Annotated in this window: 121 protein-coding genes, 12 tRNA genes, 2 rRNA genes and 1 other RNA gene (2 of these 136 only partly in view); 59 read left to right on the plus strand and 77 right to left on the minus strand. The window is 21.8% G+C overall.

Annotation, left to right across the window (positions count from 1 at the left end):
- Window positions 1-619, plus strand: partial view of an Obg family GTPase CgtA gene (gene cgtA / locus BTSPAZIEG_RS01315; protein ID WP_075472706.1) — the 3' portion only. Its footprint begins 398 nt before the window's first position; the window shows 619 of its 1,017 coding nt (coding positions 399-1,017); its start codon lies off the left edge, out of view; its stop codon occupies window positions 617-619.
- 120 nt (window positions 620-739) lie between these two features.
- Here cgtA and rpsI read toward each other — a convergent pair whose 3' ends face one another.
- Both rpsI and rplM read right to left on the minus strand, forming a co-directional pair.
- Complete coding sequence (gene rpsI / locus BTSPAZIEG_RS01320; protein ID WP_075472708.1) at window positions 740-1,132, minus strand: 30S ribosomal protein S9; 393 nt, start codon at window positions 1,130-1,132, stop codon at window positions 740-742.
- A 23-nt stretch (window positions 1,133-1,155) separates the two neighbouring features.
- Entirely contained in the window at window positions 1,156-1,584 is a 429-nt protein-coding gene (gene rplM, locus BTSPAZIEG_RS01325) for a 50S ribosomal protein L13 (protein ID WP_075472711.1), read from the minus strand.
- Window positions 1,585-1,819: 235 nt separating this feature from the next.
- Between rplM and BTSPAZIEG_RS01330 the strand changes: the two genes are divergently transcribed.
- From BTSPAZIEG_RS01330 to rplS, 6 genes are all read left to right on the plus strand, one after another.
- Complete coding sequence (locus BTSPAZIEG_RS01330) at window positions 1,820-2,938, plus strand: prephenate dehydratase domain-containing protein (protein WP_075472714.1); 1,119 nt, start codon at window positions 1,820-1,822, stop codon at window positions 2,936-2,938.
- Window positions 2,939-3,073: 135 nt separating this feature from the next.
- Entirely contained in the window at window positions 3,074-4,414 is a 1,341-nt protein-coding gene (gene ffh, locus BTSPAZIEG_RS01335) for a signal recognition particle protein (protein WP_075472717.1), read from the plus strand.
- 62 nt (window positions 4,415-4,476) lie between these two features.
- Window positions 4,477-4,713: a 30S ribosomal protein S16 gene (rpsP, locus tag BTSPAZIEG_RS01340; RefSeq protein ID WP_075472719.1), complete on the plus strand. Its 237-nt coding sequence runs from the start codon at window positions 4,477-4,479 to the stop codon at window positions 4,711-4,713.
- A gap of 6 nt (window positions 4,714-4,719) precedes the next feature.
- Window positions 4,720-5,241 carry a ribosome maturation factor RimM gene (rimM, locus tag BTSPAZIEG_RS01345; protein WP_075472721.1) on the plus strand — a complete coding sequence of 174 codons (522 nt, stop codon included), beginning with the start codon at window positions 4,720-4,722 and terminating at the stop codon, window positions 5,239-5,241.
- 25 nt (window positions 5,242-5,266) lie between these two features.
- Entirely contained in the window at window positions 5,267-6,016 is a 750-nt protein-coding gene (gene trmD / locus BTSPAZIEG_RS01350; protein WP_075472723.1) for a tRNA (guanosine(37)-N1)-methyltransferase TrmD, read from the plus strand.
- Window positions 6,013-6,360, plus strand: a complete 348-nt coding sequence (gene rplS, locus BTSPAZIEG_RS01355; RefSeq protein WP_075472725.1) for a 50S ribosomal protein L19 — start codon at window positions 6,013-6,015, stop codon at window positions 6,358-6,360. Before trmD ends, rplS begins: the two co-directional genes overlap by 4 nt.
- A gap of 94 nt (window positions 6,361-6,454) precedes the next feature.
- On the opposite strand, the gene tldD is transcribed toward rplS, so the two are convergent.
- On the minus strand, window positions 6,455-7,897 hold the full coding sequence (tldD, locus tag BTSPAZIEG_RS01360; RefSeq protein WP_075472727.1) for a metalloprotease TldD: 1,443 nt from the start codon (window positions 7,895-7,897) through the stop codon (window positions 6,455-6,457).
- Between the two features lie 246 nt (window positions 7,898-8,143).
- Between tldD and aroQ the strand changes: the two genes are divergently transcribed.
- On the plus strand, window positions 8,144-8,593 hold the full coding sequence (gene aroQ, locus BTSPAZIEG_RS01365; RefSeq protein WP_075472729.1) for a type II 3-dehydroquinate dehydratase: 450 nt from the start codon (window positions 8,144-8,146) through the stop codon (window positions 8,591-8,593).
- Here aroQ and BTSPAZIEG_RS01370 read toward each other — a convergent pair.
- Together BTSPAZIEG_RS01370 and BTSPAZIEG_RS02140 are read right to left on the minus strand one after the other, a co-directional pair.
- Window positions 8,590-9,387, minus strand: coding sequence for an RluA family pseudouridine synthase (locus BTSPAZIEG_RS01370; RefSeq protein WP_082252445.1), 798 nt, complete (start codon window positions 9,385-9,387; stop codon window positions 8,590-8,592). The genes aroQ and BTSPAZIEG_RS01370 overlap by 4 nt on opposite strands.
- Window positions 9,381-9,554 carry a hypothetical protein gene (locus BTSPAZIEG_RS02140; RefSeq protein WP_154017296.1) on the minus strand — a complete coding sequence of 58 codons (174 nt, stop codon included), beginning with the start codon at window positions 9,552-9,554 and terminating at the stop codon, window positions 9,381-9,383. The genes BTSPAZIEG_RS01370 and BTSPAZIEG_RS02140 overlap by 7 nt, the downstream gene beginning before the upstream one ends.
- 154 nt (window positions 9,555-9,708) lie before the next feature.
- Between BTSPAZIEG_RS02140 and alaS the strand changes: the two genes are divergently transcribed.
- The 4 genes from alaS to BTSPAZIEG_RS01390 all read left to right on the plus strand — a co-directional run bounded on the left by alaS (window position 9,709) and on the right by BTSPAZIEG_RS01390 (window position 13,001).
- Window positions 9,709-12,381, plus strand: a complete 2,673-nt coding sequence (alaS, locus tag BTSPAZIEG_RS01375) for an alanine--tRNA ligase (protein ID WP_075472731.1) — start codon at window positions 9,709-9,711, stop codon at window positions 12,379-12,381.
- Window positions 12,382-12,462: 81 nt separating this feature from the next.
- Window positions 12,463-12,636 carry a carbon storage regulator CsrA gene (csrA, locus tag BTSPAZIEG_RS01380; protein WP_075472733.1) on the plus strand — a complete coding sequence of 58 codons (174 nt, stop codon included), beginning with the start codon at window positions 12,463-12,465 and terminating at the stop codon, window positions 12,634-12,636.
- 148 nt (window positions 12,637-12,784) lie between these two features.
- A tRNA-Ser gene (locus BTSPAZIEG_RS01385) sits at window positions 12,785-12,871 on the plus strand.
- A 56-nt stretch (window positions 12,872-12,927) separates the two neighbouring features.
- Window positions 12,928-13,001: transfer RNA gene (locus BTSPAZIEG_RS01390), tRNA-Arg, on the plus strand.
- Between the two features lie 104 nt (window positions 13,002-13,105).
- Here BTSPAZIEG_RS01390 and zapA read toward each other — a convergent pair.
- The 5 genes from zapA to BTSPAZIEG_RS01415 form a co-directional block, all read right to left on the minus strand.
- Window positions 13,106-13,399 carry a cell division protein ZapA gene (zapA, locus tag BTSPAZIEG_RS01395; protein WP_075472735.1) on the minus strand — a complete coding sequence of 98 codons (294 nt, stop codon included), beginning with the start codon at window positions 13,397-13,399 and terminating at the stop codon, window positions 13,106-13,108.
- Window positions 13,400-13,483: 84 nt separating this feature from the next.
- Complete coding sequence (gene rpiA, locus BTSPAZIEG_RS01400) at window positions 13,484-14,137, minus strand: ribose-5-phosphate isomerase RpiA (protein ID WP_075472737.1); 654 nt, start codon at window positions 14,135-14,137, stop codon at window positions 13,484-13,486.
- A gap of 114 nt (window positions 14,138-14,251) precedes the next feature.
- Window positions 14,252-14,323 (minus strand) — tRNA-Gln (locus BTSPAZIEG_RS01405).
- Window positions 14,324-14,353: 30 nt separating this feature from the next.
- Window positions 14,354-14,434 (minus strand) — tRNA-Leu (locus BTSPAZIEG_RS01410).
- Between the two features lie 28 nt (window positions 14,435-14,462).
- Window positions 14,463-14,536: transfer RNA gene (locus tag BTSPAZIEG_RS01415), tRNA-Met, on the minus strand.
- Between the two features lie 220 nt (window positions 14,537-14,756).
- On the opposite strand from BTSPAZIEG_RS01415, the gene glnS reads away from it, so the two are divergent.
- The 3 genes from glnS (at window position 14,757) to BTSPAZIEG_RS01430 (ending at window position 18,958) form a co-directional block, all read left to right on the plus strand.
- Window positions 14,757-16,400, plus strand: a complete 1,644-nt coding sequence (glnS, locus tag BTSPAZIEG_RS01420) for a glutamine--tRNA ligase (RefSeq protein ID WP_075472740.1) — start codon at window positions 14,757-14,759, stop codon at window positions 16,398-16,400.
- Between the two features lie 174 nt (window positions 16,401-16,574).
- Complete coding sequence (gene eno / locus BTSPAZIEG_RS01425; RefSeq protein WP_075472742.1) at window positions 16,575-17,891, plus strand: phosphopyruvate hydratase; 1,317 nt, start codon at window positions 16,575-16,577, stop codon at window positions 17,889-17,891.
- Between the two features lie 143 nt (window positions 17,892-18,034).
- On the plus strand, window positions 18,035-18,958 hold the full coding sequence (locus BTSPAZIEG_RS01430; RefSeq protein WP_075472744.1) for a 5'-3' exonuclease: 924 nt from the start codon (window positions 18,035-18,037) through the stop codon (window positions 18,956-18,958).
- Window positions 18,959-19,004: 46 nt separating this feature from the next.
- On the opposite strand, the gene yihA is transcribed toward BTSPAZIEG_RS01430, so the two are convergent.
- Complete coding sequence (gene yihA / locus BTSPAZIEG_RS01435) at window positions 19,005-19,598, minus strand: ribosome biogenesis GTP-binding protein YihA/YsxC (protein ID WP_075472746.1); 594 nt, start codon at window positions 19,596-19,598, stop codon at window positions 19,005-19,007.
- 52 nt (window positions 19,599-19,650) lie between these two features.
- Here yihA and typA point away from each other — a divergent pair, with 52 nt between their 5' ends.
- The gene (typA, locus tag BTSPAZIEG_RS01440; protein ID WP_075472748.1) at window positions 19,651-21,471 is read left to right on the plus strand and encodes a translational GTPase TypA; all 1,821 of its coding nucleotides are present in this window, start codon (window positions 19,651-19,653) and stop codon (window positions 21,469-21,471) included.
- A 68-nt stretch (window positions 21,472-21,539) separates the two neighbouring features.
- Here the strand turns inward: typA and BTSPAZIEG_RS01445 are convergent, their stop codons facing one another.
- Window positions 21,540-22,511, minus strand: a complete 972-nt coding sequence (locus tag BTSPAZIEG_RS01445) for a hypothetical protein (RefSeq protein ID WP_075472750.1) — start codon at window positions 22,509-22,511, stop codon at window positions 21,540-21,542.
- Window positions 22,512-22,760: 249 nt separating this feature from the next.
- On the opposite strand from BTSPAZIEG_RS01445, the gene prfB reads away from it, so the two are divergent.
- From prfB to BTSPAZIEG_RS01490, 9 genes are all read left to right on the plus strand, one after another.
- Window positions 22,761-23,777, plus strand: coding sequence for a peptide chain release factor 2 (gene prfB / locus BTSPAZIEG_RS01450; protein ID WP_154017298.1), 1,017 nt, complete (start codon window positions 22,761-22,763; stop codon window positions 23,775-23,777).
- Window positions 23,778-23,845: 68 nt separating this feature from the next.
- Window positions 23,846-25,288, plus strand: coding sequence for a lysine--tRNA ligase (gene lysS / locus BTSPAZIEG_RS01455; protein ID WP_082252456.1), 1,443 nt, complete (start codon window positions 23,846-23,848; stop codon window positions 25,286-25,288).
- 43 nt (window positions 25,289-25,331) lie between these two features.
- Window positions 25,332-26,564: a diaminopimelate decarboxylase gene (gene lysA / locus BTSPAZIEG_RS01460; protein WP_075472756.1), complete on the plus strand. Its 1,233-nt coding sequence runs from the start codon at window positions 25,332-25,334 to the stop codon at window positions 26,562-26,564.
- Between the two features lie 179 nt (window positions 26,565-26,743).
- Entirely contained in the window at window positions 26,744-28,069 is a 1,326-nt protein-coding gene (miaB, locus tag BTSPAZIEG_RS01465) for a tRNA (N6-isopentenyl adenosine(37)-C2)-methylthiotransferase MiaB (RefSeq protein WP_075472758.1), read from the plus strand.
- 43 nt (window positions 28,070-28,112) lie between these two features.
- Window positions 28,113-28,565 (plus strand): rRNA maturation RNase YbeY, encoded by a 453-nt coding sequence (gene ybeY / locus BTSPAZIEG_RS01470; RefSeq protein ID WP_075472760.1) that lies wholly within the window; start codon window positions 28,113-28,115, stop codon window positions 28,563-28,565.
- A gap of 93 nt (window positions 28,566-28,658) precedes the next feature.
- Window positions 28,659-29,540: a CBS domain-containing protein gene (locus BTSPAZIEG_RS01475; protein ID WP_075472762.1), complete on the plus strand. Its 882-nt coding sequence runs from the start codon at window positions 28,659-28,661 to the stop codon at window positions 29,538-29,540.
- 251 nt (window positions 29,541-29,791) lie between these two features.
- On the plus strand, window positions 29,792-32,302 hold the full coding sequence (gene leuS, locus BTSPAZIEG_RS01480) for a leucine--tRNA ligase (protein WP_075472764.1): 2,511 nt from the start codon (window positions 29,792-29,794) through the stop codon (window positions 32,300-32,302).
- Window positions 32,303-32,530: 228 nt separating this feature from the next.
- A complete protein-coding gene (locus BTSPAZIEG_RS01485; RefSeq protein WP_075472766.1) occupies window positions 32,531-33,322 on the plus strand; it encodes a hypothetical protein in 792 nt (263 codons plus the stop codon).
- A gap of 103 nt (window positions 33,323-33,425) precedes the next feature.
- A complete protein-coding gene (locus tag BTSPAZIEG_RS01490; protein WP_075472768.1) occupies window positions 33,426-33,656 on the plus strand; it encodes a sulfurtransferase TusA family protein in 231 nt (76 codons plus the stop codon).
- Between the two features lie 5 nt (window positions 33,657-33,661).
- Here BTSPAZIEG_RS01490 and asd read toward each other — a convergent pair whose 3' ends face one another.
- The gene (asd, locus tag BTSPAZIEG_RS01495; RefSeq protein WP_075472770.1) at window positions 33,662-34,768 is read right to left on the minus strand and encodes an aspartate-semialdehyde dehydrogenase; all 1,107 of its coding nucleotides are present in this window, start codon (window positions 34,766-34,768) and stop codon (window positions 33,662-33,664) included.
- 195 nt (window positions 34,769-34,963) lie between these two features.
- Between asd and BTSPAZIEG_RS01500 the strand changes: the two genes are divergently transcribed.
- From BTSPAZIEG_RS01500 to recD, 7 genes are all read left to right on the plus strand, one after another.
- Window positions 34,964-35,557, plus strand: a complete 594-nt coding sequence (locus BTSPAZIEG_RS01500; RefSeq protein ID WP_075472772.1) for a YhgN family NAAT transporter — start codon at window positions 34,964-34,966, stop codon at window positions 35,555-35,557.
- Between the two features lie 98 nt (window positions 35,558-35,655).
- Complete coding sequence (locus tag BTSPAZIEG_RS01505; RefSeq protein ID WP_075472775.1) at window positions 35,656-36,810, plus strand: phosphoglycerate kinase; 1,155 nt, start codon at window positions 35,656-35,658, stop codon at window positions 36,808-36,810.
- Between the two features lie 23 nt (window positions 36,811-36,833).
- Window positions 36,834-37,913, plus strand: a complete 1,080-nt coding sequence (fbaA, locus tag BTSPAZIEG_RS01510) for a class II fructose-bisphosphate aldolase (RefSeq protein WP_075472777.1) — start codon at window positions 36,834-36,836, stop codon at window positions 37,911-37,913.
- Between the two features lie 217 nt (window positions 37,914-38,130).
- Window positions 38,131-39,018 (plus strand): small-conductance mechanosensitive channel MscS, encoded by an 888-nt coding sequence (mscS, locus tag BTSPAZIEG_RS01515; RefSeq protein ID WP_075472779.1) that lies wholly within the window; start codon window positions 38,131-38,133, stop codon window positions 39,016-39,018.
- Window positions 39,019-39,065: 47 nt separating this feature from the next.
- Window positions 39,066-42,227 carry an exodeoxyribonuclease V subunit gamma gene (locus BTSPAZIEG_RS01520; RefSeq protein ID WP_075472781.1) on the plus strand — a complete coding sequence of 1,054 codons (3,162 nt, stop codon included), beginning with the start codon at window positions 39,066-39,068 and terminating at the stop codon, window positions 42,225-42,227.
- Window positions 42,220-45,657 carry an exodeoxyribonuclease V subunit beta gene (recB, locus tag BTSPAZIEG_RS01525; RefSeq protein WP_075472783.1) on the plus strand — a complete coding sequence of 1,146 codons (3,438 nt, stop codon included), beginning with the start codon at window positions 42,220-42,222 and terminating at the stop codon, window positions 45,655-45,657. The genes BTSPAZIEG_RS01520 and recB overlap by 8 nt, the downstream gene beginning before the upstream one ends.
- A 1-nt stretch (window position 45,658) precedes the next feature.
- Window positions 45,659-47,473: an exodeoxyribonuclease V subunit alpha gene (gene recD / locus BTSPAZIEG_RS01530; protein WP_075472785.1), complete on the plus strand. Its 1,815-nt coding sequence runs from the start codon at window positions 45,659-45,661 to the stop codon at window positions 47,471-47,473.
- Window positions 47,474-47,488: 15 nt separating this feature from the next.
- Here the strand turns inward: recD and BTSPAZIEG_RS01535 are convergent.
- Window positions 47,489-47,565 (minus strand) — tRNA-Met (locus BTSPAZIEG_RS01535).
- Between the two features lie 117 nt (window positions 47,566-47,682).
- Between BTSPAZIEG_RS01535 and nusB the strand changes: the two genes are divergently transcribed.
- Window positions 47,683-48,114, plus strand: coding sequence for a transcription antitermination factor NusB (gene nusB / locus BTSPAZIEG_RS01540; RefSeq protein WP_075472787.1), 432 nt, complete (start codon window positions 47,683-47,685; stop codon window positions 48,112-48,114).
- Window positions 48,115-48,271: 157 nt separating this feature from the next.
- Window positions 48,272-48,562: a TusE/DsrC/DsvC family sulfur relay protein gene (locus BTSPAZIEG_RS01545; protein ID WP_172793701.1), complete on the plus strand. Its 291-nt coding sequence runs from the start codon at window positions 48,272-48,274 to the stop codon at window positions 48,560-48,562.
- Here the strand turns inward: BTSPAZIEG_RS01545 and BTSPAZIEG_RS01550 are convergent.
- The 5 genes from BTSPAZIEG_RS01550 to cyoA are packed head-to-tail and all read right to left on the minus strand — an operon-like array spanning window position 48,557 to window position 53,280.
- Window positions 48,557-49,480 (minus strand): protoheme IX farnesyltransferase, encoded by a 924-nt coding sequence (locus BTSPAZIEG_RS01550; protein ID WP_075472792.1) that lies wholly within the window; start codon window positions 49,478-49,480, stop codon window positions 48,557-48,559. The genes BTSPAZIEG_RS01545 and BTSPAZIEG_RS01550 overlap by 6 nt on opposite strands.
- Window positions 49,453-49,755, minus strand: a complete 303-nt coding sequence (locus BTSPAZIEG_RS01555) for a cytochrome C oxidase subunit IV family protein (RefSeq protein ID WP_075472794.1) — start codon at window positions 49,753-49,755, stop codon at window positions 49,453-49,455. The genes BTSPAZIEG_RS01550 and BTSPAZIEG_RS01555 overlap by 28 nt, the downstream gene beginning before the upstream one ends.
- Window positions 49,756-49,770: 15 nt before the next feature.
- Entirely contained in the window at window positions 49,771-50,391 is a 621-nt protein-coding gene (locus BTSPAZIEG_RS01560) for a hypothetical protein (protein WP_075472796.1), read from the minus strand.
- Window positions 50,392-50,412: 21 nt separating this feature from the next.
- Window positions 50,413-52,365 carry a cytochrome o ubiquinol oxidase subunit I gene (gene cyoB / locus BTSPAZIEG_RS01565; protein ID WP_075472798.1) on the minus strand — a complete coding sequence of 651 codons (1,953 nt, stop codon included), beginning with the start codon at window positions 52,363-52,365 and terminating at the stop codon, window positions 50,413-50,415.
- 57 nt (window positions 52,366-52,422) lie between these two features.
- Window positions 52,423-53,280 carry a ubiquinol oxidase subunit II gene (cyoA, locus tag BTSPAZIEG_RS01570; RefSeq protein ID WP_075472800.1) on the minus strand — a complete coding sequence of 286 codons (858 nt, stop codon included), beginning with the start codon at window positions 53,278-53,280 and terminating at the stop codon, window positions 52,423-52,425.
- A gap of 412 nt (window positions 53,281-53,692) precedes the next feature.
- Between cyoA and BTSPAZIEG_RS01575 the strand changes: the two genes are divergently transcribed.
- The 6 genes from BTSPAZIEG_RS01575 (at window position 53,693) to BTSPAZIEG_RS01600 (ending at window position 62,480) form a co-directional block, all read left to right on the plus strand.
- Window positions 53,693-54,001, plus strand: coding sequence for a BolA/IbaG family iron-sulfur metabolism protein (locus BTSPAZIEG_RS01575; protein ID WP_075472802.1), 309 nt, complete (start codon window positions 53,693-53,695; stop codon window positions 53,999-54,001).
- Window positions 54,002-54,244: 243 nt separating this feature from the next.
- On the plus strand, window positions 54,245-54,880 hold the full coding sequence (locus BTSPAZIEG_RS01580) for an ATP-dependent Clp protease proteolytic subunit (RefSeq protein WP_075472804.1): 636 nt from the start codon (window positions 54,245-54,247) through the stop codon (window positions 54,878-54,880).
- Between the two features lie 60 nt (window positions 54,881-54,940).
- Window positions 54,941-56,170, plus strand: a complete 1,230-nt coding sequence (gene clpX, locus BTSPAZIEG_RS01585; protein ID WP_075472806.1) for an ATP-dependent Clp protease ATP-binding subunit ClpX — start codon at window positions 54,941-54,943, stop codon at window positions 56,168-56,170.
- Window positions 56,171-56,313: 143 nt separating this feature from the next.
- The gene (gene lon, locus BTSPAZIEG_RS01590; protein ID WP_075472808.1) at window positions 56,314-58,644 is read left to right on the plus strand and encodes an endopeptidase La; all 2,331 of its coding nucleotides are present in this window, start codon (window positions 56,314-56,316) and stop codon (window positions 58,642-58,644) included.
- Between the two features lie 313 nt (window positions 58,645-58,957).
- Entirely contained in the window at window positions 58,958-60,688 is a 1,731-nt protein-coding gene (locus tag BTSPAZIEG_RS01595; RefSeq protein WP_075472810.1) for an ABC transporter transmembrane domain-containing protein, read from the plus strand.
- A gap of 40 nt (window positions 60,689-60,728) precedes the next feature.
- Window positions 60,729-62,480, plus strand: coding sequence for an ABC transporter transmembrane domain-containing protein (locus BTSPAZIEG_RS01600; RefSeq protein WP_075472812.1), 1,752 nt, complete (start codon window positions 60,729-60,731; stop codon window positions 62,478-62,480).
- 27 nt (window positions 62,481-62,507) lie between these two features.
- On the opposite strand, the gene ffs is transcribed toward BTSPAZIEG_RS01600, so the two are convergent.
- An RNA gene (gene ffs / locus BTSPAZIEG_RS01605) (signal recognition particle sRNA small type) lies at window positions 62,508-62,604 on the minus strand.
- Window positions 62,605-62,744: 140 nt separating this feature from the next.
- Between ffs and dnaX the strand changes: the two genes are divergently transcribed.
- The 3 genes from dnaX (at window position 62,745) to htpG (ending at window position 66,178) form a co-directional block, all read left to right on the plus strand.
- Window positions 62,745-63,839, plus strand: a complete 1,095-nt coding sequence (dnaX, locus tag BTSPAZIEG_RS01610; RefSeq protein WP_075472814.1) for a DNA polymerase III subunit gamma/tau — start codon at window positions 62,745-62,747, stop codon at window positions 63,837-63,839.
- 26 nt (window positions 63,840-63,865) lie between these two features.
- Entirely contained in the window at window positions 63,866-64,156 is a 291-nt protein-coding gene (locus tag BTSPAZIEG_RS01615) for a YbaB/EbfC family nucleoid-associated protein (RefSeq protein ID WP_075472816.1), read from the plus strand.
- A 144-nt stretch (window positions 64,157-64,300) separates the two neighbouring features.
- A complete protein-coding gene (gene htpG / locus BTSPAZIEG_RS01620) occupies window positions 64,301-66,178 on the plus strand; it encodes a molecular chaperone HtpG (protein ID WP_075472818.1) in 1,878 nt (625 codons plus the stop codon).
- Window positions 66,179-66,406: 228 nt separating this feature from the next.
- Here the strand turns inward: htpG and BTSPAZIEG_RS01625 are convergent.
- A tRNA-Arg gene (locus BTSPAZIEG_RS01625) sits at window positions 66,407-66,480 on the minus strand.
- Window positions 66,481-66,596: 116 nt separating this feature from the next.
- On the opposite strand from BTSPAZIEG_RS01625, the gene folD reads away from it, so the two are divergent.
- Window positions 66,597-67,454: a bifunctional methylenetetrahydrofolate dehydrogenase/methenyltetrahydrofolate cyclohydrolase FolD gene (gene folD / locus BTSPAZIEG_RS01630; protein WP_075472820.1), complete on the plus strand. Its 858-nt coding sequence runs from the start codon at window positions 66,597-66,599 to the stop codon at window positions 67,452-67,454.
- Here the strand turns inward: folD and cysS are convergent.
- Entirely contained in the window at window positions 67,451-68,863 is a 1,413-nt protein-coding gene (gene cysS / locus BTSPAZIEG_RS01635) for a cysteine--tRNA ligase (protein ID WP_075472822.1), read from the minus strand. The two genes, folD and cysS, sit on opposite strands and share 4 nt — an antisense overlap.
- Before the next feature lie 194 nt (window positions 68,864-69,057).
- Between cysS and ybeD the strand changes: the two genes are divergently transcribed.
- Window positions 69,058-69,321: a DUF493 family protein YbeD gene (gene ybeD, locus BTSPAZIEG_RS01640; protein WP_075472824.1), complete on the plus strand. Its 264-nt coding sequence runs from the start codon at window positions 69,058-69,060 to the stop codon at window positions 69,319-69,321.
- Between the two features lie 79 nt (window positions 69,322-69,400).
- On the opposite strand, the gene cspE is transcribed toward ybeD, so the two are convergent.
- The 5 genes from cspE to aroE all read right to left on the minus strand — a co-directional run bounded on the left by cspE (window position 69,401) and on the right by aroE (window position 74,070).
- On the minus strand, window positions 69,401-69,610 hold the full coding sequence (gene cspE / locus BTSPAZIEG_RS01645) for a transcription antiterminator/RNA stability regulator CspE (protein ID WP_009874442.1): 210 nt from the start codon (window positions 69,608-69,610) through the stop codon (window positions 69,401-69,403).
- Window positions 69,611-69,790: 180 nt separating this feature from the next.
- Window positions 69,791-69,906: ribosomal RNA gene (rrf, locus tag BTSPAZIEG_RS01650) — 5S ribosomal RNA — on the minus strand.
- Window positions 69,907-69,990: 84 nt separating this feature from the next.
- Window positions 69,991-72,917: ribosomal RNA gene (locus BTSPAZIEG_RS01655) — 23S ribosomal RNA — on the minus strand.
- A gap of 137 nt (window positions 72,918-73,054) precedes the next feature.
- Window positions 73,055-73,126: transfer RNA gene (locus tag BTSPAZIEG_RS01660), tRNA-Glu, on the minus strand.
- Between the two features lie 104 nt (window positions 73,127-73,230).
- A complete protein-coding gene (gene aroE / locus BTSPAZIEG_RS01665) occupies window positions 73,231-74,070 on the minus strand; it encodes a shikimate dehydrogenase (RefSeq protein ID WP_075472826.1) in 840 nt (279 codons plus the stop codon).
- A gap of 274 nt (window positions 74,071-74,344) precedes the next feature.
- On the opposite strand from aroE, the gene def reads away from it, so the two are divergent.
- Both def and fmt read left to right on the plus strand, forming a co-directional pair.
- On the plus strand, window positions 74,345-74,794 hold the full coding sequence (def, locus tag BTSPAZIEG_RS01670; RefSeq protein WP_075472828.1) for a peptide deformylase: 450 nt from the start codon (window positions 74,345-74,347) through the stop codon (window positions 74,792-74,794).
- 43 nt (window positions 74,795-74,837) lie between these two features.
- Window positions 74,838-75,788, plus strand: a complete 951-nt coding sequence (gene fmt, locus BTSPAZIEG_RS01675) for a methionyl-tRNA formyltransferase (protein WP_075472831.1) — start codon at window positions 74,838-74,840, stop codon at window positions 75,786-75,788.
- 109 nt (window positions 75,789-75,897) lie between these two features.
- Here the strand turns inward: fmt and rplQ are convergent, their stop codons facing one another.
- From rplQ to aroK, 40 genes are all read right to left on the minus strand, one after another.
- Window positions 75,898-76,266, minus strand: a complete 369-nt coding sequence (gene rplQ / locus BTSPAZIEG_RS01680; protein ID WP_075472833.1) for a 50S ribosomal protein L17 — start codon at window positions 76,264-76,266, stop codon at window positions 75,898-75,900.
- A gap of 64 nt (window positions 76,267-76,330) precedes the next feature.
- Complete coding sequence (locus BTSPAZIEG_RS01685; RefSeq protein ID WP_075472835.1) at window positions 76,331-77,320, minus strand: DNA-directed RNA polymerase subunit alpha; 990 nt, start codon at window positions 77,318-77,320, stop codon at window positions 76,331-76,333.
- A gap of 23 nt (window positions 77,321-77,343) precedes the next feature.
- Entirely contained in the window at window positions 77,344-77,964 is a 621-nt protein-coding gene (gene rpsD / locus BTSPAZIEG_RS01690) for a 30S ribosomal protein S4 (protein ID WP_075472837.1), read from the minus strand.
- A 31-nt stretch (window positions 77,965-77,995) separates the two neighbouring features.
- Window positions 77,996-78,388 (minus strand): 30S ribosomal protein S11, encoded by a 393-nt coding sequence (rpsK, locus tag BTSPAZIEG_RS01695; protein WP_075472839.1) that lies wholly within the window; start codon window positions 78,386-78,388, stop codon window positions 77,996-77,998.
- A gap of 27 nt (window positions 78,389-78,415) precedes the next feature.
- Entirely contained in the window at window positions 78,416-78,772 is a 357-nt protein-coding gene (rpsM, locus tag BTSPAZIEG_RS01700) for a 30S ribosomal protein S13 (protein ID WP_075472841.1), read from the minus strand.
- Window positions 78,773-78,820: 48 nt separating this feature from the next.
- Window positions 78,821-78,937: a 50S ribosomal protein L36 gene (gene rpmJ, locus BTSPAZIEG_RS01705; protein ID WP_075472843.1), complete on the minus strand. Its 117-nt coding sequence runs from the start codon at window positions 78,935-78,937 to the stop codon at window positions 78,821-78,823.
- 41 nt (window positions 78,938-78,978) lie between these two features.
- The gene (gene secY / locus BTSPAZIEG_RS01710; RefSeq protein ID WP_075472845.1) at window positions 78,979-80,313 is read right to left on the minus strand and encodes a preprotein translocase subunit SecY; all 1,335 of its coding nucleotides are present in this window, start codon (window positions 80,311-80,313) and stop codon (window positions 78,979-78,981) included.
- An 8-nt stretch (window positions 80,314-80,321) separates the two neighbouring features.
- The gene (rplO, locus tag BTSPAZIEG_RS01715; RefSeq protein WP_075472847.1) at window positions 80,322-80,759 is read right to left on the minus strand and encodes a 50S ribosomal protein L15; all 438 of its coding nucleotides are present in this window, start codon (window positions 80,757-80,759) and stop codon (window positions 80,322-80,324) included.
- Window positions 80,750-80,947 carry a 50S ribosomal protein L30 gene (gene rpmD, locus BTSPAZIEG_RS01720; RefSeq protein ID WP_075472849.1) on the minus strand — a complete coding sequence of 66 codons (198 nt, stop codon included), beginning with the start codon at window positions 80,945-80,947 and terminating at the stop codon, window positions 80,750-80,752. Before rpmD ends, rplO begins: the two co-directional genes overlap by 10 nt.
- A 4-nt stretch (window positions 80,948-80,951) precedes the next feature.
- Window positions 80,952-81,449 carry a 30S ribosomal protein S5 gene (rpsE, locus tag BTSPAZIEG_RS01725; RefSeq protein ID WP_075472851.1) on the minus strand — a complete coding sequence of 166 codons (498 nt, stop codon included), beginning with the start codon at window positions 81,447-81,449 and terminating at the stop codon, window positions 80,952-80,954.
- Between the two features lie 13 nt (window positions 81,450-81,462).
- Window positions 81,463-81,828, minus strand: coding sequence for a 50S ribosomal protein L18 (gene rplR / locus BTSPAZIEG_RS01730; protein ID WP_075472853.1), 366 nt, complete (start codon window positions 81,826-81,828; stop codon window positions 81,463-81,465).
- 1 nt (window position 81,829) lies between these two features.
- The gene (gene rplF, locus BTSPAZIEG_RS01735) at window positions 81,830-82,369 is read right to left on the minus strand and encodes a 50S ribosomal protein L6 (protein ID WP_075472855.1); all 540 of its coding nucleotides are present in this window, start codon (window positions 82,367-82,369) and stop codon (window positions 81,830-81,832) included.
- A gap of 25 nt (window positions 82,370-82,394) precedes the next feature.
- On the minus strand, window positions 82,395-82,787 hold the full coding sequence (rpsH, locus tag BTSPAZIEG_RS01740) for a 30S ribosomal protein S8 (protein ID WP_075472857.1): 393 nt from the start codon (window positions 82,785-82,787) through the stop codon (window positions 82,395-82,397).
- A 60-nt stretch (window positions 82,788-82,847) separates the two neighbouring features.
- Window positions 82,848-83,153 (minus strand): 30S ribosomal protein S14, encoded by a 306-nt coding sequence (gene rpsN, locus BTSPAZIEG_RS01745; protein ID WP_075472859.1) that lies wholly within the window; start codon window positions 83,151-83,153, stop codon window positions 82,848-82,850.
- A gap of 17 nt (window positions 83,154-83,170) precedes the next feature.
- Window positions 83,171-83,719: a 50S ribosomal protein L5 gene (rplE, locus tag BTSPAZIEG_RS01750; protein WP_075472861.1), complete on the minus strand. Its 549-nt coding sequence runs from the start codon at window positions 83,717-83,719 to the stop codon at window positions 83,171-83,173.
- A gap of 13 nt (window positions 83,720-83,732) precedes the next feature.
- On the minus strand, window positions 83,733-84,050 hold the full coding sequence (gene rplX, locus BTSPAZIEG_RS01755) for a 50S ribosomal protein L24 (RefSeq protein ID WP_075472863.1): 318 nt from the start codon (window positions 84,048-84,050) through the stop codon (window positions 83,733-83,735).
- 14 nt (window positions 84,051-84,064) lie between these two features.
- Entirely contained in the window at window positions 84,065-84,436 is a 372-nt protein-coding gene (gene rplN, locus BTSPAZIEG_RS01760) for a 50S ribosomal protein L14 (protein WP_075472865.1), read from the minus strand.
- Window positions 84,437-84,557: 121 nt separating this feature from the next.
- Window positions 84,558-84,821 (minus strand): 30S ribosomal protein S17, encoded by a 264-nt coding sequence (gene rpsQ, locus BTSPAZIEG_RS01765; protein ID WP_075472867.1) that lies wholly within the window; start codon window positions 84,819-84,821, stop codon window positions 84,558-84,560.
- Window positions 84,818-85,018, minus strand: coding sequence for a 50S ribosomal protein L29 (rpmC, locus tag BTSPAZIEG_RS01770; protein ID WP_075472870.1), 201 nt, complete (start codon window positions 85,016-85,018; stop codon window positions 84,818-84,820). Before rpmC ends, rpsQ begins: the two co-directional genes overlap by 4 nt.
- Before the next feature lie 2 nt (window positions 85,019-85,020).
- On the minus strand, window positions 85,021-85,431 hold the full coding sequence (gene rplP / locus BTSPAZIEG_RS01775; RefSeq protein WP_075472872.1) for a 50S ribosomal protein L16: 411 nt from the start codon (window positions 85,429-85,431) through the stop codon (window positions 85,021-85,023).
- Between the two features lie 17 nt (window positions 85,432-85,448).
- The gene (rpsC, locus tag BTSPAZIEG_RS01780) at window positions 85,449-86,150 is read right to left on the minus strand and encodes a 30S ribosomal protein S3 (RefSeq protein ID WP_075472874.1); all 702 of its coding nucleotides are present in this window, start codon (window positions 86,148-86,150) and stop codon (window positions 85,449-85,451) included.
- Window positions 86,128-86,502 carry a 50S ribosomal protein L22 gene (gene rplV, locus BTSPAZIEG_RS01785; protein WP_082252449.1) on the minus strand — a complete coding sequence of 125 codons (375 nt, stop codon included), beginning with the start codon at window positions 86,500-86,502 and terminating at the stop codon, window positions 86,128-86,130. Before rplV ends, rpsC begins: the two co-directional genes overlap by 23 nt.
- A 14-nt stretch (window positions 86,503-86,516) precedes the next feature.
- Window positions 86,517-86,807, minus strand: coding sequence for a 30S ribosomal protein S19 (gene rpsS, locus BTSPAZIEG_RS01790; RefSeq protein ID WP_075472878.1), 291 nt, complete (start codon window positions 86,805-86,807; stop codon window positions 86,517-86,519).
- Between the two features lie 20 nt (window positions 86,808-86,827).
- A complete protein-coding gene (rplB, locus tag BTSPAZIEG_RS01795; RefSeq protein ID WP_075472880.1) occupies window positions 86,828-87,649 on the minus strand; it encodes a 50S ribosomal protein L2 in 822 nt (273 codons plus the stop codon).
- 28 nt (window positions 87,650-87,677) lie between these two features.
- The gene (rplW, locus tag BTSPAZIEG_RS01800) at window positions 87,678-87,977 is read right to left on the minus strand and encodes a 50S ribosomal protein L23 (RefSeq protein WP_075472882.1); all 300 of its coding nucleotides are present in this window, start codon (window positions 87,975-87,977) and stop codon (window positions 87,678-87,680) included.
- A complete protein-coding gene (rplD, locus tag BTSPAZIEG_RS01805; RefSeq protein ID WP_075472884.1) occupies window positions 87,974-88,579 on the minus strand; it encodes a 50S ribosomal protein L4 in 606 nt (201 codons plus the stop codon). Before rplD ends, rplW begins: the two co-directional genes overlap by 4 nt.
- Window positions 88,580-88,602: 23 nt before the next feature.
- A complete protein-coding gene (rplC, locus tag BTSPAZIEG_RS01810) occupies window positions 88,603-89,232 on the minus strand; it encodes a 50S ribosomal protein L3 (RefSeq protein ID WP_075472886.1) in 630 nt (209 codons plus the stop codon).
- A gap of 35 nt (window positions 89,233-89,267) precedes the next feature.
- Window positions 89,268-89,579 (minus strand): 30S ribosomal protein S10, encoded by a 312-nt coding sequence (rpsJ, locus tag BTSPAZIEG_RS01815; RefSeq protein ID WP_075472888.1) that lies wholly within the window; start codon window positions 89,577-89,579, stop codon window positions 89,268-89,270.
- 211 nt (window positions 89,580-89,790) lie between these two features.
- Window positions 89,791-90,975 (minus strand): elongation factor Tu, encoded by a 1,185-nt coding sequence (gene tuf / locus BTSPAZIEG_RS01820; protein WP_075472890.1) that lies wholly within the window; start codon window positions 90,973-90,975, stop codon window positions 89,791-89,793.
- A gap of 57 nt (window positions 90,976-91,032) precedes the next feature.
- Entirely contained in the window at window positions 91,033-93,144 is a 2,112-nt protein-coding gene (gene fusA, locus BTSPAZIEG_RS01825; protein ID WP_075472892.1) for an elongation factor G, read from the minus strand.
- A 52-nt stretch (window positions 93,145-93,196) separates the two neighbouring features.
- Window positions 93,197-93,667, minus strand: coding sequence for a 30S ribosomal protein S7 (gene rpsG / locus BTSPAZIEG_RS01830; RefSeq protein WP_075472894.1), 471 nt, complete (start codon window positions 93,665-93,667; stop codon window positions 93,197-93,199).
- 20 nt (window positions 93,668-93,687) lie between these two features.
- Window positions 93,688-94,062 carry a 30S ribosomal protein S12 gene (gene rpsL / locus BTSPAZIEG_RS01835; RefSeq protein ID WP_075472896.1) on the minus strand — a complete coding sequence of 125 codons (375 nt, stop codon included), beginning with the start codon at window positions 94,060-94,062 and terminating at the stop codon, window positions 93,688-93,690.
- A gap of 100 nt (window positions 94,063-94,162) precedes the next feature.
- Window positions 94,163-94,450: a sulfurtransferase complex subunit TusB gene (gene tusB / locus BTSPAZIEG_RS01840; RefSeq protein ID WP_075472898.1), complete on the minus strand. Its 288-nt coding sequence runs from the start codon at window positions 94,448-94,450 to the stop codon at window positions 94,163-94,165.
- A 4-nt stretch (window positions 94,451-94,454) separates the two neighbouring features.
- Window positions 94,455-94,817 carry a sulfurtransferase complex subunit TusC gene (gene tusC, locus BTSPAZIEG_RS01845; protein WP_075472900.1) on the minus strand — a complete coding sequence of 121 codons (363 nt, stop codon included), beginning with the start codon at window positions 94,815-94,817 and terminating at the stop codon, window positions 94,455-94,457.
- 27 nt (window positions 94,818-94,844) lie between these two features.
- Complete coding sequence (gene tusD, locus BTSPAZIEG_RS01850) at window positions 94,845-95,231, minus strand: sulfurtransferase complex subunit TusD (protein ID WP_075472902.1); 387 nt, start codon at window positions 95,229-95,231, stop codon at window positions 94,845-94,847.
- A gap of 82 nt (window positions 95,232-95,313) precedes the next feature.
- The gene (locus tag BTSPAZIEG_RS01855; RefSeq protein ID WP_075472904.1) at window positions 95,314-96,069 is read right to left on the minus strand and encodes an FKBP-type peptidyl-prolyl cis-trans isomerase; all 756 of its coding nucleotides are present in this window, start codon (window positions 96,067-96,069) and stop codon (window positions 95,314-95,316) included.
- A 61-nt stretch (window positions 96,070-96,130) separates the two neighbouring features.
- A complete protein-coding gene (gene trpS / locus BTSPAZIEG_RS01860; RefSeq protein ID WP_075472906.1) occupies window positions 96,131-97,138 on the minus strand; it encodes a tryptophan--tRNA ligase in 1,008 nt (335 codons plus the stop codon).
- 55 nt (window positions 97,139-97,193) lie between these two features.
- Window positions 97,194-97,862 (minus strand): ribulose-phosphate 3-epimerase, encoded by a 669-nt coding sequence (gene rpe, locus BTSPAZIEG_RS01865; RefSeq protein WP_075472908.1) that lies wholly within the window; start codon window positions 97,860-97,862, stop codon window positions 97,194-97,196.
- A 45-nt stretch (window positions 97,863-97,907) separates the two neighbouring features.
- Entirely contained in the window at window positions 97,908-99,008 is a 1,101-nt protein-coding gene (gene aroB, locus BTSPAZIEG_RS01870) for a 3-dehydroquinate synthase (protein ID WP_075472910.1), read from the minus strand.
- 30 nt (window positions 99,009-99,038) lie between these two features.
- Window positions 99,039-99,575, minus strand: coding sequence for a shikimate kinase AroK (gene aroK / locus BTSPAZIEG_RS01875; RefSeq protein ID WP_075472912.1), 537 nt, complete (start codon window positions 99,573-99,575; stop codon window positions 99,039-99,041).
- A 220-nt stretch (window positions 99,576-99,795) separates the two neighbouring features.
- Between aroK and BTSPAZIEG_RS01880 the strand changes: the two genes are divergently transcribed.
- Window positions 99,796-99,886, plus strand: a tRNA-Ser gene (locus tag BTSPAZIEG_RS01880).
- Window positions 99,887-99,941: 55 nt separating this feature from the next.
- Here the strand turns inward: BTSPAZIEG_RS01880 and BTSPAZIEG_RS01885 are convergent.
- Entirely contained in the window at window positions 99,942-100,523 is a 582-nt protein-coding gene (locus tag BTSPAZIEG_RS01885) for a NifU family protein (RefSeq protein ID WP_075472914.1), read from the minus strand.
- A 157-nt stretch (window positions 100,524-100,680) separates the two neighbouring features.
- On the opposite strand from BTSPAZIEG_RS01885, the gene BTSPAZIEG_RS01890 reads away from it, so the two are divergent.
- Entirely contained in the window at window positions 100,681-101,457 is a 777-nt protein-coding gene (locus BTSPAZIEG_RS01890; RefSeq protein ID WP_075472916.1) for an alpha/beta fold hydrolase, read from the plus strand.
- 57 nt (window positions 101,458-101,514) lie between these two features.
- Here BTSPAZIEG_RS01890 and ssb read toward each other — a convergent pair whose 3' ends face one another.
- Window positions 101,515-102,048 carry a single-stranded DNA-binding protein gene (gene ssb / locus BTSPAZIEG_RS01895; protein ID WP_075472919.1) on the minus strand — a complete coding sequence of 178 codons (534 nt, stop codon included), beginning with the start codon at window positions 102,046-102,048 and terminating at the stop codon, window positions 101,515-101,517.
- A 204-nt stretch (window positions 102,049-102,252) separates the two neighbouring features.
- On the opposite strand from ssb, the gene dusA reads away from it, so the two are divergent.
- From dusA to BTSPAZIEG_RS01915, 4 genes are all read left to right on the plus strand, one after another.
- Window positions 102,253-103,254: a tRNA dihydrouridine(20/20a) synthase DusA gene (dusA, locus tag BTSPAZIEG_RS01900; RefSeq protein WP_075472921.1), complete on the plus strand. Its 1,002-nt coding sequence runs from the start codon at window positions 102,253-102,255 to the stop codon at window positions 103,252-103,254.
- 79 nt (window positions 103,255-103,333) lie between these two features.
- Complete coding sequence (gene dnaB / locus BTSPAZIEG_RS01905) at window positions 103,334-104,716, plus strand: replicative DNA helicase (protein ID WP_075472923.1); 1,383 nt, start codon at window positions 103,334-103,336, stop codon at window positions 104,714-104,716.
- A gap of 34 nt (window positions 104,717-104,750) precedes the next feature.
- Window positions 104,751-105,179, plus strand: coding sequence for a Holliday junction resolvase RuvX (gene ruvX, locus BTSPAZIEG_RS01910; RefSeq protein WP_075472925.1), 429 nt, complete (start codon window positions 104,751-104,753; stop codon window positions 105,177-105,179).
- A gap of 85 nt (window positions 105,180-105,264) precedes the next feature.
- Window positions 105,265-106,389: a hypothetical protein gene (locus tag BTSPAZIEG_RS01915; protein WP_075472927.1), complete on the plus strand. Its 1,125-nt coding sequence runs from the start codon at window positions 105,265-105,267 to the stop codon at window positions 106,387-106,389.
- Between the two features lie 26 nt (window positions 106,390-106,415).
- Here BTSPAZIEG_RS01915 and trmB read toward each other — a convergent pair whose 3' ends face one another.
- Complete coding sequence (trmB, locus tag BTSPAZIEG_RS01920; RefSeq protein ID WP_075472929.1) at window positions 106,416-107,132, minus strand: tRNA (guanosine(46)-N7)-methyltransferase TrmB; 717 nt, start codon at window positions 107,130-107,132, stop codon at window positions 106,416-106,418.
- Between the two features lie 139 nt (window positions 107,133-107,271).
- Between trmB and mutY the strand changes: the two genes are divergently transcribed.
- Together mutY and BTSPAZIEG_RS01930 are read left to right on the plus strand one after the other, a co-directional pair.
- Window positions 107,272-108,306 (plus strand): A/G-specific adenine glycosylase, encoded by a 1,035-nt coding sequence (mutY, locus tag BTSPAZIEG_RS01925; protein WP_075472931.1) that lies wholly within the window; start codon window positions 107,272-107,274, stop codon window positions 108,304-108,306.
- On the plus strand, window positions 108,293-108,541 hold the full coding sequence (locus BTSPAZIEG_RS01930) for an oxidative damage protection protein (protein WP_075472933.1): 249 nt from the start codon (window positions 108,293-108,295) through the stop codon (window positions 108,539-108,541). Before mutY ends, BTSPAZIEG_RS01930 begins: the two co-directional genes overlap by 14 nt.
- Before the next feature lie 32 nt (window positions 108,542-108,573).
- Here BTSPAZIEG_RS01930 and sbcB read toward each other — a convergent pair whose 3' ends face one another.
- The gene (sbcB, locus tag BTSPAZIEG_RS01935; RefSeq protein WP_082252451.1) at window positions 108,574-109,992 is read right to left on the minus strand and encodes an exodeoxyribonuclease I; all 1,419 of its coding nucleotides are present in this window, start codon (window positions 109,990-109,992) and stop codon (window positions 108,574-108,576) included.
- A gap of 40 nt (window positions 109,993-110,032) precedes the next feature.
- Window positions 110,033-110,105 (minus strand) — tRNA-Asn (locus BTSPAZIEG_RS01940).
- Window positions 110,106-110,252: 147 nt separating this feature from the next.
- Here BTSPAZIEG_RS01940 and BTSPAZIEG_RS01945 point away from each other — a divergent pair.
- Window positions 110,253-110,325: transfer RNA gene (locus BTSPAZIEG_RS01945), tRNA-Ile, on the plus strand.
- A gap of 27 nt (window positions 110,326-110,352) precedes the next feature.
- Here BTSPAZIEG_RS01945 and rplI read toward each other — a convergent pair.
- The 4 genes from rplI to miaA form a co-directional block, all read right to left on the minus strand.
- Window positions 110,353-110,805, minus strand: a complete 453-nt coding sequence (rplI, locus tag BTSPAZIEG_RS01950) for a 50S ribosomal protein L9 (RefSeq protein WP_075472935.1) — start codon at window positions 110,803-110,805, stop codon at window positions 110,353-110,355.
- Window positions 110,806-110,852: 47 nt separating this feature from the next.
- Entirely contained in the window at window positions 110,853-111,080 is a 228-nt protein-coding gene (rpsR, locus tag BTSPAZIEG_RS01955) for a 30S ribosomal protein S18 (RefSeq protein ID WP_075472937.1), read from the minus strand.
- 93 nt (window positions 111,081-111,173) lie between these two features.
- Window positions 111,174-111,527, minus strand: coding sequence for a 30S ribosomal protein S6 (gene rpsF, locus BTSPAZIEG_RS01960; protein WP_075472939.1), 354 nt, complete (start codon window positions 111,525-111,527; stop codon window positions 111,174-111,176).
- A 248-nt stretch (window positions 111,528-111,775) separates the two neighbouring features.
- On the minus strand, window positions 111,776-112,711 hold the full coding sequence (gene miaA, locus BTSPAZIEG_RS01965; RefSeq protein WP_075472941.1) for a tRNA (adenosine(37)-N6)-dimethylallyltransferase MiaA: 936 nt from the start codon (window positions 112,709-112,711) through the stop codon (window positions 111,776-111,778).
- A gap of 258 nt (window positions 112,712-112,969) precedes the next feature.
- Between miaA and BTSPAZIEG_RS01970 the strand changes: the two genes are divergently transcribed.
- Window positions 112,970-113,042, plus strand: a tRNA-Gly gene (locus BTSPAZIEG_RS01970).
- A gap of 246 nt (window positions 113,043-113,288) precedes the next feature.
- Here BTSPAZIEG_RS01970 and rpmE read toward each other — a convergent pair.
- Window positions 113,289-113,492: a 50S ribosomal protein L31 gene (rpmE, locus tag BTSPAZIEG_RS01975; protein WP_075472943.1), complete on the minus strand. Its 204-nt coding sequence runs from the start codon at window positions 113,490-113,492 to the stop codon at window positions 113,289-113,291.
- A gap of 326 nt (window positions 113,493-113,818) precedes the next feature.
- Between rpmE and hslV the strand changes: the two genes are divergently transcribed.
- Window positions 113,819-114,349 carry an ATP-dependent protease subunit HslV gene (gene hslV / locus BTSPAZIEG_RS01980; RefSeq protein WP_075472945.1) on the plus strand — a complete coding sequence of 177 codons (531 nt, stop codon included), beginning with the start codon at window positions 113,819-113,821 and terminating at the stop codon, window positions 114,347-114,349.
- 14 nt (window positions 114,350-114,363) lie between these two features.
- Window positions 114,364-115,343, plus strand: partial view of an ATP-dependent protease ATPase subunit HslU gene (gene hslU, locus BTSPAZIEG_RS01985; protein WP_075472947.1) — the 5' portion only. The gene runs 355 nt beyond the window's last position; the window shows 980 of its 1,335 coding nt (coding positions 1-980); it begins with the start codon at window positions 114,364-114,366; the stop codon falls past the right edge of the window.

Genomic DNA, 115,343 nt, shown 5'->3' on the forward strand with positions numbered 1-115,343 from the left:
TATTAATAGAACACCTTATAAATGCACATCAGGACAAAAAGGTGAAACTAAAAGTATTTTATTAGAATTGATTTTGATTGCTGATGTGGGAACAGTTGGATTACCCAATTCTGGAAAATCTACGTTTGTACAAGCAATTTCAAATTCTAAAACACCAATTAAAAACTATCCTTTTACAACGTTACATCCTCATTTAGGATTTGTAAAAATTAATTCTAAAAATTCTTTTATTATAGCTGATATTCCTGGATTAATAAAAGGAGCTTCCTTAGGAATAGGATTAGGTGATAAATTTTTGAAACATTTAGAAAGATGTAATATTTTATTACATATTATAGATGTTAGTTTAGAAAACCAAAAAGAAATTTTTAAAAATATAAAAACAATTAATAGAGAATTAAAAAAATATAATAATATTTTAATAAAAAAAAAAATTTGGTTTATTTTTAACAAAATAGATCTTTTAAAAAATGAAGAAAAATTTTTTTCTATATCTGAAAAAATTGAAAAAAAATATAATAACATAAAATGTTATTATATTTCCGCTAAAAAAAGAATAGGTATTAAAAAACTATGTTTAGATTTAAAAAATTTTTTAAAAAAACAAAAAACAAAATAAATTAATATATTTTTATATATTTTTAAAACATAAAAATATATAAAAATGTTTTTTATTTTTTATATTATTTTTTTAAACAAAATCAAAACCCGGAAAAATATTCCGGGTATAAAAAAATTGTTAACGTTTAGAAAATTGAGGTCGTTTACGAGATTTTCGAAAACCAAATTTTTTTCTTTCTACACGACGAGAATCTCGAGTTACAAAACCAGCATTTCTTAAATTTTTTCTGAAAGTAATATCATATTTAATTAATGCTTTTGTTATCCCTTGTCTAATAGCACCCGCTTGACCAGAAATTCCTCCACCTTTTACAGTAATGTAAAAATCAAAAAAATTTAACATATTAATTAATTCTAAAGGTTGTTGTACAATCATCCAAGAAGTTGTTCGACTAAAATATCTTTTTAACGTACATTTATTAATAAGAATTTTACCTGTTCCTTTTTTTAAAAAAACACGTGCTGATGAACTTTTACGACGACCTGTACCATAATTTAATATTTCTGACATAATTAAAATACCTAATAAAAACACTAAACATTTAAAAAAATAGGTTTTTGAGAATGATGACAATGTATATTTTTTGAAAAAATCTTTAATTTTTTTAACATACAACGACCTAAAATATTTTTAGGTAACATACCTTTTACAGATTTTTTAATGATCCGTTCTGGAAATTTATTAATCATTTCTTGAAAAGTGATTTTTTTTAAACCCCCTACATGCCCAGTATGATGATAATACACTTTATTCTGAAATTTTTTTCCACTAACTAAAATTTTCGAAGCATTTAAAACAATAATATAATCTCCCATATCTAAATTTGGAGTATATTCAGGTTTATGTTTTCCTTTTAGATATTTAGCTATTATTGTAGAAATTCTACCTAAAATTTTATTAGTAGCATCAATATAATACCATTTTTTTAAAATAACGTCTTTTTTGACACAATAACTTTTCATAAAAACTCCACATAAATAAGAAAATATTTTAAAATAAAAAATATTTTTATAGTTTTTTTTTAAAAAAAAAATATGTTATTATAAAATTTTTATATTTTAAAAAAATATATAATTTAATTTTTAAAAATATAATCTTTTAATTTATTTTAAAAATATATATTAAAATAAAATTTTAGTATAAAATTTAAAAAATATTAATTTTAAAATTTTAAAAAAATATTAAATAGGTATTCATATGAAAAACAAAAATTTTTTAAAACTATATAGAAATGGAATTAATTATATAGATAATAAGATTTTAAAACTGTTATCTCAAAGAAAAATATTGTCTATTAATATTCTATTTGAAAAAATTAAAAATAATTTATTAATTCAAGATATTCAACGCGAAAAAAAATTATTAAATTTTTTGGAAAAAAAAGGTATTTTATATAATTTAAATTCAAATTTTATTAAAAATTTATTTTTAAAAATTATCGAAAATTCAATATCTGTTCAAAAAGAATTACAAAAAAGTTTTAAATATAAAAAAAAATATGTTTGTAAATTTTTAGGACCTAAAGGATCTTATTCTCATCTTGCTTTTAATAAAATCTTAAACACACAAAATAAAATTAAATTTTTTCCAGATTTTATAAAAAGTTTTCAAGAAATAAAAAATATAAATACCAAAGAAAAAAAATTTTTCTGTTTATTACCCATAAATAATACTATTACAGGTATTATTCCTGAAGTATATAACATTTTAAAAAAAAAAACTTTATATATTATTCAAGAAATTAAACTACCCATAAAACATGCTTTATTAACTTACAAAAATATTCCCTTTTATAAAATTAAAAATATTTATAGCCATAATCAACCATTTTTACAATGTTCAAAATTTCTAAAAAATTTTCCACATTGGAAAAAATATTATTTTAATAGTACTACAGAAGCCATGAAGAAAATTTTTCAAGAAAAAAATCTCAATTCTGCAGTTTTAGGAAATGAAAATAGTGGTCAATTATATAATTTAAAATTGTTATCTAACAACATTTCAAATAAAAAAAATAATATAACTCGTTTTTTTTTACTAACTACTGAAAAAAATTTTTTTTTTCAAAAAAATACTAAAATTTCTATTATATTTCAATTATTTGATTATCAAAAAAAAATTGAAAAAATTTATACTATATTATTAAATCAAAAATGTACTATTTTAAAAATTTTGTCATATATAGAATTAAAAAAAAATTGCAAAAAAAATTTTTTAATTGATATTCAAATACATGAAACTCAAACTCAACTTCTCAAATTATCTCAAGATATTTTAAAAATTACTAAATCTTTTAAAATTCTAAATTTTTATTAAAAAAATCTTTTTTAAAAAAAAATGGTTAAAATATAAAAAATTTAATATTTTAAAAATATATTTTTAAATATATCAAAAAAATATTCTTTTAAAAAAACATTTGTTATAAATTTTCAAAATATTTGAGACACTCTTATGTTTACAACTTTAAGTAAAAAATTTTCAAAAATTTTTCAAAATATTTCTCAACAAGGACGTTTGACAGAAAAAAATATTCAAAAAACTTTAAAAAAAGTACAATATACGTTATTAGAAGCTGATGTTTCTATATCTGTTATCAATGATCTAACTAAAATTTTAAAAAAAAAATCAATAGGACAAATTATTAACAAAAGTTTAACTCCTGGGCAAGAATTTATAAAAATTGTACAAACAGAATTAGTTAATTTAATTAATTCTCCTAAAAAAAAAATAAATTTTTTTGAAAAGCCACCAGTTAAATTTTTAATGGTCGGTTTACAAGGAGCAGGAAAAACGACCAGTTTAATTAAATTAGCTTATTTTATAACTAAAAAATTTAAAAAAAAAATTTTAGTCGTTTCTACAGATACTATTCGACCAGCTGCTATAGATCAATTAGAAATTTTAAGTAAAAAATCTAATATTAATTTTCTTAAAAGTTATAAATCCCAAACACCCCAAGAAATTGTAAAAATAGCTATTAAACATGCAATTAAACAATTATATGATATTTTAATTATAGATACAGCAGGTCGATTACATAATAATGAAAAGATGATGCAAGAATTACAAAATTTACAAAATTATATTAAACCTACAGAAACTTTTTTTGTTATGGATTCAATGACCGGACAAGATGCACTTCATTCTATTAAAAATTTTAATAATTTTTTAAAAATCTCAGGAATTATATTAACAAAATTAGATAGTGATCACCGAGGAGGAATAATTTTATCTATTCAACATACTACTAAAATTCCTATAAAATTAATTGGAATTGGAGAAAAAATACAAGACTTACAAATATTTTGTCCTGATAGAATCATTAAACGAATCTTAGGTATGGGTGATATATCATCATTAATTGAAGATTTAAAAATTAATTTAAAAAAATCTACTATCCAAAAAATTGAAAAAAAAATAAAATCTGGTAAAAATTTTAATTTAAATGATTTTTTGATACAAATTAAACAAATTAAAAAAATTGGAGGAATTGAATTTTTAAAAAATAAATTACCTCTTAACACTCAAATGATAAATCAAAACATGTATAATTTTAACGAAGAAACTTTAAAAAAAATGGAAGCAATGATATTATCTATGACTCCTATAGAAAAAGAATTTCCAAAAATTTTAAATTATTCTCGAAAAATTAGAATATCTTCAGGTTCAGGGATTACCATTCAAGAAATGAATAGTTATCTAAAACAATTTAAAAACATTCAACGCCTTATGAAAACCGCAAAAAAAAAAGGTTTTAATACACTTTTTAAAAACTTTACAAATATGTTTTAAAATTTTTAAAAAAAATATAAAATATTCTAATTAAACAATAATTTTTTTAATAGGTAAAAAATATGATTAAAATTCGTTTAGCGCGTCATGGTTCTAAAAAAAGACCATTTTATCAAATAGTATTATCAGATGTTCGTTCTTCAAGAAATGGTAAATTTATTGAAAAATTAGGTTTTTTTAATCCTATAACTTCTAAAAAAGAAGAACAAACAAGTTATAATTTAGAAAGAATTAAATATTGGCTAAAAATAGGAGCAAAAATGTCTAAAAAAGTTAAAACAATATTAAAAAAAAAATAATACTATATGAACAATACAATTATTATAGGAAAATTTGGAAAACCATATGGTATAAAGGGATGGATTCAAATAATTTCATATACTACTATACCAAAAAAAATTTTTTATTATTTTCCTTGGTATTTAAAAAATTTTTCAATTAAATATGTTAAAAAAGACATTAAAAATTGGAAACAATACAAAAAATATTTTATTATTAAAATAAAAAATATTAATGATAGAACTCATATAGAATTTTTAAAAAATCAAAAAATATTTATCAAAAAAAAAATTTTACCAATTTTAAAAAATCATGAATTTTATTGGAACGATCTTCTTCAATGTACTGTATATAATACATTTAATATTAAAATAGGTATTGTAAAAAAAATTTTAGATAATTCAGTTCATGAAATTTTAGTTATCAAAAAAAATTCAAAAAAAAAATTTAATAATATAATATTTCTTCCTTTAATATTTCCTAATTATATATTGTCTATTAATATTATTAAAAAAAAAATAATTGCAAATATGACAAATCATATATAATTTTACAAAATTTTTTTTAAAAAAAATGATAAAATTTCATATAATTACAATTTTTCCTGATATGTTTACTTCTTTTTTAAAATATGGAATTTTAAAAAAAGCTATTAAAGAAAAAAAAATACAAATTACCTTTTGGAATCCAAGAAATTATAGTCCTTACAAACATAAAAAAATAGATCATAAAACATATGGAGGTGGACCTGGCATGGTAATGTTATTCTTACCATTATGGAACACTTTACAAGCTATTAAAAAAACAAATCATAAAAAAAATTTTATTATTTATTTATCTCCACAAGGAAAAACATTTAAACAAAAAAAAATTACTTATTTTTTTAAAAAAAAAAATTTAATTTTTATTTGTGGACGATATGAAGGAATTGATGAACGATTAATAAAAAATGAAATACATGAAGAATGGTCTATTGGGGATTATATTGTAACAGGAGGAGAATTACCCGCTATGATTTTTATAGATGCTATTACTCGAACTATTCCAGGAGTATTATTAAAAAATATTGTTTTAACTAAAGAATCTTTTTCGCAAGGTTTATTAGATTACCCACATTACACAATCCCTGAAAAAATTAATAATTTCTCTGTACCTAAAATTTTATTATCTGGAAATCATAAAAAAATTAAACAATGGAGAATCAAAAAATCATTAAAAAAAACATTTTTAAAACGTCCAGAATTATTAAAAAAAAGAAATTTTACCTTAAAACAATTAAAATATCTGAATAAAATAAAAAACTGTATGAAGGTTAAAAAATGAAAAAAATTTTACAAATGTTAGAAAAAAAAAATATGAAAAAAAATATTCCTTTTTTTAAAACTGGAGATACTTTAGAAGTTCAAATATGGGTTATTGAAGGAACTAAAAAAAGATTACAATCTTTTGAAGGAATAATTATTGCAAAAAGAAATCGTTTATTACAATCTTCATTTACTATTAGAAAAATTTCAAATAGTGAAGGAGTAGAGAGAGTATTCAAAACTCATTCACCGACTATTAATCTTATTAAAGTATTGCGAAAAGGAAACGCTAAAAAAGCTAAATTATATTATTTACGCCATCGTACTGGAAAATCAGCACGTATTAAAGAACGCGTTCAATAAAAAATAAATAATTTATTCATTTTTTAGTGATGCAGTCATAAAATATTTTTTTGACTGCACAAAAAATTTTTTATTTAATTTAAAAAGTTTTTATTTAACCAACTGTAATCTGTTCAATTTTAATTGTAGGTTGACCAACACACACTGGAATTTGTTGTCCTTCTTTACCACATGTTCCAATACCAGAATCCATTCTTAAATCAGATCCTACCATTGAAATCAATTTCATTGTTTTTGATCCAATACCACTAAACATTGCACCTTTAATAGAATAACAAATTTTACCTTTTTGAATTAAATATGCTTCAGAAGCAAAGAACACAAAATTTCCAGAAGTAATATCAACTTGCCCTCCATTGAAATTCGATGCATAAATTCCAAAATCTATACTTTCAATCATTTCAGTTTTAGTAGAAAATCCAGAAGTTAAATATGTATTAGTCATACGAGGCAAAGGTAAAAACGCATATGATTCTCTTCTTCCGTTTCCAGTACTTTCTGAATTCATTAAAAAAGCGTTATATTTGTCATATAAAAAATTTTTTAATATACCTTTAGATATTAAAATAGTTTTTTGACTTGGTGTGCCTTCATCATCAATATTTATTGAACCTCGAGAATTTTTTAATGTACCATTATCAATAACAGTGCATAATGAAGACGCAATTTTTTTATTTATTTTTTTTGTATATACAGAAGTTTTTTTACGTATAAAATCACTTTCTAAACCGTGACCAACTGCTTCATGTAATAAAATTCCCGGCCATCCAGAACCTAAAACTACTGGAAAAGTACCTACTGGAGATATTTTAGAAGATAATCCTAAAACCGCAAGATGAATAGCCTTTTTAGCCCAATATAAACTTCGAATTTCTCCTTTTTTATTTTTTTCTAAAAAATATTCTATTGTAGAACGACTTCCCCCTCCATATGAACCTTTTTCTCGCTTTCCATTCGATTCAACTATTATAGTAATTGATAAATGTACTAATGGACGTATATCACCTAATAAATGAGAAGAATCTGTAGAACCAATTAAAAATTTTTCAAATTCACTAGTTAAATTAATAATTACATCTATAATCCGATGATCTTGTTTTCTAGAAAATTTATCAATTTTATGTAAAAGATAAATTTTTTTTAAAAAATCAATACTTTTTAATGGATTATCGGCACAATAATAAGAAACAAATGGTATTTTTTTATTAATTTTTTGATAATTTTTATATATTTTTTCTGGAATAATAAAAAATGACATTTTTAATATTTTTAATAAATTTTTTAAATTAATATTAGTAGAATAAGAAAAACCAGTCATATTATGATGAATCACACGTATTCCAAACCCAGAATCTTGATAAAATCCACTTTGTTTAATAATTTTATTCTCTAATAAAAAAAATTCTATTTCTTTAAATTGAAAATAAATATCACCAAAATTAAATTTTTTAAATAATATAGTATCTAAAATGTTAAAAATATCTTTCGAATGAAGTTTATTTTCTGTTAAAAATATATTTTTTACATTATCCAACATAAATATTTTTCTCTTAAAAAAATATAAAATTACTTTTTATAAAAAAAACATAAAAATCAATCAATTTTTAACAATAAAAAATATTTTATATAGCTTAACTTTATTAATTCTATTATAATTTATTTTATTAAATAAACAAAAAATTTTTTATTTAATTAAGATGTTCAAAATATTATTTTATAAAAATTAAAGATTATAAAAAATTTATTAACTAAAATTTATTTTAAAAAAAGAGAACTAAAAAATATGAAATTTAATATTTTATTATTAAATGGACCTAATTTAAATTTATTAGGTACACGAGAAAAAAAATTATATGGTGATATTAATTTAAAAACATTAATTTTTAATTTAAAAAAAAAAGCTTCTCAAGCTAACACAAATCTAATAGATTTTCAATCTAATGCAGAACATCAATTAATTGAAAAAATTCATTCAAGTAAAAAATTAAATATTCAATATATTTTATTCAATCCAGGAGCATTTGCTCATACAAGTATTGCATTACGAGATGCTTTATTAGCTGTTCAAATTCCTTTTTTTGAAATTCATATTACGAATATTTTTTCTCGCGAAGAATTTCGAACACATTCTTGGATTTCTGATATTTCCAACGGAGTAATTACTGGATTTGGAATAGATGGATATCTTTGGGCATTAAAAACAGCAATTAAAATTTTAAAAAACAAAAATTAAAAATATCCATTATTATATAAAGCGTTTAAAACATTCTTAAAATCATTAGGAGGTTGTTGTTCCCATTTCATAATTTTAGATGTAATAGGATGTTTAAATTTTAAAAAACTTGCATGTAAAGCTTGTCGAGTATATTTTTTTAAAATTTTTTTTAAGAAAATAGAAGTTGAACTTTCTATTTTTTTTGACGTTATTTTTCGAAAAGAATTATAAATTGGATCTCCTAATAAAGGATGTTGAATAGAATTCAAATGTACTCGTATTTGATGAGTACGTCCTGTTTCTAATTTTAACCGTAAATGTGTAAAATTTTTAAAAATATTAATTACAGTATAATGTGTAATTGCTTTTTTTCCTCCTAAATGAATCATCATTTTAGTTCTACAATATATATGACGTTTAATTGGACGATTGATAATATTATTAGAAAAAATTTGTCCGAAAACAATCGCATCATATTCACGAATTACTTTTCTTTTTTTTAAAATTTTTATAAAATAATTATAAGAATTTAAAGTTTTTGCAATAATCATTAATCCTGTAGTATTTTTATCTAATCTATGTACAATTCCAGCACGTGGTAAAGATATATTATTAGGGAAATAATATAATATTGCATTTAACAAAGTTCCTGATGTATGTTTAATTCCAGGATGAACTACAAAATTAGAAGATTTATTTATAATTAAAAAATCAAGATCATCATGTACAATATCTATAAAAATTTTTTCTTTTTTTAAAAAAGTAACTGAAGAATTAAATTTTTCAACACTTATAATATCTGTTTTTAAGATTTTTTTTTTAAAGAAAGAATGTTAATACCATTAATAAATACCTTTTTTTTTTTAATTAAAGAAGATAAATAGGTACGAGAACATTTAGGAAATAAAATTACTAAAAAACAATCTAATCTACGATTTAAAGAAAAATGATAATTTCCAGAAAAATGTAAATACTGCATTTATTAAATCTCCAAAAAAAATACATATTATTTTACAATAAAAATAAATTTTAAATAAATATTAAAAAATATTTATTTAAAATAAATAATAATTTTAACAAAATTTTTATATTGTCTCAATATATTATCTTAAAATTATTTTTTTAAGGATTTCATGAATATTACAACCTCTCAAATACGTAAAAAATTTTTACAATTTTTTAAAATAAAAAAACATAAAATTCTTTCTGGAAGTTCTATTATTCCAAATAATGATAATACATTATTATTTACAAATGCAGGTATGAATCAATTTAAAAATTTTTATTTGGGTATTGAAATATCTAACTATCAAAAAATTGCAACATCACAATATTGTATTAGAACAGGAGGCAAACATAACGATCTAAAAAATATAGGTTATACAAATTTTCATCATACTTTATTTGAAATGTTAGGAAATTTTAGCTTTGGAAATTATTTTAAAAAAAAAGCTATTATTTATGCTTGGACTTTGTTAACTGATAAAAAATGGTTTAATTTATCTAAAAAAAAAATATGGATTACATATTATAAAGATGATTATGAAACTCGTGATATTTGGTTAAATATTATTAAAATTAATAAAAAAAAATTGATTCCAATTGGTGATAAAAATCAAATTAAATACAATTCAGATAATTTTTGGAAAATGGGAAAAAGTGGACCTTGTGGTCCTTGTACTGAAATTTTTTATGATCAAGGAAAAAAAGTAAAAGGAAATCTACCAGGATCTTTAAAAAATTTAGGTTCTCGTTACTTAGAAATTTGGAATTTAGTTTTTTTACAATTTAATTGCTCTTCAGATGGAAAATTATCAAAATTACCTCAGCCTTCAATTGACACAGGTATGGGTTTAGAAAGAATAACAGCTATTTTACAAAATGTTACTTCTAGTTATAAAACTACAGATTTTTTAAAATTATTTTTATCTATCTCTAAAAAATTAAATATTTCTATTACTCAAAAAATTTCATTACGTATTATTACAGATCATATACGAACAACTACTTTTTTATTAAATGAAAAATTATTACCTAATAATGAAGGTAGAGGATATATATTAAGACATATTATACGTCGAGCATTAAGTCATGGTTATACTTTAGGATTACGTACTCCTTTTTTTTATAAATTAATTAAATATGCTATAAAAAATTTAAATTTAAAAAATTCTTATATAAATATTAAAGAAAATTTTTTATTTATTCAAAAAATTTTAAAAAAAGAAGAAAAACAATTTTTTTCTATTTTACACCGAAGCATGTTAGTATTATTAAAAAATATAAAAACATCTCAAACTTCTCAATTAAGTGGGAAAACAATATTTTATTTATATGATACACTTGGATTACCAGTTGAAATTTCTGAAGATATTTGTAAAAAAAATAATATTACTATTAATTTTAAAGAATTTTTACAAGAAAAAAAGTACCAAAAAAAAATACAACAACAAAAACAAAAAAAAAAAAATATTTTTAATAATTTTAATTCTGAAATATGTGCAAGTTTACTACAAATTAAACATCCAACTATTTTTTCTGGTTATACAAAAACACAAACATACTCAAAAATTTTGCAAATAATTTCTAAAGATTCTAATTTAAATAGTATTGAAAAAAATAATAATGCTATTTTAATCTTAGATATTACTCCATTTTATAGTGAATCTGGTGGTCAAATTGGTGATTCTGGAACTATTATATGTAACAAATCAATTTTTTTAGTAAAAAATACAAAAAAATATTTAAATTTTATAGGACATATTGGAGTTGTAAGCTCTGGAAATTTTAAAGTATATGATGAAGTATTAGCAAAAATAGATACTAAAAAAAGATTTTGTATTCAATCAAATCATACTTCTACACATTTATTACAAGCGGCTTTACGAAAAATTTGTAATAAAAATATTACGCAAAAAGGATCTTTTATTGATGATAAACATTTGCGATTTGATTTTGAACATAACAAATTAATTACAGAAAATGAAATTAATTGTCTTGAACTTTTAATTAACAAAAAAATACAAAAAAACATTCCTATTAAAACTTCAATAACTAATCTAGAAGATGCAAAAAAAAAAAATACTTTATTATTGTTTTTAGATAAATATAAAAAAAAAGTACGTCTTGTAGAAATTAATAATTTTTCTTTAGAACTTTGTGGTGGAACACATCATAAATATACTGGAAATATTGGATTTTTTAAAATTATTTCCAATAAAAAAATAGGAGCAAATATTCAACGTCTTGAAGCACGTACTGGATCTTCTGCAATTTTATATATTCAAGAAAAACATCAAAAAGAAATACTCATTTCTAACATATTATGTACTGAATCTAATTATATCATTGAAAAAATACAAAATTTAATACAAAAAAATAAATTTTTAATTCATACTAATAATATTTTAAATATACAAAACATAGAAAATCTATCTAAAAAAATTCTTAAATCATACAAAATTATACATCATATAACTATTATTATTTATTTTTTAAAAAATAAAATTTATAATAATTTACGATGTTTAATTCAGAAAATACAAAGAAATAAAAAAATTAATATTATTATCCTTTTTCAACCTCAAAAAAAATATATTAATTTTATTATATATGTTAAAAAAAATATTATAAAAAATTTAAATGCATTAATTATTATGAAAAAATTATTATTTTTTCAAAAAGGTAAAGGTGGAGGAAAAGAAAACTTAGTAGAAGGAATACTAATAACTCAAAAAAATATTTTAAACATAATAGTTTTATTAAAAAATTGGATATATAAAAAATTATTAAAACATAATCATTAAAATAAAAAATTTCATTTTTTATTAAAATTTTTTAAAATATATTTTAAAGATATTTAAAACATTTTTTATAGGGAACATAAAATGCTTATTTTAACTCGTCGAATTGGCGAAACTGTAATTATTGGCGATGAGATAACCATTACTGTATTAGGTATTAAAGGAAATCAAGTCCGAATAGGAGTAAATGCCCCAAAAAATATTTCAGTTCATCGTGAAGAAATATATCTTCGTATTCAAAAAGAAAAAAAACATTAAAATCATTATAAGAGAATTAAAAATATCAAAAATTTTAGATATATAAAATATAAAAAATTTAATTTTAAATAAAACTTAAAAAAATATTTGACTTAATTTTATAAAAAAAGTAAAATATTTTAAAGAAATTATTTTAATAAAATTTTTAGGTGAGATGGCTGAGGGGTTAAAGGCGTTCCCCTGCTAAGGGAATATATAAGAAATTGTATCGAGGGTTCGAATCCCTCTCTCACCGAGATATAATAAATTTTTTATAATTTTTTTAAAAAAATTATAATTTTTTTTATTTATGCATCCGTAGCTTAGTTGGATAGAGCACTCGGCTACGAACCGAGAGGTCGGAGGTTCGAATCCTTCCGGATGCAATTTTAAAAATTTTTTAAATTTTTTTTTAACATAAAAAAATATATAAAAAAATAAATTATTTTTTAAAAAAATTAATAAAATTATAATTTTAAATAATTTTTTTTTAATTTGATTTTAATACATGTGTAATCGAATCTTTCAAAGATAACATTTTTTCATTCAAATTATTAAAACTTTTTTCGGTATTTTTTTTTTCTAATATTAATTCATGACAAATATTTAATGCAGTAATGAATACTAATTGTTCAGTATTTGAAACACCTGTTTTATTTTTTAATTCATTTAAACGTTTATTTAAATTATTTGCTGCTTCTTGTAATTCTTGACCATTATTATTAGGGCAATGAACTTTTAAAAAACGACCAAAAATTTCAATATCAATAGTTTTAACAGACATAATAATTCCTTTAATTATATAAAAAATATTTAAAATTTTTTATTTTAAAATAATTTTTTATATATTTTTTTAAAAATTTTTTATTTAATATACGACTTTAAAATATTTACGTCCACAAACTAATAATACATCTGCTTTTCGAAAACTAAATAATCCAACTGTAACAACACCTGAAATATTATTAATAAATTTTTCTAATTTTTTTGGAAAATCAAAATTAAGATGAAATACATCAATAATAAAATTTCCATTATCCGTAACAAAATTTTTTCTATGTTTTGGATGACCGCCTAATTTTATTAATTCTCTTGATACATAATTTAAAGATATTGGAATTACTTCTATAGGTAAAGGAAAAGATCCTAATTTTTTTACAAATTTACTTTCATCTACAATACATATAAATTTTTTAGAAACAGAAGAAATAATTTTTTCTTGTGTTAATGCTCCTCCTCCTCCTTTAATCATTTCTAAATTATGATTAATTTCATCTGCACTATCAATATAAATTTCTAATTTTGAAATTTCATTTAAATTATACAATTTAATATTTATACGTTTTAAAAAATTGGATGATTTAACAGAGCTAGAAACAGCACCTAAAATTGAAAAACGAATTGATTTTAATGCTTCTATAAAATATCGTATTGTAGTACCTGACCCAATTCCAATTATTGTATCCTTTGGCACATATTTTAACGCATGTTCAGCAACTTTTTTTTTTAAGATTTCTGACATTAAAATACTCCAATATACTTTAAAAAAATCTAAAATATATACAATTATTTTAAAAATTTTAAAAAATTAAAAATATTTAAATATAAAAATTTTTTTTATAATAATTTAAATTAACTGGGGTACCTGGATTCGAACCAGGGATGTCGGTATCAAAAACCGATGCCTTAACCTCTTGGCTATACCCCAAAAAAATTATTATCAATATAACATAAAACATACGGAAGGCGAGATTTGAACTCGCATACCTTACGGCGCTAGATCCTAAATCTAGTGCGTCTACCATTTCGCCACTTCCGCAATAATTTTTTTAAAAAAAATATTATATTAGCTACGACGAGAATTGAACTCGTGACCTCAGCGTTATGAGTGCTGTGCTCTAACCATCTGAGCTACGTAGCTAAAAATAAAAAATATAAAAAATATTTAAATTTTAAATAAAAAAATATTTTTATAAATATTAATTATACTGATTTTATATTTAAAAACAATATTTTTTTTTTAAAAAAAATAATATAATATTAATTCTTAAAAATTAACATTTTTATATAAAAAATGTTATAAAATAATTTATATTTTTTTTAAAAAAATATATTTCATTAAAACATCGAGATTTTTTCTTATGACTTATAATATAAAAAACAATTTTATCAAAAATATTATTAAAAAAGATTTATTAAAATATCCTGAAAAAAAAATCAATACCCGTTTTCCTCCTGAACCAAATGGATATTTACACTTAGGACATGCAAAATCTATTTTTTTAAATTTTAATTTAGCTAAAATGTATAATGGTACTTGTAATTTACGTTTTGATGATACTAATCCAAAAAAAGAAAATATCAAATATATTAAATCTATTAAAAAAGATATTAAATGGTTAGGATATAATTGGAACAAAAAAATTCGTTTTTCTTCTGATTATTTTCAAGATTTTTATAAATATGCCATAATATTAATTAAAAAAAAATTAGCATATGTCGATCAATTAAATAAATTACAAATTAAAGAATTACGAGGAACGTTATTAAAAAAAGGAATAAATAGTCCCTACAGAAATCAAACAATTCAAGAAAATTTATCTTTATTTGAAAAAATGAAAAATGGTTTTTTTAAAGAAGGACAAGTTTGTTTACGTGCAAAAATCGATATGAATTCTTCTTCTTTAATTATGAGAGATCCTGTATTATATCGTATTCTTTATAAATCACATCATCAAACAAAAAAAAAATGGTGTATTTATCCTACTTATGATTTTTCTCATTGTATTTCAGATGCACTAGAAGGTATTACATATTCTTTATGTACATTAGAATTTTTAGAAAATAAAAAATTATATAATTGGATTTTAAAAAAATTATCATTTAAAAAAAATGTTCCACAACAATATGAATTTTCTAGATTGAATTTAGAATATACTGTCCTTTCAAAAAGAAAATTACAACTCTTACTTAATAAAAAAATAATTAAAAGTTGGGATGATCCTCGAATGCCTACAATTTCAGGATTCAGAAAAAAAGGTTATACAGCTAATTCAATTAATAATTTTTGTGAAAAAATTGGATTTACGAAACAAGAAAGTATGATTCAATTATCTTTATTAGACTCGTGTATTAGAAAAGATTTAAATATTTCTTCATATAGAAAAATGGCTATTTTACAACCAATTTTAATTTTTATTACTAATTATTCTAAAAATACATCGCAATATTTAAAAATATTAAATCATCCTCATAACATTAAATTTGGATATCGATATCTTTCATTCTCTCAAACAATATATATTGAAAAGAAAGATTTTAAAAAAAAATGTTTGGATCAAAAAAAAAAACTAAAAAAAAATATTAAAATTAAATTACGTTATTCATATGTTATTACAATATATAAAATCGTATTAGATAAAAAAAAAAATATTTTGTTTTTATTAGCTCAATACGATCCTAAGACATTAGGAAAAAAAAACATAAAAAATAATGTTAATTTTATTATTCATTGGATTTCTCAAAAAGATTCTATACCCGCTATTTTTAAATTTTATTCACCATTATTCCTTAAAAAAAAACCAGAAAAATCTAAAAATATTTTAAATATCATTAATCCTAAAAATTATTTTAAGAAAAAAGGATATATTGAAAAATCTATTTTAAAAATTCCTTTAAAAACTTCCATACAATTTGAAAGAATTGGTTATTTTTTTTTAAAAAAAATTAATTTTAAAAAAAATCTTATTACTTGTAACGAAATAATTTCATTAAAAAAAAAATAAAAAATATAAAAAAATTTTTATTTTTTCACATTTTTTTTTTTAAAATCTGAGAAGATAGATATAAATGTTAAAAAATGTTATATTTAATAATAAATAAAATTTTAATATTTTTTTTAAAAAAAAAATATTTTATTAATAATTAAAAATTTTTACATATTTAAAGGATTTTAAAAAATGTATATTATTCAAGATATTATTTCAAGAGAAGTATTAGACTCCAGAGGCATTCCAACAATTGAAACAGACGTATATTTAAGTAATGGAACTTTTGGACGAGCTATCATACCATCTGGAGCTTCTACCGGATCTAAAGAAGCTTTAGAATTACGAGATAATGATAAAAAAAGATTTTTAGGGAAAGGAGTTCTGAAAGCAATACAACATATTAATGTTGAAATAAAAAAAGCTTTAATTGGACAAAATGCTCAATGTCAAAAAAACATTGATTCAATTTTAATTAATTTAGATGGAACTAAAAATAAAGAAAATCTTGGAGCTAATGCAATTTTATCTGTGTCTTTAGCTAATGCAAAAGCAGTAGCTAAAAAAAAAAATATTCCATTTTATCAATATATTGCTGATTTAAACCATACTAAAAAAAAAATTTCTATGCCATTACCTATGGTAAATATTATTAACGGAGGAATGCATTCAGAAAATAATCTAAATATTCAAGAATTTATGATTCAACCTATTAGCGCAAATACAATTAAACAAGCAATTCAAATGAGTTCCGAAATTTTTCATACATTAGGAAAAATATTACATAAAAAAGGTTTATCAACTAATGTAGGTGATGAAGGGGGATATGCTCCAAATTTAAAATCTAATGAAGAAGCTTTTTCATTATTAAGTTTAGCAGTAGAAAAATCAAATTATATTTTAGGAAAAGATATTACTTTTGCAATTGATTGCGCTGCTTCTGAATTATATGTTCCAGACATAAAAAAATATTTTTTTAAAAATGAAAATATATTTTATTCATCTCAAGAACTCACAGAATATTTGTTTCACTTAACCAAAAAATATCCTATAGTTTCAATAGAAGATGGACAAGAAGAATCTGATTGGCAAGGTTTTTTATATCAAACACAAAAAATGGGTCAAGAAGTCCAATTAGTAGGAGATGATTTATTTGTTACAAATTCAAAATTACTACAAAAAGGATTAGACTTACAAGTTGCAAATTCTATTTTAATAAAAATGAATCAAATTGGTACACTTACTGAAACTTTAAATACTATTCAATTAGCTCAAAAAAATCATTATAATGTTATTATTTCTCATCGATCTGGTGAAACTGAAGATGTTAGTATCGCTGATCTTGCTGTTGGTACAGCTGCGGGACAAATTAAAACAGGTTCTATATGTCGATCAGAACGTGTATCTAAATATAATCAATTAATTCGAATCGAAGAACAAAACAATTTTTCTGTAAAAAAATTTTCAAAACGAAATGAATTTCAATATTTTTTAAAAAAATACCAATAAAAAAATTATAATATTTTTTTTAAATAAAAAAGGGGTTTTATGAAAAACCCCACTTAATCAAAATTTTATTTTTTACAAACAACAAAAAATAAAAAATTTTATTTTTAATCATTTATATATAAAAAAAATATTCTTTAAGAAAAATGAAAAAATATAATTTAAAATATTTTCATTCTAATAATTTATTAATTATAGATGGACATTCTTGTCTATATAAATCATATTATGCTTTACCAAAATTAAAAAATCAATCTGGACAACTAACAGGAGCTATATATGGTTTTTTAAACACTTTAAATATTTTAAAACATATTTTAAAACCTAAAAAAATGATTGTTGTTTTTGATTCTTATAAAAAAACTAATCGACATATTTTATATAAACCATATAAAAAAAAAAGAAAACCTATGCCAGAAAATTTAATTTTTCAATTAAAATCTTTAAAAAATATATTATTAAACATTGGTATTCCAACAATTACAATAAAAACTATTGAAGCAGATGATATCATAGGAACATTATCAATTTTTTTTAGAAAAAAATTTTCTAAAATTTTTATTTATAGTGCTGATAAAGATATGTTTCAATTAGTTAATTCTACTGTACATATTATACAAACCCTTAAAAAATTTAAAATTTTATCTGAAATCGAAATATATAATAAATTTAATTTAACTCCCCATAAAATAATCGATTTTTTTTCTTTAATTGGTGATATGTCAGATAATATTCCTGGTGTACCTGGAATTGGTCCAAAAACAGCATTATTTTTATTAAAAAATTTTCATTCTTTAAAAAATATTTATAAAAATCTAAAAATTATTAAAAAGTTTTCAGAAAAAAAATACCAAAGAATTGCAAAAATTTTAAAAAAAAATAAAAAATTAGCATTTTTATCAAAAAAATTAGTATCTATTAATACTCAAATTGATTTAAAAATTAATTTTAAAAAATTATTTGAAAAAAAAAAAAATAATAATTTTATAATAAAAATTTTTAAAAAATATCAATTTGATAAATTTTTAAAAAATATAAAAAATAAAACATTTTATTTATTAAACGAATAAAAAATGTCTTTAAAAAAATTTATAATAAAATATAAAAAATGTTTTTTTAAATTATCCACATTTCTAAGTTTTTTTTTAAATCTTCTAAACCTTCTAACGTAATATTGGAAAAAAAAATAATATTAAAATTTAAATTTAATTTTTGTAATTGTAAATAAATATTTTTTTTTTTATTTTTTTTTTGAAAAAAAGACAATTTATCAGATTTAGTTAATAAAATTAATACTGGAATATTTCTTTTTTTCGCAATTAATAATATTTTTATATCTAAATTTTTTAATGAAAAACGAATATCAGACAATAATACTATACCATGTAAACAAACTCTATTTTTTAAATAAAAATAAGTCCATTTATTTATTTTTTTTTTACAATTTATATTAATTTTTGAATATCCATATCCTGGAAAGTCTATTAAACGTAAATCAGAATTAATTTCAAAAAAATTAATTAATTGTGTTCTACCTGGCTTTTTACTAACTCTTGTTAATTTTTTTTTATTTGTTAAAGTATTTAAAGTTCTTGATTTTCCAACATTTGAATATCCTACAAAAACTATTTCAGAACCTAAAGGAGAAACCCAATCATTTAATTTTAAAGCACTTTTTAAGAATTTCGTTTTATGATATTTTATTTTCATAAATTTTAAACCTTTTTTAAATAATTTTTACTTTTGGAAAAATAAAATTAATATGTTAAACAAACGACGTAATATAGCTATTATAGCTCATGTAGACCATGGAAAAACTACTTTATTAGATCAGTTATTACAGCAATCTGGAACATTTGAAAAACATGAAGAAAAAGTTGATAGAATTATGGATTCTAATGAATTAGAAAGAGAACGAGGAATTACTATTTTAGCAAAACATACTTCTATTACTTGGAAACAGTATAATATTAATATTATTGATACTCCAGGTCATTCTGATTTTGGAGGAGAAGTAGAAAGAATTTTGTCTATGGTTGATGCAGTCTTAATTGTTGTTGATGCATATGACGGACCTATGCCACAAACTAGATTTGTTACAAAAAAAGCATTTTTATATAATTTAAAACCTATTGTCATTGTTAACAAAATGGATCGAAAAATTATTAGACCTGATTGGGTTATAAATCAAATGTTTGATCTTTTTGTTAATTTAAATGCAACAGATGAACAATTAGATTTTCCGATTGTTTATACTTCTGCTCTTTTAGGATATTCTGGAAATTCTCCACAAAAATTAAAAAAAAATTTTGAACCTTTATTTAAAACAATTATTAAATATACCCCACCTCCTTATACAAATTTATCAAAAAATTTTCAAATGCAAATTTCTCAATTAGATTTCAATAATTATTTTGGTGTTATAGGTATTGGAAAAATTAAAAAAGGTATTTTAAAACCGAATCAAATAGTATCAATTATACATAATCATAACGTTTCTAAAACTGGAAAAATAAATAAAATTTTAAAATATAAAGGTTTAAAACAAATAGAAACTCCAATAGCACAATCTGGAGATATAATCGCAGTTACAGGATTAAATGAATTACATATTTCTGATACATTATGTAATCCTGAATGTTTAAAACCATTACCAATTTTAAAAATTGATAAACCTACTGTAAAAATGTTGTTTTGTGTAAATAAATCACCTTTTAGTGGAAAAGAAGGAAAATACATCACATCAAGACAAATTTTTAATCGTCTAAAAAATGAAACTATCCATAATGTTTCATTAACTGTAAAAGAAACCAAAAATTCTAATATTTTTTTAGTTTCTGGTCGAGGAGAATTGCACTTATCAATTTTATTAGAACAATTAAGAAGAGAACAATTTGAATTAGAAGTTTCTAGACCTCAAGTAATATTAAAAAAAGAAGGAGAAAAAATTTTAGAACCATATGAACAAACTATTTTAGATATTGAAGAAATACATCAAGGAATAATTATGAAAAAAATTGGAGAATTAAAAGGAACAATTCAAAATATTTCTTCAAATTCATTAAATCGAATTCAAATAGAATGTATTATGTCGAGTAGATCATTAATTGGATTTCATTCAGAATTTATGACTTTAACTTCTGGAAGTGGTACTTTTGTTTCATCAATTTTACATTACTCAGATTTTCAAAAAAATTATGATGTTAGTCAAAGAAAAAATGGAGTCTTAATTTCAAATAGTACGGGAACTGCTGTTTCATTTGCTTTATGTAATCTTCAAAATAGAGGTAAATTATTTATTAAACATGCTCAAAAAATCTATGAAGGACAAATTATAGGAATTCATAATCGTTCTAATGATTTAACTGTCAATTGTTTAACTGGAAAAAAATTAACTAATATGAGAGCTTCAGGAACTGATGAGGCTATTCATTTAATTCCACCAATTCAAATTACTTTAGAATATGCACTAAATTTTATTAATGATGATGAATTAATAGAAATCACTCCTTCTTCCATTAGATTTCGAAAAATACTTTTAAAAGAAAACGAAAGAAAACAAAAAAATAGACAAAAAAAATAAAAAAATTTATAACAAATCATAATTTAATTATATCATTTTAAATTATGATTTTTTCAAAAAAAAATATTTTATAAATTATATTTAAAAATTTTTAATAAAAAAGTAGTATTTGCAGTTAAAAAAAATGTATTATAATGTATGTATTGATTTTTTAATGATACTTGTAAAAAAATTTTTTTTGTATTTATAAAAATAGCATAAAAAATTTTACCTACAGAATAAAAAATATTATTTCGAAAACAATAAATTGAATCTCCAATTTTAGGTAAAAAATTTGATATTCCTTTTATACAGATTAAATGTGTATTAAAAATTTTTTTTGTTTCTATTTTAAAAATCATTTCTTGTCCATAATAACATCCTTTTTTAAAATTAATAGCATTCCAAAATTTTAAATTTAATAATTGAGGTAAAAATTTTCCCATATTTTTTTGAGTTATAATAGGAAAATTTGACTCTATGTCTAATGATAACCATTGTATATAATTATTTTTTTGAATATCGATCGGAATTTTTTTTAAAAATTTAAATGTTAATGTTTTAGGAACTAATATTAAAACTCTAAAAATAGGAATACATATTTTTAAAAAAATATAATTTTTTATATATTCTATATTTTTTTTTATAAAAAAATTTTTCATAAAAATTTTAGACAAAAAATTCTCAGAATTTTTTCCTGAAATTCCAAAAAGATTAAAATTTGATAAAATATAAATTTTTATTTTGGAAAAAACAGAATATTTTTTTAATTCTAAAATTTGTTTTTTTACAATATCTGTAGGAATAAGATATAAATATCCTAAACGAAATAACATAATAATTAAAACACCCCAAACTTTACCATTATAATTACAATGAGCACCAATTTTATAATTTTTTAAAGTAATATGATCTATTTCAATTGAAAATTGTTGATTTAAATATTTTTTAGCATCCGAACCTAAAACATAAACTAAAGACAAATGTTCTATAGACATACAAGTTAATGGGAGAAATTTACTTAAAAAAATTTGAGTATTTAAATTATTAAAAAATTTCATATTTTAAAAACCTTCTTATATAAAATTATTATAAGTTCAATTATATTAATAATCTTCTCATGAAAAAATATGTTATTATTTATTAAAATTAATTTATAAAAAAAATTTTTAAAAAAATATTACATTTTTATATTTTAAATATTGTTCAAAAATATCTTATATAATTTTAAATTTTTAATCATAAAAATTTAGGTGAAAAAATGTCAGAATTTTTTAAAATTTTTAAACAAATTAACAAATTAAAAAAAAATATTATTTCTCTTCAGAGGAATCTTTGAAATTTCTTTATTAAGAGATAAAAAAAATATTTTATTTCTTTTAAAAAAATTTAAACATAAAATTTGCATTCATAAAGAAAAAAAAATTATTTTATTTAATCAAAAAATACAAGACATAAATGATTGGACTGCTATATTCTTAAAAGATTCAGATATTAATATTTTAAAAGAAATTAAAATATTATATCAAGACTTAAATAAAAATGTTAAAAAAATAGAAAAATATATCATGTTCTCAAATCAATATGATCAAAACAATTGTTACGTAGACATACAATCTGGATCAGGAGGTATTGAATCACAAGATTGGTCTAAAATATTATTAAAAATGTATATTCGGTGGGCTGCAAAAAAAAAATTAAAATCAAAAATTATTCAAGAAACTTGTGGAGAAATTACGGGACTGAAATCTGTTACATTAAAAATTACCGGTAAATATGCATTTGGATGGTTTCGTACTGAAACTGGAATACATCGTTTAGTTCGAAAAAGTCCTTTTGATACTGGAAATCGAAGACATACATCTTTTAGTTCTGTATTTGTATATCCTAGTATTAAAAAAAATACAAAAATCAATTTAAATCCTAATGATTTACGAATTGACGTTTATAGATCATCAGGAGCTGGCGGACAACATGTTAATCGAACAGAATCAGCTGTAAGAATCACACATATACCAACTGGTATAACAACTCAATGTCAAAACGATAGATCACAACATAAAAATAAAAATATAGCATTAAAACAATTATATTCTAAACTATATAATGTTAACTTAAAAAAAGAAAAAGATATAAAAAAAAAAATTAATAAAAATAAATTAACTATACGGTGGGGAAATCAAATAAGATCATATATTTTAGATAGTTCTCGGATTAAAGATATTCAAACTGGTATAGAAACTTCTGCAGTAAATTCAGTTTTAAACGGAAATTTACAAATTTTTGTAGAAACTAATTTAAAAAAAAATCAAGGTAAAAAAAATTGAAAAATGTTACTTGCCTAAAAAAAATAGATAAACAAAGTAATTCTGAATATATTGAACGAAAAAAAAAAATGATTAAATTAAAAAAAAAGGGATTTGATTTTCCGAACAACTTTTTTTTTAAAAATGCTACAAAAAAAATATTTAAAAAATATTCTCAAAACACAAAAGAAGAATTAAAACAACTAAATATTAAAACTCAAATTGCTGGACGAATTATAACTAAAAGAATTTTCGGAAAAGCAATATTTTTTCAAATACAAGATTTTGATCATGAAATTCAAATTTATATTGCTTCTCATAATTTTTCTATTTCTGAATATCAAAAAAAAATTTTAAAATTAGATATCGGAGATATAATAGGAATTTTTGGTATTTTTTTTAAAACTAATACTGGAAAATTTACTATTTATTGTACTAAAATTTTTTTATTAAATAAAAGCTTATATCCTTTACCAGATAAATATTATGGTTTACATAATCAAGAAACGAAATATCGAAAAAGATATTTAGATTTAATTGTTAATTTAAAAATAAAAAAAATTTTTATTATTAGATCAAAAATTTTATCTAAAATTCGATTTTTTATGCAAGAAAAAAAATTTATAGAAATTGAGACTCCTATGATGCATGATGTTCCTGGTGGAGCAACAGCAAAACCTTTTATTACATATAATAATTCTTTACAACAAAATATGTATTTACGTATTGCGCCAGAACTATATTTAAAACGTGTTATTATAGGTGGATTTAAAAAAATTTTTGAAATTAATAGAAATTTTCGAAATGAAGGTGTATCTACAAGACATAATCCAGAATTTACTATGATGGAAATTTATTCTGCTTATAAAACTTATAAGGATATGATTTTATTATTACAAGAAATTTTTTTATATTTAATTAACATTATATTTAATTCTTCAATTTTGAAATATCAACAACATTCTTTTAATTTTAAAAAAGAAATTAGAATTATGACCATGTGTGAAGCAATTTTAAAATTTAATCCTACCATTAAAAAAGAAAATTTAAAAGATTTCAAAAACGCAAAAATTTTAATGCAAACCTTAAAGTTTAAAATTGAATCCCATTGGACTTTAGGACATATCATTCACTATATTTTTGAAAAAACAACAGAAAAAAAATTAATTACTCCAACTTTTATTACAGAATATCCTATAGAAGTTTCTCCATTAGCTAAAACTCATCCAAAAAATGTTCAATTTACAGAAAGATTTGAATTTTTCTTATTTGGTTACGAAATTGCTAATGGATATTCTGAACTGAATGATTCTGAAGAACAAAAAAAACGTTTTAAACAACAAATACTATTAGAAAAAAAAGAAAAAATAAAAAATAGTTTTTATGATTTTGAATATATTTCAGCATTAGAATATGGACTTCCTCCAACTGCAGGTCTTGGAATTGGGATTGATCGATTAATTATGATTTTAACTAATCAAAATAATATTCGTGATGTTATTTTATTTCCATCTTTAAGACAAAAAACATAAAAATTATAATTATTTATAATTTTTTAAAAATTAGGAGAATATTATGAATAATATTATTTTAAAAAAAAAACATGTTTTTTTTTTAACTAAAACTTATAAAACACCATTATGGGTCTATAATGCAGAGATAATTCGACAACAAATTTTAAAATTAAAAAAATTTCAAATTGTTCGTTTTGCTCAAAAATCATGCTCTAATATACATATTTTAAAAATTATTCGAAAATGTGGAGCAAAAATTGATGCTGTTTCAATAGGGGAAATTGAAAGAGCATTAATTTCTGGTTTTAAAACCTATAGTAACGATATTGTTTTTACATCAGATATTTTTGAAAAAAAAAGTTTAAAAAAAGTTATAAAATATAAAATTCCTGTAAATTTAGGTTCTTTACATATGATTAAACAATTAGGAGAAAAATCTCCTAAACATCCAGTTTGGATACGAATTAATCCTAAATTTGGTCACGGTCATCACATAAAAACTAATACTGGTGGTGAAAATAGTAAACATGGTATTTGGAATTCTATTAAAGCTTTAAAATTATTAAAAAAATATAATTTAAACTTAATAGGTTTACATATGCATATTGGATCAGGAGTAGATTATTTACATTTAAAAAAAGTTAGTCAAGCTATGATTAAAGAAGCGATAAATTTAAATCAAAAAATAAATTTTATTTCTGCAGGTGGAGGCTTAACAATTCCGTATCACGAAAAAGAACAAGAAGTAAATCTTAACAATTATTATAAAATTTGGAATAAAGCAAAAAAAAAAATATCTAATTTTTTACAATGCCCTATCACATTAGAGATTGAACCTGGAAGATTTATTACTGCCCAATCTGGTATATTAATTTCAAAAATTTGTTCTATCAAAAAAAATCAAAAAAAATATTTTGTTATTTTGGATTCTGGATTTAATGATTTATTACGACCGGTATTATATGGTAGTTATCACAAAATCACAGTTATTCCAGGACCAAAACATATTTTTCATAAAAAATATAATATTGATGCTATAATATCCGGTCCTTTATGTGAATCAGGTGATCTTTTCACTGTTACTAAAACTGGATCTTTAATTACTAGAAAATTTCAAAACATTGCTTGCGGTGATTATTTAATTATTCATGATACTGGTGCATATGGCGCATCTATGTCTTCAAATTATAATAGCAGACCTTTAATTCCTGAAATATTATATGATCATAAAAAATTTAAACTTATTCGAAGAAGACAAACTATTCAAGAAATGTTATCGTTAGAAAATAATTAATATTTTTTAAACAAACATCGTAATAATTTTTATTTTTTAATAAAGTACACATAATATTTTTATTTAATGTTTTTTATTTGTTATCATAATAAAAAAAAATTTTAATTTATAAAAAATTATTTTTTAAAATATTTTATGATATTAAAAATAATTTTTTCACTCTATAACATAAAAAAAATATGGAAAAAAAAGTATATATTAAAACTTGGGGATGTCAAATGAACGAACATGATTCTGACTTACTCCAAAATATTTTAAAAAAGAAAAAATATATTATTGTAAAAAATCCAGAAATTTCAGATATTTTAATTTTAAATACATGTTCAATTCGTGAAAAAGCACAAGAAAAAGTATTTCACCAATTAGGACGCTGGAAAAAATTAAAAGATAAAAATAACAATATTATTATCGCAGTAGGTGGTTGCGTTGCTTCTCAAGAAGGAATAAAAATTTTTGAACGCGCAAAATTTATTAACATAATTTTTGGACCCCAAACATTACATAAATTACCAAATTTACTAAATAAAGTAACTAAAAAAAATCCTTTTTTTATTGATATTAAATTGAAGTCTTTAAAAAAATTTAATCTTAATTTTATTAAAACCATTCAAAAAAAATGTGTTGAATATGTATCTATTATAGAAGGATGCAATCAATTTTGTTCTTTTTGTATCGTACCATATACACGTGGAAAAGAAATCAGTCGACCTTCAAAAGATATATTATTAGAAATTAAAAAGTTATCTCAAACAGGAATACGTGAAATAATATTACTTGGTCAAAATGTTAACGCATATATAGAAAAGAAAAAAAATAAAATATATGATTTTTCTGATTTATTACTTGATATTTCAAAAATTGATAAAATTTTAAGAATTCGTTATGTTACAAGTCATCCAAAAAAATTTACTAATAAATTAATACAACTATATCAAAAAATTCCCAAATTAGTTAATTTTTTACATTTACCAGTACAAAGTGGTTCTAATCGAATTTTAAAATTAATGAAAAGAGGGTATACTATTGAAGAATATATTAATCTTATTTATCAAATAAAAAAAATTAGACCTCAGATGGTATTTAGTTCTGATTTTATTGTAGGGTATCCAGGAGAAACAAAAAAAGATTTTGAAAAAACAATTAATTTAATTAAAAATATTAATTTTGATACTAGTTTTAGTTTTTTATATTCTTCAAGACCGGGAACAAAAGCATCTAAATTAAAAGATTTTTTATCGTTAGAAGAAAAAAAAAAAAGATTATATAAATTACAAAAAATAATAAAATTACAATCTTTTCAATGGCGTCGACGTATGCTTGGAACGATACAAAATGTATTAGTAGAAGGAGTATCAAAAAAAAATCATGTAAAAGAATTATTTGGTAAAACTGAAAATAACCGTCAAGTTTATTTTTCTGGTGATTCCAGCTATATTGGAAAATTAGTAAAAATAAAAATTATAGAGATTAATTATAATTCTTTTTTAAAAGGAAAATTATTATAAATATATTTTTTAAAAAAAAATAACATTGATTTTTTCTCAATATATGAAAACAATTATAAAAATAAATATACAAAAAATTTGTAAAAAAAAAAATAATATTCCTTCTTTACAAGATTTTCAATATTGGTTGCATACTATATTAAAAGGTAAAAAAATTGAATTAACAATCAGAATAGTAGAAAAATATGAGATTAAAAATTTAAATTTTTTATATAGAAAAAAAAATAAAGTTACTAATGTTTTATCTTTTTTTTATAATACACAAATCAAAAAAAAGTCTTTATATTATTTAGGAGATATTGTATTTTGTAAAAAATATATAGAATACGAAATTTTTAAATACAAAAAAAATTACAAAGAACATTGGGCACATTTGACTATTCATTCTACATTACATTTGTTAAATTATAATCATGATACTTTAAAAGACCAAAAAAAAATGGAAAAATTAGAAACAAAATTAATGTTAAATTTAGGATACAAAAATCCTTATTAAAATTTTATTCTCATAAAAAATATATAGTTTTTTTTAAAAAATATTTATCATTTAATTAAATAATTAACTTTATTGGTATGAAAAATAAATTACATGTGTGAAAAATATATAACGACTGCAAATAAGAAATATAAAAAAAATTTTTTTTCTGAAATTATTTATAAATTTTTTAAAAAAGAACCAAAAAATCAAGAAGAATTATTAGAATTTATTAATATTTTAAAAAAGAAAAAACAATTAGACTCTGAAACTTCAAATATGTTAAAAGGTGTAATTGCTATTTCAAAAAAAAAAGTACAAGATATTATGATTCCGAGACCACATATTATATTTTTAAAATCTTATTATACATTTTCTAAATGTTTAAAAATTATTGTTACATCATCACATTCTCGTTTTCCAGTTATAAACCACGATAAAAATTTTGTAGAAGGTTTTTTAATTGCTAAAGATTTGTTAACTTTTTTAAATAATAAAAAAATTTCTTTTTCTTTAAAAAACGTACTTAGACCACCACTTTTAGTACCAGAAAGTAAATCTGTTGATAGTATGTTAAAATATTTTCAAGAAAAAAGATATCATATGGCTGTTGTGATTGATGAATTTGGAAGTATTTCTGGATTAATAACAATAGAAGATATCTTAGAATTAATTGTAGGAAATATTGAAGACGAATATGATCATAGAATAAATTATAAAAAAAATATTCAAAAAATAGACAATGATAATTATATTGTGATGGGATTAACTACGTTAAAACAATTTAACAAATACTTTCAAACTAAATACAATGATTTAGAAGTTGATACTATTGGTGGTTTATTATTAAAAAAAATTGGAAAAATTCCGAATAAAAATGAAAAAATTTATGTAAATTTTTTTATATTTACTATTTCTGTTGTAAATCGCCGACATATTATTCAAACTCACATGCAAATCAAAAAACAAAATTCTAAAGAAATTTTAAAAAAATAATATTTTATTATATGTTAAAAAATTTAATATTTTTTTATTAATTATTTTTTTAAAAAAAATTTTAAAACAATATTGGATATTTAAACAACATAAAATTTTTTTTAAAAAATAATATTTTAAAAATTTTATTATGTTTTAAATATATCCAGTATTGTACATAAATCAAAAATTTTTTTACTATTGAATTTTTTATTATAATATTTATAATAAAAAATTTTTTTATATAATATTTTTTATTTTAAAGGTATCTTATGGATCAGGAATATAACCCACGTGAAATTGAACATGTTGTACAAAAATATTGGGAAATAAAAAAAACATTTCAAGTATCTGAAAAATCTAAAAAAAAAAAATTTTATTGTTTACCTATGATGCCTTATCCTTCAGGAAATTTACATATGGGGCATATTCGTAATTACACAATTAGTGATATAATATCACGATTTCAAAGATTATTAGGAAAAAATGTATTACAACCTATAGGTTGGGATGCTTTCGGGTTACCAGCTGAACAAGCAGCTTTAACAAAAAATATAAATCCCAAGAAATGGACTTTAAATAATATTCAAAATATGCGAATACAATTAAAAAATTTAGGATTCAGTTATGATTGGAATCGAGAAATTATGACTTGTTCGTCTAAATATTATCGTTGGGAACAATGGTTTTTTATTCAATTATACAAAAAAAAATTAATTTATAAAAAAAATACTCAAGTAAATTGGTGTCCTCAAGATAAAACTGTTTTAGCAAATGAACAAGTAATACAAAATTCTTGTTGGAGATGTCAAACTCCTATAATTTTCAAAAAAAAATCACAATGGTTTTTAAAAATTACTACATATGCTGAAGAATTACTAAACAATTTAAAAATGTTACCTCAATGGCCTGTTGATGTTATTAATATGCAAAAAAAATGGATTGGAAAATCAATAGGTTTAAACATCGAATTTCAAATCATACAATATAAAAAAAAAATCCTAATTTATACTACAAAACCAAATACGATCTTAGATGTTGAATTTTTAGTTCTTTCTCCTGACCATTCTTTTTTAAAAATTTTAAAAAAAAAAAATGAATATATAAAAAAATTTATAAAAAATTACAAAAAAAATTATTTAAATAAAGAAAAATTTCTTCAACAACAATTATACGGAATTAATACTCAACATTATGTTATACATCCTATTACAAAAAAAAAAATTCCTATATGGAGTGGATATTATGTAAAATCTGATTACGCAACTGGAGCTATTATGGCAGTTCCTTTATTTAATCAAATAGATTTAAATTTTTCTATTTTTAACAATATTAAAATTAAAAAAAAAAATATCACAAAAAAAAATTTTTTTACGAAAAAAAATGATGATGTTATAAAAAAATTAATTAATAAAAAAATTGCATACAAAGTAAAATATTATAAATTAAAAGATTGGAGTATTTCTCGTCAACGATATTGGGGTGCCCCTATACCTGCTGCATATGAAAAAACTGGAAAAATTATAATGATTCCAGAAAATCAATTACCAGTATTATTACCTAAAAATTTAACAATTAACAAAAATAAAAATGTATTAAAAAATTATAAAAAATGGAAAAATGTAAAAATAAAAAACAAAATTGTACAACGTGAAACCGATACGTTAGATACTTTTTTTGAATCTTCTTGGTATTATATTAGATATACAAATCCACATTTTTTTAATGGTATGATAGATTTTCAAAAAGCAAAATATTGGTTACCAATTGATGTTTATATTGGAGGTATTGAACATGCTATCTTACATTTAATGTATTTTAGATTTTTTCATAAATTGTTAAGAGATTTTGGACTTCTTAAAACTGATGAACCTGCAAAAAAATTACTATGTCAAGGTATGGTTTTAGAAGATGCTTTTTATTATTTTTCTCCAAAAAAAGAAAAAATTTGGATTCAAAAAAAAAAAATAAAAATATTATTTAATTCAAGAAAAAAAATTATTTCAGCTATGTTAAAAGATGGTACAAATGTTCATTATGCTGGAAAAATTAAAATGTCTAAATCAAAAAAAAATGGAATTAATCCAAAAAAAATATTAAAAAAATACGGTTCCGATACATTACGTTTATTTTTAATGTTTGCTGCACCTATAGAATCATCATTAGAATGGCAAGAAAATGGATTAATTGGAATGCACAGATTTTTAAAAAAAATCTGGAATCTTGTTTATATTTTTAAGAAAAATATAATAATACAAAAAAAAAATATAATTCCATTAATAAAATTAGAAAATATTCATTTTAAATTAAATAACACTATCTTTCAAGTAACACAAGATTTAAAAAAAAAATATTCTTTTAATACAGCGATTTCACATATTATAAAATTTTTTAATTATTTTAAAAAAAAAATACAAAAATATAATATTAAAAAAAAATTTATTAAAAAAACTATTCAAATTATCTTACTTTTATTATATCCTTTTACTCCACATATATGTTTTGTCTTATGGAAAGAAATTAATCAAAAAATTACTCAAAATATTGATCAAGAAAAGTGGCCAGTTCCTAATTTAAAATATTTACTCCCTAAAACTACAAATATAATAATTCAAATTAATGGAAAAAAAAGGCATATTTTTAACGTTAACACACATAAAAAAAAATATGAAATAATTTTAAAAATCATTAAAAAAGAAAACATTAAAAAATATTTTAAAAATCATGATATAATAAAAATTATTTATGTTCCTTTAAAAATTATAAATTTTGTTATAAAATAAACAAATTTTATATATAATATATTTAATTTCAAAAAAAAAATAAAATATTCATCTTTATTATAGGAAAAAAAAATTTTTATTTACATTTTAATTAATAACAACGATATATTTTTACAAGAAAATATAAAAAATATTTTAAAAATTGAAAAAAACAATAATTTTTTTTATTATATATATGTTTCAATTAATAAAATTTCTGATTGGTCAATTATATTCCAAGAATGTAGTATGAAAAATTTTTTTTTTAAAAAAATAATTTTAATTATTACTATTTTGGAAAAAAAAATTACTATACAATTGAAAAAATATTTTAAAAAATTATTTCAAATTTTGACAAAGAATATTAAAATTATTTTTAAATTTTCACAATTAAAATATTCTAAAAATTATAAAAACATTTTTAAAAAATATTTTTTAAATAATTTTTTAATTATTTACGATAAAAAAGAAAATTTAAGAAATCAAGAAAATTGGATTAATATTAAAATAAAAAAAATTTCACAATTTATAGATACAAAACTCTCAAATTTTTTATTAACACAAAATACATTAAACATTTTAGAAATTTTTATTACTTTAAACAATTTGTTTATAATATATCCAAAAAAAAAAATTACATTTGAAAAATTTAAAAAATATCAAAAAAAAAATAATAAATTTGAATTATATCATTGGATTTATTCAATTATTTTAGGGAAAAAACAACATTCTATATTTATTTTAAAAAATTTAAAAAAATATAACATTCCTTTAAAAAATATCATACAATGTTTTAAAAATTTTATTATAACAATATTAAAAATTAAAAATAAAGAAATTACATTATTAAATTATTCCCAATTTTTTATTTTTAATACACATATCAATTTTAAAAAAATATATGATTTTTCTATAAAAAATAATATTCAAAAAATTTATTCTTCAATAAAGTTATTAAAAATAATTGATTACTATATTACAATTAATAAAATTTCTAATATTTGGATATATTTGCAAATATTATCGATAACATTATATTAATTTTTTTTTAAAAAAAATTATTTAAAAAATATATTTTTTTTATTAAAAAATAAAGATTATATAAAAAATATTATATTTTTTTCTATATATTAAGTATCTTAAAATGTTAAAAAAAAAATATCAATTAAATTTAAAAGGCTATCGTTGCCCAAATTTTCTTCTTACATTAAGAAAAAAAACTCGATTCGTATCATCAGGTCAAAAAATTATTATTTTAACTAATGATATCTCTAATCAAAGAGATATCATTACTTTTTGTCATTTTATGAATTATACATTGTTATCTTATAAAATTATAAAATTATCGTTTCAATATATTCTTAAAAAAAAATAAAAAAATTATAAAGAAATTAAAATGTTTAACATACGTCTTAATGGTTCAGAAGCACCCCATAATAATTGATCACCAACTGTAAATGCAGAACAATACAATGATCCAAAATTTAATTTTCTAATTCGTCCTATTGGAATATTCAAAGTACCTGACACTGAAATAGGATTTAAAAAGTTCATAGTTTCTTGTGGAGTATTAGAAATAATACGTACCCATGGATTATTATGTTTAATTAAAAGTTTTATATTATTAATAGAAATATCTTTTTTTAATTTAATTGTAAAAGATTGACTATGACAACGTAAAGAAGAAATTCGAACACAAGTTCCATCTATTGGAATATTTTGAACAGAATTTAAAATTTTGTTAGTTTCAAACATACCTTTCCATTCTTCTTTACTTTGTCCGTTTTTTTGTATGCTATCAATCCATGGTAACAAATTATTTACTAAAGGAAATTTTAAAAAATTTTTCGGAAAATTTTTATTATTACAAGCTTTAGATATTAAAGATTCTAATTCTAATATAGATTTATTTTTTTGTTTTTGAAAAATATTTACAAAATATTCCATTTGCAATAATAATTCTTTTAATTGTTGTGAACCTGCTCCAGAAATTGCTTGATAAGTAGAAACAGAAATCCATTCTATTAAATTATGTTGAAATAATCCTCCTAATGCTAATAACATTAAACTAACAGTACAATTTCCTCCAACAAAAGTTTTTATACCTTGATTTAATCCTTTTACAATACTATCATAATTAATCGGATCTAAAATAATTATTGAATTAGAATCTGTTCGTAAAAGAGAAGAGGAATCTATCCAAAATCCTTGCCAATTAATTTTTTTTAATTTTTTATAAACACATTTTGTATATTCTGCTCCTTGACATGTTATAATAATATGGAGTTCTTTTAAAAAATCTATATCATATGCATCATATAAAATAGAAATTTTACCATTTTTTAAATAAGGACCTTTTTTTCCTATTTGAGATGTTGTAAAAAAAAAAGGATCAATTTTTTCAAAATCATTTTCTTCTTTCATACGATTTAATAACACAGAACCTACCATTCCTCTCCAACCTATAAAACCTACCTTATATTTCATAATTTTTAAAATCTCTCAAAAAAATTAAAAAATTTTTAAATTTTTTAATTATAATTTTTCATATTAAAAATATATTATTATATTATATTATTTATAAAATTTTTATAAAAAATATACTTTTTTTTTAAAAAAAAAGATAAAATTAAATTTTATAATAAAAATATATTAAATTTTTTTTATAGGAGTTAGTATATCATGTTCAATACCATTCTTTCTTTCACAATTTTATTTTTTATTATTATGGATCCTTTAGGAAATTTACCTATTTTTATTTCGATTTTAAAAAATTTTTCTGTTCAAAAAAAAAGAATGATAATTTGTAGAGAATTATTATTAGCATTAATCATTATGTGTTTTTTCCTTTTTACTGGTGAAAATATTCTAAAAATTTTGCATTTAAAAATTTATTCAATTTCTATTGCTGGAGGTTTAATATTATTTTTAATTTCTATTAAAATGATTTTTCCAGAATATACTCTTCCTCAAAAAAATAATATTATGCTAGAAGAACCTTTTTTAGTACCTCTTGCAATTCCTTTAATATCTGGTCCTTCTTTATTAGCTACTTTAATCTTATTATCTAAACAATATACTTCTAAAATTTGGTATATTTTTAGTGCTGTAATTATTTCTTGGTGTATAACTTCAATAATTTTATTATCTTCAGATTTTTTTTCAAAATTTTTAGGTGAAAAAGGATTAAAAGCTATAGAAAAAATTATGGGATTAATTTTAATTATGTTATCTACTCAAATGTTTTTAGATGGTTTAAAAATTTGGATAAAATAATTTTTTTTAAAAAAAATATATTTTTTAAGATTTTAAAGATTTTTTTATGTATTATATAATATAAAATATAATAAATAACTATTCAGGATATTCTTTATATGAACCAAATGAAAGATTTTAATTTAAATCAAAAAAAAATCTTAATACGAATGGATTTAAACGTACCAATACATAATGGAATTATCACTTCACATACTCGTATTAATAAATCTATCCCTACTATTTTATTTGCATTATCAAAAAATGCTCAAATAATTATTGCTTCTCATTTAGGGCGCCCTCAAGAAGGAAAATATGAAAAAAAGTTTTCTTTATTTCCTGTATTTAAATATTTAGAAAAAAAATTAAAAAATGTATCTATGTGTTTTATAAAAAATTATTTAAATGGTATTAAAAAAAATAATTATTCTATTATTTTTTTAGAAAATGTTCGGTTTAATATTGGAGAAAAACAAAATAACATCGAACTATCAAAAAAATATGCAAATTTATGTGATATTTTTGTTATGGATGCTTTTGCAACTGCTCATCGAAAAGAATCGTCAACCTTTGGAATTTGTCAATTTGCTTCCAAAATATGCGCAGGTCCTTTATTAATTTCTGAAATAAAAAATTTAAATATTATTTTATTAAAACCCAAAAAACCATTAATTACTATTATTGGAGGTTCTAAAGTCTCTACAAAATTTAAACTTTTAAAATCATTAATTAAAATTACTGATTTTTTAATCGTAGGAGGAGGTATAGCTAATACTTTTATAGCAATTAATAATAACGTAGGAAAATCTTTATATGAACCTAATTTTGTTCAAGAAGCTAAAAAATTACTTGCAACACAAAAAATTATTATGCCTTTAGATTCACGTGTCGGAACGTCTTTTTCGAATAATACCCAATCTTATGTTAGAAAATTAAATGAAATACAAAATCATGAAGAAATTATGGACATTGGAGACCAAACTATTAAATATTATCAAAAAATTATTTCAAAAGCACGTACTATTCTTTGGAATGGACCTGTCGGAGTATTTGAATTTTCTAATTTTAGTTTAGGAACACAAAAAATTGCTGAATCTATTGTGCAAAGCAAAGCTTTTTCAGTAGCAGGTGGTGGAGATACTTTATCAGTTATCAAATTATTTAATTTAAAAAAAAAGATTTCTTATATTTCAACTGGAGGAGGCTCATTTTTGGAATTTATTGAAAAAGGAACTTTGCCAGTACTTTCTTTATTAAATAAAAAAAAATCATAAACATTTTTTAAAAGAGAAAAAATATGTGTAAAATTTTAGAATTAGTTAATCCTGGCGTAGTAACTGCAGAAGAAATGAATATTATTTTTTCATTAGCGAAAAAAAAGAAATTTGCTTTACCTGCTGTAAACTGTATTGATATGAATTCCATTAATAGTACATTAGAAACTGCTTTTCGGATGCAATCACCAGTAATTATTCAATTTTCTTATGGTGGAGCTTCTTTTATGAGTGGATTGGGTTTAAAATCACAAGAAAAACATATTCCAGCAATTTTAGGTGCTATTTCTGGTGCAAAACATGTTCATTTAATGGCTAAGAAATATAAAATTCCAGTTATTTTACATACTGATCATTGTCATAAAAAAATTTTACCATGGATAAATGCTTTGTTAAAACAAGGAAAAAAACATTTTTTAAAATATAAACGACCACTTTTTTCTTCCCATATGATAGATTTATCTATAGAAACTTTATCTACAAATTTAAAATTTTCAAAAAAATATTTAAAAAAATTAAAAAAAATAAATATGTTTTTAGAATTTGAATTAGGATGTACAGGAGGAGAAGAAGATGGAATTGATAATACAAATCTTAAAAAAGATTTATTATATACTGATCCTACTTCTATTATTTATTTTTATAAAAAATTAAAAAAAATTAGTAAAAATTTTATGATTGCTGCTTCTTTTGGAAATATACATGGTGTATATCAACCAGGTAAAGTTGCTTTAAAACCTACAATTTTAAAAGAATCTCAAAAAATTTTAAATTCACAAAATACTATATATAATAACCCTATTAATTTTGTTTTTCATGGAGGTTCAGGAACGCAAGATTCAGAAATCCAAGAAGCAATTAATTATGGAGTAATAAAATTTAATATTGATACCGATATACAATGGGCTACATGGAACGGAATTTTAAATTATTATAAAAATAATAAAAATTATTTACAAAAACAATTAGGAAATCCTCAAGGACCAAATCAACCAAACAAAAAATATTATGATCCAAGAATATGGATTCGTTTTTCTCAAAAATATGTCATAAAAAAATTAGAAAATTTATTCAAAAAATTAAATTCTATAAATGTTTTATAAAATTTTTCAAATATATTCTCTATTTTTATAGTAATATTTGTAATTCAGAAAAAAAAAAACTATAATTATAATTATATAAAATCATATTTTTATAATATATAAAAATTTTTTAATTATATAAATTAAAAAATATATTCATTTTAATAAAATTATTTAATATTTAATATTTTATTATTTTTTAAGTTTTTATAAATATTTTAACAAAATAGGCACCATTATCGAAGAATTACACGTAATTAGCGACATAAATTATTTTGGAAGTTGGATAATCAAATATCATACATTATTATTCGCATATCTTTTTAATTTTTCAACTGTGATTATAATTTTATTAGTTGGAATTTTTTTAGGCCGTTTTGTTTCCAATAGTCTTTATAAAATTTTACTATTTAAAAATGTTGATATTACAATTTCGGGATTTGTTTCTACTTTAATAAATTATATAATTATTTCGATAGCATTCATTATAATTTTGGGTAGAATAGGTGTACAAACAACTTCCGTAATTACAATTTTAGGAACAGCCGGAATGGCGGTTGGATTAGCACTCCAAGGTTCACTTGCTAATTTTGCTGCTGGAGTTTTATTAATTATTTTTCGACCTTTAAAAACTGGAGAATATGTTAATTTAGGATCTATTTCTGGTACAGTGATTTATGTACATATTTTCTATACTACTTTAAGATCTTTAGATGGTAAGAGAATTGTAGTTCCAAATGGGAAAATTATATCTGGAAACATTGTTAATTATTCTCGAGAACCTATTCGTAGAAACGAATTTTCAATTAATGTTTCATATGATTCTGATGTTGATTTAGTAATAAAAATTTTAAAAAAAGTATTAAAAAATGAAAAAAGAGTTATACAAGAAAAAGGTATTTTAGTTGGCTTAAAAGAATTTGCTCCATTTTCTTTAAATTTTAAAGTAAGATGTTGGAGCGATACAAAAGATTTAAATGCAGTTTATTGGGATTTAATGTTAAAATTTAAAAAAACTTTAGATAAAAATCATATTTCTATACCTAATCCTCAAATGGATGTATATTTATATCAAAAAAATAAGAATAAAAAAATATTTCATAAAAAAAATTTATGGCGTAGTTAAAAAAATATCTACGCCATATAACTATTTAAAAAATTTTAAGGTAAGAAATGTTAGATATTTACCAATCTAATGATATTAAAAAACTTTTTAAAATTATTTGCAATATTCTAAAAAAAAAAAAAAATATTTTTAAAAAAGAAATTTTTTTAATTGATGATAAAATTTTAAAAAAATGGATCCAAATTTATATTGCAAAAAAGAATAAAATTAGTGCTAATATACAATTTTTTTCTTGTCAAAAATATTTACTTAATATTTTAGAAGAAAAAAACAATTGTATATTAAAAAAAAATTTTTCTATTTTTAATCAAAAAGATTTAATTTGGATATTAATAATATTAATAGAAAAAAAAAAAATTCAAATAAATTTTTTACAAAATATCACTTATGAAAAAAAAATACAATTTTGTACATTATTAGCAAAAACATTTTCTCAATATATTTTTGAAGATCCTACATATATTTTTCTTTTTGAAAACAAAGATTATTTTAATAAAAAAAACTCAAAAAAAAATTTACAAAAAAAAATTTGGAATATTTTAATAAACTTTATTACAAAAAAACATAAAAAATTTTCATTTTCTCAAATGTTACAATTTTTTATAAAAAACAATTCTTTAAAAAAAAAAAGTTCTAAAAGAATATTTATTTTTTCGAACAATATTTATAAACCATTAAATATTTTTATTTTAATGATATTACAAAAAAATATATTTATTTATTTATTTGAATATGTTTCAATATTCAAAAAATTTATTTGGTATAATAAAAATTTTCAAAAAAAAATCGATATATTATCTTCAAAATATTCAAAAAATTTTTTATTTTTTTTTTGGAAAATTCAAAAAAAATTTTTTAAAAAACCACGAAAAAAAATATTTGATATTACGAACAAAACTATATTAAAAACTATTCAAAAAAAAATTTTATATTATAAAAATACTATTATCCCCAAACAAAAAAAAATAATTAATAAAATAGATAATTCAATATATTTTTTTCATTCTTGTACAAAAAGAACTGAAGTTGAAAATGTTTTTAAATATTTATTAGATCAATTTAAAAAAAATCCATTTTTAAATCCTTCAGATATTTTAATTACATCTTTACATATAAAAAAATATTTTTTTTATATAAATACAATTTTTTCTTCTAATTTAATAAAAAATTCTTTTTTAATATATAAAAAAAATAAAAAATTTAAAACTCAAGAAAACATTTTATTTACATTAAAAAATTTATTAAAATTACCTTTACAAGAATTTAAATATCATTGGGTTTTAAATTTATTAGATCTTTCTTTAATTAGAAAAAAATTTTTTATTAAAAATAATGAAATCTCGAAATTATACGCTTTATTTGAAAATATTGGAAAATATTGGGGATTTGATAATGAACATTTTAAAAAAATGTCCTTACCTAATTTACCGTTTCATTCATGGGAATATTTTATTAAAAGAATAGTAGTAGGACTTTTTTTAAACACAGAATATGGAATTTGGTCTAAAATTTTACCATATGATGTTTCAACCATTCAAGGTCGAGAATTATTAGGTAAATTTATAAATTTTCTATATATTTTGAATAATTGGAGAAAAATTTTATCAAAAAAATATATGTTAAAAAATTGGATTAAAATATTAAAAAAATTTGTTAATGAAATATTTAATATTACTTTTAAATGGAAAAAATTTTTTTATTTAATATGTCAAAATTTTTTTAAAAATATTAAAATGGGAATTTTTTTAAATTATAAAAAAAAAATTTCAATAAATTTTTTGTTAAAAGAAAAATTTCTTAATTTGTCTACAATAAAAAATTATCAAAATTTTTTTACAGGAACAATTAATTTTGGTGATTTATGTACTTCACATATGTTACCGTTTAAAATTATTTGTATTTTAGGTTGTCAAAAATTAATAGAAAATAACTTAAATAAAAAAAATTTTTTAACATTATTTCAATATAATAAAAATATAAAATATGATATTTATAAAAATTTAAAACATAGAAATTTTTTTTTTAATTCCGTTATGTCTGCCAAAAATATTTTATATTTAAGTTATAATATAAAAAAAAAACTTAAAAAAAAACCTATTTTTATAGAAGAACTGAGAAAAATAATTAAAAATAATTTTTATATTTTAAAAAAAGAAAAAAAAACTTCTATTTTAAAAAAAATATTTTTCTCAGAAAAAAACACTTCATATTTACAATTTAAAAAAAATATTTTTTTTAAAAAGAAAAAAGATAAAAATTTAAATTTTAATTGTTTAAAAAAAAGCATATGTGTTAAAAAATATTATACAAATATTTTATACATAAAAGATTTTATTCAATTCTGGAAAAATCCAATTAAATATTTTTTTAAAAATAGTTTAAAACTTAATTTTAATATTCATCAAAAAAATGATTCTCACTTAGAAGAACCTTTTTTATTAAATTCATTACAAAAATTTTTTATTAATGAAAAAACATTAAATGCATTAATTAATAAAAAAAAAATTCCTCAATTCGAAAATTATCAAAAAAAAAGCGTTTTACCAAATTCTGAAATAGGAAAAATTTATTGGAAATTAGAACAAAAAAAAATTAATAAATTATTTCAAAAAATAAAAAAAAAAATAAAAAAAGAAAAAAAAATTAAAATAAAATATTTATATAATAAAACTTATCTGCAAGGAACATTAAAAAATATTTATAATACACAAATAATTCGTTGGACTCATACGATATTACAACCAAAACATATTATTTCTGTATGGTTAGAACATTTAATATATTGTACGATGGGATATCGAAAAAATAGTTTATTATATAGTTTAAAATCAGAAATATTAGAATTTAAAATTTTAAATTCCGAAAAAGCTAAAAAATATTTAAATCAATATATTCAAGGATATTATACTGGAATAAAAAAACCTATATTATTATTAAAATCTGGAATTTTTTGGTTAGAATTTTTATATTCTCATTTTAAAAAAAAAAAATATAATAAAAAAAAAATTTATATACAAGCAGAAAAAAATTTTTTTTCTATATGGAATAATAACATTATATTCCCAGGAGAAAAAAAAGATTTATATATTGAAAAAATAATTCCCCATTTAACATCAAATATTTTTAAAAAAATTAAAAAAACCAGCATATATTGGTGGTCACCTATTTTAAAATATACACAGTTTATAAAAAAAAAATTATATGAATAAAATTAATTCTTTATTTACTGAATTTCCTAAAAAAGGAATTACTTTAATCGAGGCTTCAGCAGGAACTGGTAAAACATTTACAATTATTAAATTATATTTTACATTATTATTTAATACATTTTTAAAAAAAAAAAAATATAATTATTCTATTAAAAATTTATTATTACTAACATTTACTAAAAATTCTCAATTAGAATTAAAAAGTCGTATTTTTAATTATTTTAAAAAAATAAAAAAAAAATATATTCAAAAAAAAAAAATTTTAAAAAATAAAACCATTGAAGACACTTTTAATTTTTTTGAAAAAATTGAAAAAAATATCTGTGATTTAGAAATATATACAATTCATAGTTTTTTTTGGAAAATTTTAATTGAAAATCAATTCATTTGTTCTAATGAAATTCCAAAAAAAATTTTAAAAAATATTCATAAATTATTATTAAAATCAACTAAATATTTTTGGAGAAAAATTTTTTATACTTTAGAAAAAAATGTTCTTTATATTTTATTAAAAAAATGGAAAACACCGATAATATTATATAAAACTATTATTTCTTTCACAAAATTTCAAAAAAATATCTATAAAATTTATCCTACTCGAGAAATTTTAACAAAACAACATAATCATTTCTTAAAGATTATAAAAAACACTAAAATTTTATGGATTAAAGAAAAAAAAAAAATTTTACCTTTTTTAAAAAATTTTAAACTAAATAAAAGAATTTATACATTGAAAAATACTATTAATTGGATAAATCAAATTACAAAATGGGCTTTTGAAAAAACAAAAGATTATTTTTTACCAAAAATATTAAAATATTTTTCTAATCAAAAATTAAAATTTAAAAAAAAAAATAAAAATTTAAAAAATTTATTAATTTTTCAAAATATAGAAAATCTGTTGCAAACTAATTTTTCATTAAATGAAATTTTTTTAAAATTATCTACAATAGAAATATTTTTTATTTTTCAAAAAATAAAAATTAAAAAAAACTATATAGATTTTGATGATATTAATAAATTAATTTTAAAAAATATCAAAAAAAAAAAATCATTATTAAAAAAAAATATTCAAAAAAAATATCCTATTATTTTTGTTGATGAATGTCAAGATATAGATATGATACAAAATAAAATTTTTCTTTTTTTATATCAGAAATCTAAAATAAATTCTTTAATTTTAGTTGGAGATCCAAAACAATCAATTTATAGTTTTCGTAATGCGGATTTAAAATATTATTTTTTTTTTCAAAAAATAGCAAAAAAAAAATATTTTTTAAATACAAATTATAGATCGTCTCCTAATATTGTACATGCTATTAATGAATTATTTGGATATAAAAATTTTCCTTTTATTTTAAAAAAATTATTATATCAAAATTCTAAAATTAATATGAAAAATAAACATTTTAGTTTTTTTGTAAAAAACGTTAAACAAAAATCTCTAAAATTTTTTTTATGTTCTCAAAAACAAATTACAAAAAAAGAATACTTTAAAATTTCTGCTAAAGAATGCGCATATAGTATTGCAAATTGGATTTTATTAAAATCTCAAAAAAAAACTACTATTACTTTTCAAAAAAATAAACATATAAATCTTTTACCTAAAGATATTGCAGTTTTAGTAAAAAACAAAAATGAAGCAAAGATAATTAAAAAAGAACTATCTAAAATTAATATTAAATCTTTTTATACTTCTGAAAAAAAAAATTTTTTTTTAAAAAAAATTACATTAGAAATATTATGGATTTTAGAATATATTCTTGATATAGAAAATGAAAATAAATTTCAAAAAATATTATTAACTAAATTTTTTTACGAAAATATTTATGAAATACATCAAATAAATTTAAAAATTAAAAAAAAAATAAAAATACAAAAAAAAATAAAAAAATATTCTAAAATTTGGAAAAAAAATGGTATTTTTGAAATGTTTTATAATATCTATCAAAATTCAAAAAATATTTTTAAAATTAATTATAAAGAATTTATAAAAATTATTACTATTTTAGAAAAAAAAGATCAAACCATCAAAAATAAAATTTTTTTTGTTCAATGGTTAAAGTCTAAAATTCAAAAAAATTCTGAATATTCTATTGATGATCAAGAAATTAGTAATTTTTCAAAAAATTATGTGCAAATTATAACTATTTTTAAATCTAAAGGATTAGAATATCCAATTGTTTGGATACCTTTTTTGAATTTTTATGATCAAAAAATTAATTTATTTTTTAAAACTAACATTAAAATTCAAAAAAAAAACATAATAATTCAAAATATCCATAAAAATTGTAAAAATTTAGAAAAAAAAAATTTTTCAGAAGAACTAAGGCTTTTATATGTTGCATTAACTCGTTGCCAGATACATTGTTGTATTAGTCTCGCTTTTATATTACATAAAAAAAAAAAAAATAATAATTCATTAAACTTTTTGTTGAAAAATAGAATTAATAAAAAAAAATTATTTTTTAAAAATTATTTACAAAATACGTCTAAAAATATTATTCAAATTTATGATACTAAAACAATATTAAAATTTAAAAATATAACCTCATTTTACAAAAAAAAAAATATACAAAAAAATTTTATAAAAATTTTATTACCTTGGGAAATTTTAAGTTATTCTAAAATTCTAAAAAAACAAAAAAAAAACATACAAAATATACATTTTTTTTCTAAAAATAATCAAAAATTTAATACTAAAAAAAAAATTAATGTTTATACTTCATATAATTTTCCTTCTGGAAAAGAATATGGAAAATTATTACATAAAATATTAAAAAATATTAATTTTTTTAAAATTTCAAAAAATTTTCAAATTAATTTAAAAAAATATTCAGACTTAATATCAAAAAAAAAACAAAATTTTTTATCCAAATGGATTTATAATATTATTCATTGCCCAATATTATCTCATTCATTTTCTTTAAATCAATTAAAAAAAAATCAATATATTCAAGAAATGCAGTTTTATATCCCAATTGAAAAACAATTTGATGTCATAAAATTTAATAAAATTATTAAAAATTTTGATTTCAACTCTCAAATTTTACCTGAAATAGAATATTCTTGTATCACAGGTATGTTAACTGGATTTATTGATTTAATATGTTTTTGGAATAATCAATATTTTATCATCGATTATAAAACTAATTTATTAGGACCTAAAAATAAAGATTATAATAAAAAAAATATCAAAATAGAAATTATGAAACATCGTTACGATATTCAATATCAAATTTATAGTTTAGCGTTACATCGATATTTAAAAAATAATTTACAAAATTATCAGTTTACTATTCATTTCGGTGGAATTATATATCTCTTTTTAAGAGCATTTGACAACATCAAAAATAAAAATGGTATTTTTTTTCATCAACCCAAAAAAATCTTAATTGAAAAATTAGATTTACTTTTTTCCGGAAAATAAAATGAACTTAACTAAAGAAAAAATATTAAAAATTTTAGAAAAAGTAAAAAATAAAAAAATAATTCAAGAAATAGACTTTTATTGTTTTAAAAATCTTATATCATATTTTTCAATTCAAAATTTATTAATTTTATTAATATTAAATCATGCGATTCATTATGGTCATACTTGTCTACCAATTAAATATTTTTTTACTAATCATCTTCTTCAAAAAAAAATTGTACAATTAAAAAAATTTTGGGAACTTTTCAAAAACTTAGAATTTTGGAAAAAAAAAAAACAAAAAAAAATTCCCTATATTATTAAAAAAAATATGGTATATTTATTTCGTTATTGGGAAATAGAAAAAAATATTATTTTTTTCTTAAAAAGAACTAATCCAAATTATTTAAATAAAATTAAAAAATTTAAAAAAGAATATCAAAATATTTGTAAAAACTTTTTAGATTCGCAACAAAAAATCTCATTGGGAATATTGTTATTAAATAAAATTTCTTTTTTAATTGGAGGACCAGGAACTGGAAAAACAACATTAATTGCATATTTTTTAATGATAATAATAAAAACAAAAACTCGTCCATTACATATTGCGTTAACAGCTCTAACAGGAAAAGCTACTTTTCAATTATATGAAACAATTCAAACGTTTTTTTTTAAAAAAAAAAAATATAATTTTAAAAAAAAAAATTTTATATATTCTATGACCTTACATAAATTATTAGATAAAAAAGAAAATTCTTTAAACAAATTAAAAATTATACAAAAAAAAAAAATAGATATTTTAATAATCGATGAATCATCTATGATCGACATTCAAATGATGTCTTTAATTTGCAAAAAAATTTCAAAAAAAACAAAAATAATTTTTTTAGGAGATATTAACCAATTACCTCCAATTGAAATGGCATCTATTTTAAAAGAAATTTGTTTTAAAGCATGTAATCAATATAATAAAAAATTTTCTCAACATTTATATAATTTAACTAATGAAAAAGTTATTATTTCAAAAAATATTTCTTTTCAAAACTTAAAAAATTCTATTACTATTTTAAAAAAAAATTATCGATTTAAAGAAAATAAACAAATAATTTATATAACAAAAATATTAGAAGAAAAAAAAAAAATTACATTAAATAATTTAAATTATTTTAAAAATACACAAAACTTTTTATATAAAAATATTAAAACTTCGAAATGTTTTTATAAAATGTTAAAAAAAATTAAAAAATTATATAAAAAACATTGGAAATATATAAAAAAATCTAAAAACATAAAAGAAATTTTAAGAAATTTTCATAAAAAAAGAATTTTATGTGTAACTAATGAAGGATATTTTGGAACAATTTTTTTAAATAATTTTTTAGATAATTATTTTTATGAAAAATATACTCAAATAAAAAAATACAATAAAAAAATAAATAAGATATGGTATCATGGAAAAGTTATTATAATTACAAAAAATAATACTAAATTAAAATTATTTAATGGAACAATTGGTATTTGTTTAATTCACAAAAAAAAATATAAAATTTTTTTTTATTCTGAAAATAATTCTTTAATTTTTTATGATCCATTTTTAATTACAAATTTTAAAAGTGCTTGGGTAATTACTATTCATAAATCCCAAGGATCAGAATTTAATCAAATAATTCTAATTTTTCCAAATTATCATACTAATTTATTAACTAAAGAATTATTTTATACCGCTATTACAAGAACAAAAAAAAAAATATTAATATATATTAATCCTAAAATACTTTTAAAAACTTTAAATACTACACAAAAAAAATATTCTGGAATACATCAATATATTTAAAATTTTTAAAAAATCTGGTTGCGGGAGCTGGATTTGAACCAACGACCTTCGGGTTATGAGCCCGACGAGCTACCTGACTGCTCCACCCCGCTTTTATTATTTTATAGTATATAATATTTTTTTTTTAAAAACAAGAATTTTTTTAAAAAATAAATTTTTTTAAAAATAATATACATTTTTTTTTAAAAAACTCTTTAGAGATCGTACATATGATTCCGAAAAAAAGACGAGAAGCCCGAATTATAGCTTTGCAAACTTTATATGCTTGGCAAATTTCTAAAAATTCTTTAAATCCAGAAATAATAGAATATTTTTTTAAAAAGAATGATATTAGAAAAATTGATTTGATTTATTTTTATGATATTATTAATGGAGTAATAGATAATATAAAATTTTTAGACATTTTTATGATTCCTTATTTATCAAGAAAAATTAAAATTTTAGGAAATATAGAAAAAATAATTTTAAGAATTTCATTATTTGAAATTTTAAATAGAAAAGATATTCCATATAAAGTTTCAATTAACGAAGGAATTGAATTAGCTAAAATATTTGGTGCAGATAAAAGTCATAAATTTATTAACGGCGTTTTAGATAAAATTGTTATGTATTTAATAAAAAAAAATAAAAAAAATTTATGAAATTAATAATTTTTTAAAAAACCTAAATATACATAAAATATGTATATTTAGAAAATATTTATAAAATTTTGTTTTTAAAAAGAATCATTTTATTAAAAATAAAATATCAATTATTTTAAAAATATTAAATTAATTAAATCAACTAATGAATTTTTTCATGTTACAAAAAAAAAATAAAAAAAAAAAATGGAATTATCAAATTGCTCAAAAAATTGCATTAAAATACAATATTTTTTTGACCTTAAAACATTGGTATATTGTTTCTTTTATTAGAAACTTTTACAAAAAATATCAAAATATTCCAACTTTAAAAATGATTATTATTTCAATATCAAAAAAATATAAAATTAGTTTAAATACTCAAACTTTATTTGTTTTATTTCCCAAAAAACCTCTACAAATAGCTTGTCAAATTTCAGGATTATCAAATATTCATATATGTTCATAAGTATATAATTTTACAATGAAAAAAATCAATTAAAAAAAAACTTTGTATTATTAATACTATAAGAGAATATAAAAACATATAATATGACCATTTTTTTATAGAATAAATTAACCGTCCAAAAATAGAAAAAAATAACCATAAACTATAAAAAAAAAATATAATTAAAAAATTATTAAAATTTAATAAACTATTTTCGAAAATCTTAAATAAAAATAATATATTTAAGATAATACAAAAACTCATAATAATTTGAGATTTTAAAACTCCTTTTTTTAAAGGATATAAAGGTAATTTAATTTTTTTATAATCTTTTAATCTATACACTGCTATTGAAAAAGTATGAGGTATTTGCCAAAAAAAAAATAACAAAAATAAATATATACAGCAAAAATTTATAGTTTTATGAACAGTTAAATATCCTATAACAGGCGGAAAAGCACCTGAAATACCGCCTATTATAGTTGCATATATAGTATTACGTTTTAAAAATTTAGTATATAAAAATACATAAATGATAAAACTTAAAAAAGATAAAATAAAATATTTAATCAAATAAGATTTATAACTAAACCAAAAACTAAAAATAAACAATATAATACTTATTAAATATGAAAAAAAAATTAAAAATAAATTTTCATGACATAATATGCGATTTTTTGTTCGATTCATTTTCTGATCAATATCGCGATCAAAAATATTATTTAAAACACATGCAGACGCTATTATACAAATAATACTTAACCAAGAATTTTTTAATAAAAAAAATTGTATTTTTCCTTGAGATGCTAGAAAAAAACCGGTTAAAAATGATAAACTATTTCCAATAATAATACCTGGTTTAAATAAAATCAATATTTTTAAAAAATTAAAAAAATTTTTTTTAAAAATTTTTAATGATTTAAATTTTTCATAATCCATAAAGATCCCAAAAAAATTATAAAAATAATTAAAAAAGTAAATAATAAAGAAATAATATTCCAAAATCTTTTAAATTCTTTTTTAACATATATAAAATAATATCCATGGATAAAAATTTGTACAAAAAAATTTAAAATAATAATTATTTTTTTAACAATATAAGAACAATTTCCAAAAATAATAAAAAAAAATGTAAATGTTGTTAATATTAAAAGAATTAAAAATCCTATTACAGGTGATTTTAAAAAAAAAAAAATATTTTTTTTTGTTAACATAATTATACCAAAAATTTAAATGATATTATTTAATAAATATATATATGTTATAATAAATAACCAAATAATATCTAAAAAATGCCAAAACAAATTTAAACATACAAAATTTTTATATACATTTTTTATAATTGTATTTTTAAAAATGTGTAATAATAATACAAATGTCCACAATAAAGCAAAAAATACATGTAAACAATGCATTCCTAATAATGCAAAAAAAGATGAAAAAAATCCATTAATTTTATTTAAACAAAAAAAACAAAAAATTTTATATAATTCTGAAATTTCTATATATAAAAATGTCATACCACAAAATAAAATAGATAAAATTAAATATAAAACATACTTAAAAGATATTTTATCTAAAATGTAAACTAAAAAACTATTTAAAAAAGAAGTACTTAATAAAAAAAATGTTTCTAAAAAAATTGTCCATAAAGATACAATTTTTTGATCAAATAATTGATTTAACTGTCTATTTTTATTCATTATAAAAAATACAACAAACAAAATAGAAAATATAATACATTCACTCATTAAATATAACCAAAAACCAAAAACATTATTTTCAAATTTGTCTTTTTGAATATCTTTTTTTATAGAATATTGATGTATTTTTTTTTTTTGAAAAATCATTGTCTTCCTATTATATAAAATTTATTTTTTTTCAGAATTTCGAATTATTTTTTTAGAAATTATTATTTCAGGAAGAGAAATAAAACTTTTTAAAACTACTAATATTATTATACTAATACTCATAAGACCTGATAACCAAAAAATTCTCCAAACCATTGAAAAACCAAAAATTGTTGTTAAACATCCTAAAAAAAAACCAAAATGATCATTGGCAGGTATATGAATAGATACATATTTTTTTTTTATAATTTCTTTTTGTTGAGTATTTTTCATTTTCCAAAAAGCATCTTTACTTGTAACTTTTGGTAAAATAGAAAAATTATAAATAGGAGGGGGAGAAGGTATAGACCATTCTAAAGTACGACCATCCCATGGATCTCCTGTATTATCTATATATTTTTTACGATTTTTAAATGATATATAAACTTGAATAATTTGTGACAAAATACCTAAAAAAATAAATATAACACCACACATAGAAATAATTAATAACATATGAAAATTTTTATTAATATTTTGACTTAGACGACGTGTCATGCCCATTAATCCTAAAAGATATAATGGCATAAAAGTTACAAAAAATCCTATAATCCATAAAAAAAACGATCTAATACCCCATTTTTCATTTAATTTAAAACCAAAAATTTTAGGAAACCAATATGTAAGTCCAGCAAAACTTCCAAATACTACCCCTCCAATGATTACATTATGAAAATGAGCTACTAAAAATAAACTATTGTGTAAAATAAAATCAATAGGTGGTATTGCTAAAAGTACTCCTGCCATTCCTCCAATTGTAAAAGTAATTAAAAAACCAACTGTCCATAACATTGAAGAATGTAATTGAATGCGCCCACGATACATTGTAAATAACCAATTAAAAATTTTAACTCCAGTAGGTATTGCAATAATCATAGTTGTAATACTAAAAAATGTATTTACATGTGCACCAGAACCCATAGTAAAAAAATGATGTAACCAAACGATAAAAGAAAGAACTGTAATAACAATTGTAGCCCAAACTAATGAAACATAACCAAATATTTTTTTTTTAGAAAATGTAGATACAATTTCAGAAAAAATTCCAAACATTGGTAATATTAAAATATAGACTTCTGGATGTCCCCAAATCCAAATTAAGTTTATATATACCATCATATTTCCACCAAAATCATTGGTAAAAAAATGAAAATTTAAATACCTATCTAAAGTTAACAATCCTAAAGTAATACTTAAAACAGGAAAAGAAATTAATATTAAAATATTTGTACATAATGAAGCCCAAGTAAAAATTGGTAAACGAAACAATTTCATACCTGAAGTTCTCATTTTAAAAATAGTAACTAAAAAATTAATAGCAGTAAATATTGTACCTAAACCAGAAATTTGTAATATCCAAATCCAATAATCTACACCAACTCCAGGACTATATTGTAATTCTGATAATGGAGGATAACCTAACCAACCAGTTTTCGCAAATTCTCCACAAATTAAAGATAAATTCATTAATATCATAGCGCTAACTGTTAACCAAAAACTTATACTATTTAAGGTTGGAAATGCTAAGTCTCTAGCACCAATTTGCAATGGAATAATAAAATTCATTAACCCTATTACTAACGGCATAGCAACAAAAAAAATCATAATGACCCCATGCGCGGTAAAAATTTGGTCATAATGATGTGATGGTAAAAAACCGGAAAAATTTTCAGAAGAAGATAAAAATTGCTGCATACGCATCATAACAGCATCTATAAAACCACGAATAAACATTAAAAAACTTAAAATTAAATACATAATTGCAATTTTTTTATGGTCTACAGTTGTAAACCAAGAATTCCATAAATATTTCCATTTTTTTGTATATGTTAAATAAGATAAAATACCAATACCAATAATTAATAAAATTATAAAAGTACCTAAAATTATTGGTTCTTGAAACGGAAAAGAAGAAATTTTTAATTTTCCAAACATTGAATTTCCTTATTAAAAACAAAAAATTAATCATTTAATAAAAAATATATTATTTTTTTATTTAAATAAATTAATAATATTTTGAAATAAATTTTTATTTACTGAAGAAAAATATTTTATTTTAAAATTATCAGTCGGAGTAGCAAGTTTTAAAAATTTTTTTAAAGTATTTAAATTTAAAATAGATTTTTGTACTCTATTTTTCCACTTATAAAAATTTTTAAAATTTTTTACTACTCTAACTTGAAATTTCATATTTGAAAATCCAGCTCCACTATAATTTGAAGAAATACCTGTAAAATTACCCAAAGTATTAGAAATTAAATTTAGTTGAGTTTTCATACCAGCCATAGAATAAATTTGACTACCTAATGATGGAATAAAAAACGAATTCATTACAGAATAAGAAGTAATTTTAAAATGTATGGGAGTATTAATCGGAATGACTATTTCATTAATAGTAGCAATTTTGTATTTTGGATAAATAAACAACCATCTCCAATCTAATGAAACAGCTTCTATTACAATTGGGGTAATCGAACTTTTAATATTTTTATGTGGTTCCAATAAATGTGTATATTTATAGGACAAATGAGATAAAAATAAAACCATTAAAATTGGTATCAACCAAATAACTATTTCAATTTTATAAGAATGAGACCAATCAGGTTGATATATTTCAGTTCTGTTATTTTTATGATATTTATATAAAATAAAAAAAGTTAAAAAAAATACCGGAATTACTATAATTAACATTACTTTAAAGACAGTCCACATTAATGAATATTCTATTTGTGAAATTAATCCAGAAGAAAAATTAAAAAAATTGTTTTTAGAATAAGCAGTTAAAAAAAAAGATAATCCACATAAAATAAAAATTTTATAAAATTTTTTGATATTGTTATTTTTAAACATATTAAATTTATCTCATTTTTTATAAATATTAATATTTTTAAAAAATATAATAATTTATTTTTTTAATAAAAAAATAAAAAATTTTTAAAATTTTTTTTTAAAATTATTAAAAATTTTTCAAGATAATTTTTCTTAAAAAAAGAAATTAATTTTTTTTTTTAAAAAAACTGTTATACTATTATTTTAAAAATAAAAATATTTTAATTTATAATTTAGAAAAAATAATAAATTATTTTTATTATTTAATTGAATATTATATACTATTCTAATTATACATTTTTAATATTTTTTTAAAAAAAAATAATTTATAATAAAAATTATATTTGACATTTATTATATAAATACAATTTTTAATCCTCTTTAAAACTTTTAAAAATCTATAATTATTTAAAAAAGGATTTATTTTTTAAACATGAAAAATTTAATTTTAAATACATTAAAAAAAAAAATTATTTTATATCATATTCAAATTCAAAATCATAGTAAATTCCATATTAAAAAACAAAAAAAAAAAAAACATTATACTTTAATTATAGTATCTAAAAATTTTTTAAAAATGAATTTATTAAAACGTCATCAATTTGTTTACAATATTTTAAAAATATATTTTTATGAATATATTGCAAGTCTAAATTTATATTTATATACTGTTCCTGAATGGTTAAAACAACATACTAAAACACATAAAAATTTTTTGTGTATGCGAGATTTGCACTCTTAAATAAAATGTTTTTATTATAAAAAATATTTTATTTTAAAAAATAGTTTAATTTTCAAAAATAAATTATGAATATATAATTTTCCTATATAAACATCGTAAAATACTTAAAAACTTCAAAATACCTCATTAAAATTTATTTTTTTATATTTTTTAGAATATAAAAAATCTTTTATAATACCTCAAAAAATTATTACACTATATTTTTCTCTTAACTGCTATTTAACTTCTTGAGAATACAATTATATGCCATATTCTTTTTATTACACACAAAAAAACATAAATTCTGATATGTCTGCTCCATATATTATCGAAAATACTTCTTCATATGGACATACATATGACATTTATTCACGATTATTAAAAGATCGTATTATTTTTTTAACAGGAGTTATTAATGATACTTTATCTAACTCTATTATTGCACAATTATTATTTTTAGAATCTAAAAATCCAACAAAAGATATTTTTTTATATATTAATTCTCCAGGAGGCATTATAACATCTGGATTATCTATTTATGATACTATGCAATTTATTCAACCAAATATTAATACCATATGTTTAGGACAAGCATGTTCTATGGCATCTGTATTATTATGTTCAGGGACACCGGGAAAAAGATTTTGTTTACCAAATTCACGTATTATGTTACATCAACCCTCTGGAGGATTTAGAGGACAAGCTTCAGATATTATTATTCATGCTCATGAAATACAAAAAATGAAAAAAAAAATTAATGAATTAATTGCATATCATACTAAAAATGATATTAAAAAAATAGAATTAGATACTGAACGAGATTATTTTTTATCTCCTGAAAAATCTTTAAAATACGGTATTATTGATAAAATTTTTATAAAACGTAATGAAGAAAAATAATAAAATTTTTTATATTTTAAAATTTATTTAATATTTTTGAAAATTATTAAGAGAAAATATATGGATCATACAATTGAATCTAAAAATAATATTTATTGTAATTTTTGTCAAAAAAAACAAAATAAGAAATCTAAATTAATTATTGGTCCGTATTTAAAAATTTGTAAAACTTGTGTTAATATTTGCGCTACTTTTTTTACTGAACAAGAACAAAAAAAAAAAAAAATAAATTTTTGTGTTCCTAAACCTCAAATAATTTATGAACATTTAAATCAATATGTTATTGGTCAAAAACATGCAAAAAAAGTATTATCAGTAGCTGTCTATAACCATTATAAACGATTACAATATGTTCAAAATAACAACATTGAATTAGAAAAAAGTAATATTTTATTAATTGGTTCTACTGGATGCGGAAAAACTTTATTAGCAAAAACATTAGCAAAATTTATTCAAGTTCCTTTTGTTATTACAGATGCAACTACACTTACTGAAGCAGGATATGTAGGAGAAGACGTCGAAAATATTTTGCACTCTTTATTACAAAAATGTAATTTTAACGTTGAAGCTGCACAACAAGGTATTATATACATTGATGAAATAGATAAAATTTCTAAAAAAAAAGAGAATGTTTCTTTAACAAGAGATGTATCCGGTGAAGGTGTACAACAAGCTTTATTAAAAATTATTGAAGGAACTATTGCTTCAGTACCTCCAAAAGGAGGACGTAAACATCCAAATCAAGAATTTATTAAAATAGATACTACAAATATTTTGTTTATATGTGGCGGATCTTTTACAGGATTACAACGCATTATTTCAAATAGATTACAAAAAAAAACTTTAATTGGATTTAATTCTAAAATTTTTCATAAAAATATTAAAAAATCTAATAAAATAGAATTTTCTGAAATATATCCTAAAGACTTAATAAAATTTGGATTAATTCCTGAATTTATTGGACGACTTCCAATTTTAGTTACATTAAAAAAATTAAATCAAATACAATTAGAAAAAATTTTATTAAAACCAAAAAATTCTATTATTAAACAATATCAAATATTATTTAAATTAGATAACGTTATATTAGAATTTCAAAAAAATGCACTTTCTGAAATCGCAAAACAAGCAAAAAAAGAAAATACAGGAGCTCGAGGTTTAAAAATTATTTTAGAAAAATTACTATTAGATACAATGTATCACTTACCAGATTATAAAAATGTTCATAAAATATATATTGATAAAGAAGTAGTAATAGGTATTTCAAAACCTAAAATAACATTTTTATAAAATTTATATTAAATTTTTATAAATAAAAAATTATAATAAAATCTATTATTTTAAAAAAATGTCAATTTCTCCTTATTTTATTATATAAAATTTTATAAAAAATATAATTGTAATTCATTTTAACTAAAGAAAGAGACATATTTATGAATTCTGGTCGTTCTGAATATCTTGAAATGCCAGTATTACCTTTACGTGATGTAGTAGTATATCCAAACATGGTTATTCCATTATTTATTGGCCGCAAAAAATCTATTAAATGTATTGAGTCAGCTCTTGAAAATAATAAAAAAATTATGTTAATTGCTCAAAAAAATGCCGTAATAGAAAATCCAACAGAAAAAGAACTTTTTGAAACTGGAACAATTTCTAATATTTTACAATTTTTAACTTTACCGGACGGAACAATTAAAATATTAGTTGAAGGATTATGTCGCGCAAAAATTATACAATATACAAACAATGAATATTTTTTATTTGCGAAATTAAAAAAAATCACCGTTTTTAAATTATCTCCACAAGAACAAACAGTATTAATTAAAACTACAATTATTCAATTTGAAAAATATATTAAATTAAATAAAAAAATTTCTTATGATATTTTAAAAACTTTAGAAAAAATTCAGACTGCTGAAAAATTAGGTGATGCTATTGCTATTCATATGCCTTTAAAATTGCAAGATAAACAAAAGTTTTTAGAAACAGAAAAAATAAATCAAAGATTAGAATTTTTAATGTCTATAATGCAATCTGAAATGGAATTATTAAAATTAGACAAAAGAATACAAAATCGTGTTAAAAAACAAATGGAAAAAAGTCAAAGAGAATATTATTTAAATGAACAAATGAAAGCAATACAAAAAGAATTAGGAGATTTAGATTCAATTCCAGATGAATATGATACATTAGCTAAAAAAATTAAAATATCAAAAATGCCAAAAGAAGCAAAACAAAAAACTGAAATGGAATTGTCTAAATTGAAACTAATGCCTACAATGTCTGCTGAAGCAACTGTAGTTCGAAGTTATATCGAATGGATGATTCAAGTTCCTTGGAAAAATCGTAGTAAAATCAAAAAAAATATTAAAAAAGCTCAAGAAATATTGAATATAGATCATTTTGGATTAGAAAAAGTGAAAGAAAGAATTTTAGAATGTTTAGCTGTTCAAAATCGTATTAAAAAAATTAAAGGACCAATTCTTTGTTTAGTCGGCCCTCCCGGCGTTGGAAAAACTTCATTAGGAAAATCTATTGCTCGCGCCACTGGACGAAAATATATTCGTATGGCTTTAGGAGGGATGAGAGATGAAGCTGAAATTCGAGGACATCGAAGAACATATATCGGTTCTATGCCAGGAAAAATTATTCAAAAAATTTCTAAAATAGGTGTTAAAAATCCACTTTTTTTATTAGATGAAATTGATAAAATATCATGTGATATGAGAGTCGATCCATCTGCAGCTTTATTAGAAGTATTAGATCCTGAACAAAATGTTACTTTTAATGATCATTATTTAGAAGTAGACTACGATCTTTCAGATGTTATGTTTGTTGCAACATCTAACTCATTAAATATTCCAGCTCCATTATTAGATCGTATGGAAGTGATTTATTTATCAGGATATACTGAAGATGAAAAATTTCATATCGCAAAAAAACATTTATATAAAAAACAAATGAAAGAAAATGCATTAAAAACACATGAATTAAACATTGATGATGAATCTTTAATTAATATTATTCGATACTATACCCGAGAAGCTGGTGTAAGAAATTTAGAAAGAGCAATCTCTAAAATTTGTCGAAAATCTGTTAAATATTTGTTATTAAATCCAGAAAAAAAATATATTAACATTAATAAAAAAAATTTAAAAAAATATTTAGGTATTAAAAAATATTTTTATGGTAAAAAAAATAAAAATAATAAAATAGGTCAAGTGATAGGATTAGCTTGGACTGAAGTAGGTGGAGACTTATTAACAATTGAAAGTGCTTGTATACCAGGAAAAGGAAAATTAACTTATACTGGTTCTTTAGGTGAAGTAATGCAAGAATCTATTCAAACTGCTTTAACAGTTGTACGATCTCAAGCAAAAAAATTAAATATAAAAAAAGATTTTTATGAAAAAAATGATATCCATGTTCATGTACCTGAAGGCGCAACTCCAAAAGATGGTCCTAGTGCAGGTATTGCTATGTGCACAGCTATTGTCTCTTGTTTAACTAAAAATCCTGTACGTTCAGATATTGCTATGACAGGAGAAATCACTTTATGTGGAACTGTGCTAAATATTGGTGGGTTAAAAGAAAAATTAATCGCTGCTCATCGTGGAGGTATTAAAAAAGTATTAATACCTTTTGAAAACATGAGAGATTTAGAAGAAATACCAAAAAAAATTACTACTAATTTATGCATTCATCCTGTAGAAAATATTACAGAAATACTAACTATAGCATTAGAAAAAAATCCATATTAAATATATATTAAAAAATTTTTATAAAAAATATTTTAAAAATTATATATACAAAATATCGCTGGCAAATTTTTTTCATTGCCAGCTTTTTATATCTAATATTTAAGAAAAATTTTTTTATAATAAAAATTTATATTTTATAGATAAAAATATAAAATTAAAAGATTTATATTAAGTTTAAAAAAAATATTTTTTTTTTAAAAAAAAAACTGATATAATTATTATATTTTTTTAAAAATTTTTTACATTAAATTTTACAAAAAAATATTTGTATTTTTTTATTATATTTAATTTTTATTTTAAAAAAGGTAATTTTGTGAAATTATTTAAACAATTAAGTTGGTATTTTAAAAAAGAATGGAAAAGGTATTTAGGTGCGTTCTTTTTATTAACTTCAGTAACTATTTTACAATTATTTCCATCTACTATTATTGGAAAAATTATTGATGATATTTATCATAAAAATATTAATAATACACAAACTTTACAATGGATGTGTTTAGTAGTTCTTATTAGTGGTCTGATTTATATATTAAGATATTTTTGGCGTATTTTACTATTTGGTGCTTCATATAAATTAGCCACAGAACTACGGACTAAATTTTGTACTTCTTTAATTTATAAAAATGCAAAATTTTACAATACTGCTAAAAATGGCGATTTAATGGCAAAAGTTACAAACGATATAGATAAAGTAGTTTTCGCAGCTGGAGAAGGTGTATTAACTTTAATTGATTCATTAGTATTAGGATGTTCAGTTTTTTTAACTATGTGCATACGAATTGATTATAAACTTTCTTTAGCGTCTTTATTACCACTTCCAATCATGGCTTTTATTGTTAAAAAATTTGGAAAAAAAATACATATTTGTTATCAAAAATCTCAAAAATCTTTTTCTCTTTTAACAAATTATACGCAAGATTGTTTAAGTAACATTAGTATGATTCGCAGTTTTGGATTAGAAAAAAAAGAACTAGAAAAATTCTCAATTTTATCAGATAATACAAGTCAAAAAAATTTAAACATAACTAAAATTGATGCTCAATTTGATCCTATTATTTATTTAGCAATTTCAATTTCTAATTTAATTGCTGTTTTAGGAGGAAGTCTTTTAATTTCTCAACATAAAATAACATTTGGTCAATTAACTAGTTTTTTATTATATTTAGGCACTATGATTTGGCCAATGTTAGCTTTAGCTTGGTTATTTAATATTGTAGAACGTGGAAGCGTTTCATGGGAAAGAATACAAACAATATTATCTGAAAAAAAACATAAAAATTCTCAAAAAAAAATTACACTAAAAAAAATAGGTATTTTAAACGTTCAAATTAAAAATTTTAAATATCCTATTCGGCATAATAATACCTTACATAAAATTAATTTTAAACTTCTTCCAGGAAAAATTTTAGGAATTTGTGGACCAACGGGAGCGGGAAAAACAACGTTAATAAAAATCATACAAGGAATTTACACAAATAAAAATAGTATTATTTTATATGATCAATACAATATTAACAATATTTCTAAAAAAAATTGGAGAAAACATATTTCTGTCGTAGAGCAATCTCCTTTACTTTTTTCAGATAATATTTTAAATAATATTTCTTTCGGAAAATCTTCTGCTTCCGAAAATGAAATTATTAATGCAGCAAAACTTTCTGAAATTCATGATGAAATAAAAAATTTTTCTGAAGGATATAATACTTATATTGGAGAAGGTGGAGTTTCATTATCTGGCGGTCAAAAACAAAGAATTGCTATTGCTCGAGCTTTTTTAACTTCTCCTAAACTTTTAATTTTAGATGATCCCTTATCTGCAGTAGATAACGAAACAGAACAAAAAATTTTAAAAAATCTTTATAATCAAAAATTACCAAATCAAACTTTTATCATTATTTCTCATAAATTATCTATTTTAAAAAAAGCTGATTTTATTATTGTAATAAAAAATGGAGTTATTCTTCAAAAAGGTACCCATGAGTTATTAATGAAAGAAGAAAATTGGTATCAGAAAATGTATCATTATCAAAAATTTAAAACTTAATCAAGAGACAAAAAATCTATATAAAGGAACTTATAATATCGTGAATAATACCATACAATCTTGGTTGACTTTAAAAAAATTATTATCTTATTATAAAAATCATAAAAAATCTTTAATTTTTTCCTGCATATTAATGTTTTTTTCTATAGTAACAGAAATATTGGGACCAATTATTATTAGCATGTTTTTAAAAAATATCTTAACTATAAAAAATTATAATTATGTAACATCTATTTATTTAGTTTTTATTTTTTTAATATTACAAATTATTTCAGCAAGTTTAAATTATATTCAAAAAATAACATTTAATAAAATTTCTATTTCTATTATTCAAAAAATTAGACTTCAAGTTATGCATTCCGTTTTACAGCAACCTATGAAAATATTTGATACAGTTCCCATTGGAAATTTAGTCACAAATATTATTAATGATACTGAATCTATCAAAGAATTTTATGACGTAATAATTTCTTCCATTTTAAAAAATTTTATATTATTTTTTTTAATTTTAATATCTATGTTTTATTTAGATTATAAAATGGCTTTAATTAGCTCTCTAATGATTCCTATTGTGACTTTAATCATGTTTATCCATCAACAATATAGTAAACCTATTATTCAAAAAATTAAAAATTCTATTACACAATTGAATGTAATCATTAATGAAATGTTAAATGGAATTATTATCATCCAACAATTTCAACAAGAAAAAAAATTTATTAAAAAAATTGAATTAATTAGTAAAAAAAATTATTCAGAACGTATGAAAATGTTACGTCTTGATGGTCTTTTATTACGACCTTTACTCAGTTTTATTTCTTCAATAATTTTAGTAATGATTATTATGTTTTTTAAACTATCTAATTATAATGTACTAAATATTAGTATATTATATACATTTATGAACTATTTAGGGCGTTTAAATGAACCTCTAATTTCTATGGCAAATCAACAATCTTTATTACAACAAGCTATTGTATCTTCTGAAAGAATTTTTACATTATTAAATTCTGAAAAACAAACATATGGAATGAATAATTTACCATGGACCACTGGTGAAATAGAATTTAAAAATGTGAATTTTTATTATAATATAAAAGAAAAAAAAATATTACATAATATCAATTTAAAAATTAAAAATAATAGTTTTATAGCTTTAGTAGGAAAAACAGGAAGTGGTAAAAGTACTTTAGCAAAACTTTTAATGGGATATTATCCAGAATATACAGGAAAAATATTTTTAGATAAAAAAGATCTTAAATCACTAAAAAAAAAAAAATTACGTAAAAACATTGCTATGGTGCAACAAGAACCAACAATTTTGTGTGATACGTTTAAACAAAATATTACTTTAGGTAGAAAAATAAAAGATGAAGAAATATTAAAAATAATTAAAAAAGTACAATTAAATTCTTTAGTAAAAACTTTACCACATAATATTACCACTCAATTAGACCCACAAGGAAAAAATTTATCACAAGGACAAAAACAATTAATTGGAATAAGTAGAATTTTAGTTACACGTCCAAAAATATTAATTTTTGATGAAGCTACAGCTAATATAGATGCTGAATCAGAACAAAAAATTAATCATACATTATCAGAAATCAAAAAATATACTACTACTATTGTTATTGCACATCGATTATCGACAATTATTAATGCTGATAAAATTATTGTTTTAGATCAAGGAAAAATAATTGAACAAGGTTCTCATGTAGAATTATTAAAAAAAAAAGGATTTTATTGGAAAATATATTCTTTTCAATTACAAGAAAAAAATATCTTTTAAACATTAATTTTTTAAAAATATTAAAAATCCTGTTAGATTTTCCAATACCTATTGTATTTAATTTGGCTGCTTTTTTCCAAACCTGACCAGATGTTTAAATATTAATAGTATTCTAATTCTAACAGGATTTTTAAAAATTTATAAAAAACATTATTTTATAAATTGTAAAAAAATAATCTTTTTTAATTAAACACTAAATTTTATAAAAAGTCTAGTAAAATTTTTTTTAAAAAAAAATTTTAAATTTTATGAATAGGATTCTATATGCAATATACAGTTTTAGCAAATAAGTGGCGACCTCAGATTTTTAAAGAAGTAATAGGTCAAGAATATATTGTACAATTATTAATAAATTCTATTAATTTAAAAAAAATTCATCATGCCTGGCTATTTACCGGAATACGAGGAATCGGAAAAACAACATTAGCTAGAATATTAGCTAAAAGTTTGAGTTGCTTAAAAAGTATTACAACATTACCTTGTCGTATTTGCAATAATTGCATCTCTATAGAACAAGGAAAATTTTTAGATTTTATTGAACTTGATGCAGCTTCACGAACAAAAATAGAAGATATTAAAATAGTTTTAGAATCTATACATTATACACCAATTATAGGACGTTTTAAAATTTATTTAATTGATGAAATTCATATGTTATCAAAACATAGTTTTAATGCTCTTTTGAAAACATTAGAAGAACCTCCAAAACACGTTAAATTTATTTTAGCAACAACTGAATTAGAAAAATTACCTTATACTATACGATCACGATGTTTACAATTACATTTACAACCTATACATGAAAAAAAAATTTATAAATTTTTAAAAAAAATTTTGAAAAAAGAAAAAATTGATATAGAATCCAAAGCTATAGAATTATTATCTCAAAATTCCTCTGGAAGTATACGAGATGCTATCAATATGACAGAACTAGTTATTGCTTCTGAAATGCATAAAAAAATTACTTATGAAAAAGTAACACAAATACTAGGAATTTGTCATTCTAAACATATTATAAAATTTGTAAAATATATTTTGACAAAAGATCTACAAAAAATTTTTAAATTATTAGATTTTTTAGAAAATTTGAGTATTTCCTTAGAAGAAATATTAATAAAAATAATTCAATTATTTCATTATATTGCACTATTACAAGTCACATTATCAAACCAATCTAAATCTTTAAAAAAATCTTTATATTCAATAAAAAAAATTTATAATTTTGCTAAAATAACATCTTTTGAAAAAATACAAAAATATTATACAATTTTAATAAATGGAAGAAAAAATTTAAAATATGCTCCAAATATCCGTATTGGACTAGAAATACTTTTTCTTCAAATTTATCATGAAATTTAATTCTAAAAATTTAATTAGGAAAAAATATGTTTACAAAAGAAAATTTTGAAAAATTATTAAATCAAGCGCAAAACATGCAAAAAAATATGGAAAAAATTCGTACCCAAGTTAAAAACATTGTTGTAAAAGGAGAATCAGGTGCAGGATTAGTTAAAGTATATTTGAATGGTTTATATCATTGTCAAAAAATAAAAATTGATAATACATTATTTAATATTACTGATAAAAAAGTAACAATAGACTTGATTATTGCCGCATTTAATCAAGCCATACAAAAAATTTTAGAAACACAAACCAAAAATATAATTAAAAAATAATAACTTTTTTTTAAAAAAATTTTATTTTTTTTTTAAAAAAAAATCTCGACGAATAACAGAACACCAGCTAAAATAATATATTATATTTTAATAATATAAATTTTTTTTGAAAAAATAAATAATTCATTATAGGAAAATTTTAAAATGGATCAAAAAACAAAAAAAACTCATGTTTTTCAATCAGAAGTTAAACAATTATTACATCTTATGATACATTCTTTATATTCTAATAAAGAAATTTTTTTACGTGAAGTAATATCAAATTCTTCCGATGCTATTGAAAAATTACGTTTTTCTCAATTATCTCATCCGGATCAATATAAAAAACTTATTAATCCTTTTAAAATTCAAATATCCTTAGATAAAAAAAATCATACCATTACTGTTATAGATAACGGAATTGGAATGACAAAAGATGAAATTATAAATAATTTAGGAACAATTGCAAAATCTGGAACTAAAAATTTTTTAGAAAAATTACAAAAAAATAAAAAAGAAAAAAATGATTTTATTGGACAATTTGGAGTTGGATTTTATTCAACATTTATTGTTGCAAAAAAAGTATCAGTATATACTCGACATGCAAATTTAAAAAATAAGCAAGGTTTATTATGGGAATCAGAAGGAAAAGGAACATATACTCTTGAAGAAATCCCAATTCAAGAAATCGGAACACAAATAATTTTACATTTAAAATCTACTGAACATGAATTTTTAGAAGAATGGAAAATTAAAAATATTGTTTCAAAATATTCTGATCATATTTCAATTCCAATTGAAATTTCTAAATATGATGAAAAAAAAAAAATTATATCTTGGGATCAAATTAATAAAGCTAAAGCAATTTGGACTATACCTAAAAAAAACATTACAAAAAAAGAATATCAAGAATTTTATACATATTTAACAAAAGATATAGAAAAACCATTAACATGGATACATAATATTATTGAAGGATCTCAAGAGTACATTAGTTTAATGTATATTCCTCAAAAATCTACTTGGGACATGTGGAATCGAGAAAATAAACATGGTTTAAAATTATATGTTAAAAATGTGTATGTAATGGATGATGCAACACAATTTTTACCAAATTATTTAAGATTTGTAAAAGGAATTATTGATTCTCAAGATTTACCATTAAATATTTCAAGAGAAATTTTACAAGATAATCCTTTAATTAAAAATTTGCGAAAAATTTTAACAAAACGTATTTTAATGTCATTAACGACATTACAAGAAAAAGAACCAAAAAAATATCAAAAATTTTGGAATAATTTCGGAATTATTTTAAAAGAAGGAATTGCTGAAGATACAGAAAATAAAAACATAATTTCTAATCTTTTAAGATTTAGTTCTTTACATATGCCGCAAAAAGAACAAAATTTATCTTTAAAAAATTATTTAAAAAATTTTGTATCTAATCAAGAGAAAATATATTTTTTAACTTCTGAAAGTTATGAAGCATCCTTAAATAGTCCGCATTTAGAAATTTTTAAAGAAAATAAAATTGATGTTTTATTATTATCTGATCGTGTAGATGAATGGATGATGAATTATTTATTAGAATTTGAAAATAAAAAATTTCAATCTATTAGTAAAACTGATCTTTCATTAGAAAAAATGATAACACCAAAAAAAAATATTACACCAGAAAACAATCAACAATATACTTCTTTTATAGAAAAAACAAAAAATATTTTAAAAGAAAAAGTAAAAGATGTTCGAATTACTCATCGTTTAACTAATACTCCAGTGATTGTGGTAACAGATTCAAATGATATGAGTACTCAAATGGCAAAATTGTTTACTGCCGCAGGACAAACCGTTCCAGCTATAAAATATATTTTAGAAATTAATATGCAACATCCTTTAATACAAAAAATTATTAATATTAAATCAGAAAAAAATATTTTAATATGGATTGAAATGTTATTTGAACAAGCAATTTTAGTCGAAAAAGGAAATTTAGAAAATCCTAATAATTTCATTCAAAAAATTAATCAATTATTACTTAATTAATAACTATTAAAAATTTTAAAAATTATTAATATTTTCATAAAAAAATAAATATTTTGAGAGTTCCTAAAAAAATACAGGAGCTCCATTATATTTAAAAATAAAAAATTTACAAATTATTAAAAATTTTTTAAAATTTTATATCAAACATACACTTTAGTATATTTTATAAAATCAATTATTAAACTTAATATTTCATTTGTCTTTAAATTTAAAAAAATATGTATTATTTGCGCTCTACAGGATTTGAACCTGTAACCTACAGCTTAGAAGGCTGTTGCTCTATCCAATTGAGCTAAGAGCGCAAAAAAATATAATAATTTTTAATTATATCGAATAATCAAGAAAGTGCAATATTTTTTTTTAAAAAAAAACTATCTATTTTGAAAAAATATAACTTTAAAAAAATGGAAATTATAATATGAATACAAAAATTCTAAATGGAAAAAAAATTTCTTTAAAAATCTTAAAAACACTAAAAAAAAAAGTAAAATTAGAAATTTATAATTATCATAGACCTCCCGGATTAGCTATTATTTTGATTGGCAATAAACCCGAATCATTATTATATATTTCTAATAAAAAAAAAGCAGGAAATTTTGTTGGATTTTACATACAATATTATATATTCAACATTTCTATTTCAGAAGATAAAGTTTTAAAAAAAATTCAAGAATTAAACAAAAATATTAATATAGATGGTATTATAATTCAATTACCTATTCCTAAACATTTAAATATTCTTACTATATTTCGACATATTTCACCTAAAAAAGATGTCGAATGTTTTCATCCGTACAATATTGGATTATCATATTTAAAAAATTCTTCCTTTCGTTCATGTACTCCACGAGGAATTATAACATTATTAGAACATTATCAAATTAATATAAAAGGCTTTAATGCATTAATTATTAGCTCTTCAATTACAGTAGGACGTCCTATGTTTTTAGAATTATTACATAAAGGTTGCACAATAACTATTGCACATAAATTTACCAAAAACATTTTAAAATTTACAAAAATTTCTGATCTAATTATTATTGCAATTGGTAAACCAAATTTTTTATTAGGTCAATGGATTAAAAAAGGAGCTATTATAATTGATGTAGGAATAAATTATTTAAAAAATAAAAAAATTGTAGGAGATGTACACTATAAAACTGTATCTTTAAAAACTTCATATATTACTCCAGTACCAGGAGGAATAGGTCCCATGACTGTTGCAGCATTATTACAAAATACTTTCGAAGCTTTTCAAAAACAAAAAAAAAATTAAAAAAAATATTTTGAATTTTCTTTTGAATCTTCTAAAAAAATATTTAAATTTTTTAATTGAATACGTATATCATCTGCTAAATCCCATTGTTTTTTACGACGATATAAATTTCTCAATTGTATCAAATATTTAATAAAATATGAAAAGTGCAAAGATTTCGATTTATGATAAAAAAAATTTTTTTCTTTTACATTTAAAAAAATACCTAAAATATTCCCTAAATAAATTAAAGTAGCTATTAATTTCATTTCTAAATCTTTATTTTTTCCATATAATTTTTTAATATATTTTGATAAATCATACAAAATTGAACATGCAAGAGGAGTATTAAAATCTTTTTCTAATGCAGAAAAAAATAATTTTATAAATCTTTTTTGTTCTAAATAAATAATTTGAAAAAATATTTTAGATAAATCATATAATTTTAAAACTGAATACATACGAGATATAATTTTCTTTGTATGTAAAATTTGAATTTCCGAAAAATTTAATGGATGGCGATAATAAGTAGATAACAAATAATAACGTATTACGTCTGCAGAATAATTACAAATTAAATTTCGAATTGTAATAATATTTTTTAAAGATTTAGACATTTTGGATTGATTGATAATTACCATACCTACATGCATCCAAAAATTTGCACAAGAATTTTTTTGAAAACTTAAATTTTGAGCTCGTTCATTTTCATGATGAGGAAATAATAAATCAATACCTCCTCCATGAATATCCGCACCATTTTTAAAAAATTTATTATTTAAAGTTGAACATTCTATATGCCATCCCGGACGTCCTAAACCCCAAGGAGACTTCCAAAAAATTTCAGTTTTCAAACATTTTTTTTTTTTTAATTTCCATAAAACAAAATCATTTTTATTATTTTTTACATAATCTAAATCTATATTCAATATTTTTTTAAAATGTAAATTCAACCCTTGATTAGAAAATATTCCATAAGATTTAAATTTTGAAATTTTAAAAACAACATCACCATTTTTTGAAATATATGCATATTTTTTATGTAATAATACTTTTATCATCATAATAATTTCAGTAATGTATTGCGTAACACATGGTTCTATTTGAGGAACTAATAAATTTAAACTATAAAAATCTTTTTTCATTTCATATATCATACGTGTTGTATAATGTTTTACAGATTCATTTATTTCTAATGCACGTTGAATAATTTTATCATCTATATCAGTAATATTTCGAACATATAAGATAGAATATCCTAAAATTTTAAAATATCTAATTACTATGTCAAAAAAAATAAAAGTACGTGCATGCCCAATATGACAAAAATCATATATTGTAACACCACATACATAAATATTTAATTTTTTTGTATTTTTAACATGAAAAATTTCTTTTTTTTTTGTTAAGGAATTAAAAATTTTTAACATAAAAATCTCTCAAAAAAATATTTATTTTTTTTTAATCTTTCTTGATAAAAAATAAATATAATAAAAAAATGAAAAATTAAAAATAAATTTTTAAAATTATTAAATATTAATTCTTGACTTGTTTCATCAAACATATACTATAAAAACATTAGTTTTTTATTTTTAAAATTATAAATTTATTGGAATAATTGAGAATGCAAATTACATTAGAAAAAATGTTAAAATTTCCATGTACTTTTACATATAAAGTGATAGGATTGTCACAACCAGAATTAACAAATAATATTATTAAAGTTATACAAATACATATTCCGGGAGATTATACACCACAAATAAAATCTAGTAATAAAGGAACTTATCTTTCTATTTCTGTTACAATATGTGCTCAAAATTTTCAACAAATAGAAAATTTATATAATGAATTAAGCAAAATACATTTAGTCAGAATGGTTTTATAAATAATTTTGCGATGCGGTATATAAAAAAATCCGCACCGCAAAAGCTTGGCTCATGAAAAGCATTAATATTTAAAAAATATTATAAGCTAATAACATTTGCGGCTGATGGCCCTTTTGCGCCTTCGGTAATTTCGAATTCAACGCTTTGACCCTCTGCCAAAGTTTTAAATCCGTTGCTTTGGATAGCTGAAAAATGTACAAAAACATCTTTACTACCATCTTCCGGAGTAATGAAACCAAAACCTTTAGATTCATTAAACCACTTAACATTACCTTTAATCTTGGACATCTATATATTACCTTCGAGTGAAAAATATAAACTATAAAGCTTATACCTGCAGTTAATTCAATATTTAAAAAAATAAATTTCATAAAATAAATTAATAAATTAATTCATTTTAAAAATAAAATAATAAAAAAAATCTAAAAATAATTAAAAATAAAAAATATTTAATAATAAAAATCTATAACCTGGCAATTTCCTACTCTCACACAAGGAATCCTCGTACTACCATCGGCGTTATAACGTTTCACTTCTGAGTTCGGAATGGGATCAGGTGGTACCATTACACTATTTTTACCAGGTTATTTATAATATTTAATTATAATTTTATAATAATATTGAATATTATCATAATTTTATTCTTAGAAAAACACCTCTGGTGTTGTAAGGTTAAGTCTCTCGGGTCATTAGTACTAGTTAGCTCAACACATTACTATGCTTACACACCTAGCCTATCAACGTCGTAGTCTCCAACGTCCCTTCAGTAAAACATAAATGTTTTCAGGGAAAACTAATCTTGAGGCAAGTTTCGTGTTTAGATGCTTTCAGCACTTATCTTTTCCGCATATAGCTACCGGGCAATGCCATTGGCATGACAACCCGAACACCAGAGATGCGTCCACTTCGGTCCTCTCGTACTAGAAGTAGCCCCTCTCAATTTTCCAACGCCCACGGCAGATAGGGACCGAACTGTCTCACGACGTTCTAAACCCAGCTCGCGTACCACTTTAAATGGCGAACAGCCATACCCTTGGGACCTGCTTCAGCCCCAGGATGTGATGAGCCGACATCGAGGTGCCAAACACCGCCGTCGATATGAACTCTTGGGCGGTATAAGCCTGTTATCCCCGGAGTACCTTTTATTTGTTGAGCGATGGCCTTTCCATACAGAAACCACCGGATCACTAAGACCTGCTTTCGCATCTGCTCGCATTATCACGCTCACAGTTAAACTGGCTTATGCCTTTACACTAACCTCACGATGTCCAACCGTAATTAGCCAATCTTTGTGCTCCTCCGTTACTCTTTGGGAGGAGACCGCCCCAGTCAAACTACCCACCAGACACTGTTTCTACACCGGATAACGGTGCAAGATTAGAAAATTCATGTTTAAAGAGTGGTATTTCAAGATTGACTCCATTAAAACTAGCGTTTTAACTTCTTAGTCTCCCACCTATCCTACACAATAAAAATAAACATTCAATGTCAAGCTATAGTAAAGGTTCACGGGGTCTTTCCGTCTTGCCGCGGGTACACTGCATCTTCACAGCAAATTCAATTTCACTGAGTCCTGGATGGAGACAGCCTGGCCATCATTACGCCATTCGTGCAGGTCGGAACTTACCCGACAAGGAATTTCGCTACCTTAGGACCGTTATAGTTACGGCCGCCGTTTACCGGGGCTTCGATCAAAAGCTTTAGGAAAAAAAACCTTAACTTCTTCAATTAACCTTCCGGCACCGGGCAGGCGTCACACCGTATACGTCCACTTTCGTGTTTGCACAGTGCTGTGTTTTTAATAAACAGTTGCAGCCAGCTATTCTCTGCGACTAACTAAAGCTTTAAGAAGTAAATTCTTTAACCTATATGTTAGCGTGCCTTCTCCCGAAGTTACGGCACTATTTTGCCTAGTTCCTTCATCCAGGTTCTCTCAAGCGCCTTAGTATGCTCTACCTAACTACCTGTGTCGGTTTTGGGTACGATTTTATAATTACCTATAGCTTAGAGGCTTTTCTTGGAAGCATGGTATCAGTTACTTCATTACTTACGTAATTCGTATTCACACCTCAGATTTTAAAAAATTCTGGATTTTCCGGGAATTTTATCCTACATGCTTAAACCGAGATTACCATCACTCGGATAACCTAACCTTCTCCGTCCCCCCATCGCAGTAAAATAAAGTACTAGAATGTTAACTAGTTGTCCATCGACTACGCCTTTCGGCCTCGCCTTAGGGGTCGACTTACCCTGCCTCGATTAACGTTGGACAGGAACCCTTAGTTTTTCGGCGAGCAGGTTTTTCACCTGCTTTATCGTTACTCATGTCAGCATTCGCACTTCTGATACCTCCAACATATTTCACAATATATCTTCTAGGGCTTACAGAACGCTCCCCTACCCAACAAAAAAAAATTGTTGTCGTAGCTTCGGTGCATAGTTTGAGCCCCGTTAAATCTTCCGCGCAGGTCGACTAGACCAGTGAGCTTTTACGCTTTCTTTAAATGATGGCTGCTTCTAAGCCAACATCCTGGCTGTTTATGCCTTCCCACCTCGTTTCCCACTTAACTATGACTTTGGGACCTTAGCTGACGATCTGGGTTGTTTCCCTTTCCACAACGAACGTTAGCACCCGCTGTGTGTCTCCCGTGATAACATTCTTCGGTATTCGGAGTTTGCAACGGTTTGGTAGGCCGGGATGGCCCCCTAGTCGAAACAGTGCTCTACCCCCGAAGATGAATTCACGAGGCGCTACCTAAATAGCTTTCGGGGAGAACCAGCTATCTCCCGGTTTGATTGGTCTTTCACCCCTAGCCACAAGTCATCCGCTAATTTTTCAACATTAGTCGGTTCGGTCCTCCAGTTGGTTTTACCCAACTTTCAACCTGCCCATGGCTAGATCACCGGGTTTCGGGTCTGTATCCTGAAACTTTGTAACATCGCCATTTTCAGACTCGGTTTCCCTACGGCTCCCTTAAAAAGTTAACCTCGCTACAGAATACAAGTCGCTGACCCATTATACAAAAGGTACGCAGTCACTCATAATATAAAAAAGCTCCTACTGCTTGTACGTATTTGGTTTCAGGATCTATTTCACTCCCCTAACCGGGGTTCTTTTCGCCTTTCCCTTACGGTACTAGTTCACTATCGGTCAATCAGGAGTATTTAGCCTTAGAGGATGGTCCCCCTATCTTCAAACAAGATTTCTCGTGTCCCGTTCTACTTTTTGAACCTAAATTTAAAAAAAATTTCATATACAGGACTGTCACCTTTTATAGTTGATTTTTCCAAATCATTCTATTATTTTAAATAAATTTTTATGATTCTAGGCTGTTCCCTTTTCGCTCGCCACTACTAAGGGAATCTCAATTGATTTCTTTTCCTCAAGGTACTTAGATGTTTCAGTTCCCTTGGTTTACTTTAATAATCTATGAATTCAATTATTAATGATGTTAAAAAACATCGGGTTTCCCCATTCGGAAATCATCGGCGAATAACGCTTCTTATCAACTTACCGATGCTTATCGCAGATTAGCACGTCCTTCATCGTCTCTGATTGCCAAGGCATCCACCAAATACGCTTATTCACTTAACCTTACAACCCACAGGTGTTTTTCTAAATTTTTAATTATTCTAGATTTTTAAAGAACATTTTATAAATTTTTTAAATTTGAAACTTATGAAATATTAACACAATATTTTAAAGAAGTATATAAAAATATTTTTTATTTCTGTCTCCTAGGGGATTTGAACCCCTATTGCCGCCGTGAAAGGGCGATGTCCTAACCATTAGACGAAGGAGACTTAAAAAATGTTTTTACTTTTTCTTAAATATGTTACAGAATGAATTAAAAGAGTCAAGTCTTTTTTTCATTTTTAACAAAATAAAAAATATTTAATTAAATAATTTACAATTCTCTTTGTTGATTCATATATAAAAGAGTTTTTTTTATATTTGGCATTTTTCCAAACCAATGTAAACAAGAATATGCAGCTTGAGAAACTAACATTCCCAAACCATCAGATAATTTTTTTGCACCTAAAGATTGACACTTTAACAAAAAAGAAGTTAAAATATTTTTTTTATGATAAAACATATCATAACAACAAATTTTATTATGTATAATATTTGAAGGAAAAAAAGGGGATTCATTTACAATACTACTTGAAGTAGCATTAATAATTAAATCAAAAAAAACTTTTTTTTTATTATTAAAAATAAATATTTTTCCTTTTAAAGAAAAAAAATGAACTAATTTTTCTGCATTTGAAATTGTTCTATTTAAAACATAAATAATACATTTAAAATTTAATAATGAAGAAATAACAGATTTTGCAGCTCCACCTGAACCTAATAAAAGTATATAACATAATGGTTTTAAAAATTTTAATCTTTTTAAATCATATAATAAACCTAAACCATCAGTATTATTACCTATAATTAAAGAATTTGAATTTTTAAAAAGTGTATTTACAGTACAAGATTGAGTTGAATGATACAAAAAATTATTAAAAATTTTATAAGTTTGATTTTTAAAAGGTACTGTAATATTAGCACCAATATGATTTTTATGTTTTAAAAAATTCAATAATAAATTCATAAAATTTTTTTTAGTACATAAAAATGTTTTATAAAGATAAAAAATTTTTAATTTTTTTGAAAAATGTTTATGTATAATTGGAGACAAAGAATGATTTATTGGATTTCCAAACAAGCCTATTATCATAGAAGATTTTATATTTACCATAAAAATTATATTTCTTTTCCTTAAAAAATTTTGCATATTTATAAAAAACATTTTTTTTAATAAAAAAACAAAAAAATTATTTTTTTATATAATAATTTTGATATATGATAAATTTATATTTTTTCATAAAAATATGTTATAATTTAATATTATTTAAAAATATCATATATATTTTTTTTAATAATAATAAATTTTAATCTTCTAAAAAATAGAATATTAACTTTTTTATTTAATATTAATATTCCTATTATTTCTTTTTTTTAATTAATAAAATATGACTATTCAAAAAATTTTACAATTTCCAGATTTAAAATTAAGAAAAATAGCTAAACCAGTAAAAAAAATAAATCAAAAAATTCATAAAATTATATATGATATGTTTGATACTATGCATTATTTTCACGGTATTGGGTTAGCTGCCACTCAAATTAACATACATAAACAAATTATTGTCATTAGTCCAATTAATCCAATAAAAAATTATTTAATATTAATTAATCCAAAAATTTTAAAAAAAAAAAATCCAACAAATAAATTTGAAGAAGGTTGTTTATCTGTTCAAAAAAAAAAAGCATATTTAATTCGTTCAAATAACATTACAATACAAGCATTAGATTATTATGGACGTCCATTTATTCTTAAAGCAAAAAAACTATTATCTATTTGCATACAACATGAAATGGATCATTTAATTGGAAAATTATTTATTGATTATTTAAAATAATAAAATTATTTTCTAATATATTTAATAAAAAATATAAAAATTTATGCTAAAAAAAAAAATTAATATAATTTTTGCCGGCACTACTATGTTTTCATTAATACATGTACAAAATATTTTTTCTACACATCATTCCATTAAAGCAATTTTAACTAAAAGATCTTCTATACATTTTCAAAAAAAAAATAATATAGTACAAAATTTTGCAATAAAAAATAAAATACCTTATTTTCTGTTTGAAAATTTTAAACATAAAGAAACTTATAAAACTTTAAAAAATTTTTCTGCAGATCTTCTAATTGTAGTTTCTTATGGATTATTAATACCTCAAAAAATTTTAAAATTATTTCCAAAAGGAGCAATAAATTTACATGCATCATTATTACCACGATGGAGAGGAGCTGCACCAATACAATGGGCTATTTTATCAGGAGACAAAGAAACTGGAATAAGCGCATTTTATATGAAAAAAACTCTAGATACTGGAAATATTTTATATTCTTTAAAATGTCCAATTGAAAAAAAAGATACATATATAACATTATATTCTAAATTATTAATTGTTTCTTTACAAGTTCTCTATCAAATTTTATATATTATAGAAAAAAACATTACCCCAAAAATAAAAAAACAAAATTTAAAATATGTTACATATGCACCTAAAATTTTTAAAAAAAATACTCAAATTTATTGGAATCAATCTGCAAAAAAAATAGAAAGACAAATTCGAGCTTTTTATCCATCTCCAAATAGTTTTTTTTTATTAAATGGAATACGAATTAAAGTACTTAAAACAATTATAAAAAAAAAAGAAAAAACTAAAAAATATCAAATAGGAGAAATTATCGCAGCAAATAAAAAAGGAATTTTTATTCAAACAAAAAAAAATATTTTAATTTTAAAAAAAATACAAATAGAAAATAAAAAATCAATGGATGTTTTTGAAGTCTTAAATTCTAAAAAAAAATGGTTTTTACCTGGTTTGATTCTACAATAATTCAAAATACCTCTTAAAAAATTAAATAACGGCATAAATATGCCGTTTTTATTATCAAAAAATTTTTATTAATATTAATAAAATTATATTTTTTATAAAAAAATTTTATTTACTTTTGAGACTTACGATCTACTAACTCTACATAAGCTAAAATAGTGTTATCTCCTATTCTATAACCACATTTTAAAATACGCATATATCCACCTAACCTATTTTTAAAATGAGGCCCAAATATTGTAAATAATTTGTTTACTATTTCAGAATTATAAAGACGTGAAAATATTAAACGACGATGTGCGACTGTATCAATTTTAGATATTGTAATTAATGGTTCTACAAAACGTCGTAATTCTTTTGCTTTCGGTAAAGTTGTTTTTAAATGTTCATATTTAAACAATGAACATGCCATATTTTGAAACATAGCTTTTAAATGAGAACGAGTACGATTTAATAAACGACCACTTTTTCTATGACGCATCTTTTTATATTCCTTATTGGATAATATTTAAAAATAATAAATATTAACTATTTAGTCTCCGATTTTAAGTATCTAATAAATTCATAGGTGGCCAATTTTCTAATCTCATTCCTAGAGATAAACCTCTCGCAGCTAAAACATCTTTAATTTCTGTCAAAGATTTTTTTCCTAAATTCGGAGTTTTTAATAATTCTACTTCAGTTTTTTGAACTAAATCCCCAATATAATGTAAATTTTCTGTTTTTAAACAATTAGCAGATCGAACAGTTAACTCTAAATCATCAACAGGACGTAATAAAACGGGTTCAAATTCTAATTTTTCTTCTAAAACTACTGGTTCACGCACTCCTCGTAAATCTACAAAAGATTCTAATTGTTCAGACAAAATTGTAGCTGCATTACGTATTGCTTCTTCTGGATCAATTGTTCCATTTGTTTCCATTTCTATAATTAATTTGTCTAAATCAGTTCTCTGTTCAACTCTTGCAGATTCTACCATGTAAACTATACGTTCTATAGGACTATATGATGCATCTAATAATAATCGTCCAATAACATTATTTTCTATATTTTTTTTTTTTCTTGAAAAAGACGTACTATACCCACGACCACGGGAAACAGTCATTCTCATTTCAAAAGTTATTTTAGGGCACGTAATATTACATAATATATGTGATGGATTAAAAATTTCTACTGAAGAATCTAATAAAATATCTGATGCATATACTGGGCCAATTCCTTTTTTTTTTACAGTTAATACAACATGATCTTTATCAAAAATTTTTATAGCTAAAGATTTTAAATTTACTAAAATTTCAGAAATATCTTCTTGTATTCCTTCTTTTGTCATATATTCATGTAAAATACCTTCAATTTCTACTTCAGTAACAGCGCATCCTGACATCGAAGATAATAAAATTCTTCGTAACGCAGTCCCTAACGTATGACCAAACCCCCTTTCTAAGGGTTCTAATGTAATTTTTACATGCGTAGAACTAATTTTTTCTATATCTACTAAACGAGGTTTTAAAAAATCTCTTAAAAAATTAGACATCTTATTCCTCTAAAAACTATATTTTATTTTGAATATAACTCAACAATTAAATGTTCATTAATTTCTGACGATAAATCACTACGTTCTGGAACTTTTTGAAAAATACCTTCCATATTTTTACGATCAACACTCATCCAACTAATCGGTTCACGAACTGTAGATAATTCTAAAGCTGCAAAAATTCGAACTTGTTTTTGAGCTTTTTTACGTATTGAAATTTTATCCGAAACTTTCACTTGAAATGAAGCAATATTTACTACTTTATTGTTTACAAGAATTAATTTATGACTAATTAATTGTCTTGATTCTGATCGAGTAACGCCAAAACCCATACGATAAACTACATTATCTAATCTAGATTCCAACAAACATAATAAATTATATCCAGTATTTCCTTTTAATTTAGTAGCTTTTTTATAATAATTTCTAAATTGTTTTTCTAATACACCATATAAACGACGAACTTTTTGTTTTTCACGTAATTGAACACCATAATCTGATAAACGTGATTTTCGAGCTCCATGTTGACCAGGCGCTTTATCTAATTTACATTTTGATTCAATCGTACGTACACCAGATTTTAAAAACAAATCTGTACCTTCTCGACGACTTAATTTTAATTTAGGACCTAAATATTTTGACATTTATTTATATACTCATTTCTTATGTAATAAATTATACTCTACGTTTTTTAGGAGGACGACAACCATTATGTGGTATCGGAGTAATATCTGTAATATTAATAATTCGAAAACCAGCTAAATTTAAAGCACGAATAGTCGATTCTCGACCTGGACCAGGTCCTTTAACCATAATTTCTAATGTTTTAATGCCATATCCTTTTACAATTTCAGCACATCGTTCTGCAGCTACTTGAGCTGCAAATGGAGTAGATTTACGAGATCCTCGAAATCCTGACCCTCCAGATGTAGCCCACCCTAATGTATTGCCAATTCGATCCGTAATAGTAATAATAGTATTATTAAAAGAAGCATGAATATATGCAATACCTTCTAAAATTTGCTTTTTAATACGTTTTTTTGAACGTTTGCTAATCACTTTTGCCATATTGAATTAATTTCCTAATTAACATTTTTATTTTTTAATTAATTTACGTGGACCTTTGCAAGTTCTAGCATTAGTTTTTGTTCTTTGTCCACGCGCAGGTAAATGTTTACGATGCCTTAAACCACGATAACATCCTAAATCCATCAATCTTTTAATACTCATAGAATATTTACGTCTTAATTCTCCTTCTACGATAAAATCCATCACTGTTTTACGTAAATTTTCCATTACCGTTATCGTTAATTCATTAACTTTTAAAGTTTCTTTAATACCAATACGCATGCAAATTTTTTTTGAAATCGATTTACCAATTCCATAAATAGACATTAAAGAAATAACTACATGTTTATTATCTGGAATGTTTACACCTGCTATACGAGCCATAATTTTTTACCTTTTTTTAAACATATACACTATCAACAAAATAAAAAATCATCCTTGACGTTGTTTATGTTTAGGATTATTTAAACAAATCACATATATTACATTTTTTCTACGAACAATTTTACAACTTCGACAAAATTTTTTTACTGACGTACGTACTTTCATAAATCCTCATATTCATTTTTTAATATAAAAAAATTAAAAAATTAATGTTTAAAATATAAATTAGATTTCTTTAATACTGCTTTATATTGCGTTGAAATTAATAAAGTTTGTAACTGAGATATAAATTCTATAATTACAGATACTACAATTAATAAAGAAGTACCTCCAAAATAAAATGGAACATGAAAAAAATATCGCATAAAATCTGGTAATAAACAAATAAAAATAATATACATTGCTCCAATACAAGTTAAATTAAATACAATAGATGAAATATATTGAGCAGTGTTTGGCCCAGGACGAATTCCAGGTAAAAAAGCTCCTGATTTTTTTAAATTATTTGAAACATCAGATACATTAAATGTAAATCCAGTATAAAAAAAACAAAAAAAAACAGTTAAAAAAACATATAAAGACAAATATAAAAAACTATGTGGTTTTAAAAAAGAAGCATAATATACAACATCATTTTTAATTTGTAGAAAATTACTTAAATAAGTCAAAAAAATTGAAGGTAATAAAATAACGCTTGATGCAAAAATCGCAGGCATTACACCAGCCATATTAACTTTTAAAGGTAAATAACTATTTTGAGATGTAGTTAAATTTCGATTATTTTGTCTTTTCGCATAAAACACTAAAATTTTTCGTTGACTACGTTCAACAAACGTTACTAAAAAAATAATTAAAAAAATTAATGATATCATCACAAATAATAAAAAGATATTTATTTCATGTTGTTGAAATTTTTCTAACGTCTTTAAAATAGAACTAGGTAAACCTGCCATAATACCTACAAAAATTATTAAAGAAATTCCATTTCCTAAACCATTAGAAGTAATTAATTCACCTAACCACATTAAAAAAATAGTTCCGACAACTAAACTTAAAACAGAAATAATATGAAATAAAAAATTATTTTTTAAAAGTATATTCTGCATACCTGGTATTAATGGCAAACCCATTAAAATACCTGTTGATTGTATAAAAGAAAAAAATAATGTAATATATTTTGTATATTGTTCTAATTTGTTTTGTCCATAAATTACATCTTTTTTAATTTTTTTAAAATAAGGAACAAAAAATGTTAAAAATTGCATCATAATAGAAGCAGAAATATACGGCATGACTCCTAATGCAAAAATAGAAGAACGACTTAATGAGCCACCTGAAAACATATTTAACATTTCTAATAAAGTTCCATTTGTTTTTTGATCTAAAAAATTTTGTAAAACATGAGTATTAATACCCGGAATAGGAATAAATGAGCCTATACGAAACACTAAAAGAGATATTATTAAAAACCAAACTTTTTTTTTTAACTCTTCAAAACCCGTAAGTTTTACTTTTTGATGTATTTTTTTTTTTATGTTCATAATAACTTTTATCCTTTTATTATTCCTCCACAAGCTTCAATTTGAATACGCGCCCCATGTGTAACTTTTATTCCTGAAAAAATAAATTTTTTTTTTAAAACACCAGACTTAATAATTTTTACAAATTTAATGTTTTTTTTTATAATATTAAATTTTTTTAATAACAAAATATTAATATACGAATTTTCTTTCAAAATTTTTAATTCCGATAATTTTACTTCAGCAGTAATCTTTTTTTTATAAGAAATAAAACCAAATTTTGGTAAACGACGATATAAAGGTGTTTGTCCTCCCTCAAATCCTCTACGTACTTTTCCTCCTGAACGAGCTTTTTGTCCTTTATGTCCTCGGCCTCCTGTTTTCCCCATACCAGATCCAATCCCACGACCAATTCTTTTTTTCATTTTATTTTTTTTTGATAAAACATTAAAAGAATTTAAATGCATTTTTTAGAACCTCCAAGTATTTTAATCATATATTTCACTTTTTTAATCATCCCCCATAAAGAAGGTGTATTCTTTCTTACAACTATATCTCCAATTTTTCGTAATCCTAAACCTATCATTGTTGCTTTATGCGTTTTTAACCGTCCTATTTGACTTTTCACTTGCATAATTTTAATAGTATTTTCCATATATTTATGTTCCTAAAATTTCATTAATTGTTTTTCCACGCTTTTTTGCAATCATTTCAGGTGATCGTATTTTTTTTAAACCTTCAATTGTTGCTCGAACTACATTAATAGGATTAGTAGAACCATATGTTTTTGCCAAAACATTATGTATACCAACTACTTCTAAAACTAAACGCATTGCTCCTCCTGCAATAATTCCTGTTCCTTCAGAGGCTGGCTTCATAAAAATTAAAGAACCTGTATGTCCCCCATAAACTTTATGGTATAAAGTATGTTTAAATAATGGAATAAAAATCATACTACGTCTTGCTTTTTCCATAGATTTTTGAATAGCAGACGGAACTTCGCGTGCTTTTCCATATCCAAATCCTACTTTACCTTCACCATTACCTACAACCGTTAAAGCAGTGAAAGAAAAAATACGACCACCTTTTACTGTTTTTGAAACACGGTTAACAGAAATTAATTTCTCTTTTAATTCCCCAAATAATTGTTTTTCCATATATATTCTCTTTTTAAAAAATTAAACCTGAATCACGAGCCGATTCAGCTAATGCTTTAATACGGCCATGATATTGAAAACCTGAACGATCAAAAGATACTTTTTTAATTCCTTTTTCTAAAGCTCTTTTAGCAATTAAAACACCAATAAAAACTGCTGCTTCTTTGTTTCCCGAATATTTTAATGTATTTTTTATTTTCTTTTCTAAAGTACATGCGCTTACACAGACTTTTGCTGTTTTACTGCAAATAATTTGTCCATATATATGACGAGAACTACGAAATACAACAAATCTAAATAAAGAAAATATTTGAATTTTTTTTCTTAGTTTATTATATCGTCTAATTCTTTTAATTTTTTTGTTTAAAAATCCTTTCATATTATTTTTTTTTCGCCTCTTTCAGACGGATTTTTTCATTAAAATATCGTATTCCTTTTCCTTTATATGGTTCAGGAATACGATAAGAACGTATATTTGATGCGACCTGTCCGACTAATTGTTTATTAATGCTTATTAATTCTAATTCATTATTTGGTAAAATTTTTGCAGATACTTCTTTTGGTAACGTATAAAAAATAGGATGTGAAAATCCTAATAACATTTTTAAAAGATTAAATTTTTCTAAAATAATTCGATAACCTACTCCTAAAAATTGCAATTTTTTTACAAAACCTTTTTGTATACCATAAATCATCGATTTAACTAAAGATCTACAAGTACCCGCTTGCATCCATTGATTTTTTTGTAAAACCTCCTGAACAGAAAAAAATATTTTTTTTTGTTTAATTGTTAATACAATATTTTTATGAATTTTTTTCGTTAATGTACCTTTTTGTCCTGTAACTGTAATTTTATTATTTTTAATTAAAACAACAATATTTTCTGGAATTTCTATTGGAACTTTTGCTAAACGTGACATAATAAACCCTCTTTACATAATATATTTATTCTACTGAACATAGAATTTCTCCACCTAATCCTAAATTTCGAGCTTTTTTATCTGTCATTACACCACGAGAAGTTGTTACAATAATGATACCTAATCCTTCCATAATATACGGTAAGTCTTTTTTTTTATGATATTGTCTCAAACTAGGTTTACTAATTCGTTTTATTTTTTCAATTACTGGTTTTCCATGAAAATATTTTAAATACAATACAATATTTTTTTTTATAACATCCACAACAGAATAATTTTCTAAATATCCTTCTTGAAATAAAACTTTCGCAATATTTACTTTTAATTTTGAAAATGGTATTTTAATTAAAATTTTATTTGCCATTTGTCCATTTCGAATACTAGTCAACATGTTAGAAACAGGATCATGAATACTCATATAATTTCCTCACTTATTTTAAAAAAAATATTTTAAAAAAAAATTTTAAAATACAAATAATTACCAACTTGCTTTAGTTAACCCTGGTATTTCACCTCTCATTGCAGCTTCTCTTAATTTAATACGACTTAATCCAAATTTTCTTAAAAAAGCATGAGGACGACCTGTTTGACGACAACGATTACGTTGACGCGACGGACTAGAATCACGAGGTAATTTTTGCAAAGTTAACATTGCATTCCATTTTTGTTTTTCAGTAGTTTTCAAACTAGAAATAATTTTTTTTAATTTTTTACGCGTTTCAAAAAATTTTTTTGATAATTTTACACGTTTTTTTTCACGTTCTTTAATTGCTTGTTTTGCCATATATTATTTTTCCTTTTTTAATTATAATTCTTTCTAAATGGAAAATTAAATGCATTTAATAACTCATAACTTTCTGAATCTGTTTTTGAATTTATAACTATTGTAATATTCATGCCTCTTAAACAATCGATTTTATCATATTCAATTTCCGGAAAAATAATTTGTTCTTTAATTCCTAAACTATAATTACCAAAACCATCAAAAGAATTACGCGATAATCCTCTAAAATCTCGAATACGTGGAATAGCAATAGTAATTAACTTATCGAAAAAATCCCATTTTTTTTGTCCTCGTAAAGTAACTTTACATCCAATCGGATATCCTTTACGAATTTTAAAACTTGCTACTGATTTTTTCGCTCGAGTAATGTATGGTTTTTGACCTGAAATTTTCATCAAATCTTGACATACAAATTCCAAAATTTTTTTATTATTAATAGCTTCACCTACTCCTACATTAATAACAATTTTTTTTATATTTGGAACAGCCATAACGCTAGTATATTTTAATTTTTTCATTAACATTGGAATAATTTTTTTATAATAAATTTTCAATAATCTAGCCATCTAAAATTATCCTTTATGAAATTAAAGTTTTAGTAGATTTAAAATATCTTCTTTTTTTTCCATCTACAACTTTAAAAAATACTTTATCTGATTTTTTAGTTTCTTGATTAAATAATGCTAAATTTGATAAATGTATAGGAGCTTCTTTTTTTATAATTCCTCCTATTTGATTACGTTCAGGAATAGATTTTTGATGTTTAAACACTATATTTAAACCTTCTATAATAGCATTATTTTTCTTATAATTAATATAAGTTACATATCCAGTTTTTCCTTTGTTTTTACCTGCTATGATTATAACAAAATCTTTAACATGTATTTTATATGCCATAATATTTATTTTCCTTATAAAACTTCAGGCGCTAATGATATAATTTTCATAAATTTTTCTATACGTAATTCACGAGTTACTGGACCAAAAATTCGCGTTCCAATTGGTTGTTCAGTAGTATTATTTAAAATTACACAAGCATTTCTATCAAATCGTATGACTGACCCATCAATTCGAGAAATAGATTTTTTAGTACGTACCACTACTGCTTTTAATACTTCTCCTTTTTTAACTTTCCCTCTTGGAATAGCTTCTTTAATTGCAATTTTTATAATATCTCCAATACTTGCATAACGACGACGTGATCCCCCTAAAACTTTAATACACATTGCAGTACGAGCTCCGGAATTATCCGCTACGTATAAAACTGTTTGTACTTGAATCATAATTTTTTCTCTTTTTAAAATAATATCAATATTTATAAAAAAACAAAATTTTTTATTTATATTCGAGAAGACATGATAAAAAAATTTTCAATAATTCATGCCTTCTACAATTATGTTAAAATTATGTTTTACTTTGAGAAATTTTTTCTAAAATACGCAATAACTTCCAAGATTTTAATTTAGAAATTGGACGACATTCAAATATTTCAACCAAATCACCAATCATACATAAATTTTGTTCATCATGAACATATAATTTAGTGCGTTTTTGAATAAATTTTTTATATATTGGATGTTGAATCCGTCGAATAACAATAACAACTATTGTTTTTTGCATTTTATTACTTAATACACGACCTTGTAAAATATGTTTACTGTTTATCACGAAGAAATAACCTTCTGTGTTATAATAAATGTTTTTAAGCGTGCAATATTTTTACGTACTTTACGTAATAAATGAGTTTGCTTAAGCTTACCTGAAGAAATTTGCATACGTAAATTAAAATTTTCTCTTAAAAAATCTAATAACAAAATTTTCAATTCTGATATTGTTTTATTTTTTAATGTTTGATATTTTAACATTTTTATAGTACCATTTTTTTAATAAAAGCAGTTTTAATTGGTAATTTAGAAGATGCTAATTTAAACGCTATTTTTGATTCTTCTTCTGAAATACCATTAATTTCATACAAAATTTTTCCAGGTTGAATTAAAGCTACCCAATATTCTACATTACCTTTCCCTTTACCCATTCGTACCTCTAAAGGTTTTTGAGTAATAGGCTTATCTGGAAAAATACGGATCCATATTTTTCCTATTCTTTTCATATATCGAGTAATTGTACGTCGTGCTGATTCAATTTGTTTAGATGTTAAACGACCTCTACTTAACGCTTTAAGTCCAAATTCTCCAAATAAAACTTGATCCCCTACAATTACACCACGATTACGCCCTTTATGCATTTTTCTAAATTTTGTTCGTTTCGGTTGTAACATGATAAAAATTTCCTTTTTTATTTACGATATTTTCGTATATTACGTTTTTTAACTCCTAACAATTTTTCCGTTGCATTTAATAAAGGTGTACCACCTAAAATTTCTCCTTTAAAAATCCATACTTTAACTCCAATAACTCCATATGTTGTATGAGCTTCCGAAGTATTGTATTCAATATCTGCACGTAATGTATGTAATGGTACTCTTCCTTCACGATACCATTCTCGTCGAGCAATTTCAGCTCCACCTAATCTTCCACTAACTTCTACTTTAATACCTTTTGCACCTTGCCTCATAGCATTTTGAACAGCTCGTTTCATTGCTCGACGAAACATAATACGTCTTTCTAATTGAGATGTAATATTATCTGCTACTAATTTTGCATCTAATTCAGGCTTCTTAATCTCAGAAATATTAATTTGCACTGGAAAAGTTGTCATATCAGTAATAAATTTTCTTAATTTGTCAACATCTTCACCTTTCTTACCTATAACAATCCCGGGACGTGCTGTATAAATTGTAATTCGAATACTTTTAGCGGGTCTTTCAATAACAATCCGTGATACTGAAGCTTTAGATAATTTTTTCATTAAAAAATTACGTACTTGAAAATCACTTTCCAAATAATTAGAAAATTCTTTTTTACTAGCAAACCAAACTGAATTCCATGATTTTACAATTCCTAATCTCATACCGTTAGGATGTACTTTTTGTCCCATAACTAATCTCCTGCTTTCTATGAAAACGTGATAATATCATTGTAATATGACTAGTACGTTTTAAAATTCGATCAGCTCTTCCTTTAGCGCGAGGTAACATCCGTTTCATTGTAGGTCCAGAATCAACAAAAATTTTAGAAATAAACAAAGTAGAAATTTTATGATTATAATTATGTTCAGCATTTGCAAGAGCAGATTTTAATAATTTTTTTAATAAATATGAAGATTTCTTATTAATATTTTCTAAAATCTTTAATGCTTCCAAAGCATTTTTTCCTCGTATTATATTTACTACTAATCTCATTTTTTGCGCTGAAGAACGCACTTTTTTAGATTTTGCGCAAACATTCATACACATCTTCCTCTTTACGTTACTGTATTCACTTTTTTAGTTTTTCGATCTGCAGAATGCCCTTTAAATGTTCTTGTTATAGAAAATTCACCTAACTTGTGACCTACCATTTCTTCTGTAATAAAAATAGGAATATGAAATTTACCATTATGCACTAATATTGTTAATCCAATCATATTAGGAAAAATAGTAGAACGCCGTGACCATGTTTTAATAGGTTTTTTATCTTTTTTTTCTACAGAGTTTTTTACTTTATTTAATAAATGTGAATCTATAAAAGGACCTTTTTTTAAAGAACGAGGCATAATATATTAACCTTTATAAATTATTTATGACGATGATGTACAATAAATTTTTCAGTACGTTTATTTTTTCTAGTTTTCTTACCTTTCGTAGGACAACCCCAAGGACTTACTGGATGTTTTCCGAAATTTCTACCTTCTCCACCTCCATGAGGATGATCTACGGGATTCATCGCAGTACCTCGAACTGTAGGTCGTACTCCCCTCCATCGAACAGCACCTGCTTTTCCATAAGATTGTAACATATGCTCAATATTTCCTACTTCACCTAACGTAGCACGACATTCTATATGTATTTTTCTTAATTCACCAGAACGTAAACGAACAATCGCATATTTACTATCGCGAGAAACTAATTGAGCTGAACTACCAGCTGAACGCGCAATTTGACCTCCTTTTCCTGATTTTAATTCTACATTATGCATAATAGAACCTATAGGAATATTTTTTAATGGCAAAGCATTACCAATTTTAATAGGAGCTAAAGATCCAGACATCACTGTATCTCCTATTTTTAAATTTTTTGGTGCTAAAATATAATTACGACTACCATTTTTATATAATAACAAAGCAATATGAGAGGATCTATTAGGATCATATTCAATATGTTGTACCACTGCTGGAATATTATCTTTAATTCTTTTAAAATCTATTATTCGATAATTTCTTTTATGTCCTGACCCAATATGTCGCATAGTAATTCGCCCATTATTATTACGACCTCCAGTTTTTTTTTTTTTACATGTTAATGATGCAAATGGACGACCTTTATATAAATTTGAAGTCACAACCTTAATCATATGACGGCGACCAGGTGAAGTTGGTTTACAACGTATAATAGCCAAAAAAAATCTCCTTTTTAATATTAATTACTTAATTTAAACTCATAAAATTTAAATTTTGACCTGTTTTCAATACAACATATGCTTTTTTCCAATTACTTCGTTTAAAAAAAACATTTTTTTGTTTTTTTCGTTTTCCTTTTATAATTAAGGTATTAACTTTTTTTACTGTAACACGAAATAAATATTGAATAGCAGTTTTAATCTCAAATTTAGTAGCATTTCTTAAAACTTTTAATACAACAGTATTATTTTTTTTCATAGTATAAGAAGACTTTTCTGAAATATGAGGCATAATTAATACTTTTAATAAACGTTCTTCATTTATCATATTAAACTCTCCTCAAGATTTTTGTAAACATTCACTGTCATAAGAACATTTTTAAAAGAAATTAAACTTACAGGATCTACTTTACTAACAGATAAAATCTTTACTTGATACAAATTACGTGCTGCTAAATATAAGTTATTGTCAATTGATAATGTTATAATTAAAACATTTTTTATATTTAATTTTTTTAATTTTGAAACTAAAATTTGAGTCTTTGGTTTTTCAATTACAAAATTTTGAAATAAAATCAATCTTTTTTGACGAATTAATTCTGAAAAAATACTTTGTAATGCCCTTTTATACATTTTTTTATTAATTTTTTTTATAAATTTTCTTGGTTTTGCTGCAAATGTTACACCTCCTGATCTCCACAAAGGACTACGTAAAGAACCAGCACGTGCACGTCCAGTTCCTTTTTGACGCCACGGTTTTTTTCCTGAACCTGAAACTTCTGATTTATTTTTTTGAGCTTTGCTACCTTGACGTTGTCTAGATAAATATGCAACTATAATTTGATGAACTAAAGATTCATTAAAATTTTTTAAAAAATTTTTATTATTTATTAATATTTTTTCTTTAGTATCTCTTAAAATTACATCCATATACCATATACCTCTTAAAAATTTTATACTTTTATTGAAGGTCGAATTTTTAAATATCCACCAGTACAACCAGGAACTCCGCCTTTAATAAAAAGTAAATTCTTTGATTCATCAATTTTTATGATTTTTAAACTTTGTATTGTAACGCGAGAGTTTCCTAAATGACCAGCCATTTTTTTTCCTTTAAAAACTCTTCCCGGAGTTTGATTTTGACCTATTGATCCAGGAACGCGATGTGATAAAGAATTACCATGAGTAGCATCTTGCATACTAAAATTCCAACGTTTTACAGTTCCACTAAATCCTTTTCCTTTTGAAATACCTGTAATATCAACTTTTTTTATTTTTGAAAAAAAAGAAACAGATAATTTTTGACCACAATAAAATTTATGAATATCTGAACATTTAAATTCCCATAATCCAGATCCAACTCGAATACCTAATTTTAAAAAATGTCCAGCTTCTGGCTTTTTAATTTGTTGTATTTTTTTAATTCCTGTTGTTACTTGAATCGAATTATATAAATTTTTTTGTACAGTTTTAATACATGTAATAATATTTTTTTTAATTTCTATTACTGTTGCAGGAATTGATAATCCTTCAATAGTAAAAAGTCTAGTCATTCCAATTTTTTTACCAATTAAACCGACCATATCAATTTTATTCCTTTTCAAAAAATATGCCTTTTTTATCCTAAACTAATTTGTACATCTACTCCTGCGGCTAAATCTAATCTCATTAATGCATCTACTGTTTTTTCGGTTGGTGTAACAATATCTATTAAACGTTTATGAGTACGAATTTCATATTGATCACGCGCATCTTTATTAACATGTGGTGATACTAAAATAGTATAACGTTCTTTACGAGTTGGTAAAGGAATTGGTCCACGAACTTGCGCACCAGTTCTTTTTGCTGTTTCTACAATTTCAATAGTAGATTGATCAATTAATCGATGATCAAATGCTTTTAATTTAATTCGAATTCTCTGATTTTTCATAATACACAAACCTCTTTAAACACTGAATATTAAAAAAATTTTATTATTTTTTTTTAAAAAAAAATATTAAAAAAATATAAAAATTTTTTAAAAATTCTTAAAGAACTTAAAAATTTTTTCAATATTTTAAAAAATAACATCAAGAAAAGAGTAAAAGATACTCTTATCTTGACTAACATTATAATAATAAAATATTCAAAATAAAAAAAATTTATAAAATTACTTTTGTAACAATACCGGCACCAACAGTCCGACCCCCTTCACGAATTGCAAATCTTAAACCTTCCGCCATTGCAATAGGATGAATTAATTTAACTATCATTTTTACATTATCGCCAGGCATAACCATTTCTACTTTTTCTGGTAAAACAATAGAACCTGTCACATCAGTAGTACGAAAATAAAATTGAGGACGATACCCTTTAAAAAAAGGAGTATGTCTACCACCTTCTTCTTTTGATAAAATATATACTTCGGCTTCAAATTCCAAATGAGGTTTTATTGTACCTGGTTTTGCTAATACTTGCCCACGTTCTATCTCTTCTCTTTTTGTACCTCGTAATAAAATTCCAACATTTTCTCCTGCTCGACCTTCATCTAAAAGTTTACGAAACATTTCAACACCAGTACAAATAGTTTTTGTAGTTGCTCGAACACCTACAATTTCTACTTCTTCTCCAACACGTATAATTCCTCTTTCTACACGCCCTGTTACTACTGTACCACGTCCTGAAATTGAAAAAACATCTTCAATAGGTAACAAAAAAGGATCTTCAATAGCACGTGTTGGCAAAGGAATATATGTATCTAATAAATTAGCTAATTCTAATATTTTATCTTCCCAAATTTTTTCGCCTTCTAATGCTTTTAATGCAGAACCACGAATAATTGGAATATTTTCTCCAGGAAAATCATATTGCGTTAATAAATCTCTAACTTCCATTTCTACTAATTCTAATAATTCTTCATCATCAACCATATCGCATTTATTTAAAAAAACAATAATATGCGGAACTCCGACTTGACGACCTAATAAAATATGTTCGCGAGTTTGAGGCATAGGACCATCTGTTGCTGCAACTACTAAAATTGCTCCATCCATTTGAGCTGCACCAGTAATCATATTTTTAATATAATCGGCATGACCAGGACAATCTACATGAGCATAATGACGATTAGCGGTATCATATTCAACATGTGAAGTATTAATCGTAATACCTCTAGCTTTTTCTTCTGGTGCATTATCAATTTGATCAAAAGCACACGCTAATCCACCAAATTTTTTAGATAATACAGTTGTAATAGCTGCTGTTAAAGTAGTTTTACCATGATCTACATGACCAATAGTACCAACATTAATATGTGGTTTTACACGATCAAATTTTTTTTTTGACACTTTTATATCCTTACTAAAATATTTACAAAAAAATAAATTTTTTATTTTTTCAATGTTTTATTTAATTCTCAATTTCATAATTTCTTGAGACAAAATTTTAGGAGTTTCAGTATATTTAAAAAATTCCATTGAATACGAAGCCCTACCTTGCGTTTGAGATCGTAAATCAGTTGCATAACCAAACATTTCAGATAAAGGAACTATAGCTTGAATTTTTTTATCACCTATAACATCATCACTCATACCCTCAATAATGCCACGACGACGATTTAAATCACCGATAACATCTCCCATATATGTATCAGGTGTTTCAACTTCTACTTTCATAATTGGTTCTAATAAAATCGGGGTAGCTTGTTTAAAAGCTTCTTTAAAAGCATAAGAGGCTGCTAATTTAAACGCTAACTCTGAAGAATCTACATCATGAAAAGACCCATAATATAAACGAACAACAATATCTACAACTGGATAACCCGCTAATGGACCCGATTTTAATTGTTCTTGAATACCTTTATCAATTGCAGGAATATATTCACCAGGAATCGATCCTCCTTTAATATCATTAATAAAAGTATAACTTAATTCCTCTTTTGTGCGAGGGAATAAATCTAAAACTACATGTCCATATTGCCCCCTTCCTCCAGATTGTTTAATATGTTTTCCTTCAATACCTAAAATTTTTGTTTTAATCGTTTCTCGATATGCTACTTGTGGTTTCCCAATATTTGCAGATACTCCAAATTCCCGTTTCATTCGATCTACGATAATTTCTAAATGTAATTCTCCCATACCCGAAATAATCGTTTGATTTGATTCTATATCTGTCCATACTCGAAATGAAGGATCTTCTTTTGCCAACCGATTTAATGCAAGTCCCATTTTTTCTTGATCAATTTTTGTTTTGGGTTCTACAGCAATTGAAATAACAGGTTCTGGAAAATCCATTTTTTCTAAAATGATAGGATGATCTAAAGAACATAATGTATCTCCTGTCATAACATTTTTTAATCCTATTGCAGCTGCGATATCTCCTGCGTATACTTCTTTAATTTCTTCTCTTTTATTAGCATGCATTTGAACAATACGACCAATTCGTTCTTTATGTAATTTTATCGAGTTTAAAACAGTGTCTCCAGAACGTACAATTCCCGAGTATACACGGAAAAAAGTTAAATTCCCAACAAAAGGATCTGAAGCTATCTTAAATGCTAACGCTGAAAATGGCTGTTTATCAGAAGGTATACGTAATATTTTTTTTTCACTTTTATCATCTAAAATACCAGAAATCGCAGGAATATCTTGAGGAGACGGTAAAAATTCTATAATAGCATCTAATAAAGCTTGAACTCCTTTATTTTTGAAAGCAGAGCCGCAAGTAATCAAAGTAATTTTATTATTTAACACGCAGTTTCTTAAACTTTTTTTTAATTCTGATTCCATAATAAATTCATTATTTAAATATTTCATCATAACATTTTCATCATGTTCTGCAGCTATTTCAACTAAATTTGAACGCCATTTTTGAGATATTTTAATTAAAGAATGTGGAATTTCTTGATATGTAAATGTCATTCCTTGATCTTTTTCACACCATTTAATTGCCTTCATTTTTATCAAATCTATTACACCTGAAAAATTCTCTTCATTTCCAATAGGTATTTGTAAAGGGACTGGTAATGTATGTAAACGAGTTTTAATTTGAGAAATTACAGAAAAAAAATCAGCACCCATACGATCCATTTTATTAATAAATGCAATACGTGGTACTTTATATTTATTTGCTTGCCTCCAAACAGTTTCAGACTGAGGTTGAACTCCTCCTACAGCACAAAAAATCATAACTGCGCCATCTAAAACTCGCATCGATCTTTCAACTTCTATTGTAAAATCTACATGACCAGGAGTATCAATTATATTTATTCGATGAGGTAAAAATTGTTTAGCCATACCAGACCAAAAAGTAGTAGTAGCTGCAGAAGTAATAGTAATACCACGTTCTTGTTCTTGTACCATCCAATCCATAGTAGCTGCACCATCATGTACTTCACCAATTTTATGATTTACACCAGTATATAATAAAATTCGTTCTGTAGTTGTAGTTTTCCCCGCATCAATATGTGCACTAATTCCAATATTACGATATTGTGTAATAAGTGTTTTTCGACCCATAAAATTCCTTGAAAGAATAATAAAACTTCATTAATTTTTTTTAAAAAAATTTTTACCATCGATAATGAGCAAATGCTTTATTTGCTTCTGCCATTTTGTGTACTTCTTCTTTTTTTTTAACTGCTGCACCTTTATTTCCAATAGCATCTAACAATTCATTCGTTAATCTTAAAAACATAGATTTATCATTTCTTTTACGCGCAGACAAAATAATCCATCGCATTGCTAATGTATTTCTTCGCGTTGGTCTAACTTCTACTGGCACCTGATATGTAGATCCTCCAACTCTACGTGATTTTACTTCTACAGATGGTTTTACATTTTCTAATGCTAACTCAAATATTTCTAATTCTTTTTTTCGCATTTTTTTAGCAACAATTTTTAAAGCAGAATATACAATATTTTCAGCAATAGATTTTTTTCCATCTATCATTAAAATATTAATAAATTTTGCTAATAATTCTGATTCAAATTTAGGATCAAACAAAATTTTTCTATTTCCAACAATACGACGACGAGGCATTTTATTTTACTCCTAAAAAATTAAATTTTTGGTTTTTTAACGCCATATTTTGATCGACCATTTTTTCGATCTTTAACACCTGCACAATCTAAAGAACCTCTGACAATATGATATCTAACACCAGGTAAATCTTTTACACGACCACCTCGAATTAAAATAACAGAATGTTCTTGTAAATTATGACCTTCTCCTCCAATATAAGCAGTTACTTCTAATCCATTAGTTAAACGAACTCGACATACTTTTCGTAATGCAGAATTAGGTTTTTTAGGTGTAGTTGTATATACTCTAATACAAACTCCACGTTTTTGGGGACATCGAGATAATGCTGGAACATTGCTTTTTGTTAATTTACGTTTTCTAGATTTTCGTACTAATTGATTAATTGTGGCCATTATTTATGCCTTTATAAAAATTATTAAAAATTTAAGATTTTTTAAAAATATAATTTTTTTTATAAAAAATACCTAAAAAAATCAAATAAAACTTTTTTATTCACCATGTCATATTAATTTTATGTTTTTCTGTTAATTTTACAAATCCCAAAAAATTTATAATGCAAACTTTTCGTATAACAAACTTAAACAATCCTCTTGCTTTTAAATCTTCTTCTAAACAATATACTTTATGAAAAAAATCTAAAAAATTAATATCTAAAATTTTTTTTTTAATTCCTAAAATGACTCCATCTTGTAAACAAATAATTTCATCTGATGATTGACTAAAAATTTTTAAAGAATTTAAAGATATTTGATATGGAGAATTAAACAAAATATGTAACATATAGTTACCATTTAAAAATAATGTCAAATTTACGAATTTTTTTATTTATTTTTTTTTGTTTTAAAAAAATTCCTTTTACAATAAAATCTTTATCATTATAAAAACCACGTTCATAAGCTGATTTTAAACAAAAAAAAAAATCACAAACACCATATAAAGGTAAAATTTTAAAAGCAGAAACATAATTTTTCAATAAAACATGTTCTGGTTTTTGAGATTTTAATAATTGGAAAATACCATCTTCTATAAAAAAAATACTAATTTTTTTCATAGTTAAAGATAAAGATAATAATATATCTAAACCTTCTTTTGTTATACTATTTCCATATGGTCCTTTTGAAAAAAAAAATGCTATTGATTTTTTCATATCATTTATAACTTTATATTATTATAGTTAAAATTGTATAAAACGATCACATTTATATATTTGAACAGCTAATGTACTCAATCCAGTTAATTGAAAATTTTTAGACAAATTACCATCCAAAAAACCTAATTTTAATGCCATTTCCTTAGAAAGAATTCCTTTTTGATATGCAGAATTCATACAAATATATAATTTTATTTGATGTAAAAAAGATAATTTTATAAAACTTTTTATAATATTAAATTCATCTTGTGAGGGATAAATCATACTATTAGCATTGTATACTCCTAATGAATAAAAAAAAATACTTTTTAATTGATGTTTCTTCAAGATTAATGCACGAGCAAATAATAATGCAGAATTAGAGTTTTGAGTACCATATGGAGGGCCAGAAACAGTTAAAATATATTTCATATCAATTTTAATATCATATTTTTGTAAAAATTATATATAATTTTTATATTCAAAAATTTATAAAAAATAATTATTTAAAAAATTACAAAATATCTAAAACTTCAATTTCAAAAATTAAAGTTGAAGAATGTGGAATACCAGGAATTTTAGACATTTTTTGAGTTATATCAGATGGTATTACTAATAAAATTTTTCCACCTTTTTTTAATAATTTTAAGCTTTCTCTCCAAGTCGGAATCGTTTGATTTAAAATAAATTTAATTGGAACACCTGTTTTATATGAATTATCAAATTCTGTTCCATCAACTAAAGATCCTTTATAATGAACTAAGATCGTAGAATCATCTTGTACATATTCTCCAGTACCTAAATTTTTTATTTTATATAAAGTTCCTAAAGAACTTTTTTCAACATCTTCTTCTTGAGAAAATTTTTCTAAAAATTCACTATCTAATTTTGAAATTTTATTGAATAATAAATTTTCTAACTCTTTATTTGTTTGACTAACACGATCAGAAAAAACATGTAAATATTTATTAATTTCAGTTTTTGGTAATTTTGTTGTTTTAGAAAGAGCATCCCATAATCCAACATATAATAACATAGGATCATGAATAATATTTTTATTTGTAGAATTATTTACAAAATCTAAAATCATTTTTCCGAATGAAACACCTACTGAATATAACATTTTATCTTCATTAGTAATAATTGCTTGTTCAAAAGTACTTTTAACAAAATTATTTTTTTTTATAAGAGGCATAGAAGATGCATATGCAAAAGAATTTATACTTAATATAAGATATAAACTACTTAAAATTTTTAAAAAATAAAACATTTTTATTTTCCTTTTTCTTAATATTAATAATGTTTATAAAAATTTTATATTTTTTAAAATTTTATATATTCATTTTTTTTTGAATTTTATGCAAAAAATTTTGAGCATTATTATTAGCAATTTTTGAACCATTTTTTAAAATTTGATATAATTTTAATTCATCTTTCCGATAATATAAATATAAATTTTGTATTTTTTTTAAAAAATTTTTTAAAACAATAGACACCCAATCTTTAAATTGTTGATAAGTTTTATTCAAAAATTTTTTTTCTAAAATTTCAATTTTTTGGTCGCTTAATAAAGAACCAATAATTAATAAATTCGAAATACCTGGTTTTTTTTGAGGATCATATACAATACGAGGAGGATTGTCTGAATCAGTTATAGATAATTGTATTTTTGAAATAGAAATTTTTACTGGATCTTCTAAAAAAATTACATTTTTTTGATTTTTATCAGTTTTAGACATTTTTTTTAAAGGATTTTGTAATCCCATAATTTTTTTTCCAAAAATTGGAATAAATATTTGTGGAATAATAAAAATATTTCCATATATTGAATTTAAACGTTTTGCTATTTTTTGAGTAAATTCTAAATGTTGTTTTTGATCTTGTCCTACTAATATAAGATTTGATTGATATAATAAAATATCAGAAGCCATCAATACCGGATAACCAAATAAACCTAAATTAATATTTTTTTTTTTAAAAAATACTTGATTTTTAAATTGCGTCATACGCGATAATTCACCATAATAACTAATACAATTCAATATCCAATACAATTGACTATGCGCAGGAACATGTGATTGAACAAAAATAATATTTTTTTTATAATCAATACCACAAGCTAAATACCAAGATAAAGTATCCAAAATTGTTCTTTTTAAAAAATATGTTCTATCTTTTAAAGACGTTGTTAAAACATGTAAATCAGCAATACAAAAATAACATTTAGAAGATTTCTGAAAATTTTTCCAATATTTCATAGTCCCTAAATAATTACCTAATGTTAATCTTCCAGATGGTTGAATTCCAGTAAAAATTATATTCTCTGCAAAATTATTCATAAAAAATCCTAAAATTTTTTTAAAAGAGATAATATTATATAAAAAAATTAATTTCTTATATAAATAAAATTTTTTTAAAATTTTTCAAAGTTTTTTGATAATCATTTGTACCAAAAAGAGAAGTACCTAATACTACTATATCTGCACCAACTGTAACAATTTTTTTAACATTTTGTAGTGTTACTCCTCCATCAACTTCTAACAAAATAGTATTTTTTTGTTCATTTAATAATTTTCTAATACAAGAAATTTTCTGAAAAATTTCTAATAAAAATTTTTGGCCTCCAAAACCTGGCATAACAGACATTACTAAAACTATATCAATTATATCTAAAAAGGGATATAAATAATTTATTTCAATATTCGGACTTAATGCAAGCCCAACTTTACATCCAAAACTTTTAATAAAATTTATTATATTATTCAAATCATATGTTGTTTCAGGATGCACTATAATAGTTGTCGCACCAACATCAATAAAATTTTTAATTAATATTTTTGTAACTGGATGTACCATTAAATGTACTTCAATAGGATGTACGATATTATTATTACGTAGAGATTCTAATACTAAAGGACCAAACGTAATATTAGGAACGTAATGATTATCCATAACATCAAAATGAATAATATCAGCTCCAAATTGTAATACTTGTCGTACTTCTTTTCCTAATTTACAAAAATTTGCAGAAAGAATAGATGGAGCAAGCAATATTTTTTTCATACATTATTTAACCTAAAATTCTTTCAAAATTAAATAAAAATATATTTAAAAATTGTTTTTATGAGATTTTTCAATAGCTTGAATAATAATTTTTGAATCAATTGATTTATGAATTTTCACATTTTCTAAATTATGCGGTAAAATTAAACAAATATTTCCGTGAGAATTTTTTTTATCATATTTTAATAATTCTACATATTTTAACGCATTTAAATTATTTGGACCTCTTAATGGTAATTTAATTTTTTTAAAAATAGAAATAATTCGAAATAAAATATCTTTTGATAAAAAATTTAAAATATAAGAAACATATGCAGAATATATAATACCAGCAGAAACTGCATATCCATGTAACCAAGAACCATAACCCATAAATGTTTCAATTACATGCGCAAAACTATGACCCAAATTTAATAAAGCTCGTTGAGAATTTTCCATTTCATCTGATTCAATTATTTTAGTTTTGAAACAACAACATTTATATATACAATACTGTAATGCTTTTTCTTCTAAATTTAAAAGAGAAAAAATATTTTTTTCTAACCATATAAAAAATTTCTTATCAAAAATAATAGAATATTTAATAATTTCAGAAATACCTGATAAGATTTGTTTTTTAGGTAAATATTTTAAAAATTCAAGATTAATAAAAACTCCTAATGGTTGCCAAAAAGAACCAATCATATTTTTTCCTAAAATATGATTTACACCTGTTTTTCCTCCTATAGAAGAATCAACTTGAGCCAACAACGTAGTAGGTATTTGTATAAATGAAATTCCACGTTGGTAAATAGAAGCTACAAAACCTGTTATATCTCCTATAACTCCACCTCCTAAAGCAATTAAAGTAGTATCCCGATTACATTTTTTTTTTAATAAAATAGAAATAATTTTTTCTACAGTATGTAAATTTTTATAATTTTCTCCTTCTTTTAAAACAATAACATTTGTTTTTTTTTTAAAAATTGGAAAATCAGAAAAAAATTCTTTTGATAATAATTTTTGAACCACTTGATCCATAATAAGAATATGTTTTGTATTTATACTAAATAAATTTTTTATTTCTCTTGTTTTTAAAAAATTTTTACCAATATAAATATAATAACTACGCTTTTTTAAATCAACATAAATTGTATTTTTTAACATAAGTAATACTCAAGGAAATTTTTAAATTTTTTATTTTTGAAAATTTTTTAAAATTTTAAAAATCTGAACAACTAAAATTTTAGGATTTTTTGAAGTCGTATCAACAATAATATCAGATATATTTTTATATATCGGATTTCGTACATAAGCTAAATTTTCTAAAATTTTTTTTTTATCTTTTTGTGTTTTTTTTGTATTTAATAAAGGTCTTTTTTTATCTGAAGGAATACGAATTAATTGATTTTCAATAGTTGTTTTTAAATAAATTACAATACCACGTGTTATAAAATATTTTTGAGCACATTCTGATAAAATAGATCCTCCACCTGTAGCTAAAACAATATTTTTTTTTTGAGTCAATTCATTTAAAATTTTTTCTTCACGTAATCGAAAACCTTTTTCTCCTTCAACATCAAATACCCACGAAATATCTGCTCCTGTTCGTTTTTCAATTTCTAAATCAGAATCATAAAATTTCATATGTAAAAATTTTGCTAATTGACGTCCAATAGTACTTTTTCCTGCACCCATCGGACCAATTAAAAAAATATTCTGTTTTTCAACCATAAAATTATGTCACCAAAAAAAATAAAATATATTTAAAAAAAATTAAATATATTAATAATATTTAAAAAAAATTTAAAAATACATGTTTAAATTTTATTTATATTATAAATATTATAATATGAAATATAAAAAATATATAAAAAAACTTGACCTATATAAAATTTTTATTATTATAACTATTAACTTTATAAAATTCAAATAAAAAATATTTCTTAAATTTGGTGAGATGTCTGAGAGGTTGAAAGAGCATGCTTGGAAAGCATGTATACATTTATCATGTATCAAGGGTTCGAATCCCTTTCTCACCGCCATAATTTTTTATTATATAAAAAATATATTATTATTATTTAATTCTGTAAAAATTAATTAATAATATGAATTTGAATTTCGAAAATGTTTAGTTATATCATGTATTCCTGTTAAATGTGGAAATTTATTTAATACTAATTTTTCAATATTTTGTTTTAATGTAACATTGATCATTGAACATCCATTACATCCCCCTTTAAATTTTACAAAAATTTTTCCTTGTGCATCAATTTGTAATATTTTTACATAACCATTATGTTGTAATAACATTGGATTAATAACTGTCAAAAAAAAATGTTCTACACGTTCAAATAAAGAAGCTGTTTTTTTTATACAAAGTTTTTTTTTAATAAATGGAGCTTTTAAAACAATTTGTGTTTCAGTGGTATGATTAACTAAATTAATAATAGAATCTTTCAAATATGGAAGAAAAATTTTTTTTACATATATATTAAAACCAGAAAATTGAATTTCTTTATCTATTGAAAAATCAATTTCATCAAAATGACAAAATAATAAATTACAAGTAGCATGTGCAGTACCTGGAAAATTTATTAATATTCTAATAAAAGTTTTTTTAGGTTGTTTTTTTAACAATTGAACAAAATGTAATTGAGCTAACTCTGAACATTTAATCATAATAAAATTATTCTTATCCGTAAAAAAAATGATTAATATATAAAACTATTTTTCTATGAAAATCTTTATAATATTATATTCAATTTAAAAATATATTTTTTATATTTTAAATGTTAAAATATGATATCTTTTTTAATTTTATAATGATTGATTTTTTATGAAAAAAATTTTATGGTCTGTATATGGTATTGGAAAAATCCCAATAGTTTTATTTCATGGATGGGGATTCAATTCTAATATTTGGTATTCTATTTTTCCTTTTTTATTAAAAAAATTTACTATTTATGTTTTTGATTTTCCTGGATATGGTAATAATTCAAATATTCATTTAATGAATTTTACAAACATATCAAATTTTTTATTATCAATTTTACCTCATAAAGTTATCTGGATCGGTTGGTCTCTTGGTGGATTATTAGCTACATATATAGGTTATTATTTTCCAAATCGTACTTATGCAGTTATTTTAATTGCTTCTTCTCCATTTTTTCTAAAAAAAAATAAATGGCCAGGAATTAAAAAAAAAACATTAATATCAATAAAAAATAATATGTTAAATTCTTATCAAAATTTTTTATTAGAATTTTATAATATACATATCTCTTTAAAAAAAAATTCCTTCTTTACTCAAAAAAAAATTTTTCAAAATTTTTTTACAAAATTACCTACTTCTGACGCAATTTTACAAGGTTTTCAATGGTTAAAAAAAATTGACAATCGAAAAAAAATAATAAATTTAAAAATTCCAATTTTTCGAATATATGGAAAATTAGATCTTTTAATTCCAATAAAAATAGAAAAAAAATTAAAAAATATTTTGTATAATGGAAAATTTTATATTATTAAACAAGCTGCTCATGTACCATTTATTACACATCCAAAGTTATTTCTAAATATTATAAATGATATTATTTATAATATTAAATTTTTTTAAAAAATATATAAAATTTTTAAAATATAGTAAAAATTATATTTTATTTTTTTATATTTATTAAAAAGGAATTTCATCTTCAAAATCTAATTTAGTAGTTGAATTAATTAAATTGTCTTGTTTTTTTAATTCTTCATCTGAATTTTTTAAAGAATAATTTTCATCTTGAATTTTATTTTTTTTTTCTGAAATTGAAGAAGAATATTTTGTACCTAAAGAATCTCGAGAAATATTTTGATTAGAATTTCTATTTCCTAACATTTGCATAGTTCCGGTAATATTAACAATTACTTCTGTAATATAACGATCAATTCCATTTTGATCTTGCCATTTACGAGTTTGCAAAGATCCTTCAATATAAATTTGCGATCCTTTATGTAAATATTGTGCCGCAATTTCTGCTAATTTACCAAATACTACAAGCCGATGCCATTCTGTTTTTTCTTTAGCTTCTCCAGTCTTTTTATCTTTCCAAGTATCTGAAGTTGCTAAAGTCATATTTAACACAGCGCCTCCATTAGGCATATATCTAATTTCAGGATCTTGTCCTAAATTTCCAATTAAAATTACTTTATTAATTCCACGACTTGCCATAAATAAATTGTTTACCTCTTTTAAAAATATAAAAAATTATATTTAAATTATATCATAAAAAAAACAGCATATATATCTAAAAATTAAGTTATAATACTATAAAAAATATTTATTAATATAAAAAAATTTTAAAAATATAAAAAATTTAAAATTTTATTTATCATACTATTAAAAATATTTTTATTATTTTTTAGGATAAACATTATGCATTTTCAAAAAATAAAATATCCATATAAATTCTCAGTAGCACCTATGGTAAAATATACAGATTTACATTGTCATTTTTTTTATCGACAATTAACAAAAAAAACTTTATTATATACTGAAATGTTAACAACTAATCAAATAATTTATAAATTTAAAAATAAAAATATTCAAATTTATCCTCCGACTGCATTACAACTTGCGGGAAATAATGTATATGATTTTTTAATTTGTTCCCAATGGGCAGAAAAAATAGGTTTTCAAGAAATTAATATTAATTTAGGATGTCCTTCAAAAAATGCAAAAAAAGGAAATTTTGGTATTTTTTTAATGAAAAAACCAAAATTAGTCTTTGAAATTATAAAAAATATCTATCATACCGTTTCAATTCCTATAAGTATCAAAATTCGCTTAGGAATAACTAAAAAAGAAAATTTTGAATTTTTAAAAAATTTTATTGAAATAGTCTCCCAAAAAAAATATTGTATTCGATTTATTATTCATGCGCGTAATGCTGATTTAACATTATTAAGCACTCGAAAAAACAGAACAATACCGCCATTAAATTATTTATATGTATATAAAATTAAAAAATATTTTCCGCATTTAATCATTGTTTTAAATGGAGGTCTCAAAAATTTACGCGAATCTAAATTACATTTAAAAAAATTAAATGGAATTATGATAGGACGAGAAATTTATAAAAATCCATTATTATTAACACAAGTTGATCATATTTTCTTCCAAAATAAAAAAAACTATAATATATTAAAAATATTAAATAAAATGATGGAATATACAGAACAACAAAGAAAATATGGAATTGCACCAATTAATATTATTAAACATTTTTTAAACATTTTTAATGGAATTTATAATTCTAAAAATTGGAAAAAATATATATGTGAAAAAATAAAATACACTAAAAATTTAAAAAAATTATTACATCATTCTCTAAAAATTTTTCCTTCTCATATTATAAACTCTTTACAAAAATATTAAAAAATTTTTTATAAAAAACATTATTTTTTATAAAAAATTTATTTTATTATAATTTATATAGGAATATTTTCTTACTATTATGATTGAAAAAATAAATAAATTAAAATTATTAAACATTTCTCCCTATTCATTAGAAGCTGAACAATCGGTGTTAGGCGGATTAATGTTAGACAACAACAAATGGGATATAATTATTGAATACATTCAGAAAGAAGATTTTTTTAGTAAAAAACATCAATTAATTTTTTTAGAAATGAATAATTTAATAGAAAAAGGAAATCCAATTGATTTAATCACATTATCAGAATCTTTAAATCAAAAAAATATATTAGAAAAAATTGGAAGATTTTCTTATTTAGCTGAAATTTCTAAAAATACTCCAAGTGTTGCGAATATTGTTAATTATGCTAAAATTGTTAAAGAACGTTCAATTATGAGAGAAATTATTTCTGTTGCAAATAATATTGCAGATTTTGGATATCATTCTAAAGGACGTAATAGTTCAGAATTATTAGATTATGCGGAATCTAGTATTTTTCAAATCTCTGAAAAACGAATTAAAAAAAAATATGGCCCTCAAAACATTCAAAAAATTTTAGAAAACACAATTTCAAATATTGAAAAATTATTTCAAAAACCACATCAAGGTATTACTGGAATTAATACTGGATATCATGATTTAAACAAAAAAACAGCAGGTTTACAAAAATCAGATTTAATTATTTTAGCAGCTCGTCCATCAATGGGAAAAACTTCATTAGCGATGAATTTATGTGAAAATGCAGCAATGATATATGAAAAACCAATTTTAATTTTTAGTTTAGAGATGCCAAGTGAACAAATTATGATTCGAATGTTAGCTTCTTTATCTCGAGTTGATCAATCAAAAATCAGATCTGGACAATTAACAGATGAAGAATGGAGTCGAATTTCTGGTACAATTAATGTTTTATTAAAAAAAAAAAATATTTATATTGATGACTCATCTAATTTAACTCCAAATGAATTAAGATCAAGAACACGTCGTCTATATCGTGAAAATAATGGATTAACTTTAATTATGATTGATTATTTACAATTAATTAAAATTCCTACTTTATTTGGTAATCGTACTTTAGAAATAGCAGAAATTTCTAGAACTTTAAAAGCTTTAGCAAAAGAACTAAATATTCCTATTATAGCATTATCACAATTAAATAGATCGTTAGAACAAAGAGCAGATAAAAAACCAGTAAATTCTGATTTAAGAGAATCAGGATCTTTAGAACAAGATGCGGATTTAATTATGTTTATATATCGAGATGAATTATATAATGAAAATAGCGAATTAAAAGGTATAGCAGAAATTATTATCGGAAAACAAAGAAATGGTCCTATTGGAACTATTAAACTAACATTTAACGGTCAATGGTCAAGATTTGATAATTATGCAAATCCTGAACATCATAAAAAAAATTTATAAAAAAGTAATCAGTATAAAATATATAAGGAAAAATATGATAATTTTAGCATTTGATTATGGTGTAAAAAATATAGGTTTAGCAATTTCTGATACCTTATTGTCTTATGCAACTCCTTTACCAAGTTTATACAATTTTAAAAAAAAAATACAATGGAAAAAAATTCAAAATATATTATTTACTTGGTTACCAAAATATCTTATTTTAGGTTATCCAATTGACAATAAAGGAAAAAAACAAAAAATCGCAAAAAAAATTGAAATTTTTAAATTAAATTTAGAAAAAAAATATAAAATTCCTGTTAAACTTCATAATGAATATTTAACAACTAAAATTGCAAAATCTATTTTATTTCAAAAAGGAGGATTTAAAGAATTAAAAAAAAAAAATATTCATTCTATGTCAGCTGTGTTAATTTTAGAAGGATGGTTAGAAATATTTAAAAAAAATATTAATAACATTTAAAAATATAATATTATATAAAAAATTTCTTTTATCTTTTTTATAAAATTTTTTTATGTTTCTTTTTACGTAAAATACTCTAAAAACGATGTCATTATTTTCTCAATCATACATAAAACCTAATATAAGTATTTATATTAATATTCCAAAAAAATATTTTGAAAATTTTTCTAAAAAAAAAAATTTTAAAAAAAATATATATATAGAATCTATTATTCAAGATTTTAAAAAATGTTCTTTTTTATTATTTCATCGTACTATTTATTCTATTTTTATTAGTACAAAAATTTTTTTCTTAATTAATCCATATTATTTATTTCAAATATTAAAAAATTTAAAAAAATTTAAATTTAAAAAAAACATAGAGATTACTTTAGAAATTTTTCCACAAAAATTATATTTAAAAAAAATTTTTGAATATTTAAAATTAGGTATTAATCGAATATCTATAAAATTAGGGACTTTAAACAAAAAAATTTTAAAATTATTAAATATTCCAACTTTTTCTCAAAAAAAAATAAAATTTCTATTTCAAAAAATGTATAATAAAAAAATTAATATTAATATTGATTTATATTATGGATATCCTGAACAAACTCTTTCTGATATATTGTCTGAATTAAAAAAAATTTTAATATTTCACCCTCAACATATTACATGGGCTCCTTATATTCCGAATAAAAAAGAAAAAAAAATAATTTCTCAATTAAATTTATCAATTACATTTGATATCTCAAAAATGTTATTTTTAGGATGTAAAATATTAAAAAGATTTGGATATTCTCAATATGAAAAATTTTCTTATTCAAAAAAAAAATCTCAATGTCAGCATAATTTAAATTATTGGAATTTTGGAGATTTTATCGGTTTAGGATGTCAAGCTCACAGCAAAATTACTTTAAAAAAATTTAATATTTTACGTATCATAAAAAATAAAAAAATTTCTTTATATCAATCAGGAAAATATATAAAAAAAAAAATATATGTTAAAAAAAACGAAATACCTTTTGAATTTTTTTTAAATAAATTTTTTTTACTTAAAAAAATTTCTTATAAAAATTTTCAAATTATGACACATCATTCTATAAAATTTATTAAACCAATCTTAAAAAAAGCATATAAATTAAATTATTTAATTTTATGTAAAAAAAAAATTATATTAACAAAATATGGTCAAAAAAATTTAAATCATTTATTAGAACTTTTTATATAATATTTTTTTATCTATAATATATTTTTTTATTTAATAATTTGATAAATATGTTCAAAAGTTTGATGTCCTAATTTTATACTTTTTTTTTCAAATTTTGTTTTTTTAATGCAAAAGGAAGATAATAAAATTTTATCTTTTAAACATGCAGAAAAAAAATTTTTTTGTTGTAAAAAAAGATACTGAATATGTTGTGAATATGAAAAACTATCAGTTTTAATATGTATATAACCAAATACAATAATTTTATTAAAAATAATTTTAAGAAAATTTTCTTGAATTAAACGTCTTTTATGATGTCGAATTTTAGGCCAAGGATCAGGAAAAAAAATTTGTACTATAAAAATTGAAGAATTCGGTAGCATATATTTTATAACATCATATACATCATGAAAAACTAGTCGCATGTTATCAAGAGATTTATTTTGTAAATATTTTAAACAAGAAAAAATACTAGTACGATATACTTCAATTCCTAAAAAATTATTATTTGTATTTTTAGCAGACATTTGACAAAAATCTTTACCATTTCCAAAACCAATATTTAAAATAATAGGTAAATCATTAGAAAAAATTGTTGTAAAATTAATGTTTTTTTTTTGAAAATTAATACCATTTTTTTTCCATAAAAATTGAAATTTTTGAATTGGAAATCGTTTTAAAGAACGATTACGACAAACAAAACTTTTTATTGTTTGAAAAGTTATTTTTTTTTTAAAATCAAATATATCATCACAACTCAACATATTAAACACTCTTAAAAGTTTAAAAAATTTTTAAAAAATATAAAAATTTTTTTTAAAAAATATAGTATACTATATAAAATCAATTTTTATATTTTTTAAAAAAAAACATTTATATATATTAGGATCTACATCAAATGTTATGAATTTTTCACAAATGTTACTTAATTGGTATCATAAACATGGTCGAAAAAATTTACCTTGGCAAAAAAAAAATAATATTTATTATATTTGGTTATCTGAAATTATGTTACAACAAACATCAGTGACAACTGTCATTCCTTTTTTTAAACGTTTTATTCAAAAATTTAAAAATATTCATCAATTAGCAAAGGCCTCTTTAAATGATATTTTATATCTATGGAGTGGGTTAGGATATTATAAACGAGCACATTATTTATATCAAACATCTCAAATTATTGTAAAAAAATATAATCAAAAATTTCCTTCAAATATACAAAAATTATTATTGTTACCAGGAATTGGAAAATCTACTGCAGGTGCAATTTTATCTCTTTCATATAATTTTTGTTATCCAATTTTAGATGGTAATGTAAAACGTATTTTAATTAGATTTTATAATATTCAAAATATTAAAACTATATATTTTTTAGAAAAAAAATTATGGTCATTAATTACTAATTTACTTCCATTACATCATCCTGGAAAATTTAATCAAGCATTAATGGATTTAGGTTCTTTAATATGTAAAATTAAAAAACCACTATGTTATAAATGTCCTTTAAAAAAAATATGTATTTTTTATAAAAAAAAAAAAAATATTTTTTCAATTAATTTTCAAAAACCTAAAAAAAAAATTAATTTAATTTTATTAATTATCAAATATCAATCTTTAATTTTATTAATACAACAAAATAAAAAAAATTTTTGGCCAAATTTATTTTGCTTTCCAATGATTAAATTTTTTTTAAATACCTTCCAAAAAAAAAATAATCTCATTTTTTATAAAAAAAAAAAAATATTACCTTTTTTTCATTTTTTTAGTCATATAAAATTTTTATTATGCCCGCATTTTATAAAAATTTCTACAAAAAAAATAATAAAAAAAAAATATTTAAAAAATTCTCTTTGGTTTAATCTAAAAAATCCTCAAAAAATTGGATTACCAACTCCTATTAAAAAAATTTTAAGTTGCATAAAAAATGAATCATGTTAAAAAACGAATAATTTTTTGTACTTTTTTAAAAAAATATTCCGAAGGATTAAATTTTCAATGTTATCCCGGTTTATTAGGTCAAAAAATTTATAATGAAATTTCTCAAATAGCTTGGCAACAATGGTTAAACAAACAAACAAAAATTATTAATGAAAAAAAACTAAATATGTGTTCTTTAAAAGATCGAAAATATTTGGAAAAACATATGAAAAATTTTTTTTGGAAAAAAACATAAAAAATATTGAATAATTATACTATTTAAAAAAATTATAAATTTTGTATTAAAAAAATTTTCTTTTGAACATAAAATAAAATTTTTTTAATCAATTTATATTTTTGAGGATTATTTTTATATTTTATTTCTAACATTTCTATATTATTAAAAAATTTTAAAAAATCAAAATCTTTTAAAAAAAATTGACAATGTTTCCTCCATTTATTTTTTTCAACTTCAAGTAATGTATTTGAAAAATTTCTTGCGCGCATTCTAAAAAATAATTCAGATAACCTTGAATCTTGAAATTTTTTATTGAATTTTTCACCAGGAATTTGATAACTACATATTTTAAAAAAATTTTCCAAAATTTTTTTATCAAAAGAATTAAAAAAATTATCATAAAGTTTTAAGTCAACATTTTTAAAATTTTTAAAAATAATTTTTTGAGTAAAAATTTTTTTTAAAATTAAAATAATATTTTTTTTTTTTAAAATAAAAAAATTTTTTTGAAATAATAAATAATTTAATTTTAATCGAATACAATTTGATGTTGTAATTTTTTTATATGATAAAACAATAGGTTTTTTATTTAAAGAAATACTAAAAACTCCTAATTTAAATAAATTTTTAAAAACCTCTTTTGTATGTAAATACTGTTTTAAAAAAATAAATAAATATTGCGGATTATATTGCAAATTATATACTAAAATTATATTTTTGTTTAAAGGATGAATCATTAAAAAACATACAACCCCAATGTTATTATTTTGAGATCCGAATACATTAGAAATATAAAAAAAAGGTTTATTTTTATTTTTTAAAAAAAAATTCCATAATTTTTTTTTGTTATATAAATTTAAAATTGAATGTAGTAAATATTGATTATGAGAATTTAAAATTTTAAAAATAGAAAAAGTAGCTAAAACATCTGATAACGCATTATGAACAGAAAGATGAGGAATTTTATTTAACTGCGTAATATCCGATAATCGAAAACTTATATTTCCTAAAATATTTCGAGGCCATAATAAACAACTAGGTTCTAAAATATAAAAAGTTCTTAAAATTTGTAATATATCACCAACTGAATTACCATGCTTCCATTCCCATTCATAAGGATCTAAAAAATTTCTATAAAAAATATTTCTAGTAATTAAATTATCAAAAGAAATATTATTATATCCTAAAATACAAATATTTTTTTGAGTAAAAATTTTATAAATAATTTTTGCTAAAAAATATTCATTAACTCCATAAAAATATGCATATTGTGGCAAAATTTTAGTAATAAAAATAGAAAAAACATCAGGAATATAATCTAATGGAGGATAACAAAAAATTGATATTGGAGATTTTATTATATTAAAATTACTATCAATTTCAAGACAGGCAAACTGAGAAACTTTATCTAATGAAACATTTAATCCATATGTCTCATAATCATAAATAATAAATTTTTTAAATAACATATCTGAAACACTTTAATAATTAAAAAAATAAAAAATTTATCTCCCCCGACTGGGCTCGAACCAGTGACATACGGATTAACAGTCCGCCGTTCTACCAACTGAACTACAGAGGAAAAATTTTACAATTTCAAAAATTATATAATATTTTTTTTAAATATGCAATCTTATTTTTTTTAAAAAAATTTTTTCTTCTTTATACATTTTGTTTTATAAAACACTTGCATAATTAAAAAAATTAAATTATAATTTTTTAATATTCAGGCCCCTTAGCTCAGAGGTTAGAGCAAGCGACTCATAATCGTTAGGTCGCTGGTTCAATTCCAGCAGGGGCCAAAAAATTTTTTTTAATATATAAAAACATTATTTTTTACATAAAATAGAAATTTTGATATTTATATTAATATTTTTATAAGGTTCATAAGTCACAAAATGATCTCCTAAATATCTTAATAAACCATCATTTAATTTAATTTCATTTTTTTTCACTACAATACCTAATTGTGTAATTTTTTTAGAAATTTGTGATGCATTTACAGAACCAAAAATTTTTTTTTGAGTATTAGATTTTACAAAAATAATAATAGTTCCTAATTTTTTAATTTCTTTAATTTTTCTTTTAGCTTCTGAAATAAAAAATAATTTTTTCTTTTCATATATTATTTTTTGTTTTTTCATTTTTAAAATATTTTCTGGAGTTGCTAAAATAGCTAATTCTTTTGGAAATAAATAATTTCTTGCATATCCATTTTTTACAGTCTTTAATTGACCAGATTTTCCTAAATTTTTAATTGAATTAATTAAAATAATTTTCATATAAAAAAATCCTTATAAAATATTAAATTTTTAAAATATTAAAAAAATTATTGATGTTGATCAGTATATGGAATTAATGCTAAATAACGAGCACGTTTAATAGCTCTTGATAATTGTCTTTGAAATTTAGCTTTTGTACCAGTAATACGACTAGGAACAATTTTTCCGCTTTCAGTAATATAATTTTTTAATATATTTAAATCTTTATAATCTATCTCTTTAATACCTTCAGTAGTAAATCGGCAAAATTTACGTCGACGAAAATAACGTATCATATTTTTTTTCCTGTATAAAAATTATATAAATAAATATATTTTTAAATTTCTCAGTTACATAAAAAAATTATGTAATTTTTTACAATTAAAATTTTATATTGGATTTTTTACACGTTTTTTTATTTCTTCTTGATTTTTTAACATATGAGACATTTCTGTAATACTTTTTTTAACTACTAAAATAAAATTTCTTAAAATGTTTTCATTAAACTTAAAATGTTCTTCTAATTCTTTTATTTTTAATATTTTTAATTCAATATTAAATAACAAATAATGAGCTTTTTGATATTTTTTAATTGGATAAGCTAAAGAACGACGACCCCAATCTTCAAAACGGTGTATTTTTCCATTTTTTTTTATAATAAAATTTTTATAAAATTCTATAATCTGTGTTATTTTCTCACTTTTTTCAGGATTAATTATTAAAACTATTTCATAATGCCGCATAAATTTTTCTCTTATTCAAAATTTTTAGTAAAATATAATTTATAATTTTTTATAAATATCAATTCTATTCTTTATTATAAAATTTTTTTTAAAAAAAATTATATAAAAATTAACTATTTATTTTTATAAAAAATTTTTAAATCATAAAAATATTTTTTATAAAAAATATTTTAATATTAAAATAAATAATAATTGAAAAATTTAAAATCTATATATTATTTTTTAGAAAATTTTTATATTAACATTTTTTACAAATATTTTTTAAATAAAATATTTAAAAAATTTTTTGTTTGTTCTAAAGTATTTACTTGTATAGAAATTAAATTTTTCCATTTTTTTAACCAAGTTAATTGATGTTTTACTAATTTTTTTGTAGATTGAATAGTACTATCGTACATTTTCTGATACGTAATTTTTTTTTGTAAATACAACCACATCTGCTTATAACCAATACTATTAATAGAAGGTAAAGAAAGATTTAAATTTTTTTTTAAAAATAAATTTTTTACTTCTCGTTCTAATCCATTTTTCAACATATATTCAAAACGCATTATAATTTTTTTAAATAATTCTTTTTTATTTCTAGGAAATAAACCAAATTGAAAAACTTTATATGGAAAAGATTTTTTTCTAGATTTTATTAAATCGCTAAATTTTTGTCCTGTTATATAACATACTTCTAAAACTCTTAAAATACGATTTGTATCATGGAAGTGAATTTTATGACACATAATTGGATCATATATTTTTAAACGTTGATATAATAAATCAATTTTTCCATGACATAATACATAAAAAATATAAGAACGTATCTTAATATTTGAAGCAGGTAATTTAGATAATCCTTCTAGTAAAATTTTAAAATATAACATCGTACCACCAACTAAAAAAGGTACTTTATTTTGTAATATAATTTGTCGAATTGATTTTAAAGCATCTTTTCTAAATTGCGCTACTGAATAAATTTCAGAAGGATTACAGATGTTTATTAAATGATGAGGAATAATTTTTAATAATTTAGAATTTGGTTTATCAGTTCCAATATCTAAACCTCGATATACTAATTTTGAATCTACACTAATAATTTCTAAATTTGAAAATTTTTTTTTTAATTGTATAGATAAAAAACTTTTACCAATAGCAGTAGGTCCCATTAAAAAAAAAATAATTGGTTTTATTTTCATAAGAGATTAAACATCATTCAAACAATTCGTTATTAAAAAATTTATAAAAATATTGAATTTTATAAAAAATTTAAATATTTTTATTTTTTTTATAATATTTTATATTATTTTATCATAAAAAAAAAATAAAAAAATTTTTATTAAAATTATATTAAAAAATTTTTATTATAAAAAAAGATTTCGTTCTTATAAAAAACATTTTTTTAAATAACACTTGCAAAATATTAAATAATTTATATAATATTAAATATTAATGTTGCGGGAATAGCTCAGTTGGTAGAGCACAACCTTGCCAAGGTTGCGGTCACGAGTTCAAATCTCGTTTCTCGCTATATATTTTAAAAATTTTAAAAATATTTTTAAATATTTTTTTAAAAAAACATTCAAATAAAAAATATCCTTAAAAAACAATATTAAATTTTTTTTATTTTTTATAAAAAAATTTAATTTTCTAATACTATATATTTATTAAATATCATTCATATAATATAATTAAAATGACATAATTCTATAAATTTTTTGTATTATAGAATCATGTTTTTTAAAATATTATTTATACAAAAATTTCATAATATTATTAAAATAAACTAAAACGTTTTTGAAATTTTTGAACTCTTCCACCTGTATTCATTGTTCTTTGCTTTCCTGTATAAAAAGGATGACATTGTGAACAAATATCTAAATTAATATTTTCTGTTTTTGTTGAAAAAATATGTAATTTAAAACCACATGAACAAGTTACTAAAATTTTTTTATAAAAAGGATGAATATTTTTTTTCATAAGATAACTCAATAATATATTATTAAAAATTAAAATTTTTATATTTTTTTTATTTATAAAATTTTAATTATATATACAATATATTTTAAAATTTTTTTGTAAAATTTTTTTAAAAAAATTTCATCACTTTTCAAAAACAATTTATAAAAAAATTTAAAAAATATATTTGAAACAACATTTTTTTAAAAAAGTACACTTTTTATTATAAATTAAAATATATAAAATACAACATTATCAGAAAAAAATTTTTATAATTATTGCTATTATTTAATAATAATCATATTAAAATATCAATTTTTTTTTTAAAATTTTTAAAGAGCCATTATATGACAACTATTCTTAGTGTTAGAACATTAAACAAAGTAGTATTAGGAGGAGATGGACAAGCTACATTAGGTCATACTATTATGAAACATAATGTAAAAAAAATTCGTTCATTGTATAAAAATCAAGTTTTAGCAGGTTTTGCAGGAAGTACTTCAGATGCATTCACATTATTTGAACTTTTTGAAAAAAAATTAGCAAAATATCAAGGACAATTAAAAAGAGCGGCAGTAGAATTAGCAAAAGATTGGCGAACGGATCGAATATTAAGAAAACTCGAAGCTTTATTAGCAGTTGTAGACAAAAAAAATTCATTAATCATTACAGGTACTGGAGATGTTATAGAACCAGAAAATAATATTATTGCTTTAGGTTCTGGAGGAAACTATGCACAAGCGTCGGCATATGCATTAATTAAAAATACTAATTTATCTGCATATACGATTGTAAAAAAATCTTTAAAAATTGCATCTAAAATATGTATTTATACAAATAACAATTTTACTATTAAAGAACTCAACTCAGAATCATAAAAAAAGGAAAAAAAATGTCAGAAATGATTCCTAAAAAAATTGTTCAAGAACTTAATAAATTTATCATTGGTCAAAAAAATGCAAAACGCGCAGTTGCTGTCGCTTTACGTAATCGTTGGCGAAGAATGCAATTAGACTCTGATCTAAGATCTGAAATTACTCCTAAAAACATTTTAATGATTGGACCAACTGGCGTAGGAAAAACAGAAATTGCTAGAAGATTAGCTAAATTAGTGCATGCTCCTTTTATAAAAGTAGAAGCAACTAAATTTACTGAAGTGGGATATGTTGGAAAAGAAGTAGATTCCATTATTCGAGATTTAATAGAATTAGCTATTAAAATGGTACGTACTAAGAAAATTAAAAAAAATAAAAAATATGCATTAAAATTAGCAGAAGAAAAAATTTTAAAAATTTTAGTTCCAACACCAAAAATTGACCCCAATACACAATCAAATTCTAAAATTCCTCTTAAAACAATTGAAATTTTTAGAAAAAAATTACAATCTGGAGAATTAAATCATAAAGAAATAGAAATACAAATATCCTCTCCACCTATTGGGATAGAAATCATGTCACCTCCTGGAATGGAAGAGTTAACAAATCAGTTACAATCTTTATTTCATAATTTAAGTGGACAAAAAAAAAAAACAAAAAAAGTAAAAATTAAAGAAGCTTTATTATTATTATCTGAAGAAGAATCATCTAAATTAATTAATTTAGAACAACTAAAAAAAAAAGCTATTCATGAAGTTGAACAAAACAGTATTGTATTTATTGACGAAATAGATAAAATCTGTAAACAAACATCTACCTCTTCTGGAGCTGAAATTTCTCGAGAAGGTGTTCAACGAGATTTATTACCTTTAATAGAAGGATGTACAGTTTCTACAAAATATGGTAGCGTAAAAACTGACCATATTTTATTTATTGCTTCTGGATCATTTCAAATGTCCACGCCATCCGATTTAATTCCAGAACTACAAGGAAGATT

The organism is Buchnera aphidicola (Tuberolachnus salignus) (assembly GCF_900016785.1).
Taxonomy (GTDB): Bacteria; Pseudomonadota; Gammaproteobacteria; order Enterobacterales; family Enterobacteriaceae; genus Buchnera_F; species Buchnera_F aphidicola_M.

Excerpts from the sequence above, each read along its gene's own strand:
- rpsM (WP_075472841.1), bottom strand. The coding sequence starts at position 78,772 with ATGGCTCGTATAGCAGGTGTAAACATTCCAGATAATAAACATGTAGTT.
- dnaB (WP_075472923.1), top strand. The coding sequence starts at position 103,334 with ATGATTGAAAAAATAAATAAATTAAAATTATTAAACATTTCTCCCTAT.
- fusA (WP_075472892.1), bottom strand. The coding sequence starts at position 93,144 with ATGGGTCGAAAAACACTTATTACACAATATCGTAATATTGGAATTAGT.
- glnS (WP_075472740.1), top strand. The coding sequence starts at position 14,757 with ATGACTTATAATATAAAAAACAATTTTATCAAAAATATTATTAAAAAA.
- zapA (WP_075472735.1), bottom strand. The coding sequence starts at position 13,399 with ATGTCTGTTAAAACTATTGATATTGAAATTTTTGGTCGTTTTTTAAAA.
- def (WP_075472828.1), top strand. The coding sequence starts at position 74,345 with ATGACTATTCAAAAAATTTTACAATTTCCAGATTTAAAATTAAGAAAA.
- rplQ (WP_075472833.1), bottom strand. The coding sequence starts at position 76,266 with ATGCGTCATAGAAAAAGTGGTCGTTTATTAAATCGTACTCGTTCTCAT.
- BTSPAZIEG_RS01915 (WP_075472927.1), top strand. The coding sequence starts at position 105,265 with ATGTCATTATTTTCTCAATCATACATAAAACCTAATATAAGTATTTAT.
- aroK (WP_075472912.1), bottom strand. The coding sequence starts at position 99,575 with ATGGTTGAAAAACAGAATATTTTTTTAATTGGTCCGATGGGTGCAGGA.
- tusB (WP_075472898.1), bottom strand. The coding sequence starts at position 94,450 with ATGTTACATATTTTGTTTAATTCTCCATATCAAATATCTTTAAATTCT.
- ssb (WP_075472919.1), bottom strand. The coding sequence starts at position 102,048 with ATGGCAAGTCGTGGAATTAATAAAGTAATTTTAATTGGAAATTTAGGA.
- BTSPAZIEG_RS01520 (WP_075472781.1), top strand. The coding sequence starts at position 39,066 with ATGTTAGATATTTACCAATCTAATGATATTAAAAAACTTTTTAAAATT.
- rpsH (WP_075472857.1), bottom strand. The coding sequence starts at position 82,787 with ATGAGTATTCATGATCCTGTTTCTAACATGTTGACTAGTATTCGAAAT.
- BTSPAZIEG_RS01545 (WP_172793701.1), top strand. The coding sequence starts at position 48,272 with ATGTTACAAAAAAAAAATAAAAAAAAAAAATGGAATTATCAAATTGCT.
- BTSPAZIEG_RS01580 (WP_075472804.1), top strand. The coding sequence starts at position 54,245 with ATGCCATATTCTTTTTATTACACACAAAAAAACATAAATTCTGATATG.
- BTSPAZIEG_RS01930 (WP_075472933.1), top strand. The coding sequence starts at position 108,293 with ATGAATCATGTTAAAAAACGAATAATTTTTTGTACTTTTTTAAAAAAA.
- miaA (WP_075472941.1), bottom strand. The coding sequence starts at position 112,711 with ATGAAAATAAAACCAATTATTTTTTTTTTAATGGGACCTACTGCTATT.
- sbcB (WP_082252451.1), bottom strand. The coding sequence starts at position 109,992 with ATGTTATTTAAAAAATTTATTATTTATGATTATGAGACATATGGATTA.
- rpsF (WP_075472939.1), bottom strand. The coding sequence starts at position 111,527 with ATGCGGCATTATGAAATAGTTTTAATAATTAATCCTGAAAAAAGTGAG.
- fmt (WP_075472831.1), top strand. The coding sequence starts at position 74,838 with ATGCTAAAAAAAAAAATTAATATAATTTTTGCCGGCACTACTATGTTT.
- BTSPAZIEG_RS01615 (WP_075472816.1), top strand. The coding sequence starts at position 63,866 with ATGTTTACAAAAGAAAATTTTGAAAAATTATTAAATCAAGCGCAAAAC.
- rpmC (WP_075472870.1), bottom strand. The coding sequence starts at position 85,018 with ATGTTAAAATATCAAACATTAAAAAATAAAACAATATCAGAATTGAAA.
- BTSPAZIEG_RS01505 (WP_075472775.1), top strand. The coding sequence starts at position 35,656 with ATGAACCAAATGAAAGATTTTAATTTAAATCAAAAAAAAATCTTAATA.
- rpe (WP_075472908.1), bottom strand. The coding sequence starts at position 97,862 with ATGAAAAAAATATTGCTTGCTCCATCTATTCTTTCTGCAAATTTTTGT.
- trmD (WP_075472723.1), top strand. The coding sequence starts at position 5,267 with ATGATAAAATTTCATATAATTACAATTTTTCCTGATATGTTTACTTCT.
- rplP (WP_075472872.1), bottom strand. The coding sequence starts at position 85,431 with ATGTTACAACCGAAACGAACAAAATTTAGAAAAATGCATAAAGGGCGT.
- folD (WP_075472820.1), top strand. The coding sequence starts at position 66,597 with ATGAATACAAAAATTCTAAATGGAAAAAAAATTTCTTTAAAAATCTTA.
- cyoA (WP_075472800.1), bottom strand. The coding sequence starts at position 53,280 with ATGTTTAAAAATAACAATATCAAAAAATTTTATAAAATTTTTATTTTA.
- mutY (WP_075472931.1), top strand. The coding sequence starts at position 107,272 with ATGAATTTTTCACAAATGTTACTTAATTGGTATCATAAACATGGTCGA.
- BTSPAZIEG_RS01550 (WP_075472792.1), bottom strand. The coding sequence starts at position 49,480 with ATGGATTATGAAAAATTTAAATCATTAAAAATTTTTAAAAAAAATTTT.
- rplO (WP_075472847.1), bottom strand. The coding sequence starts at position 80,759 with ATGCATTTAAATTCTTTTAATGTTTTATCAAAAAAAAATAAAATGAAA.
- BTSPAZIEG_RS01560 (WP_075472796.1), bottom strand. The coding sequence starts at position 50,391 with ATGATTTTTCAAAAAAAAAAAATACATCAATATTCTATAAAAAAAGAT.
- htpG (WP_075472818.1), top strand. The coding sequence starts at position 64,301 with ATGGATCAAAAAACAAAAAAAACTCATGTTTTTCAATCAGAAGTTAAA.
- rpsN (WP_075472859.1), bottom strand. The coding sequence starts at position 83,153 with ATGGCAAAACAAGCAATTAAAGAACGTGAAAAAAAACGTGTAAAATTA.
- rplS (WP_075472725.1), top strand. The coding sequence starts at position 6,013 with ATGAAAAAAATTTTACAAATGTTAGAAAAAAAAAATATGAAAAAAAAT.
- rpsL (WP_075472896.1), bottom strand. The coding sequence starts at position 94,062 with ATGGCCACAATTAATCAATTAGTACGAAAATCTAGAAAACGTAAATTA.
- BTSPAZIEG_RS01485 (WP_075472766.1), top strand. The coding sequence starts at position 32,531 with ATGAAAAATTTTTTTTTTAAAAAAATAATTTTAATTATTACTATTTTG.
- tusC (WP_075472900.1), bottom strand. The coding sequence starts at position 94,817 with ATGAAAAAATCAATAGCATTTTTTTTTTCAAAAGGACCATATGGAAAT.
- BTSPAZIEG_RS01430 (WP_075472744.1), top strand. The coding sequence starts at position 18,035 with ATGAAAAAATATAATTTAAAATATTTTCATTCTAATAATTTATTAATT.
- secY (WP_075472845.1), bottom strand. The coding sequence starts at position 80,313 with ATGAACATAAAAAAAAAAATACATCAAAAAGTAAAACTTACGGGTTTT.
- ybeD (WP_075472824.1), top strand. The coding sequence starts at position 69,058 with ATGCAAATTACATTAGAAAAAATGTTAAAATTTCCATGTACTTTTACA.
- BTSPAZIEG_RS01685 (WP_075472835.1), bottom strand. The coding sequence starts at position 77,320 with ATGTCTAATTTTTTAAGAGATTTTTTAAAACCTCGTTTAGTAGATATA.
- lon (WP_075472808.1), top strand. The coding sequence starts at position 56,314 with ATGAATTCTGGTCGTTCTGAATATCTTGAAATGCCAGTATTACCTTTA.
- rpsR (WP_075472937.1), bottom strand. The coding sequence starts at position 111,080 with ATGATACGTTATTTTCGTCGACGTAAATTTTGCCGATTTACTACTGAA.
- rpsG (WP_075472894.1), bottom strand. The coding sequence starts at position 93,667 with ATGCCTCGTCGTCGTATTGTTGGAAATAGAAAAATTTTGTTTGATCCT.
- BTSPAZIEG_RS01555 (WP_075472794.1), bottom strand. The coding sequence starts at position 49,755 with ATGTTAACAAAAAAAAATATTTTTTTTTTTTTAAAATCACCTGTAATA.
- dusA (WP_075472921.1), top strand. The coding sequence starts at position 102,253 with ATGCATTTTCAAAAAATAAAATATCCATATAAATTCTCAGTAGCACCT.
- rpsK (WP_075472839.1), bottom strand. The coding sequence starts at position 78,388 with ATGGCAAAAGTGATTAGCAAACGTTCAAAAAAACGTATTAAAAAGCAA.
- BTSPAZIEG_RS01500 (WP_075472772.1), top strand. The coding sequence starts at position 34,964 with ATGTTCAATACCATTCTTTCTTTCACAATTTTATTTTTTATTATTATG.
- rplN (WP_075472865.1), bottom strand. The coding sequence starts at position 84,436 with ATGATTCAAGTACAAACAGTTTTATACGTAGCGGATAATTCCGGAGCT.
- csrA (WP_075472733.1), top strand. The coding sequence starts at position 12,463 with ATGCTTATTTTAACTCGTCGAATTGGCGAAACTGTAATTATTGGCGAT.
- asd (WP_075472770.1), bottom strand. The coding sequence starts at position 34,768 with ATGAAATATAAGGTAGGTTTTATAGGTTGGAGAGGAATGGTAGGTTCT.
- rpmJ (WP_075472843.1), bottom strand. The coding sequence starts at position 78,937 with ATGAAAGTACGTACGTCAGTAAAAAAATTTTGTCGAAGTTGTAAAATT.
- clpX (WP_075472806.1), top strand. The coding sequence starts at position 54,941 with ATGGATCATACAATTGAATCTAAAAATAATATTTATTGTAATTTTTGT.
- rpsE (WP_075472851.1), bottom strand. The coding sequence starts at position 81,449 with ATGGAAAAACAATTATTTGGGGAATTAAAAGAGAAATTAATTTCTGTT.
- rplV (WP_082252449.1), bottom strand. The coding sequence starts at position 86,502 with ATGAATGTTTGCGCAAAATCTAAAAAAGTGCGTTCTTCAGCGCAAAAA.
- BTSPAZIEG_RS01330 (WP_075472714.1), top strand. The coding sequence starts at position 1,820 with ATGAAAAACAAAAATTTTTTAAAACTATATAGAAATGGAATTAATTAT.
- trpS (WP_075472906.1), bottom strand. The coding sequence starts at position 97,138 with ATGAATAATTTTGCAGAGAATATAATTTTTACTGGAATTCAACCATCT.
- recD (WP_075472785.1), top strand. The coding sequence starts at position 45,659 with ATGAACTTAACTAAAGAAAAAATATTAAAAATTTTAGAAAAAGTAAAA.
- trmB (WP_075472929.1), bottom strand. The coding sequence starts at position 107,132 with ATGTTGAGTTGTGATGATATATTTGATTTTAAAAAAAAAATAACTTTT.
- rplR (WP_075472853.1), bottom strand. The coding sequence starts at position 81,828 with ATGAAAGGATTTTTAAACAAAAAAATTAAAAGAATTAGACGATATAAT.
- BTSPAZIEG_RS01885 (WP_075472914.1), bottom strand. The coding sequence starts at position 100,523 with ATGATTAAATGTTCAGAGTTAGCTCAATTACATTTTGTTCAATTGTTA.
- fbaA (WP_075472777.1), top strand. The coding sequence starts at position 36,834 with ATGTGTAAAATTTTAGAATTAGTTAATCCTGGCGTAGTAACTGCAGAA.
- ffh (WP_075472717.1), top strand. The coding sequence starts at position 3,074 with ATGTTTACAACTTTAAGTAAAAAATTTTCAAAAATTTTTCAAAATATT.
- rimM (WP_075472721.1), top strand. The coding sequence starts at position 4,720 with ATGAACAATACAATTATTATAGGAAAATTTGGAAAACCATATGGTATA.
- rpmD (WP_075472849.1), bottom strand. The coding sequence starts at position 80,947 with ATGGAAAATACTATTAAAATTATGCAAGTGAAAAGTCAAATAGGACGG.
- hslV (WP_075472945.1), top strand. The coding sequence starts at position 113,819 with ATGACAACTATTCTTAGTGTTAGAACATTAAACAAAGTAGTATTAGGA.
- cysS (WP_075472822.1), bottom strand. The coding sequence starts at position 68,863 with ATGTTAAAAATTTTTAATTCCTTAACAAAAAAAAAAGAAATTTTTCAT.
- dnaX (WP_075472814.1), top strand. The coding sequence starts at position 62,745 with ATGCAATATACAGTTTTAGCAAATAAGTGGCGACCTCAGATTTTTAAA.
- ruvX (WP_075472925.1), top strand. The coding sequence starts at position 104,751 with ATGATAATTTTAGCATTTGATTATGGTGTAAAAAATATAGGTTTAGCA.
- yihA (WP_075472746.1), bottom strand. The coding sequence starts at position 19,598 with ATGAAAATAAAATATCATAAAACGAAATTCTTAAAAAGTGCTTTAAAA.
- BTSPAZIEG_RS01445 (WP_075472750.1), bottom strand. The coding sequence starts at position 22,511 with ATGAAATTTTTTAATAATTTAAATACTCAAATTTTTTTAAGTAAATTT.
- cyoB (WP_075472798.1), bottom strand. The coding sequence starts at position 52,365 with ATGTTTGGAAAATTAAAAATTTCTTCTTTTCCGTTTCAAGAACCAATA.
- rpiA (WP_075472737.1), bottom strand. The coding sequence starts at position 14,137 with ATGTCAGAAATCTTAAAAAAAAAAGTTGCTGAACATGCGTTAAAATAT.
- rplE (WP_075472861.1), bottom strand. The coding sequence starts at position 83,719 with ATGGCTAGATTATTGAAAATTTATTATAAAAAAATTATTCCAATGTTA.
- BTSPAZIEG_RS01475 (WP_075472762.1), top strand. The coding sequence starts at position 28,659 with ATGTGTGAAAAATATATAACGACTGCAAATAAGAAATATAAAAAAAAT.
- alaS (WP_075472731.1), top strand. The coding sequence starts at position 9,709 with ATGAATATTACAACCTCTCAAATACGTAAAAAATTTTTACAATTTTTT.
- rplF (WP_075472855.1), bottom strand. The coding sequence starts at position 82,369 with ATGTCACGTTTAGCAAAAGTTCCAATAGAAATTCCAGAAAATATTGTT.
- BTSPAZIEG_RS01490 (WP_075472768.1), top strand. The coding sequence starts at position 33,426 with ATGTTAAAAAAAAAATATCAATTAAATTTAAAAGGCTATCGTTGCCCA.
- rpsI (WP_075472708.1), bottom strand. The coding sequence starts at position 1,132 with ATGTCAGAAATATTAAATTATGGTACAGGTCGTCGTAAAAGTTCATCA.
- aroE (WP_075472826.1), bottom strand. The coding sequence starts at position 74,070 with ATGGTAAATATAAAATCTTCTATGATAATAGGCTTGTTTGGAAATCCA.
- tusD (WP_075472902.1), bottom strand. The coding sequence starts at position 95,231 with ATGAAATATATTTTAACTGTTTCTGGCCCTCCATATGGTACTCAAAAC.
- aroQ (WP_075472729.1), top strand. The coding sequence starts at position 8,144 with ATGAAATTTAATATTTTATTATTAAATGGACCTAATTTAAATTTATTA.
- miaB (WP_075472758.1), top strand. The coding sequence starts at position 26,744 with ATGGAAAAAAAAGTATATATTAAAACTTGGGGATGTCAAATGAACGAA.
- aroB (WP_075472910.1), bottom strand. The coding sequence starts at position 99,008 with ATGTTAAAAAATACAATTTATGTTGATTTAAAAAAGCGTAGTTATTAT.
- BTSPAZIEG_RS01855 (WP_075472904.1), bottom strand. The coding sequence starts at position 96,069 with ATGTTTTATTTTTTAAAAATTTTAAGTAGTTTATATCTTATATTAAGT.
- lysS (WP_082252456.1), top strand. The coding sequence starts at position 23,846 with ATGATTAAATTAAAAAAAAAGGGATTTGATTTTCCGAACAACTTTTTT.
- rplX (WP_075472863.1), bottom strand. The coding sequence starts at position 84,050 with ATGGCATATAAAATACATGTTAAAGATTTTGTTATAATCATAGCAGGT.
- rpmE (WP_075472943.1), bottom strand. The coding sequence starts at position 113,492 with ATGAAAAAAAATATTCATCCTTTTTATAAAAAAATTTTAGTAACTTGT.
- lysA (WP_075472756.1), top strand. The coding sequence starts at position 25,332 with ATGAATAATATTATTTTAAAAAAAAAACATGTTTTTTTTTTAACTAAA.
- ybeY (WP_075472760.1), top strand. The coding sequence starts at position 28,113 with ATGAAAACAATTATAAAAATAAATATACAAAAAATTTGTAAAAAAAAA.
- BTSPAZIEG_RS01575 (WP_075472802.1), top strand. The coding sequence starts at position 53,693 with ATGAAAAATTTAATTTTAAATACATTAAAAAAAAAAATTATTTTATAT.
- rplI (WP_075472935.1), bottom strand. The coding sequence starts at position 110,805 with ATGAAAATTATTTTAATTAATTCAATTAAAAATTTAGGAAAATCTGGT.
- rplC (WP_075472886.1), bottom strand. The coding sequence starts at position 89,232 with ATGGTCGGTTTAATTGGTAAAAAAATTGGAATGACTAGACTTTTTACT.
- BTSPAZIEG_RS01890 (WP_075472916.1), top strand. The coding sequence starts at position 100,681 with ATGAAAAAAATTTTATGGTCTGTATATGGTATTGGAAAAATCCCAATA.
- leuS (WP_075472764.1), top strand. The coding sequence starts at position 29,792 with ATGGATCAGGAATATAACCCACGTGAAATTGAACATGTTGTACAAAAA.
- nusB (WP_075472787.1), top strand. The coding sequence starts at position 47,683 with ATGATTCCGAAAAAAAGACGAGAAGCCCGAATTATAGCTTTGCAAACT.
- rpsJ (WP_075472888.1), bottom strand. The coding sequence starts at position 89,579 with ATGAAAAATCAGAGAATTCGAATTAAATTAAAAGCATTTGATCATCGA.
- eno (WP_075472742.1), top strand. The coding sequence starts at position 16,575 with ATGTATATTATTCAAGATATTATTTCAAGAGAAGTATTAGACTCCAGA.
- rplW (WP_075472882.1), bottom strand. The coding sequence starts at position 87,977 with ATGATAAATGAAGAACGTTTATTAAAAGTATTAATTATGCCTCATATT.
- rplD (WP_075472884.1), bottom strand. The coding sequence starts at position 88,579 with ATGGATGTAATTTTAAGAGATACTAAAGAAAAAATATTAATAAATAAT.
- BTSPAZIEG_RS02140 (WP_154017296.1), bottom strand. The coding sequence starts at position 9,554 with ATGCAGTATTTACATTTTTCTGGAAATTATCATTTTTCTTTAAATCGT.
- cspE (WP_009874442.1), bottom strand. The coding sequence starts at position 69,610 with ATGTCCAAGATTAAAGGTAATGTTAAGTGGTTTAATGAATCTAAAGGT.
- rpsS (WP_075472878.1), bottom strand. The coding sequence starts at position 86,807 with ATGCCTCGTTCTTTAAAAAAAGGTCCTTTTATAGATTCACATTTATTA.
- typA (WP_075472748.1), top strand. The coding sequence starts at position 19,651 with ATGTTAAACAAACGACGTAATATAGCTATTATAGCTCATGTAGACCAT.
- recB (WP_075472783.1), top strand. The coding sequence starts at position 42,220 with ATGAATAAAATTAATTCTTTATTTACTGAATTTCCTAAAAAAGGAATT.
- rplM (WP_075472711.1), bottom strand. The coding sequence starts at position 1,584 with ATGAAAAGTTATTGTGTCAAAAAAGACGTTATTTTAAAAAAATGGTAT.
- tldD (WP_075472727.1), bottom strand. The coding sequence starts at position 7,897 with ATGTTGGATAATGTAAAAAATATATTTTTAACAGAAAATAAACTTCAT.
- rpsP (WP_075472719.1), top strand. The coding sequence starts at position 4,477 with ATGATTAAAATTCGTTTAGCGCGTCATGGTTCTAAAAAAAGACCATTT.
- rpsD (WP_075472837.1), bottom strand. The coding sequence starts at position 77,964 with ATGTCAAAATATTTAGGTCCTAAATTAAAATTAAGTCGTCGAGAAGGT.
- rpsC (WP_075472874.1), bottom strand. The coding sequence starts at position 86,150 with ATGGGACAAAAAGTACATCCTAACGGTATGAGATTAGGAATTGTAAAA.